Here is a 115,343-nt window from a genome sequence, read left to right on the forward strand (position 1 = left end):
CGAACGGCGCCGACTGGTGGAACGCCACCACCGCCGCCGAACTCACCAGCGCACCCGTCGGCACCACCGGCACCAGCGCGCCCAGCGCCACCAGCAGGAACAACGACGGATAGCCGACGGCCTGCTGGGTCGACTCCGGGGGCAGCGTCGCCGTCTGCCGCAGGAACTCCGGGATCACCCGCGCGCCCCCGGCCGCACATGCTCGCCGTGCGCCAGCCGGTGCACCGCCACCTCCGGCGCCCGCAGCGCCGCCTGCCGCACGAACTCGTCGCCCGGCGCGTGGAACTCGTGCGGCCGGACCCCGTCCAGCCCGATCGGCCAGTACGTGCCGTAGTGCACCGGCACCGCCGCACGCGGCGCGAGCCGGGTCAGCGCCTCGGCGGCCCGCCCCGCGTCCAGGTGCCCGTGCCCCAGATACGGCCCCCAGCCGCCGACCGGCAGCAGGGCCACGTCCACCGGGCCGACCACCCGCGCCATGTCGTCGAAGAGCCCGGTGTCCCCGGCGAAGTACGTCCGCGCCTCGCCCTCCACCACATAGCCCAGCGCGGGGGACCGGTGCGGGCCCAGCGGCAGCCGCCGCCCGTCGTGCAGCGCCGGCACCGCCCGGACGCGCACCCCGCCCACGCGCAGCTCGTCCCCCGGGGCGACCTCCGTGATCCGCACCCCGCGCCCCCGGCGCAGCGCACGCAGTCCGGGCACCGCCCCGACCGCCCCCCGCGGGACGACCAGCCGCGCCCGGGGGGTGATCCGGGCCAGCGACGGCACATGCAGATGGTCCGCGTGCAGATGCGAGATCAGCACCGCGTCCGCGACCGCCGCCGCCGGAGGAGGCAGCGCGCCCCGGCGCCGGCGCAGATGCGCGAAGCGCCGTACGAAGAGGGGATCGGTCAGGAACCGGACCCCGGAGTCCTCGATCGTGCAGGTGGCATGGCCCCACCAGGTGATGTCCACCGGCACCCGCCGTCTCCCTCCGTCGTCTGCCGACGAGCCTACGGGGCGCGCGCCCGGTCCGGTCGGCGAGTCCCGGCCTTCCGGCCCGCGCGCGGCACCGCCCCGGACACCGCCCGGCGGGGGCGCGCGGCACGGCTCCGGCGCGCGCCCCAGCCCCGCGTACGCCCCTCGGGCCCGACGTGCGCCTTCTTGTGCGGGAATCCGGCGGGTAGGGTCGGAGCACTCCGGACAGGAACCAGCACGGGGAGACGGCCATGGGGGACGTACGGGTGGCGGCCATCGCCAGCCTCACGCCGCTGGAGGAACTCGACAGCGAACCCTTCCTCGTCGACACCCGCAGCCAGCACGCCATGTGCGCCCGCTGGGCCGCCGACCAGGGATACGTCGTCACCCGGCAGCTCCGCCTCTACGGGATGCGCCCCGACCACCGCGCGCTCTGGGCCGATGTGGAGGGCGGCGAGGTCGAGCTGTTCGTGGCCCCCACGGACCGGGTCCTCGCCCGTGCCGTCGCCTCCGTGCCGCAGTTCGCCGCCGAGTGCGAGCGCCGCGGCGTCCGGCTGGAGATCGCCGGCCTCGACGAACCGGAGTACAGCTCCCGGACCAAGGCCAGCGTCCACCGCAGACTCTCCATGCCCACCGCCGGCTACGACGGCTGCTGACCCGGGCCCGGCCCGCCCCGGGCCACCGCTCCGCCGTCCGTTCCGCCCGCTGTGAAAGGCTGGGCGGGGACCGGAACGGCAGGTCCCGGACGTGTGAGGTGGCGGCGGAGTGAGTGGCGGGCGATGGCGGACGGCCGGGAGCGCCCTGATGCGAGTGATCGCGGTATGGGGGGTCTCGACCCTCACCATGCTGGTGCTCGCCGGGATCCTCCCGGACTTCCAGCTCCAGTCCGCCGACGGCGACAGCTGGACCAAGACCGCGTTCACCGCGGCCTGGGGAGCGGGCGCCTTCGGTCTGCTCTCCGCCCTCGTCTGGCCGCTGCTCGTACGCGCCCTGCTCATCGTCCCGGCGCTCGTCCTCGGGATGCTCGTCTTCTTCCTCAACGGCTCCCTGTTGATCGTCGCCCTGCGGCTGATCCCCGACGGGCGCGGAGCCGCCGCCCCCGAGACCGCCGTCGTGGTCGCCGCCGCGATGTCCGCCGTCGCCTCCGCGACCTCCACCGCCCTCGCGGTCCGCGACGACAACGCCTACCGCCGCCGGCTCTCCCGCCTGGCCGAACGGCGCCGCCGCCGCAGCGGTGCGCCCGGCACCGACGGGGACGGCCCGCCCGGCACCGTTTTCCTCCAGCTCGACGGCGTCGGCCACGACGTCCTCGCCCGCGCCGCCGCCGACGGCGTCATGCCCACCGTCGCCCACTGGCTCGCCGACCCCGCCGGCCACCGCCTCACCCCGTGGCGCACCGACTGGTCCAGCCAGACCGGCGCCAGCCAGCTCGGCATCCTGCACGGCAGCAACCACGACGTGCCCGCCTTCCGCTGGTACGAGAAGGAGACCGGCGCCGTCATGGTCTCCAGCCGCCCGGCGAGCGCCCTCGAACTCCAGCGCCGCGCCATCCTCCGCACCCACGACGGCGGACTCCTCACCGTGGACGGCGCGAGCCGCGGCAACCTCTTCAGCGGCGGCGCCGACCAGCTCGCCCTGGTGCTGTCGATGGCCGCCCGGCGCGGCAAGGGACGCCGCTCCCGCGCCGGGTACTTCGCCTACTTCACGGACCCCGCCAACGCCGTCCGCACCGCCCTCTCCTTCGTCGCCGAGGCCGGCCGCGAGATCGGCCAGTCCACCCGGGCCCGCATCCGCAAGGAGACCCCCCGGATCAAACGCGGCTGGCTCTACCCCTTCATCCGGGCCTTCGCGACCGTCGTCGAACGCGACGTGGTGGTCGCCGCCGTCATCGGGGACATGTTCGCCGGCCGGACCGCCGTCTACGCCGATCTGGTGGCGTACGACGAGGTGGCCCACCACTCCGGACCGCACGGGCGGGACGCGCGCAAGGTGCTGGCCCGGCTCGACCGCGCCCTCGCCCTGATCGTCAAGGTCGCCGAGCACACCCCGCGCCGCTACCGCATCGTCCTGCTCTCCGACCACGGCCAGAGCCCGGGGGAGACCTTCGCCGGGGCGTACGGGCTGACGCTGAAGGACCTCGTCCGGGCCGGCAGCGGACTGCCCGTCCCGCGCCGCGCCCAGCGCACCCGCAGCGGTTCCGAGGCCCGCGACGCCGTCCGCATCGCCCTGCACCGCCCGGTCGCCGCCCAGGGCGAGGAGGAGCACGTCGCCGCGACCCCCTCCGACCCCGTCGTCCTGGCCTCCGGCAACCTCGGCCTGATCTCCTTCCCGGACATAGGGGGCCGCGCCACCCAGGAACAGCTGGACCGCCGCCACCCCGCACTGCTCGGCACCCTCGCCAACCACCCCGGCATCGGCTTCCTGCTGGTCCGCAGCGAACGCGACGGATCGGTCGTCCTCGGACGCGACGGCGCCCGCGTCCCGGTCGCCGACCTCACCGACGGACAGGGCCCGCTCGCCCCCTTCGGACCGGGCGCCGCCGACGCGATCCGGCGCACCGACACGTTCCCGCACGTCGCCGACGTGATGGTCAACTCGATGTACGACCCCGAGACGGACACCGTCCACGCCTTCGAGGAGCAGATCGGCTCCCACGGCGGTCTCGGCGGCGCCCAGTCCCGCCCCTTCCTGCTGTGGCCGCGCGAGATGACCGACCCCCTGGAGGTCGTCGGCGAGGACGGGGCACCGGCGGCCGAACTGGTCGGCGCCGAATCGGTTCACCGCGTCCTGCGGCACTGGCTGCGCGAGGTGTCCGGGCCCCAGGTCCCCCTGCGCGACACCCGCCGCCGCACCGGTGCGCGCCGCTTCGGCCGCCGCACGGCGCGGGGCGTGGACGGGACCGGGGCCCCCGGATCCCCGGCGGGCGGGCCCGGCCGGGGGACGGACGCCGGCACCGGGGCGCGGGGCTGACCCGCCGCCCGCCCCGGTGCCGGCTCAGGCGGACTGCCGCCGCACCAGCGTCGGATGGAAGACCACCGACGGCGGCGGGACCCCCGGCCCGCCGATCTGCTTCAGCAGCAGCCGGGCCATCTCGGCGGACATCTCCTCGATCGGCTGGCGGACCGTCGTCAGCGGCGGATCGCAGGCCAGGGCCGCGCTGCTGTCGTCGAACCCGACGAGCGCCACGTCCCCGGGCACGTCCCGCCCGGCCCGCAGCAGCACCGGAACGGCACCCAGGGCCATCAGGTCCGAGGCGATGAACACCGCGTCCAGATCCGGCCGCTCCGCGAGCAGCCGCCGCATCGCGCCCGCCCCGCCCGCGTGCGTGAAATCGCCCTCCGCGGCGGCCACGTCCACGATGCCGTGCGCGGCGAGGGCGTCGACGAAGCCCGCGAGCCGCGCCTGACCGGCCGGCATGTCCTGCGGGCCCGAGACCGTGCCGATCCGCCGCCGGCCCAGCGCCGCCAGATGGTCGGCCGCCAGCTGCGCGCCCGCCCGCTGGTCGGCGTCCACATAGGTGAGCGGCGTCGGCCGGAGCGGCCGCCCCGCCAGGACCGCCGGCAGCCGGGTCTCGTGCAGCAGCCCCGGCAGCGGATCGTCCGCATGCGAGGAGATGAGCACCACCCCGTCGACATGGCCGTGGCGCAGATACGAGACGAGCTGGGAGCGCGACTCCTGGTCGTCGGCCAGCATCAGCACCAGCTGGACGCCCGCCGGGCGCAGCACCTCCAGCAGACCGCCGACCACCCGCCCGAAGTACGGATCGGAGAACATCCGCCCCACGAACGGCTCGGCCACCGTGCGCCGTTCGCGCTCGGAGACGACGAGCGCGATCGAGTCGGTGCGCCGGGTCACCAGCGAACGGGCCGCGCGGTTGGGCACATAGCCGGTGGCGTCCACGGCCTCCTCGACCATCCGCCGCAGCGCCGGGTCCACGGTGGTCGCCCCGTTGATCACCCGGGACACCGTCGCCCGGGACACTCCGGCCACCCCGGCCACGTCCTCCAGGGTCGCGGGACGTGCGGGCGGGGGCGCTTCGGCAGTCATGCAGTCTTTATACCGGGTGGTACGACCGGCGCGGAACGCCCGCCCGGCCGGGGCGGAGGCCCGGCCCGCGCTCAGCCGGACCCCTCCGACAGGCTCGGGATCCCGGCGAGTTGGGCGGTCCGCTCGGCGACCAGACCGGTGGCGAGGCGCCGCGCGTCCGGCCGGGTGCCGGCCGTGGTCTCCGAGCGCGAGACCTGCGAGGACTGGCGCAGATGCGCGCGGATCAGGGTCACGAGCAGGCGGTCGAACGCGAGCCCCGAGAGCGTGCGGGCCCGCGCCAGATCGGGGGCGGTGACCATGCCCGGCATGGTGTGGCCCTCGTGGACATTGGTGTCCGGCAGCCCCATCCGGGCCAGCAGCGGGCGCAGCCGGGCCAGTTCGCGGTTCTGCGCGGACCGCAGGGCGGCGGCCCAGGCCCGCACCCGGGGATCGGCGGACCGGTCCGGGGCGAGCGCGAGGAGCGCCAGGGCCTGTTCGTTCATCGGGGTCATCAGCTGAACCCAGGCGGCGTCCGTGGGATCGGCGGGTGCGGAGAGCGGGGAGGGGGAGCCGGTGGCCGGGGCCGGGCGGGACGGTGCGGCGGAGCCGCCGGATCCCGACGGGCCGGCGCAGCCGGTGAGGACGAGGAGCAGGGAGAGTGCCGCGGTGGTGCGGGCCGCCTTCATCACGGGGTCCTCGGGAGAAGGGCCCGTCCGGGGTGCGGGGACCCCGGACGGGCGTCGGACGAATGACGGACGGTCAGGGAGTGCCGTCGGCACCGCACTTGATGATGGCGTTGATGCAGTCACGCACCCGCTGCGCCATCTCGGCCTCGGGCCACACGTTGAAGAAGTCGCCGTGCATCGTGTAGCCGGGACCGGAGGCCAGCCGGAAGCGGGACGGATCCCCGTTCACCGGGTAGCGCAGCACCTGGCGGAGCTTGGGCACCGGCACCGGGTGCGTGGCGGGGCACTCCCCGCCCACCGGGTAGGACATGTGGCTCTTGTGGTCGGGGGAGTCCAGGTCCTTGCCGTTCCAGCACTGCGGGAAGTCGAGGTAGGACTCCAGCATGGCGTCGGACGGGCAGTTCACGAAGTCGTGGGAGGGGTTGACCTCCCCGTGGTGCAGACACGACCAGCGCGAGATGGTGTTGTCGTCCGGCCCGGTCGCCTTCGCGTTGCCCGCGACGATCCGCAGGCCCCGGGGGAAGGGCTTGATCTGCCGGATGACGTCGTCGCGGACGCCCTCGCCGAGGTAGTAGAAGGTCGTGCCGGTGGGCTCGACCTCCTTGTCGCCGTCGTAGAGCGTCGGCACCCAGTACGAGGACAGGTCGATGTCGGGGGAGCAACTGCTCCGCGCCTTCTCCAGCGAGGCGAGGTCGGAGTTGCCGTTGGTCGAGTCGTTGCCGAAGAAGCTGTGCATGTGCGAGGCCCCGGGCAGCCCGGGGAAGACGATCGGGTCGTCGGGGGCCCGGTGGGTGTACGGGCACTCGGCGAGGAACTCGGCGACCCGGACCACATCGGCGGCCGCCGCGGATGCGGCGGGGACCTGGGTGTCCGGACCGGCGGACGCGTTGCCGGTGTTCGCCTCCAGGAAGGACAGGGCCAGGACGGCGGCGACGAGCGCCGCGGTGCGGCGGCGGCCGGGCCGGGTTCTGCGGTGGCTGTCCTCGTGGGCGCGTCGGTGACGGAAGAAGAGCACGGCACTCCTGTTCGGGGAAGTGGGGGATTCCGGTCTGAGAGAGCGCTCTCTGCGAGGAACGTAAAAGCGTGTTACGGGCATGTCAAGAGAGGCTGCGGTTCCGGAACTCCGTGTGGTGAACAGCCAGTTGAGAGGGCTCCGTGATGGGAGAGCGCTCTCTTGTGAGAGGTTCCGCGTCAGGTCGCCGCATATGGGGGCGGGGCGCGGTGCGGGGCCGTACGGGGGCCGGGCCGGTCCGCCGCGACCAGGGCGTTGTCAGTGGTGGACGGCAGGATGGAGGGCATGACGAACTCAGCTGTTGTGCTCGCCGACACCGCCGCCTACGCCGCCGCCGTCGAAGAGGCGTCCCGGGCCGCCGCCGCGTACTACGCCACGGGCGAGAGCGCGCTCGACGACGACGCGTACGACCGGCTCGCGCGCGGCATCGCCGCCTACGAGGAGGCGCATCCGCAGGAGGTGCTGGCCGATTCGCCGACCGGCAAGGTGGCCGGCGGCACCGCCGTCGGCGACGTTCCGCACACGGTGCCGATGCTCTCCCTGGACAACGTGTTCTCGGCCGAGCAGTTCGCCACCTGGACCGCCTCGCTGGAGCGGCGGATAGGCCGCCCGGTCGGTGCCTGGAGCGTCGAGCCGAAGCTCGACGGCCTCGCGGTCGCCGCGCGTTACCGGGAGGGCAGGCTGGAGCGGCTGATCACCCGGGGCGACGGCACCGCCGGCGAGGACGTCTCGCATGCGATCGGTACGGTCGTGGGCCTCCCGGCCGAGCTGGCCGAGCCGGTGACGATCGAGCTGCGCGGCGAGATCCTGATGACGTCCGAGCAGTTCGAGCGGGCCAACACGGCCCGCACCGCGCACGGCGGCGCCCCCTTCGCCAACGCGCGCAACGGCGCGGCGGGCACCCTGCGCGCCAAGGACCGGGCGTACACGGTGGAGATGACGTTCTTCGCCTACGGGGTCGTCGCCCTGCCCGACTCCGGGGAGACGGCCACCGCCCTGGCCGAGCTGCCGCACGGCGAGACACTGACCTACGCGGCCGGGCTCGGCGTGCACACCGCCGGGGAGACGGTGGTGGCGCCGCGCACCCTGACCACGGTGGAGGAGGTCCAGGCGCGGATCGAGGAGATCGCCTCGCTGCGCGCCTCGTTGTCCTTCGGCATCGACGGCATCGTCATCAAGGCGGACCTCGCCGCGGACCGGCGGGACGCCGGCTCCGGCAGCCGGGCACCGCGCTGGGCCATCGCCTACAAGCTCCCGGCCGTCGAGAAGGTCACCCGCCTCCTGGGCGTCGAGTGGAACGTGGGCCGCACCGGCATCATCGCCCCGCGCGCAGTCCTGGAGCCCGTCGAGATCGACGGATCGACCGTCGGCTACGCCACCCTGCACAACCCCGCGGACATCACCCGCCGCGATCTGCGCGTCGGCGACCATGTGATGGTCTACAAGGCGGGCGACATCATCCCCCGCATCGAGGCACCGGTCGCCCATCTGCGCACGGGCGAGGAACAGCCGATCGCCTTCCCCGAGTCCTGCCCCCAGTGCGGATCCGAGATCGACACCAGCGAGCAGCGCTGGCGCTGCGTCCGGGGCCGCGACTGCCGCCTCGTCGCCTCGGTCTCGTACGCCGCCGGGCGCGACCAGCTCGACATCGAGGGCCTGGGCGCCACCCGGGTCGTGCAGCTCGTCGACGCCGGTCTCGTGAAGGACTTCGCCGATCTGTTCGCCCTGGAGCGCGAGCAGTTGCTGGCGCTGGAGCGGATGGGCGAGACCAGCACCGACAATCTGCTGACCGCGATCGACGCCGCGCGCCGCCAGCCGCTCTCCCGGGTCTTCTGCGCGCTCGGGGTGCGGGGCACCGGCCGCTCCATGTCCCGCCGCATCGCGCGCTACTTCGCGGACATGGACAGGATCCGAGCCGCCGACGTCGAATCCCTCCAGCGGGTGGACGGCATCGGCAAGGAGAAGGCGGCGGCCGTCGTCGCGGAGCTGGTGGAGCTGGCCCCGCTGATCGACAAGCTGGTCGCCGCCGGGCTGACGATGACCGAGCCGGGCGCGACCCCGCCGCCGGAGCCCGGCGAGGAGGGCGCGGAGGCCACCGACGGTACGGCGGGCGGGGCCGCGGGCGGGGAGGCCGGGAGCGCCGGGGGTGCGGCTGCCGGACCGCTGGACGGGATGACCGTCGTCGTCACCGGCGCCATGACCGGCGCGCTGGAGAAGCTCTCGCGCAACCAGATGAACGAGCTGATCGAGCGGGCCGGCGGAAAGTCCTCCTCCAGCGTCTCCAAGCGCACGACCCTTCTGGTCGCCGGTGAGAAGGCCGGCTCCAAGCGTGCCAAGGCGGAGGACCTGGGGGTGCGCATATCCGGCCCGGAGGAGTTCGCCGCGCTCGTCGCCGCGTTCCTGCCGGACGCGGTCTGACCCCACCGCCGGCCGCCGGGGCGTTCGGAGGGCCGGGCCCCGGCGGAGGGCGGCGCGGGCGGCGTCGGTGGTCCAGGGGCCTTGGGGGCTGGGGTGGCCTTGGATTTTGCGTGGAAGTGGCTTTCTTTGCCTCCCTATTGCATAGTGAGGGTTCGGCCATGCCTCGCGATGCGCGGGTCCATGGGTGTGTGAACGGCCGCGTCGGCGGACCGGGGGTGAGGGGCGATGCGTTCTGTGCGCGACGGGCGCCGGCGGACCGGATCCGGTCACCGGCCGGACCGGCAGCGGACGGTGTCCCCCCGGCTCCCGCACCACGGCGTGACCCGCGGTATCGCGCTCGACCTCGGCAGCTCCGGCATCCGCGCCTGGATCCCCGGGCAGGGCGTCGTCGCGGACACCGGCTCCGGCCGGGCCGACGCACCGGCGCACGACGGCCGGCCGGTCCGCCGCGGGCGCATCGTCGACCCCGAGTCCTGCGGCCGGACCCTCGGCCGCATCGCGGACACCGCGCTCGGCGCCGACCGGGGCGACGCGGTGATCGTCCTCAGTCACCCCCTGCTCACCGGTCCCGAACACCGCGCGGCGGCACGGGACATGCTCGCCGCGCTGGGCCCGGCCGATGTCATCATCCTGGACAGCGCCAGAGCGGCGGCCGCCTGCGCCGGACCGCACGACGGGGGACCCCTGCTCGTCGTCGACATCGGCGCCGAACTGACCGAGGCGACGCTCCTCGTCGGCGGCCGGGTGCGCGACGCGCGCCTGGCCGAGACCGGCACCAGTGATCTGGAGGCCGGCGCCCCGCCCGCCGCCGTCGTCGGCACCGTCCTCGACATGGTCATGGACATGTGGCGGCAGGACCGGCACGGGGCGCTGCTCGGCGCCCTGCGCCGGGGGCCGCTGCTCACCGGCGGGGGAGCGCTCCGTCCGGACATCACCCAGCGCGTCGCGGTCCGCCTCGGCGTCCCGGTCCGGCTCACGGACGACCCGGCGACCACGGTCGTACGCGGAGCCGGACTGGTCCTCGGCTCCGTGCTCCGCCACGCCGCACCCGCCCTGCCCGGCCGGACCAGGTGACCCCCCTCCCGGGGCCGCCCCGGGGGAACGCACCCCGAGGGGACCGGCCGCACACCCCGGCACCGCGCGGCGTTGCGGCGCGCCCCGGCATTCCGCCGCTCCCCGGCGCTCCGAGGCCCTCTGGCCCTTCGAGATCCCGAGGCGCTTCGAGACGCGTCGACGGGCCGCGACCTGTCGGCGTCGCGAGATCCGTCGGTGTGCTGAGACCTGTCGACGTGTTGAGGTCGGTCGGCGTCCTGAGATCCGTCGGCGTTCCGCCCTTCCCCGGCGTCCCGACACCCCCTGTCGTCCAGCCGCTTCGTGGCGCGGCTGCCCGGCGGTTCCTTGCCGCGCTGCTCCTCGCCGTCCTCGCGGTGACGGGTGTCGCACCGGCGGCGCTGGGGCAGGTGCCGTCGGCCTCGGGGTACGTGCCCGCGGAATCCGCGACCGCGCCCGTGGCCGGAGCAGCCCACGCGACCGCGCCCGCGTCCCGCACGTCCGACGAGGTGGGGTCGCCGGCGGACAGCGGGGCATCGTCCTCCGAGGCGTCGGCCCGTCCCGAGCCGACAGCCGCCTCCAACTCCACGGCCGTCCCCACCCACTCAGCCGTCGCACCCTCCTCGCCGGTCCCCGACCCGACGGCCGTCAGGACCTCCTCACCCGTCTCCACCGCGCCCACCGTCTCCACCCCGCGCACCGCTACCACCCCGCCTGCCGTCTCCACCCCCACCGCCGTCGACACCCAGCGGTCGGTCCCCACCACGACGCCCCAGCCACGTGTCGCCCCGCACCCGCGCGCCACCCCGCACCCGCGCGCCACCCCGCACCCGCGCGCCACCCCGTACCCGCGGGGCGTGCCGCAGTCCTGGGCCGTGCCCCCGACGGGGGCCGTTCCTCCGCACTGGGCGGCCGGTCAGCCGTGGGCGGTGTCCGAGCACCCGCGCGCGCCGCAGCATCTGCCGCCTCCCGGGCCCGGCTTCCTGCCGTCGTCCCCGCCCGGCCTTCCGCCTCCGCACCCCGTCCCCGGGGGGCCGTCCGCCGTACCGGCGGCGGCCGCCGACCGCTTCCGTGCCGCGCTGCCCGGCGTGCGCGGACCTCCGAGCGCGGCCGTTCACCGGCCGTGGGACCCGGCACCGGTCCCGACCCACCTCACCGCCGTGACGGTTCCGCGCTCCTAGAGCCGGCCGTCCTGTGGAGGATCCGCTCTCCTCCGCAGGACCGGCCGCCTCCGAGGGGGCCGGAACCACCCGTCCGGCACCCCTCGGAGGACCCACGCATGACCCGCGCCACCACGGTGCGGGCGGTACTGGCCGCGGCCGTACTGCTCGTCTCCGTGCTCATCACGCTGACCATGTCCCCTCGACTGGGCCTCGATCTCCAGGGCGGCACCCGGCTCGTCCTGCAGGCGAAGGACTCCGACACGGCGAAGGCCGACCGGAAGAGCACCGACCGCACCCTTGAGGTGCTCCGCAAGCGCATCGACTCCCTCGGTGTCACCGAACCGACCCTGACCCGGTCCGGCGAGGACCGGATCATCGTCGAACTCCCCGACGTCCAGGACCCGCGCAAGGCCGCCGAGGTCATCGGCCGCACCGCCCAGCTCACCTTCCACGCGGTACGCGGCCCCGGCACCGCCGCCGACGCCGACACCACCCGGTCCGGAAAGACCGACGCCGAGACCGGCGACAAGTCCGGCACCCCGGGCACCTCCAGCACCGAGGGCCCCACCGCCACCGGCTCCGAAGGACCCACGCTCCCGGACGAGCAGGGCCGGTTCCTCGCTCTCGGGCCCGTCGCGCTCTCGGGTGCGGGGGTCAAGGACGCGTCGGCCTCGTTCGACGCGCAGCAGGGCGCCGGCTGGTCGGTCTCGCTGGACTTCCACAAGGGTGCCGGCCGGGACTGGACCAAGCTGACCGGCGAGGCGGCCTGTCACCCCGTCCAGGACGAACGGCGCCGGGTCGCCATCGTGCTGGACGAGAAGGTGATCTCCTCGCCGCAGGTCTCCCCGAGCGTCGGCTGCAACACCGGGCTGCCCTCGGGATCGACCCAGATCACCGGCGCGTTCAGCGCCGACGAGGCGCGCGAACTGGCTCTGCTCATCCAGGGCGGCGCCCTGCCCGTCCCCGTCGAGATCGTCGAGCAGCGGACCGTCGGGCCCACGCTCGGGGCCGACGCCATCGACGCCAGTGCGCGGGCCGCCCTGATCGGCGCCGCGGCCACCGCCCTGTTCATCACCGTCGTCTACCGGCTCTTCGGCGCCCTCGCCGCCGTGGCCCTGGCGGCCTACGGAGTCATCTCGTACGCCGCGCTGGTCGGTCTCGGAGTGACGCTCACCCTGCCGGGGCTGGCCGGGTTCGTGCTCGCCATCGGCATGGCGGTCGACGCGAACGTGCTGGTCTTCGAACGGGCCAGGGAGGAGTACGCCGCACGGCCGGGACGCTCCCTGCGCACCTCGCTCGTGTCCGGGTTCCGGCACGCCTGGAGCGCGGTGGCCGACTCCAACGTGACCACGCTCATTGCCGCCGGACTGCTCTTCTTCCTCGGCTCCGGCCCGGTCAAGGGCTTCGGTGTCACGCTCGGCATCGGTGTGCTCGCCTCGATGTTCTCCGCGCTGGTCATCGCCCGGGTGCTCACCGAGACGGCCTCCCGGTCCCGCTTCGTCTCCGACTACCGGGGCGTCAACGGCATCGCGAGCCCGGGGCGGGTGCGGACCTGGATCACCCGCCGCGACCCGCAGCTCATGCGCACCCCGCGCCGCTGGCTGATGGTCTCCGCCGTCCTGGTCGCCGTGGCCGTCGCGGGCATCGTGGTGCGCGGCGTCAACCTGGGCGTCGAGTTCACCGGCGGCCGGCTCGTCGAGTACGCGACCAGCCGGCCGGTCGACGTCGAGCGGGCCCGTACGGCGCTGGCCGGGGCGGGCTTCGGCGACGCCGAGGTCACCACCGCGGGCGCCGGTGACATCTCCGTACGCACCGGGGACCTCGACAACGACGCCGAGCACCGGCTGCGCGCGGCACTGGCCGAGGAGGGCGGCGAGACCACCAAGGTCCGCGACGAACTCATCGGGCCCAGCCTCGGCGACGAACTGCGGCGCAACGCCCTGATCGCCCTGGCGATCGCCGTCCTCGTCCAACTGGCCTATCTGGCGATCCGGTTCCGCTGGACCTTCGCCGTGGCCTCGGTCGGCGCGCTGGTCCACGACGTGATCATCCTGATCGGCGCCTTCGCCTGGCTGGGGCGCACCGTCGACGGGATCTTCCTGGCGGCGCTGCTCACGGTCATCGGCTACTCGGTCAACGACTCCGTCGTGGTCTTCGACCGGGTCAGGGAGCTGTGGGCCAAGGCCCGCCGCAAACCGCTCGCCGGCATCGCGAACCACGCCGTCCTGCAGACGGTGCCGAGGACCGTCAACACCGGGATGGGCGCGCTGTTCATCCTCACCGCGCTGGCGGTCCTCGGCGGCGACTCCCTGGAGGACTTCGCCCTCGCCCTGCTGATCGGCATCGTCGTGGGCACGTACTCCTCGGTCATGACCGCCGTACCGGGAGCGCTGCTGCTGGAGAGCAGCGGCCGGGTCCCGCCGCCGGCCCGGACGCGCGCCCCGCGCGCCCGCTCGGGAGCCGGGCGCCGCGATCCGCTCGACAACGGCGCCCGGGTCTGAGACCCGTCGTCGCCCCCGCGCCGCGCACCCGTGGCGCGGGGGCGACACGCGGCGGACGTTCCCCCCGGGCCGGGCGCGGCGGCACCATCCTGATCACACCGAGCCGTCTCCCGTACCCCGTGATCGGAGCGTCCCCGTGCCCGTCGTCCTGCGTGAGGCATGGACCACCCTCGTACCCGACCCGGACGACCGGCACGGTCCGCTGCCGCCGCTGATGCTCGCGCTGACCGTCGTCACCGGTCTGGTCGACGCCGTCAGCTATCTGGAACTCGGGCGGGTCTTCGTCGCCAACATGACGGGCAATGTGGTGTTCGCCGGGTTCGCGTTCGCCGGCGCGCCCGGGTTCTCCCTCGCCGCTTCCCTGTTCGCGCTCGTCGCCTTCGCGGCGGGTGCGCTGGCCGGCGGCGGGATCGTGCACCACGCCCGCGCCCACCGCGGCCTGATGCTGCTGCGCGGACTGTGGGCGGAGACGCTGTGCGTGCTGGCCGCGCTCGCCGTCGCGCTCGTCTCGGGCACCCCCTTCCACGGTGGGGTGCGCTTCACCCTGATCGTGCTGCTCGCCCTCGGCCTCGGCGTGCAGAACGCCGTCGCGCGGGCGCTCGCCGTCCCCGATCTGACCACGACGGTCCTCACCCTGACCATCACGGGGATCGCCGCCGACGGCCGGCTCGCCGGGGGCGGCGGCAGCCGGGCCGGCCGCCGCGCCCTGTCGGCGGCGGCCATGCTGGCCGGGGCCCTCGTCGGCGCCGTCGCCGTCCTGCACGGGCGGCCCGCGCTGCCGCTGGTGCTCGCCTCGGTGATCCTCGTCCTGCTCTGCCCGGCCGCCCAGCTCCTGGCCCGCGCGGACGGCGCGTGGATCCACCCCGTCGTCAAGAAGTGAGCGGCCGGCCCGGGTCAGCCGGCGAGCGACCGCAGATACGCCGCCGTCGCCGCGTCGGCCGGCAGCAGCGTCTCGATCGCCAGCTCCGCCACCGTCACATCCATCGGGGTGTTGAACGTGGCGATGGACGCCACGAACGAGAGCACGTGCCCGTGGTGCTCGACGACCAGCGGCAGCGCGAACGGCACCGACGCCGAGGGCGGCTCCCAGCCCTCCGCGTCCCGGGACCGCTCCGGTACGGGATAGCCCGCCACCTCCTCGTACAGCGCGCGCAGCTCCACCGAACGGGCCAGGGCGATCTGACGCTCCATCTGTGCCAGCAGATCGGCCCGCCACTCCCGCAGATTGAGGATGTGCGGTGCCATGCCCTCCGGGTGCAGGGTCAGCCGCATCGCGTTCAGCGGCGGGACCAGCAGATGCTCCGCCACCCCGTCCAGCATCCGGCGCATCCCGTCGTTGGCCGCCACCACCGTGTACAGGCCGTCCACGACGAACGCCGGATACGGGTCGTAGCCCTGGAGCAGCCGGTCCAGCCCCTCGCGCAGCGCCCCCATGGCCGGGTCGTCGAGCGGGGTCTCCGCGTAGTGCGGCGCGTACCCGGCGACCACCAGCAGCGCGTTGCGCTCCCGTACGGGCACGTCCAGGTGCTCCGCCAGCCGCAGGACCATCTCCTGGCTCGGGCGGGCGCGGCCCGTCTCGATGAAGGAGATGTGCCGGGCCGAGGAGTCGGCCCGCAGCGCGAGCTCCAGCTGACTGATCCGACGACGCTCCCGCCAGCTGCGCAGCAGCGGCCCTACCCCCGTGTCAAGCGCGACAGTTGTCATACCGAGACCGTAACGTCACCGGCAGAGCCACCCCACCCGACCCCGACGAGGGAGCCCGCCATGCCCGCCGCACCCCTGCCGCCGCACGCGATCGAGGAAGGGCTGCGCGAGCTGCCCGGATGGGCGGTGGAGGGGGACCGCATCGCCTGTTCCTACCGGCTGCCCTCGCACATCGCCGCCGCCGCGTTCACGATGCACATCGCCCGGATCCAGGACGAGCTGAACCACCACTCCGATCTGACGCTCGGCTACAACTCCGTCGCCCTCTCGGTCAACTCCCACGACGCGGGCGGCAAGGTCACGGCCAAGGATCTGGAGCTGGCCGGCCGGGTCGCGGCCGCCGCCCCCGCCCACGGGGCCGAATGAGGCACGGCCCCGGCCGTCACGGCCGGACGCCCCGTCAGGGGGCCGCGCCGAAACGCGGATGCGCGGCGAGCCAGCGGGTGTAGCTGTCGCTGCGCTCCACCGCCTGGGCGTACGCCGCCCGGGTGTGCCCGGTGACCGCCGCGGCCGCGGCCGCGGCCGCGGCCGAGCGCGGATGCCAGCCCAGCAGATGACGCCAGCTCAGCGGGGAACCGGCGATCGGCCGGGTCACCACGCCCGGCGTCGGCGGGAACGTCGCCCGGCACAGCCCGACCGCCCGCCCCACCTGCACCAGATGGACCACGGACACCGTGTCCGTCTCGAACACCGACACCGGGCTGAACCCGGCCCGCGCGCAGGCGGCCACGAAGCAGTCCGCGAAACAGCCGTCGCCCGGCACGTCCGCCCAGCCCTCGTCCGCCAGCGCGGACAGCTCCAGCTCCGCCTCGCCGGCCAGCGGATGCGTCTCCGGAAGCATCACGAACACCGGATCGATGCCGATGACCTCCCACCGCAGCCGGTCGGCGACCGGCGGCGCACTCTCGCCGCACGCCCCGATCAGGGCGAAGTCCAGCCGCCCGTCCACCAGTTGGCCGGCCAGCTCGGCGACGGACCAGGAGGTGTACGTGGAGACCGGGGCGGACGGGTGCGCGGTGGCGAGCCGGTCGACCAGCCCGCCCAGCAGCGGACCGTGGGTGGCGCCGAGCCGGAACCGCTCCATGGCCCCCCAGGCGTTCGCGAACCGAACCGCCTCCTCCTGGAGTTCGCTCACCGCGGGCAGCACCACCCGGGCGCGCTCCAGCACCAGTTCGCCCAGGAGCGTGGGGCGCGCACCGGTGTGGTCGCGGTCGAACAGCGGCCCGCCCAGCGCCTTCTCGATCCGCCGCAGCTGCGCGCTCAGCGCGGGCTGGGCCAGCCCGAGCGCGGCGGCCGCCTTGGTGAGGCTCCCGGTCTCGGCTATGGCCCGTACGGTTCTCAGATGGCGCAACTCCAGCTCCATAACCGCACGTTATGGCCCCCGTCGTCCTGCGGCAATACAGTCGTCGCCTCCGGACCGTGGGCCGCGGTCCTTTGTCGTACAGTCGTCCGCATGCTGGACTACGACAAAGAGGCCGCCGTCTACGACGCGACGCGCGGCGGTGTCCCCAGGGCGCAGGCGGCGGCCCGCGCCGTGCTGGGCCTCGTCCCGCCCACCGCGCGCACCCTGCTGGACGTCGGGTGCGGCACGGGCCTGGTCACCGAGCGGCTCGCCGCCGGACGGCCGCGCCTGCGGGTGTACGGCTCCGACGCCTCCCCGGGCATGGCCCGGGTGGCGCGGGAACGCGTCGGAGGCGTCGTGCTGGCCGACGCGCGCCGACTGCCCGTGCGCGACGCGTCCGTGGACGCGGTGACGGCTGTGTGGCTGCTGCACCTGCTGCGCGAGGAGGGCGCCGTGCCGGCGGTCGTGGCCGAGGCGGCGAGGATCCTGCGGCCCGGCGGCGTGTTCGTGACCACCGTCGACAAGGACGCCGCCCACGACGTCGGCAGCGACATCGACGCGCTGTTCGCCCCCTACCTCTCCGTCTCCCCGTCCGACGCCACGGACCGGGTCCTCCGCCACGGCGCCGCCTGCGGGCTCGACGTGATGGGCAGCGGGGTCTTCCGCGGCCATGGACAGGGCAGGACCCCGCTGGCCACGGCCGACGGGGTCCGGCGCGGCTCCTACGCCTCGCGCCTGGTGCTGCCGGGCACGGCGGCCGACGACCTCGTGCGCGGGCTCGCGGCACTGCCGGGCCCCGACCGCCGCCGCGCCGAACCGGAGTACCGGCTGCTGGCGTTCCGCCGCCGCTGAGGGCGCGCGGGCCCGCCCGGGGCCCGCGCCCGCCCCGCTCAGGCGCCGCCCCACGCCCCGTCCAGCGCCGCCTCCGACGCGAAGACGGCGAACGGCTTCGGATCGCGGCCCAGGACCCGCTTCACCCCGTCGGTCACCGTGGCGTTGTGCCCGTCCAGCAGGAAGGTGAACAGCTCGGCCAGCATCTCCGCCTCGGCATCCGGCACGCCGAAGTCGATGAGCATGGAGCTGTACTGATCACCCGTCACCGCGACGTAGCGCACCTGCCGCCCGGTGGCGGCGGTCAGCGCGGCCGCCGCCTCGGCGAAGGTCAGCGGCCGGGGCCCGGTCAGCTCGTGCACCTCGCCCGCGCCCGCCTCCCCGCACAGCACCGCCGCCACCACGTCCGCGAGATCGTCGGCGTCGACGAACGGCTCGGCCGTCGTGCCCGCCGGGAACACCACCTCACCCAGATGCACCCCGTCCGCAAGCGCCCCCTCGCTGAAGTTCTGCGCGAAGAACGCCGAACGCAGCACGGTCAGTTCGGCGTCACCGGCCGCCGACCGCAGCGCCTCCTCGGCCACCACGGCCTGCGGCTCGCCCCGCCCCGACAGCAGCACCAGCCGCCGCACCCCGCACCGGCGCGCGACCGCGCCGAACTCCGCCATCGCCTCCGGCGCCCCGGGCGCCGCCAGATCCGGGTAGTAGGCGATGTACGCCGCCTCCGCACCCGTCAGCGCGGCCTCCCACCCCGAGGGGTCCGTCCAGTCGAACGCGACGGCACCGCCCCGCGATCCGGCCCGCACCTGAAGACCCCGCGCCGCCAGCCGCTCCACCACCCGCCGGCCCGTCTTGCCCGTCCCGCTCGTCACCAGGACCGGGCCGGTGACGGGGTTCTGCCGCTGCGTGTTCTCCGCGTTCTCTGTCATGCCCCCAGACTCCCCGCGTCCGCCCCCGCCCTCCATGCCCCAGCCACTCACCTCCCTACGCGCGCGTCTACGCTGCACCGCATGGACGCACTCGCAGGCCTGCTCGACGGACCGCGCGCCCGGGGCGCCTTCCTGCTGCGGATGGTGATGGAACCGCCGTGGTCCGTGCGGATCGAGGACCGGGCCCCGCTCTGCCTGATGGCCGTCACCGAGGGAGAGGCCTGGATCCGGCCCGACGCCGGCACCGCTCCCGTACGGCTGACCCCGGGCGATCTGGCCGTCGCCCGCGGCCCGGAGCCGTACACCGTCGCCGACGGACCCGACACCGCGCCCCACGCCCTCATCGGACCCGGCGGCGGATGCACCACACTGCGCGGCGAACCGCTCGCCCAGTCCATGCGGTTGGGGGTACGGACCTGGGGCAACGCCGCCGAGGGCTCGGCGGTCGTGCTCGTCGGCACCTATCTGATGGACGGCGAGATCAGCGGCCGGCTCCTCGACGCCCTGCCGCCGCTGCTCCTCCTGCCCGCCGACGGCCGGACCACCGGACCGCTGCTGAGCCTGCTCGGCTCGGAGATCGCCCGCGACGAACCGGGCCAGAGCGTCGTGCTCGACCGGCTCCTCGACCTGCTCCTCATCGACACGCTGCGCACCTGGTTCTCCCGGCCCGGCGCCGAGGCCCCCGCCTGGTACCGGGCCATGGGCGACCCCGTCGTCGGACAGGCGCTGCGCCTCCTCCAGAACGAGCCCGCCCACCCCTGGACCGTCGCCGCGCTCGCCGCGCGGACCGGGGTCTCCCGGGCCGGGCTGGCCCGCCGGTTCACCGAACTGGTCGGGGAGCCCCCGATGAGCTACCTCACCGAATGGCGCCTCGCCCTCGCCGCCGACCTGCTCCGGGAGACCGACGCGACCGTCGAGGCGGTGGCCCGCAAGGTCGGCTACAGCCAGGCCTTCGCCTTCAGCACCGCGTTCAAGCGGGTGCGCGGCGTCAGCCCGCAGGACTACCGCAAGGGCGGCTTGCCGGAACGGCAACAAAGTTTGCCCATGGGCTGACGTGCGGTGAGGGTGGAGGGATGAGCAACCACACCGTTCACGGTCACCACCACGAGGGCCGGCACGGCCACGGACACTCCCACGGGCACGGCCACAACCCGGCCGACCCGGACTGGGACGTCATGGCCCCGCTGCTGGAGCAGAACGCCGAACTGAGCAGTGAGCAGTACACCCGCGCGGCCCGCTGGATCGCCGGACTGCCCGACGCCCCGAAGGTCCGCCGGGTCCTGGACATCGGCAGCGGCCCCGGCGTCGTCGCCTGTCTGCTCGCCGAGGTGTTCCCCGAGGCCGAGGTCGTGGCCGTGGACGCCACCCCGGCCCTGCTGGAGCGCACCCTCGACCGCGCCCGGCGGCTCGGGCTCGGCGACCGCGTCACCACGCTCCACGCCGAGATCCCCGAGGGGCTCGCGGGCCTCGGCGAGGCCGACCTCGTCTGGGCGGGCAACGCCCTGCACCACATGGGCGACCAGCGCGCCGTCCTGGCCGGATTCGCCGGACTGCTGCGCCCCGGCGGCACCGTCGCCCTGGTCGAGGGCGGGCTCCAGCCGCGTCAGCTGCCCCGCGACCTGGGCTTCGGCCGGCCGGGCCTGGAGGCCAGGATGGAGGCGGTCCAGGCCGAGATGTTCGAGGAGATGCGCGCCGAACTGCCCGACGCGCGGCGGGAGAACGAGGACTGGGCGGCGCTGTTCACCGCGGTGGGGCTGGCCCCGCAGGGCACCCGCAGCTTCCTGCTCGACCTGCCGGCCCCGCTGGGCGAGGTGGCCAGGGACCATGTGATCGCGGAATTCGCCCGCCGTCGCGACGGGCTCGGCGAACGGCTCGACGCCGACGACAACGCCGCGCTCGACCGGCTCCTCGACCCCGAGGACCCCGCCGGACTCCACCGGCGCCCCGACACCTTCCTGCTGCTGGCGCGCACCTTCCACCTCGGCCGCCGCGCCTGAGACGGCGACCGCCGCCCGGCACGGGGCCGGGCGGCGGTACGGAAGGGGCCTGCGGGCTCAGGCGCCGGCGTTGAACTCGCCGGGGTTCGGGCCGAGGCGCTTGCCCTCGTCGAGCGCGGCGAACGCGGCCAGGTCGTCGGCGTCCAGCTCGAAGTCGAAGACGTCGATGTTCTCCGCGATCCGCGACGGCGTCACGGACTTCGGGATCACCACGTTGCCCGTCTGGATGTGCCAGCGGAGCACCGCCTGGGCCGGGGTGCGGCCGTGCTTGCGGGCGACCGCGACGACGGTCGGGACCTCCAGGAGGCCCTTGCCCGAGCCCAGCGGGGACCAGGCCTCGGTGGCGATGCCGTGCCGCGCGTGCAGGGCGCGGGACTCGGCCTGCTGGAGCTGCGGGTGCAGCTCGATCTGGTTGAGGGCCGGCACCACGGAGGTCTCGCCGAGCAGCCGCTCCAGGTGCTCGGGCAGGAAGTTCGACACGCCGATGGCCTTCGCCCGGCCGTCGGCGTAGATCTTCTCGAACGCCCGGTACGTGTCCACGTACGCGTCCTTGGCCGGCACCGGCCAGTGGATCAGGTACAGGTCGACGTAGTCGAGGCCGAGCTTCTCCAGGGAGGCGTCGAAGGCGCGCAGCGTCGTGTCGTAGCCCTGCTCGGTGTTCCACAGCTTGGTGGTCACGAACAGCTCGTCGCGCGCGACACCGGAGGCGGCGATCGCCTTTCCGGTGCCCACCTCGTTCTGATAGATCGCGGCGGTGTCGATGCTGCGGTACCCGGACTCGATGGCCGTGGCGACGGCCTTCGTGGCCTCGTCGTCCGGCACCTGCCAGACGCCGAAACCGAGCTGCGGCATCTCGACGCCGTTGTTGAGGGTGAGGGTGGGGACCTGGCTCACGAGCAGTCGATCCTAACGTTGTGGGTGGTGGGACTCCCACAGTGAACGATCAGCGCCGCCCGTGCATTCCCGAACACGCGGTCCATATTCGTGAACGCCGCTCCGGACACCGGCGGCCCTGGGCGGACATCGGGCGGTCAGCGGTAGAGGGCGTCCACCTCGGCCGCGTACGCCGTCTCGATCGCCCGGCGCTTCAGCTTCAGCGAGGGTGTCAGCAGCCCGTGCTCCTCGCTGAACTGATGGGCCAGGATCCGGAACGTACGGATCGACTCGGCCTGCGAGACAGCCGTGTTCGCGGCGACCACCGCCCGCCGGATCTCCATCTCCAGATCGGGATCCCGCACCAGCTCCACCGGGCCCAGCGGCTGCCGCCCCTGCATGGTGAGCCAGTGCTCCACCGCCTCCTGGTCGACGGTGACCAGCGCCGCGACGTACGGCCGGTCGTTGCCCACGACGATGCACTGCGCCACCAGCGGATGGGCCCGCACCCGCTCCTCCAGACCGGCCGGCGACACGCTCTTGCCGCCCGAGGTCACCAGGATCTCCTTCTTGCGCCCGGTGATCGTCAGATAGCCGTCCTCGTCCAGCGCCCCCAGGTCGCCGGTGGCCAGCCAGCCGTCCTTGAGGACCGCCTCGGTCGCCTTCGGATCGCCGAGATAGCCGCCGAACACATTGGCCCCGTGGACCCAGACCTCGCCGTCGTCCGCGATGTGCACGGTCGACCCGGGGATCGGCTGCCCGACCGTGCCGTACCGGGTGCGCTCCGGCGGGTTGGCGGTGGCCGCCGCCGTCGTCTCGGTCAGTCCGTAGCCCTCGTACACCGTCACGCCCGAACCGGCGAAGAACAGCCCGAGCCGCCGCTCCATCCCGGAACCGCCCGACATGGCGTGCCGGATCCGGCCGCCCATCGCCTCGCGCACCTTGCGGTACACGACCTTGTCGAAGAACTGGTGCTGCATCCGCAGCCCGGCCGAGGGCCCGGGGCCGGTGCCGAAGGCCCGCTCCTCCATGGCCTCGGCGTACTTCACGGCCACCTCGACGGCCTTGTCGAACGGTCCGATCCGGCCCTCCGCCTCGGCCTTGCGGCGCGCGGCGTTGAACACCTTCTCGAAGATGTACGGGACCGCCAGGATGAAGGTCGGACGGAACGACACCAGATCCGGCATCAGTGCCCTGGCCGACAGTTCCGGCTGGTGGCCGAGCTTCACCCGGCCGCGCACGGCCGCCACCTCCACCATCCGGCCGAAGACGTGCGCCAGCGGCAGGAAGAGCAGGGTCGCCGCCTCGTCGCCCGCCCGGGAGCGGAAGACGGACTCCCAGCGGGTGGCCATGGTGTCGGTCTCGAACATGAAGTTGGCGTGCGTGATCACACAGCCCTTGGGGCGGCCCGTGGTGCCCGAGGTGTAGATGACCGTCGCCACCGACTCCGGCGTGACCGCCCTGCGGTGCCGGTGCACGACGTCGTCCCCGACCCGCGCGCCCGCCTCCACCAGCTCGTCCACGGCTCCGGCGTCCAGCTGCCACAGCCGCTTCAGCTGGGGGAGCCTGTCGATCACCGAGGCGATCGTCATCGCGTGGTCCTCGTGCTCCACGAGCACGGCCGAGACCTCGGCGTCGTGCAGCATCCACAGGACCTGCTCCGCCGAGGACGTGGGATAGACCGGCACGGACTGCGCCCCGACCGACCAGAGCGCGAAGTCGAACAGGGTCCACTCGTAGCGGGTCCGGGACATCAGGGCGACCCGGTCGCCGAACCGCACCCCGTGCGCGATCAGCCCCTTGGCCAGCGCCAGCACCTCGTCGCGGAACGTCGCCGCGGTGACATCCCGCCAGCGTCCGTCCGCGTCCTTGCGGCCCAGCGCGACCCGCCGCGGGTCCTCCTCGGCGTAGTCGAACACGACATCGGCGAGCCCGCCTACGTGGGGCGCGGCCGCCATCGGGGGAACCGTGAATTCACGCAATGACCTGCTCCTTGTGGCGCTCCGCACAGCGCCGTGACGCTACCCCACCCACGGCCGCCGCGGGAGGGCCCGCACCACCCCGTACCAGGTGCGTCGTGCACCGGCCGGGTGGTGAAATCCGGCCAGATGGGCAAGGCACGGACACGCTTCTGACCATGGAGTAAGTGGCTCGCGCGGGAATCTCCACCGAATCTGTACGCCGCGCGCACTGCGATATGTGGGGAAACAGGGGATACGGCCAGACACCCCTACGCCGTGTCCCTCGGCCCGACCAGCCGGTCGCCGCCCGCCAGGATCGCCCCGGCCAGCGCCTCCGCCGCCTGCTGGGCACCGCCCCGCCGGCGGCCGTGCAGCAGGACGAAGTCCACGTCACCGAGGTCCGGCAGCCCCGCCCCGGGCAGCAGCGGCACCAGCCCCGGCGGGATCAGTCCCCGGCTGTGCGCCATCACGCCGAGCCCCGCGCGGGCGGCGGCGGTCAGCCCGCTGAGGCTGCCGCTCGTGCACGCCACCCGCCAGGAGCGCCCGGCCCGCTCCAGCACCTCCAGCGCACGGGCCCGGGTGATGCCCGGCGGCGGGTAGACGACCAGGGGCACCGGACGCTCCGGGTCGATCCGCAGCCCCGGCGTACCGATCCACACCAGATCGTCCTGGCGCACCAGCTCCCCGTGCGTGTCCCCGGTCCGCCGCTTGGCCAGCACCAGGTCCAGCCGGCCCGCCTCCAGCCGCCGGTGCAGCGTCCCCGACAGCTCCACCGTCAGCTCCAGGTCCACCTCGGGATGCTCGTGGCGGAAGGACCGGAGGATCTCCGGCAGCCGGGTCTGCACGAAGTCCTCCGAGGCGCCGAAGCGCAGCCGTCCGCGCGGCCGGGTGCCGGAGAAGAACGCCGAGGCCCGCTCGTGCGCCTCCAGGATCGTCCGCGCGAAGCCGAGCATCGCCTCGCCGTCCACGGTCAGCTCGACCCGGTGGGTGTCCCGGACGAACAGCTGCCGCCCGGCCGCGTCCTCCAGCCGCCGCACATGCTGGCTGACCGTCGACTGCCGCACCCCCAGCCGCCGGGCGGCCGCGGTGAAGCTCAGTGTCTGGGCGACGGCGAGAAAGGTGCGCAACTGCGCCGGGTCGTACATCCGCCCACGTTATCGCGGAACGTGATGACAGTCAGAGCGGTGTACGGGATTCCCGATACCCACCGCGGTGAGCAGGATGGGAGGCCGCGCCCCCGAACGAGAGAACCCGAGCATGAGCCGCCGCATCCCGCTGTCCCCGTCCCGGATACCGGTCGATCCGTACATCCTGGCGCTGCTCGGCACCGTCGCCCTCGCGGCGCTGCTGCCCGCCTCCGGAGCGGCGGCCGAGGTGGCCGGCGGCGCCTCCACCGGGGCGGTCGCCCTGCTCTTCTTCCTCTACGGCGCACGGCTGTCCACCGCCGAGGCGCTGGACGGACTCCGGCACTGGCGGCTCCACCTCACCGTGCTCGCCTGCACCTTCCTCGTCTTCCCGGTGCTCGGCCTGGCGAGCCGGGGGCTCGTGCCGTACGTGCTGACACCGCAGCTGCAGAACGGCTTCCTCTTTCTCTGCCTGGTGCCCTCGACGATCCAGTCCTCCATCGCCTTCACCTCGATCGCCCGGGGCAACGTGCCTGCCGCGATCTGTGCCGGCTCCTTCTCGTCCGTCGCCGGGATCTTCCTCACCCCGCTGCTGGCGGCGGCGCTCCTCGGCAGCAGCGGCGGCGGCTTCTCGGCCGACGCGCTGCTGCGGATCGGCGTCCAACTGCTGCTGCCGTTCGTCGCGGGACAACTGCTGCGCCGCCGGCTCGGCGGCTTCCTCGTCCGCCACAAGAAGGTCCTCGGCCTGATCGACCGGGGCTCGATCCTCCTGGTCGTCTACACGGCGTTCAGCGAGGGCATGGTCGCGGGCATCTGGCACCAGGTCACCCCGGCCCGGCTCGGCGCGCTGCTGGCCGCCGAGGCGGTGCTGCTCGCGCTGATGCTCGCGGTGAGCTGGTACGGGGCGAAACGGCTCGGCTTCGGGCGCGAGGACCGCATCGCGATCCAGTTCGCCGGCTCCAAGAAGAGCCTCGCCTCCGGTCTGCCCATGGCCAGCGTGCTGTTCGGCGCCCAGGCGAGCCTCGCCGTCCTGCCCCTGATGCTCTTCCACCAGATGCAGCTCATGGTCTGCGCGGTGATCGCCCGGCGGCGCGCCGGGGATCCGCAGGGCCCGCCGGAGCGGGGCGCCGCGCCGGTGCGCAGAACCGCCGCCGCGGGGTGAGGAACGGCGACGGTCAGCCGCGGCCGGCCGGTGCCTCCACGGCGATCCGGTGCTCACCCGCGTACACGTTCATGGACGCGCCGCGCAGGAAGCCGACCAGGGTCAGACCGGCCTCGGCCGCCAGGTCGACGGCCAGGGACGAGGGCGCCGAGACGGCCGCGAGCACCGGGATGCCCGCCATCACCGCCTTCTGCGCCAGCTCGAACGAGGCCCGCCCCGACACCAGCAGCACCGACCGGGACAGCGGCAGCCGGCCGTCCGTCAGGGCCCGGCCGACCAGCTTGTCCACCGCGTTGTGCCGGCCCACGTCCTCCCGGACGTCGACCAGCTCGCCCTCCTCGGTGAACAGCGCCGCCGCGTGCAGTCCGCCGGTCGTCTCGAACACCCGCTGGGCGGCCCGCAGCCGGTCGGGCAGCGCCGCCAGCAGCTCCGGCGCCACCCGCACCGGGGGAGCGTCGGCGACCGGATGCCGGGTCGTGGTGCGCACCGCGTCCAGGCTCGCCCGGCCGCAGAGCCCGCAGGAGGACGTCGTGTAGACGTTGCGCTCCAGCGTGATGTCGGGGACCGGGACACCGGGCGCGAGCCCGACGTCCACCACGTTGTACGTGTTCGCCCCGTCCTCGGTCGCCCCCGCGCAGTACACGATCGACCGCACCTCGGAGCCCTCGCCGATCACGCCCTCGCTCACCAGGAATCCGGCGGCCAGCGCGAAGTCGTCGCCCGGGGTGCGCATGGTGACGGCGAGCGGCCGCCCGTTCAGCCGGATCTCCAGGGGTTCCTCGGCCACGAGCGTGTCCGGACGGGTGGAGACCGCCCCGTCCAGGATGCGGAGGGTGCGGCGGCGCTCGGTGACCCGTCCCATGGCAGTCAGACCCGATTCTGTACGTGGCGGAGGCCCAGGCGGCCCGTGCGGCCGAGGTGACCTCGGCGTTCCCATTGTCACGCACGTCCGTCCGCGCGCCGCGGCCGGTGCGCGGGCCGTACGCGCCCGGCTGTCGCCAAGCCTCCAAGGTGCGGCCGGGAATCCTGTGGGATCACGTACCCCTGTACCGGACGGTAGCGACCAAGACTGGATGGTTCCTGCCGAATGGAGCGAGGGGAACCGCAAATATGACCGGCTCACGTGTCGTGGCGCTCGGCCACCATCAGCCCGCCAAGGTGCTCACCAACCACGATCTGGCGGCCATGGTCGACACCAGCGACGAGTGGATCACCAGCCGGGTCGGCATCAGGACCCGGCACATCGGAGGTCCCGACGAGCCCGTCGACGAGCTGGCCGCCCACGCCGCGGCCAAGGCGCTCGCCGCCGCGGGCCTCCAGCCCGCCGACATCGATCTGGTCCTGGTCGCCACCTCGACCGCCATCGACCGCTCCCCGAGCATGTCGGCCCGGGTCGCCGCCCGCCTCGGCATGACCGCGCCCGCCGTGATGGACATCAACGTGGTCTGCTCGGGCTTCACCCACGCCCTGGCCACCGCCGACCACACCCTGCGGGCCGGCGCCGCCACCCGGGCGCTGGTGATCGGCGCCGACAAGATGGGCGACATCGTCGACTGGACCGACCGCTCCAGTTGCGTCCTGATGGGCGACGGCGCGGGGGCCGCCGTCGTCGTCGCCGACTCCGGGGCACACACGGGTCCGCCCGGCATCGGACCGGTGCTGTGGGGCTCGGTGCCCGGCATGGGCGACGCGGTCCGCATCGAGGGGACACCGCCGCGCTTCGCGCAGGAGGGCCAGTCCGTCTACCGCTGGGCCACCACCCAGCTGCCGCCCATCGCCCGGCAGGTGTGCGAGAAGGCGGGCATCGCCCCCGAGGACCTGGCCGCCGTCGTGCTCCACCAGGCCAATCTGCGGATCATCGAACCCGTGGCCCGGAGGATCGGCGCGGTCAATGCCGTGATCGCCCGTGATGTGGTGGATTCCGGTAATACGTCGGCCGCCTCGATCCCCATGGCCCTGTCCAAGCTGGTGGAGCGCGGCGAGGTCACCACGGGCGATCCGGTGCTGCTCTTCGGCTTCGGCGGGAACCTCAGTTACGCGGGTCAGGTCATCCGCTGCCCCTGACGCACGGAGGGCCGGGGGTGTCGCGCCGGCAGGGCGCGGCACCCCTCTTTGTCTTCAGGGTGGAGAAAGTTGTGATGGATTCCTGCTCAACTTCTTCCCAGCCCCGGCAACCGCTGCTACGTTCCCCTCCAAAGCCCGACGGACAGACCGATGTGGCGGGGAGAGGCGCGTGAGACGGATGACGGCACGACCCGCGAACGCCCATCAGGCGCGACTGCTGCGGCTGTTGCGCGACGGCGGGCCCAACTCACGGGCACAGCTGGGGGACCAGGTCGACCTCTCCCGCTCCAAGCTCGCCGTCGAGGTGGACCGGCTGCTGGACACCGGCCTTGTGGTGGCCGACGGACTCGCCGCATCCCGCGGCGGGCGTCGCTCGCACAACATCCGGCTCGCCCCCCAGCTGCGCTTCCTCGGCGTCGACATCGGCGCCACCTCCGTCGACGTGGCGGTCACCAACGCGGAGCTGGAGGTCCTGGGCCACCTCAACCACCCCATGGACGTACGCGAAGGCCCCGTCGCCGTCTTCGAGCAGGTGCTGTCGATGGCGGCCAAGCTCCGGGCCTCCGGCCTCGCCGAGGGCTTCGACGGCGCGGGGATCGGCGTACCGGGACCGGTCCGCTTCCCCGAGGGCATCCCCGTCGCCCCGCCGATCATGCCCGGCTGGGACGGCTTCCCGGTCCGCGAGGCGCTCAGCCAGGAACTGGGCTGCCCCGTCATGGTCGACAACGACGTGAACCTGATGGCCATGGGGGAGCAGCACGCGGGCGTCGCCCGTTCCGCGGGCGACTTCCTCTGCGTCAAGATCGGCACCGGCATCGGCTGCGGCATCGTCGTCGGCGGTGAGGTCCACCGCGGAACGACGGGCAGCGCCGGCGACATCGGCCACATCCAGGTCGAACCCGAGGGCCGCCCCTGCGCATGCGGCAACCGGGGCTGCCTGGAAGCACACTTCAGCGGCGCGGCCCTGGCCCGCGACGCCGAGGACGCGGCACGCACCGGGCGGTCCGCGGAACTCGCGGCCCGCCTGGAGGCGTCCGGCAGGCTCACCGCCGTCGACGTCGCCGCCGCCGCGGCCGCCGGCGACCCGACCTCCCTCGACCTGATCCGCGAAGGCGGCAACCGGGTCGGCCAGGTCATCGCGGGCCTCGTCAGCTTCTTCAACCCCGGACTGGTGGTGATCGGCGGCGGGGTGACCGGACTGGGCCACACGCTGCTGGCCAGCGTCCGGACCCAGGTCTACCGGCAGTCCCTGCCGCTGGCCACCGGCAACCTCCCGATCGTGCTGGGCGAGCTGGGACCCGCCGCCGGAGTCATCGGCGCGGCCAGGCTCATCAGCGACCACCTCTTCTCACCCGCCTGATCCGCTCCACCCCGCCCCCGCCCGCCCGCCTCACACCACCGCGCCCGGCCGCACCGCCCGCCCGGCGCCCCCGCCGTACCCGCACGGCCCGTCACGCCCGCCCCGGGCGGCACCCCACCCGGGACCGCACTGCGCCCTGCCCGCTCACCGGCCCCTCCCTGCGCCCGGCTCCACCCCGCAGAGGAGACCCCATCCGCCGAGGGGATTCGTCATGGCTCCAGAACCACCGCTGCTCACCATGTCCGGCATCACCAAGTCCTTCCCCGGTGTGCGCGCCCTCGACGGCGTGGACCTGGAGGTCCAGGCCGGCGAAGTCCACTGCCTCCTCGGCCAGAACGGTGCCGGAAAGTCCACCCTCATCAAGGTGCTCGCCGGGGCCCACCAGCCCGACGACGGCGAGATCACCTGGCGCGGCGCCCCCGCCGTACTGAAGTCGCCCATCACCGCGATGCGGCTCGGCATCGCCACCATCTACCAGGAACTCGACCTGGTCGAGGGGCTGTCCGTCGCCGAGAACGTCTTCCTCGGCCACGAGCACACCGGCGCCGGCTTCGTCGTCCGCACCCGCGAGGGCCGGCAGGCGGCCGCCGCCCTGCTGAAACGGCTCGGCCACCCCGAGATCGACCCCGCCCGCCCGGTCGGCGAACTCCCCGCCGCCCAGCAGCAGATCGTCTCGATGGCCCGCGCCCTCTCCCACGACGTCCGGCTGATCGTGATGGACGAGCCCTCCGCCGCCCTCGACCCCGACGAGGTCGACAACCTCTTCCGGATCGTCGACTCGCTCACCGCCGACGGCGTCGCCGTCGTCTACATCTCCCACCGCCTGGAGGAGATCCGCCGCATCGGCGACCGGGTCACCGTCCTCAAGGACGGCCGGGCCGTCGCGGTCGGCCTGCCCGCCGAGTCCACCCCGACCAAGGACATCGTGGCCCTGATGACCGGCCGCAACGTCGAGTACGTCTTCCCGCCGCGCCCCGTCCGCACCGACCCGGTCGAACGCCCCGCACCCGTCCTCACCGTCGAAGGGCTCACCAGGAAGGGCGAGTTCGCCCCCGTCGACCTGGAACTGCGCCCCGGCGAGATCGTCGGCCTCGCCGGACTCGTCGGCTCCGGGCGCTCCGAGATCCTGGAGACCGTCTACGGGGCCCGCCGGCCCGCCGCCGGCCGGGTCACCGTCGCCGGCCGGCCGCTGCGGCCCGGCAGCGTCCGCGCCGCCGTCGCCGCCGGCATCGGCCTCGCCCCCGAGGAACGCAAGGCCCAGGCCCTGCTGATGCTGGAGTCCGTCACCCGCAACGTCTCCGTCTCCACCCTGTCCCGCTTCTCCCGGGCCGGCTGGATCGACCGGAAGGCCGAGCGCGCGGCGGCCCGCGCCGCCACCCGGGAACTGTCCCTGCGGCCCGACAACCCCGACACCGCCGTCCGCACCCTCTCCGGCGGCAACCAGCAGAAGGCCGTCCTGGCCCGCTGGCTGCTGCGCGGCTGCCGGGTGCTGCTGCTCGACGAACCGACCCGCGGCGTGGACGTCGGCGCCCGCGCCGAGCTCTACGCCGTGATCCGCCGGCTGGCCGACGAAGGCCTCGCCGTCCTGCTCGTCTCCAGCGAAGTGCCCGAAGTCCTGGGCCTCGCCGACCGGGTGCTCGTCCTGCGGGAGGGCCGCGTCGTCCACGAGGCCGACGCCGGGGACCTCGACGAGCACCGCGTACTCGACCTCGTGATGGAAGGGAGCCCGACGTCATGACGCAGCCCGTCTCACCGGCGCGGCACAGCGGGCCGGACAAGGGCGCAGCGCCCGCCTCCGCCCCCACGTCCCCCAAGAAGGACGGATCCGCGCGCGCCCCGCGACTGCGCGCGGACGTCCACAGCCTCTCCCTGCTCGGCGTCCTCGCCGTGCTCGTCCTGGTCGGCGGCATCACCGAACCCGACGCCTTCCTCGACACCGGGAACCTCCAGCTCATCCTGACCCAGTCCTCCGTCATCGGCGTCGTCACCGTCGGCATGACCTTCGTCATCACCAGCGGCGGCATCGACCTGTCCGTCGGCGCCATGGTCGCGCTGGCGTCCGTCTGGGCGACGACGGTCGCCACCCAGGACTACGGCTTCGCGGGCATCCTGTTCACCGCCGTCCTGGTCGGCCTCGGCGCCGGCCTCGTCAACGGGGTGCTCATCGCCTACGGCAGGGTCGTCCCCTTCATCGCCACCCTGGCGATGCTGGCCTCGGCCCGCGGCCTGGCGCTCCAGATCACCGACGGCAAGACCCAGATCGTCACCGTGAAGTCGGTCCTCGACCTGGGCCTGCCCGACGCCTACGTCCTCGGTGTCCCGCCGCTGGTCATGATGTTCGCCGCGGTCACCGTCATCGGCTGGCTGGTGCTCAACCGCACCACCTTCGGCCGCCGCACCGTCGCCGTCGGCGGCAACGCCGAGGCCGCCCGGCTGGCCGGCATCGACGTCCGCCGCCAGCGGCTCTACCTCTACCTGCTGTCCGGACTCTGCTGCGGCATCGCCGCGTTCATGCTGGTCATCCTGTCCGGCTCGGGCCAGAACACCAACGGCAACCTGTACGAACTCGACGCCATCGCCGCCGTGATCATCGGCGGCACCCTGCTCAGCGGCGGCCGGGGCACCATCGTCGGCTCCGTGCTCGGCGTCCTCGTCTTCACCACCATCACCAACATCTTCGCGCTCAACAATCTGCAGAGCGACGTCCAGCAGATCGCCAAGGGCGCGATCATCGTCGCCGCCGTCCTCGTCCAGGGCCGCACCTCGGCCCGCGCGGGGACCTGACGGCCCGTCCCGCCCCCCCCGTACCCGCTCGTTCCCCCTCCCGCGCCGCACTCCCGGATGAAGGGTTTGACAGCCATGCCAGAAACCAGCCGCAGACGACTCCTTTTCGGCTCCGCCGCCGTCTCCGCGGGCGCCCTCCTGACCGCCTGCACCAGCAACGACCCCAAGGAGAAGGACACCGCGGTCCAGAGCAACGCCCCGGCCGCCGACGACAAGCCCGGCAAGCCCGTCACCATCGGCTTCGCCGGCCCCCAGGCCGACCACGGCTGGCTCAACGCCATCAACGAGAACGCCCGGTCCCGGGCGAAGAAGTACTCCGAGGTGACCCTGGAGACCACCGAGGGCTCCAACGACACCGCCGCCCAGATCGGCCAGGTCAAGACCCTCATCAACAAGAAGGTCGACGTCCTGGTGATCCTGCCGGCCGACGGCAAGGCCCTCACCCAGGTCGGCCTGGAGGCCATGCGCGCCGGCATCCCCGTCATCAACCTGGACCGCGTCTTCGCCTCCCCGCAGGCCTACCGCTGCTGGGTCGGCGGCGACAACTACGGGATGGGCCTCAACGCCGGCACCTACATCGGCGAACAGCTCAAGGACAAGGCGAACGCCAAGGTCGTCGAGCTGGCCGGCATCGACAACCTGGAGCTGACCAAGCAGCGCAGCCAGGGCTTCGCCGACGCGCTGAAGAACTACCCCAACATCAAGCTGGTGGCCCGTCAGGCCGCCGACTTCACCGTCGAGTCGGGCCAGGCCAAGATGGCCCAGCTGCTCCAGGCGCAGAAGCAGTTCGACGCCCTGTGGAACCACGACGACGACCAGGGCGTGGGCGCGCTCCGCGCCATCCAGCAGGCCGGACGCGACGAGTTCCTGATGGTCGGCGGCGCCGGGGCCAAGTCCGCCATGGACGCCATCAAGGCCGGCGACAGCGTGCTCAAGGCCACTGTGCTCTATCCGCCGACCATGGCCGCCTCGGCCATCGACCTGGCCCGCGCGCTCGGACAGGCCAAGGGGGTGTCCGGACTCGCCGAGATGGAGATCCCGACCAACCTCACCCTGTACTCCGCGGTCGTCACCAAGGACAACATCGACCAGTACCTGCCGACGGGCTTCAACTAGACGGCCGACGAAGGGGGGTGAGCCCCCCGGCCGCACCCACTGAACCACCGATGAGGAGGAAGCCCGGATGGCCCGTAGGGAAGACACTGAGCAGGAGTCGGCCGCGCCGCCGACGTACCGGCCGATGGCGAGCGCACCCGCGCTCGGGGTCGGCATGGTCGGATACGCGTTCATGGGAGCCGCCCACTCGCAGGGGTGGCGCACCGCGGGCCACGTCTTCGAACTGCCCATGAGACCCGTACTCGCCGCGATCTGCGGGCGCGACCGCACCGCGGTGGAGGCCGCGGCCGACCGGCACGGCTGGGCGGCGGCGGAGACCGACTGGCGCGCCCTGATCGCCAGGGACGACGTCCAGCTCGTGGACATCTGCACCCCGGGCGACAGCCACGCCGAGATCGCCATCGCGGCCCTGGAGGCCGGCAAGCACGTGCTGTGCGAGAAGCCGCTGGCCAACACGGTCGCGGAGGCGGAGGCCATGACCGAGGCGGCCCGGCGCGCCGCCGCCCGCGGCCAGATCGCGATGTCCGGCTTCAACTACCGCAAGGTCCCGGCGATGGCCTACGCGCACCGGCTCATCGCCTCGGGCCGGCTCGGCACCCTGCGCCACGTCCGGGCCACCTACCTCCAGGACTGGCTGGTCGACCCGGCCTCCCCGCTCACCTGGCGGCTGCGCAAGGACCGGGCCGGGTCCGGCGCGCTCGGCGACCTCGGCGCGCACATCGTGGACCTCGCGCAGTACCTGGCAGGCGAGCCGCTGGTGGCCGTCTCCGCGGTCAGCGAGACCTTCGTCCGGGAACGGCCGCTGCTCGCCGGGCCCTCGGGAGGGCTCGGCGGGGTGGCCGCCGAGGGGGAGTACGGGGCGGTGACGGTGGACGACGCCGCGCTGTTCACCGGGCGCCTCGCCTCCGGGGCGCTGGCCTCCTTCGAGGCGACCAGGATGGCGGCGGGGCGCAAGAACGCGCTGCGGCTGGAGATCAACGGGGAGCGCGGTTCGCTCGCCTTCGACCTGGAACGCCTCAACGAGCTCTCCTTCCACGACCACACCGAGCCCGCCACCACGGCCGGCTTCCGCCGCATCCTGGTCACCGAGCCCGAGCACCCCTATCTGGAGGCCTGGTGGCCGCCGGGGCACGCGCTGGGCTACGAGCACACCTTCATCCACCAGGCCCGCGACGTGGTGCGCACCATCGCCGAGGGCACCGCGCCCGTCCCCTCGTTCGCCGACGGGCTCCAGGTGCAGCGGGTGCTGGCGGCGGTGGAGGAGAGCGCCGCCAAGAACTCCGTCCTCACCCCCGTACAGCTCTAGGCCCTGGGAGGTCCCGCGCATGCCCCGTCCCTTCACCCTCTTCACCGGCCAGTGGGCCGACCTGCCACTGGAGGAGGTCTGCCGCCACGCCCGCGACTTCGGCTACGACGGTCTCGAACTGGCCTGCTGGGGCGACCACTTCGAGGTGGACAAGGCCCTGGCCGATCCCGGCTACCTGGAGGGCCGCCACCAGCTGCTCGACAAGTACGGCCTGAAGTGCTGGGCGGTCTCCAACCACCTGGTCGGCCAGGCCGTCTGCGACAGCCCCATCGACGAGCGCCACCAGGGGATCCTGCCCGCCAGGATCTGGGGGGACGGGGAGCCGGAGGGGGTGCGCCGGCGCGCGGCCGAGGAGATCAAGAACACCGCGCGGGCGGCCGCCGCGTTCGGCGTGGACACCGTCATCGGCTTCACCGGCTCCTCGATCTGGCATCTGGTCGCCATGTTCCCGCCGGTCCCGCCGCACATGATCGAGCGGGGCTACGAGGACTTCGCCGAGCGCTGGAACCCGATCCTCGACGTGTTCGACGCCGAGGGCGTGCGGTTCGCCCACGAGGTGCACCCCAGCGAGATCGCGTACGACTACTGGACCACGCACCGGGCCCTGGAGGCGGTGGACCACCGCCCGGCCTTCGGGCTGAACTTCGACCCCAGCCACTTCGTCTGGCAGGACCTGGACCCGGTGGGCTTCCTGTACGACTTCCGGGACCGGATCTACCACGTGGACTGCAAGGAGGCCCGCAAGCGCCTGGACGGGCGCAACGGGCGGCTCGGCTCGCATCTGCCCTGGGGCGATCCGCGCCGGGGCTGGGACTTCGTCTCGGCGGGGCACGGGGACGTGCCCTGGGAGGACGTGTTCCGGATGCTGCGGTCCATCGGCTACGACGGCCCGGTCTCCGTCGAGTGGGAGGACGCCGGGATGGACCGGCTGGCGGGGGCGCCGGAGGCGCTGGCCTCGCTGAAGCGGTTCGACTTCGACCCGCCGAGCGCGTCGTTCGACGCGGCCTTCGGCGGCAACGACTGAGGTCCGGCGACGACTGACCGCGTCCGGGGGCACCGCCCCCGGACCACGCCCCCGACGACCCGTCCCGGGAGCACCGCGCACGGCGGCACCGCACCCCGCCGCCGTGCCGGTCCGCCCTGCCCGCGGACCCCTTTGTCCTGGGCAGGGAAGAAGTTCGACAAGGCTCTGCACAAGGGCTATCCGTCCCGGACGAACAGGTCTACCGTCCAAGACGTGTACATGACGTAACTCTCCTGTCACCGGAGCCCCACGGACCCCGGTGACCTGCGCGGCAGTCCCCGCGCGGAACGGCACGGCAGCACCCGCCCGTACAACCGGCACCTTCCGGAGGACACACTCGTGCACAGATCCAGAACCATGACCGGCGCCCGAGCCGGCAGCCGCACCAGGCTCCGCGTCCGCAAGTCCCTCGCGCTGTTCACCGGCGGCCTGCTCGCCGCCGCCACACTCAGCCTGAGCGCCACGGTCTCCCCGGCGGCGGCCCACGAGGAGCCCGCCCCGGCACCGGCCGCCGAGGACTTCCAGCAGGTCACGCTCGCCAAGGGCGCGGCCGAGACCGGCGAGCCGATGTCGCTGGCCGTGCTGCCCGACCGCAGCGTCCTGCACACCTCCCGCAGCGGCGAGCTGCGCATCACCGACAGCGCGGGCAACACCCGCGTCTCCGGCGTCCTCCCCGTCTACTCCCACGACGAGGAGGGGCTCCAGGGCATCGGCGTCGACCCGGACTTCAGCGAGAACCGGGCGATCTACCTCTACTACGCGCCCCCGCTGGACACTCCGGCGGGCGACGCCCCCGAGACCGGCACCGCCGCCGACTTCGCGAAGTTCGACGGCGTCAACCGGCTGTCCCGGTTCGTCCTCAACGAGGACGGGACCCTGGACCTCGGCAGCGAGAAGAAGGTCCTCGACGTCAAGACCTCCCGAGGCATCTGCTGCCACGTCGGCGGTGACATCGACTTCGACGCCGACGGCAACCTGTACCTGTCGACCGGCGACGACTCCAACCCCTTCGCCTCCGACGGCTACACCCCGATCGACGAGCGCCCCGACCGCAACCCGGCGTTCGACGCCCGCCGCTCGGCCGGCAACACCAACGACCTGCGCGGCAAGATCCTCCGCATCAAGGTCGCCGAGGACGGCTCGTACACCGTCCCGGAGGGCAACCTCTTCGCACCCGGCACGGACAAGACCCGTCCCGAGATCTACGCGATGGGCTTCCGCAACCCCTTCCGCTTCTCCGTCGACAAGCCGACCGGCATCGTCTACGTCGGGGACTACGGCCCCGACGCCGGAGCGGCCGACCCCAAGCGCGGCCCGGCCGGCCAGGTCGAGTTCGCCCGGGTGACGAAGGCCGGGAACTTCGGCTGGCCCTTCTGCACCGGCGCCAACGACGCCTACATCGACTACGACTTCGCGACGAAGACCTCCGGCGCCGCCTTCGACTGCGCGGCCCCGAAGAACACCTCGCCGCACAACACCGGCCTCGTCGACCTGCCGCCCGCCCAGGAGGCGTGGATCCCGTACGACGGCGGCTCCGTCCCCGAGTTCGGGACCGGCTCCGAATCGCCCATGGGCGGCCCGGTCTACCACTACGACCCGAACCTCGACTCGCCCGTGAAGTTCCCCGAGGCCTACGACGGCGACTTCTTCGCCGGTGAGTTCGGCCGCCGGTGGATCAAGCGCATCGAGCAGGACGCCGACGGGAAGGTCCAGTCGATCAACGACGTCCCGTGGTCCGGCACCCAGATCATGGACATGGCCTTCGGCCCGGACGGGGCGCTGTACGTCCTGGACTACGGCCTCTCCTGGTTCGGCGGCGACGAGAACTCCGCCCTGTACCGCATCGAGAACGCCACCGGGGGCCGCTCCCCGATCGCCGAGGCCACCGCGAACAAGACCTCGGGCACCGCACCCCTGAAGGTGTCGTTCTCCTCGGCCGGCACCTCGGACGCCGACGGCGACGCGCTCACCTACGCCTGGGACTTCGGCGACGGAGGCACCTCCACGGCCGCCAGCCCCACGTACACGTACAAGAAGAACGGCACCTACACCGCGACCGTCACGGCGAAGGACCCCACCGGGCGGACCGGCTCGGCCAGCGTCCATGTCACCGTCGGCAACACGGCCCCGGTCGTGAAGCTGGAACTCCCCGGTGACGGGCAGCTGTTCACCTTCGGCGACGAGGTCCCGTTCAAGGTCACCGTCACCGACCCCGAGGACGGCACCATCGACTGCTCCAAGGTCGAGGTCAGCTTCGTGCTCGGCCACGACAGCCACGGCCACCCGATCACCTCGGCGCACGGCTGCACCGGCACCCTCACCACCAAGATGGACGGCGGCCACGACCCCAACGCCAACATCTTCGGCGTCATCAACGCCTCCTACACCGACAACGGCGGCGGCGGCCAGGCCGCGCTGAGCGGCCACGACCAGGCGCAGCTCCAGCCCCGCCACCGGCAGGCCGAGCACTTCAGCGACTCGTACGGCATCAAGACGTACGACAAGGCGAACGCCGAGGGCGGCAAGACGGTCGGCGACATCAACAACGACGACTGGATCTCCTTCAAGCCGTACATCCTCGGTGACTCCACCAAGCTCACCGCCCGGATCTCCTCCGGCGGCGCGGGCGGCTTCCTCGAAGTGCGCGCCGGCTCCGCGACCGGGAAGATCCTCGGCTCCGCACCCGTCCCGGTGACGGGGAGCTGGGAGACGTTCCAGGACATCGACGTACCCCTGCGAGGCGTCCCGAAGAAGGCCACCGAACTCTTCCTGGTCTTCAAGGGCGGTGACGGAGCGCTGTTCGACATCGACGACTTCGAACTCTCCAACACCCCGCCCGACCGGACCGCCAAGCGCGTCCTGGTCTTCTCCAAGACCGCCGGCTTCCGCCACGACGCGATCCCCGAGGGCATCGCCGCACTGAAGGAACTCGGCAAGGACAGCAACATCACGGTCGACACCACCGAGGAGGCCGGCCAGTTCACCACGGCGAACCTGGCCCGCTACGACGCCGTCGTCTTCATGTCGACCACCGGTGACGTCCTGAACGCCGACCAGCAGAAGGCCTTCGAGAACTACATCGCCGGCGGTGGCGGCTACATGGGCGTCCACGCCGCGGCCGACACCGAGTACGACTGGTCCTTCTACGGCGGACTCGTCGGCGCGTACTTCTCCGGCCACCCCGCCATCCAGCCCGTCACGGTCCGCGTCGAGGACCACAAGCACCCGGCCACCGCCCACCTCGGCGCGACCTGGCAGCGCACCGACGAGCTGTACAACTACCGCACCAACCCGCGCGACAAGGTGAGGGTCCTCGCCACCCTCGACGAGACCACCTACACCGGCGGCACCATGAAGGGCGACCACCCGATCACCTGGTGCCAGACCTACCAGGGCGGCCGCTCCTTCTACACCGGCCTCGGCCACACCAAGGAGTCCTACGCCGACGCCGACTTCCGGGGGCTGCTGCTCGGCGGTCTGCGCTACACGGCCGGCCAGGTCAAGGCCGACTGCAAGCCCGGCACCGGCTACCGGTCGATCTTCAACGGCGAGACCCTCGAAGGCTGGAAGCAGGCCGGCCCCGGGAAGTTCGACGTCGTGGACGGCGAACTGCGCTCCGAGGGCGGCATGGGTCTGCTGACCTACCAGGCCAAGGAGCTGGGCGCCTACTCCCTGAAGCTCGACTGGAAGCTGGACGGCGACTCCAACTCCGGTGTCTTCGTCGGCTTCCCGGAGTCCGACGACCCCTGGTCCGCCGTGAACAACGGCTACGAGGTCCAGATCGACGCCACCGACGCCGTCGACCGCACCACCGGCTCGATCTACACCTTCAAGGCCGCCGACATCAAGGCCCGCGACCAGGTGCTCCGCCCGCCGGGCCAGTGGAACAGCTACGAGATCAAGGTCCGGGGCGAACGGCTCCAGGTCTTCCTCAACGGGGTGAAGATCAACGACTTCACCAACACCGACCCGGTCCGCAGCCTCAGGAACGGCTACATCGGGCTCCAGAACCACGGGGCGAACGACCACGTGTCCTTCCGCGACATCCAGCTGAAGGAACTGCCCCAGGCGTAGGGCGTGTCCGGGGGCGTGCTCCGGCGGCGGGCGGAACCACCCGTCCCGCCCGCCGCCGGCCACCACCCCCGCCACCCCCTCGCGCAGCGCCCGCACCCCGCCCCCTCCCGTACAGCGCCACCGCTCTGCCCAGCCAGGACCACCAGCCAGGGAGGCAGCCCGTGTCAGCACACGCCGTTCGTACCGGAGTCTGGTTCATCGGAGCACGCGGCTCCGTCGCCACCACCGCCACCGCGGGATGCGCGGCGCTCGCGGCGGGCCTCCACCCGGCGGCCGGCATGGTCACCGAGACCGCCCCCTTCGCCGACAGCGGACTGCCGCCCCTGTCCACGCTCGTCTTCGGCGGACACGACACCCTGGACTGCCCGCTGCCCAAACGCGCCGAGGCACTGGCCGAAGGCGGCGTCCTGCCGTACGGACTGCCCTCGGCCGTACGCGCCGAACTCGTCGCCGCCGACGCGGAGATCCGCCCCGGCGGCCCGCTCCCCGGCGACACCCGCACCGACGAGGAACTGATCACCGCCTTCGCGGCCGACCTCACCGACTTCACCCGCCGGGGCGCACTCGCCCGGACCGTCGTCGTCAACGTCGCCTCCACCGAACCCGCCCCCGCCCCCGGCGCCGCCCGGCTTCCCGCCAGCTCCCTGTACGCCGCCGCCGCACTCCGGGCCGGCTGCGCCTACGTCAACTTCACCCCCTCCACCGGACTGCACGCCCCCGCCCTCCGGGACGCCGCCGCCACCGGCGGACTCCCGTACGCCGGACGGGACGGCAAGACCGGCCAGACCCTGCTGCGCTCGGTCCTCGCCCCGATGTTCGTCCAGCGCGCCCTGCCCGTCCGGGCCTGGTCCGGAACCAATCTGCTCGGCGGCGGCGACGGCGCCGCCCTCGCCGACCCGGCCGCGGCCGCCGCCAAGAACGCCGGCAAGGAACGCGTCCTCGCCGACACCCTCGGCGCGGCCCCCGAGGGCGAGGTCCACATCGACGACGTGCCGGCCCTCGGCGACTGGAAGACCGCCTGGGACCACATCGCGTTCGACGGCTTCCTCGGCGCCCGGATGGTCCTCCAGACCACCTGGCAGGGGTGCGACTCCGCCCTCGCCGCACCCCTCGTCCTCGACCTGGTGCGGCTCGTCGCCCGCGCCCACGAAGCGGGACTGACCGGGCCCCGCCCGGAGCTGGGCTTCTACTTCAAGGACCCGGACGGCGGGCCCGCCGCCCTCGCCGAGCAGTACACGGCGCTCCTCGCCTTCGCCGAGCGGCTGCGGGACGCGCGATGACGGCAGGCGCCTGGGCGGAACTGCTCAGGATCTCCGCCCTGTTCACCGTGCCCGGCGACGCCCTCGCCGGGGCCGCCGCGGCCGGACTGCGCCCCGGCCGCGCCACGGCCCTGGCCGCGGGTGCCTCGCTCTGCCTGTACGAGGCCGGCATGGCGCTCAACGACTGGGCGGACCGCGACGAGGACGCCGTCGACCGGCCGCACCGGCCGATCCCCTCGGGCCGGATCACCCCGCGCGCCGCGCTCACCGCAGCCGGTGCCCTGACCGCCGCCGGACTCGCCCTCGCCGCCCGCGCCGGACGCCCCGCCCTCACCGTCGCCACCGGCCTGGCCGCCACGGTCTGGGCCTACGACCTGCGCCTCAAGCACACCCCGGCCGGCCCCGCCGCGATGGCCGCCGCCCGGGGACTGGACCTGCTCCTCGGCGCGACGGCGACCGCGACGGCAGCACACCGGCACGGCGGGGGAGGGGTCCGGGCCGTGGCCCCGAGCGGCACCCCCGCCCCGCCGCAGGCGAGGAGCCCCCGGTCCGCGGGGCCGGCGGCCCCCGCACTCCGGACCGCCGGAGCGAAGGCCCCCGCGCCCCGCACGGAACGGCCGACAACACCGCGGACCACCGGCGCGCCTGCCCCCGCCCCGCGCGCCGCCCTCACCGCCGCCGCGCTCCTCACCGCCCACACCTACGCCGTCACCGCCGTCTCCCGCCACGAGGCACAGGGCGGATCCACCGCGACACCGCTCGCCGCCCTCGCGGCCGTCACCGCGCTCGCCGGAGCCGTGGCGGCCGAGCGCACCGCCCGCCACGGCGGCCCGGCCGCCACCGCCCCCGTCCGGCTGCTGCGCACCGCGCTCGCCGGGGCCTACCTCCGGACCGCCGCCCGCCCCCTCGCGCACGCCGCGCTCAACCCCTCGCCGCCGCTCACCCAGCGCGCGGTCGGCGGCGGCATCCGGGCGATGATCCCGCTCCAGGCCGCGCTGGCCGCGCGCGCCGGGGCCACCGGCACCGGGCTCGCCGTCATGGGCCTCGTCCCGCTCGCCCGCGCCCTCTCCCGGAAGGTGAGCCCCACATGACCCTGCGCCTCGGCTACGGCACCAACGGGCTCACCGACCTCCGCCTGGACGACGCCCTCGCGCTCCTCGCCGACCTCGGCTACGACGGTGTCGGGCTCACCCTCGACCACATGCACCTCGACCCGACGGCCCCGGACCTCGCCGCCCGCACCCGCCGGACCGCCGCCCGGCTCGGCGAGCTGGGGCTCGGCGTCACCGTGGAGACCGGGGCCCGCTACGTCCTCGACCCGCGCCGCAAACACGGCCCCTCCCTGCTCGACCCCGACCCCGAGGCCCGCGCCGCCCGCACCGCCCTGCTCGTCCGGGCCGTGGACGTCGCCGTCGACCTCGGCGCCCACGCCGTGCACTGCTTCAGCGGCGTGCTGCCCCCGGGCACCGACCCGGACACCGGCTGGCAGCGGCTGACCGGCGCGCTCGCCCCGGTCGTGGAGGCCGCCGCCCGCGCCGGAGTCCCGCTGGCCGTCGAACCCGAACCCGGCCACCTCGTCGCCCGGCTCGACGACTTCCACCGCCTGCGCGCCCGGTGCGGCCACCCCGACCCGCTCGGCCTCACCCTGGACATCGGCCACTGCCAGTGCCTGGAGACCCAGTCGCCCGCCGACTGCGTCCGCGCCGCCGCCCCCTGGCTGCGCCACGTCCAGATCGAGGACATGCGGCGCGGCGTCCACGAACACCTGCCCTTCGGCGAGGGCGAGATCGACTTCCCGCCGGTGCTCGACGCACTCGACGCCCTCGGCGCCGCCGGATACCTCGGGCTCACCGTCGTCGAACTGCCCCGCCACTCCCACGCCGGACCCGAACTCGCCCGCACCAGCCTCGACTTCCTGAACAAGCACCGCCCACCACGCGCGACCGCCGAAGGGAGCCCGTCATGACCCGGCCCCCCGTCCTGCCCCCGCTCCTGACCCGCAAGGAACTCGACGACCTGCTCGGCGGGGCCGCCCGCGCCTGGCTCGACGAAGCGCTCGCCGAGGCCGCCCACGCCGTCGCCCACCCGGACCCCGCACCCGGCGGCGGCTACGCCGTACCCCCGTGGGAACTGCGGTACGCCGCCGCCGGCCGCCACTGCGGACCGGAGCACGGCGACTCCGTACGCGCCCTGCTGCTCACCGAGGCACGCGCCGCCCTGCCCACCCTGACCCGCCTCTACGAACAGGGCACCGCCGCCGAACGCCGCGCCGTGCTGCGCACCCTGCCCGCGCTCCGCCTCGGGGACACCGCCCTCCCGCTCGTCGAGGACGCCCTGCGCACCAACGACACCACCCTCGTCGCCGCCGCCGTCGGACCGTACGCCGCCGCCCACCTCGCCCCGCACGCCTGGCGCCACGCCGTCCTGAAGTGCCTGTTCACCGGCGTCCCCCTGGACGCCGTCGACGCGCTGGCCCGGCGCGCCCGCGGCGACGCCGAACTCGCCCGGATGCTCGGCGACTTCGCCGCCGAACGCACCGCGGCCGGCCGCACCGTCCCCGCCGACCTGCACCACGCGCTCGCCCTCGCGGCCCCCACGGCCCCACCCGTCCCGACGTCCCCCACGCAGGAGTCCTGATGCGCATCTTCGACCCGCACATCCACATGACCTCCCGCACCACGGACGACTATCAGGCGATGTACGACGCCGGGGTGCGCGCCCTCGTCGAACCCTCCTTCTGGCTCGGCCAGCCCCGCACCTCGCCCGCCAGCTTCCTGGACTACTTCGACGCCCTGCTCGGCTGGGAGCCGTTCCGCGCCGCCCAGTACGGCATCGCCCACCACTGCACCCTCGCCCTCAACCCCAAGGAGGCGAACGACCCGCGCTGCACGCCCGTCCTCGACGCCCTGCCCCGCTACCTCGTCAAGGACTCCGTCGTCGCCGTCGGAGAGATCGGCTACGACTCCATGACCCCGGCCGAGGACACCGCGCTCGCCGCCCAGCTCCAGCTGGCCGCCGACCACCGACTGCCCGCCCTCGTCCACACCCCGCACCGCGACAAGCTCGCCGGACTGCACCGCACCCTCGACGTGGTCCGCGAATCCGACCTCGCCCCCGGACACGTCCTGCTCGACCACCTCAACGAGACGACCGTCAAGGACGCCCTCGACAGCGGCTGCTGGGCCGGATTCTCGATCTACCCCGACACCAAGATGGACGAGGACCGCATGGTCGCCGTCCTCAAGCTCCACGGCACCGAGCGGATCCTCGTCAACTCGGCTGCCGACTGGGGGAGAAGCGACCCCCTCAAGACCCGCAGGGTCGCCGACGCGATGCTCGCCGCCGGCTTCACCGAGGACGACGTCGACCTCGTCCTGTGGCGCAACCCCGTCGCCTTCTACGGCCAGAGCGGCCGCCTCCAGCTGGACGTCCCCGCCCCCGAAACCCTCCACGAGGGCAACTCGATCCTGCGCGGCGGGGAGTGAGGCGATGCGCTTCCGGCACCCCGACGGCACCGTCCTCCACCTCGCCTACTGCACCAACGTCCACCCCGCCGAAACCCTCGACGGCGTCCGCGCCCAGCTGCGCGACCACTGCGAACCCGTACGCAAACGGCTCGGCCGCGACCGCCTCGGCATCGGCCTCTGGCTCGCCCGCGACGCCGCCCGCGCCCTGACCGACGACCCCGCCCGGCTCCGCGCCCTGCGCGCCGAACTCGACGCCCGCGGCCTGGAGGTCGTCACCCTCAACGGCTTCCCCTACGAGGGCTTCGGCGCCGACGAGGTCAAGTACCGGGTGTACAAGCCGGACTGGACCGACCCGGAACGCCTCGCCCACACCACCGACCTCGCCCGGCTCCTCGCCGCCCTGCTCCCCGACGACGTCACCGAGGGCACCATCTCCACCCTGCCGCTCGCCTGGCGCACCCCGTACACCGGCGACCCCGACGCCGCCCGCACCGCCCTCGCCGCCCTCACCACCCTCGGCGAACGGCTCGACGCCCTGGCCGAACTCACCGGCAAGTCCATCCGCGTCGGCCTCGAACCCGAACCCGGCTGCACCGTCGAGACCACCGCCGACGCCCTCGCCCCCCTCACCGAGGTCGGCCACCCCCGCATCGGCGTCTGCGTCGACACGTGCCACCTCGCCACCTCCTTCGAGGACCCGGACACCGCGCTCGACGCCCTGGACACGGCGGGCGTCCCCGTCGTCAAGACCCAGCTCTCCGCCGCCCTGCACGCCGAACACCCCCACCTCCCCGAGGTCCGCACCGCGCTGGCCGCCTTCGCCGAACCGCGCTTCCTCCACCAGACCCGCACCGCGACCGCCGCCGGACTGCGCGGCACCGACGACCTCGGCGAGGCCGTCGAGGGCGGCGCCCTGCCCGACGGCGCACCCTGGCGCGCCCACTTCCACGTCCCCCTGCACGCCCCGCCCGCACCCCCGCTCACCTCCACCCTGCCCGTCCTGCGCACCGCCCTCGCCCGGCTGGCCGGCGGCGCCCACCCGCGCACCCGGCACCTGGAGGTCGAGACGTACACCTGGCAGGCGCTCCCGGCCGAACTGCGCCCGCGCACCCGCGTCCAGCTCGCCGACGGCATCGCCGCCGAACTCACCCTCGCCCGCGACCTCCTGACCGACCTCGGCCTGAAGGAGCTGCCATGACCACCGCAGAGACGGCCGGCACCCCCACACCACTCCTCGTCCTGGACGTCGTCGGACTCACCCCGCGCCTCCTCGACCACATGCCCCACCTCAAGGCCCTGGGACGGTCCGGCACCCACGCCCCCCTCGGCACCGTGCTCCCCGCCGTGACCTGCGCCGCCCAGTCGACGTTCCTCACCGGCACCACCCCCGCCGAACACGGCATCGTCGCCAACGGCTGGTACTTCCGCGAGCTCGGCGACGTCCTGCTGTGGCGCCAGCACAACGGACTCGTCGCCGGCGACAAGCTCTGGGACGCCGCCCGCCGCGCCCACCCCGGCTACACCGTCGCCAACATCTGCTGGTGGTACGCCATGGGCGCCGACACCGACATCACCGTCACCCCGCGCCCCGTCTACTACGCCGACGGCCGCAAGGAACCCGACTGCTACACCCGCCCGCCCGCCCTCCACGACGAACTCACCGCAAAACTCGGCACGTTCCCCCTCTTCCACTTCTGGGGACCCGGCGCCGACCTCGTCTCCTCGCAGTGGATCATCGACGCGACCCGGCACATCCTCGACACCCGCCACCCCGACCTGGCCCTGGCCTACGTCCCCCATCTCGACTACGACCTCCAGCGCTACGGCCCCGACGACCCGCGCGCCTTCGCCGCCGCCGCCGAACTGGACCGGGCCCTCGCCCCGCTCCTGGACGACGCCCGCCACGAGGGCCGCACCGTCGTGGCCCTCTCCGAGTACGGCATCACCCGCGTCGACCGCCCCGTCGACATCAACCGGGCGCTGCGCCGCGCCGGACTCCTGGAGGTCCACACCCAGGACGGCATGGAGTACCTGGACCCGATGGCCTCCCGCGCCTTCGCCGTCGCCGACCACCAGCTCGCCCACGTCTACGTACGCCGTCCCGAGGACCTGGAGGCGGCCCGCGACGCCCTGGCGGACCTGCCCGGCATCGAACAGCTCCTGGACGACGAGGGGAAGAAGGCCCACGGCCTGGACCACCCCCGCTCCGGCGAACTGGTCGCCGTCGCCGCACCGGACGCCTGGTTCACGTACTACTACTGGCTCGACGACGCCCGCGCCCCCGACTTCGCGCAGCTCGTCGAGATCCACCGCAAACCCGGCTACGACCCCGTGGAACTGTTCATGGACCCCGAGGACCCCTACGTCCGGGTCAGGGCGGCCACCGCCGTCGCCCGCAAGAAGCTCGGGATGCGCTACCGCATGGCGGTCGTCCCCCTCGACCCGTCCCCCATCCGAGGCAGCCACGGCCGCCTGCCCACGAGCGACGACGAAGGTCCGCTCATCCTCTGCTCCACCCCCCACGCGTTCACCGGCCCGGTCCGGGCCACCGAAGTGAAGTCCCTGCTCCTCGCGCTCGCCGGTCTCGCGTGACCGGCCCGCGCAGTGGTTCCCGCACACCCTCGACAAGGAGACAGATCGTGACCGCGTACAACGAATCCGGTTCGGACGAAGCCCTGCGCCGCAGCCTCGGCATCAGCCGCCGGGGCTTCCTGAGCACCTGCACGGCCGTCGCGGCGGGCGCCGTCGCCGCGCCCGTCTTCGGTGCCGCGCCGGCCTTCGCCCAGCCCGCCCCCGACCGGGGCAGGGGGAAGGGCCTGTCCCTGGTCCCGGCGGACAAGCGGGGCATCATCCTCTACACCGTGCGCGACGCCACCGGCCGCGACCCCCTGAGCACCGACCTGCCCTCCGGCTTCCGCGAGGTCTTCGCCGAACTGGCCCGCTACGGCTACAAGCAGGTCGAGTTCGCCGGCTACGGCCAGCACGCCAATGCCCCGGGCGGCGGCAACCTCGAAACCGTTGCGGGCGCCCGGCTGCTGCGCTCCTGGCTCGACGACTACGGGCTGCGGGCCCAGGGCAACCACGGCTTCATTCCCGGCTCCTGGCCGCTCACCACGGCCGACCTGGACGAGTTCAAACGCCACCTGGAGATCGCCAACATCCTCGGCATGGACCACATGGGCACCGGCGGCGACCCCACCGGCAGCGCCTACCGGGCCGACTGGGACATCGCCGCCGAGAAGTGGAACGCCCTCGGACGCATCGCCACCGCCGCCGGGATCAAGCTCTACACCCACAACCACGACGCCGCCTACGGCTTCCTGCTCGACGGCGGCCCGTCGGACGCCCAGGGCCGCCCCACCCGCAGCTCCGGCACCCGCAAGCTGGAGTACTTCCTCCGGCACACCGACCCCAAGCACGTCTGGCTGGAGATGGACATCTACTGGGCGCACGTCGCCCAGTACAAGTTCCACACCTACACCGCCCACGACGGCTCCACCCGGGAGAACGTCTTCGACCCGGCCGCCCTGGTCCGCTGCCACACCAAGCGCTACCCGCTGTTCCACGCCAAGGACGGCGTCGTCAACACCACCAACGGCCAGGGCTACGACATGGTGCCGTTCGGCACCGGCGTCATCGACTACCGGACCTTCTTCCGCCGCGTCGGCGCGAAGAACTACCACAACCCGATGGTCGAGCAGGACAACGCGCCCAGCTCGTCCGACCCCGCCCAGTCCCTGACCCATGCCCGGATCGGCTACGACAACCTGGCGGCGCTGCGCAAGTAGCGCCCACTCCGGCGGCCCCGGAACCGGCCCCGGCGCGCCGCGCACGACGGGCCTCCCCGCATCCCGCGGGGAGGCCCGTCGGCGCGCCCGGCCGAGGCGGCCCGCTCATCCGATGCCCTGCCGGTCCGGCAGCAGCGCGAACGCCCGCTCGGACGCCTCCGGCACCGTCCGCTCCACCGCCCGGACCAGCAGCGCGCGGTGCCGCAGCAACGGCTCCTGCCGCTCGGGCCCCGTCAGCAGGACCAGATCGTCGAAGGCGGCCAGCAGCCGGCGGGTGACCTGCGGACTGTCCGGGGCGCAGCGCCGGACCTCCTCGAAGCCCAGATCCACGAACTGCTCCCAGGTCGGCACGGGCTGGACGAGCCGCACCGCACCGCTGCGGTCCCGGTGGTGGACGGTGCCCAGGGGCAGCGGAGCCAGGGCCGCGAGGAACTGCACGATGCGGTCCAGGCACTGCACGGCCGTCGTCGGATCGTTCACCGACGCCGACAGCGCGCGCAGCGCGATGTCGGACAGCTGGCGCAGCCCGAACGCCGGATCCTGGTGCAGGGTGCGCTCGACCCCCACGGACACCGTGTACCGCAGCGCCCGCCGCCCCGGCGCGCTCCCGCCGTGCACCGCGAACACCGGGGTGCCCGGCACGACGAAGTCCCCGAGCCGGGGGATGAGCCGCAGCACGGTCCCCTGCCGCCGCGCCGCCCGGACCAGCCGCACCACGTTCACGTCCCGCAGCACCCCGGCCCGCCCCTCGTGCCGGATCACCCCGGTCTCCCCGGGCACGGCGTCCGGCTCCGGCCGGCCGACGGGCATCCGCCCCAGCACCCGGAACGAGTCCCGGGTGATCCGGTCGACGACCGGCCCGACCTGCATCAGCCGCAGGGTGGAACTGACGTACGCGATGAAGAGCAGCAGACTGAGCGCCACGAGCACGGCGGTCAGCACGCTCTGCAGAAACGGCACCGACACCACGCGGCGCGGATCGGCCGTGCTCTCGTACGAGCTGAGCACCAGCAGCGAGAACACGAACGTCGCCAGGAACACCGACAGCGTGAGCTTGCTGATCCGGCTCCGTACGAAGATCCGCACCACCCGGGGCGTGAGCTGCCCGCTCGCCATCTGCACGGCCACCAGCGAGATGCTGAAGACGACACCGATGAAGGTCATCATCGCCGAGCTGACCGTGACCACGATCGTCTTGGTGTCCTCGGCGATCGAGACCAGGTCCCTGATCTCCTCGTACGCCTTCTCGTCCTTCAGATACGCGATGATCTGCTCGTCCAGCGCCGAGGCCACCAGCCAGAGCGCGACGGCGCAGACCATCGTCGCGGCCGGGGCGAACCAGAAGGTCTCGCGCAGATGCTCGCGCAGGGGCGACAGCGCCCGGGGTGGCCGGTGGCCGCGATCACTCATGCCCGCGAACGTAACCCGCCCGGCCCGCCCGCCGAAGCACCCGCCCGCACGGTGTGTACACACTCCCTCACCCTCCGCCCACCCCGCCCGTCGGGCCCTTCCCTTCAGGGCGATGACCACCGGATATGCAGGTGAGAGCCACCCCAAACCCCTGGTATTGTTTTCTTTGTCGCCGCGGGAAACCGGGGCCGACCACCTGGTCCGGGTGGCGGAATGGCAGACGCGCTAGCTTGAGGTGCTAGTGCCCTTTATCGGGCGTGGGGGTTCAAGTCCCCCCTCGGACACCAGGGTCAACCGACCAAATTGAGCAGGTCAAAGCGACAGTTTGTCGCTTTGACCTGCTCTGTTGTTGTGCCCGGAGTGGGGAAGGTCTGCTGCGGTCACGTGCTTGGACGGAGGCCAGCGGGTCGGCCGGGCCCAGGGTCCAGGCGTAGGCCAGGGGTGGCTGGGCCGTTGGTAGGCAGAGGGTGTCAGGGAGCTGCGGGGAAGCGGCTGACTGGCACGATTCGTCAGGGCTAGCGTGTCCGGATGGTCATGGTGCCTTGGGAAGAGTTGCAGCGGGATGAGAAGCGTTACGCCGCGTTGGTGTCCATGCTGCTGTTGCGTCTGCGGCCGCGGGCGCGCGCCGTGGAGGGTGCTGGCGGAGACGGCGGGAAGGACGTCTACGAGTACGACGAGGACAACCAGCTGATCATCTACGAGCTGAAGTCGTTCACAGGGCGGCTTACCAACGGTCGGCGAAACCAGGTGAAGAAGTCCCTGATGACCGCCGCGCAGCATCAGCCGGATGCCTGGGATTTGGTGGTGCCGGTGCACCCGAATGCCGGGGAGTTGTCCTGGTTCGACGGGTTGTGCAAGGACTTTCCCTTCGTGCGGGAGTTGTGTGGGCTGGTCTGGCTGAATGAGAAGCTCGCGCTGCACGACGACTTGGTCCGGGCAGCGGTGCAGGGGCCCGACGGGTATCTCCTTGATCGCATCGCCGACGCGCGTGCCGAGCGCGATGTGCTGCTGGGCGGTCCCCGGGACCTCGCGGAACGCTATGAAACGCTGATGCGCCGCGTCGCTGAGATCTCGCCCCACTACGGGTTCACCGTTTCTCGCGCGCAGTGTGGCGGGACCGAGATCGCCATCGCGGCCAAGGACCGCGAAACCGCTGACGCCGCTCCGATCCTCGTCGAGGGCGAGTTGGTTTTCCCCGACGACGACCCAGCCAGTGCCGAGGTGCGCAGCCGCTACGAGCGTGCCGTCCACTATGGCGGGGATGTTGACCTTCCAGGGGCTCATCTGCGGGGGTTTCGTATCAGTGCGCCGGAGGAGCTCGGTATCAGCGGTCCCCTGCCGTTGTACGAGATGCGGATCCGGTCCCACCGGGAGCTGCTGGTGCCGGCTCTGTCCGCCCAGCTGAGTGTGGTGGGAGGGGCGGGGCTGCCGCTGCAGTCCGTGCCGTTGCGTTTCTACGAGCGGAGCCGTGGCGCGCGCGGCGCGACCTTGTTCGGTTCCGACGTGGCGGGGCTGTTCGAGGTACAGCTGCGTCTGGATGCGGGGGCCGGGTCGCGGCAGGTGGACGTGAGCCTTTCCGAGCCGCGGGAGTACCCCACGCCCGCGACCGCGTTGCCGCTCTTGCAGGTGATGGCGCACGCGCGCGCGGGTGCCGTCATCCGCCTGGCGTTCCACGCCCAACAGATGCCGAGCGCCCTGAAGTCGACGCTGGACAGCGACTGGACCGACGACGACTTCCGCACCTGGGCCAGCCTGTGTGCGGACTTGCGCTTCATCCAGGAGGCAACGAACACGAGCTTCCCCATACCTCGGGAAATGAGCGGCGCTGACGCTTCGGGAATCCGGCACGCGGCCAGGCTGCTGCGCGGCGAGGCGGTGAGCCTGGGCAGGGGCCCGCTCACCTTGGGCGTGAATCCGGGCCGGGCTGCCGCGCTGGACGTGTTCTCAGCGGGCCGGCAACGGTTGGTTCTGGCACGGGAGGTCACCTTCCAGCCCTCCCGTCTGGCCCAGGTCCGCGAGGAGGTCGGGGCCGGCCGCAGTGCCTCGCTGCGCTTGAACCTCCCGCACAGGGAGCGGGTCTACCGCCAGCTTCTCGCTCACGTGCCCGTGGAGTGGCTTCCGCCGGAGCTGGCCGCGCAACGCGAGGCGCGCGCCACGGACGCCTCGGACCTCGGTGGCGGGCCGAGGCCGTGAGCGGCTCCTCGCTCTGGCATGCCGGTGGCCCTCCGCGTGGTTGCGGCGGGCCACCAGCGTATGTGGGGCTGGGGTGGGGTCAGGTTTTCGGGGTGGTGTCCGGGAGGTAGCCGTGGGGGGTCCAACGGTGGGGGTTTTTCAGGGTGTGGCGGTTGGAGGGGCGTCGGCGGGCGGGCTGGGTGTCGGTCTGGAGGGTGTCGAGCCAGCTGGCGAGCTTGCGGTGGTTAGCGTGGGCGATCTGGAAGGAGAGCAGGAGGGACTGGGCGGCGAGCCCGCGGATGCGGCGGGTCCGGGAGCGTTCGATGGCTTCGTGGTCTTTGGCGTAGCCGTTGAAGTGTTCGACGCGGTTGCGGAGGCGGAAGTAGTGGTGGACCCAGTCGGCGCGGCCGTGGTCGAGTTCCTGCCAGTGGCGGATGCCGGTGTCCCGGGCGAACGTGAGGGACTCGCGGCGGCAGATCTCGGGTGGTCCCGCGGGAGTGGGGGTGATGTCGATGAGAGGCAGGCGGGGGTCGCGGCCGAGGCTGCGGCGTTTGACGGGGCAGGCGACGGTGGGGTGGGTGCCGGCCGCGGGGCAGAGCATGCGGCGGGCGCCGCGGTCGTCGGGGGCGGCTTTCGGGCGGAGCCGGTAGGAGGTGCGGGCGTCGATCCGGGCTCGCCAGGTGGCCTTGTCGATCTTCTTGTTGAGGAGGTCGGCGGTGGCGGTGGTCAGGGGGTGGGGGATGTGGGGGCAGTACCAGGTGCCGTCGACGAGGAGGGCGCCGGCGTGGGTGTCCTGGATGCCGAGCTGGTCAACACGGTAGTCCCAGACGGGGCGGTAGCCGAGGTCGCGGACGGGGATGTGGAACGTCTCGGGCAGGGCGGCGTTGTAGGCGCGGTCGGCGGCGAGCCAGCCTGTGGGGTAGGCGCGGCGCCGCATGTCCCTCAGGGCGGTGACCGCGTTCCCGGCCGGGTCGTGGCCAGGCTTGTGAACGACGAACGCCAGCACCAGGGCCGGCAGGTGACGGCTGCGGTCCCGGGCGGCGGCGGGTGTGCCGCCGGGAGGGGTGGTGGAGGTTTCGCCGGTGACGACGAGGGTGGCTTCGAACCCGTAGAGGTAGCGCTTCGCCTTCCTGCCTTTCGTACCACCCACGGGCGGTCCACCGGGCGCGGTGGTGGGGTCGCGGTGGGTGCCCTCGCGGACGTACCAGGCGGCGTCGGGGTCGGTCGCGGTGTCCGGGCCGGTGGAACTGACACCGCGGGAGAAGGTGCGGATGGGGGTGGCGTCGACGGCGGCCGAGCCGTCCCAGAACTCCTCGATGACCGGCCGCGCGGGCGCGAGGGAGGCTTCCACGATGCGGTTGGTGACCTCCACGAGCAGCCGCCGGCGAGCGGCGAGCCGTTCGGGGTCGGCTTCCTGTTCCAGGCGCCTGGCTTCGGCGCGCGGGATGCGCTGCTTGGGTAGCGGTGAGGGGTCCATGACCGTCACGGCGGCATGGAATGCGCGCCGCACGGCCAGGTAGGCGGCCTCGAAGCCGTCCGCGTCGTCCGCCCACACGGGAAGACCGAGCCGGGCGCGGGCTGCGGGGGTGAGCTGCTGGGCGAGGATGTCGGTCACCTCGGCGAGGACCACACGCCCCTGGTCCCGCCAGGAAGCCAGCGTCATAGCGATGAACAGAGCCTCCAGGCTGACAGAGCGAGGGCGTCCCGCATTCGACTTGCGGGCGGCCTGCTGCCCCTCGTGGAGGAGGGGGACGATGCCACAGCGGTCGACGAACTGGCGGGCGCGGGTGAAGTCGGCGGCCCGGACACTCTGGCGGCGGGCCCGGATGTGATCGAGCCAGGGCGCGGCGCCGTCGGAGTGCGGGCCGGGGCGGGAGGAAGGGGTGGGGTTCACGGCATCTCCCGGAGGGTGGTGTGAGCCTGCTCGGCGCTGATGCCCTTGACGTGGGGCAGGAGGCGGGAGAGGGCGTGGAGCGAGTCGAGTCCGGCCGCAGAGAGCAGGACGGGCAGGGGAATGGGGACGTTCATGCGTTCCACCAGCCAGGTCGCCCGGCAGCGGCCCATGACCAGGCGTGGGACGCGCGGGTCTCGCCCGGCGCGGTAGACGAGGTCGGTGACGGTGTTGCTGGAGCGGGCGAAGCACCCGGGACGGAAGAGGTAGCCGGTCTCCGCACGATCAGCTGCCTCGGCCACGGTGCGTTCGTAGGGGCGCGAGCAGATGATGAGGCGGGAGCGGCTGCCGCGGACAGCCAGGATGCTGGAACAGTCTCCCAGGACCCGTACGTCGGGGCCGCGCAGCGGGATGATCTCGCTGGTGTCGAGGCCGCAGCCCAGCCCGAGCGCGAGCAGGAGGCGCAGCCCGCGCCGTAGTTCGGCGGTCGGCTGGCCACCGGCCCATGCCCACAGGCCGGCGGTGTCGTTGCGGCTGTAGGGGGCGGAGGCGTCAGACGCGGCCAAGGGGACGGGGCGTCCGCCGGGGAGGTCGGGGCCGAAGACGGCGGTCCGCAGGGCGGTGAGGCAGGCACGGTAGTTCGCGCGGGTTGCCTGGCTGACCTCCGGGCAGCCTGCGGCGGCGAACCGTTCGACCATGGCCGGGGCCAGCCACCGGCGGGCATCGGCGGGGTGGCCCTGCTGGTCGGCGTAGACGGCGATCCGGGTCAGGGCGGTGAGAAGGTCCCGGGCCCGGTGGGTGGTGGCCGGGGTCGCGCGGGCGACGGTGGTACGGACCTCGTCGGCGACGCGTTCCCAGGCCGGGGGCCTGTTCGACGGCCGGTACTGCGCGATGCGACGCTCCATCAGCATCCTCCAGACAAACACCCCCGGCGGGGTGCCATTGGAATACCATGCTGGGTGCTGGGGGATGCCGGGCGACCCGGGAGATCCGGATGGGTGAGACTGGGGCATGTGCCCCGAGGAGACAGCCGTTCCGTGTGCCCCCGTGGATTCGTCCAGGGCGGGTTCTGGCCGAGAGCTGCGTTGACTGACCATCACGGGGCCAAGGTCGCCCAGGCGCTGGCCTTCGCGCTGGCCTCCGCGCTGGAGAGCGACGGGCTGTCGGTCGCCGCACTGTCCCGCCTCAGTGGTGTCAGCCGCCTGACCATCGCCAACGTGCTGGAGGGGCGGGTCTGGCCGGACCTGCTGACCGTCGCCAGCCTGGAAAGGGCCCTGGACCGCGACCTGTGGCCGGGCCGCAACGTGTGAAGTGCCGCGCCTGCGCGGCACGGTGGAAGGTGGAGTCATGAAAAGCCGTCCTCGGCCGGGCGGTCCCGCATGCGCGGGCCACCCGAAGGGATGACGGCACGCCCGCAACCGGCACGACGGCGCGACTCTCGCGCTAAGGTGCCGGAAACGGCCGGGCCGCGGTGGCGGGCCCGCTTCTTCGCCCTCCTGGCGGGACGCGGGCCACTGTGAGAAGAGGTCTGCTCAGGCCAGGGGCCGTTCAGGGCCGTCGCCGATGTGGTAGTTGGCGGCGGCCCGTACCCCTTTTCCGAGCGCGTACGGTCAGCTCGTGAAGGCCTCCGAAGTCGACGGGCCGCCCTGCGGCGGGATCATGCCGGGACGGCGGTAGACGACGGAACGCGGCGGGACCGTCCGCCGGGCCAGGAGCTCCTCGTGGACGAGATCCTCCACCAGCACCCGCAGACTGCGCAGATTCGGCTGCCCGATCGCCTCCCCGATCTCACGGATGTTCCACTCGCGCTCCCCGCCGCGCCCGAGAAGGTCCAGCACCTGTGTCCTGCGCGTCACCTGTTCCCCGTCGGCCCCGGACTCCGGTCCGTCGGGCTCGTCAAAGCCGGGGGCGCCGCAAGCAGTCTCCGTCCCCCCGGGAGGCGGGCTGGCGGCCGGGGGCGGGGTCGCCCACGGCCGCCCCTGCAGAGCCTCCAGCTTTGCCCGTACGGCGGCCACGCGCGCCAGGAACTCGGCGGTCTCCTCTTCGACGCGCCTGAGCTTGTCCACGGTCCCGGCGGGATCGGCTACCGCCGCCTCCCAGTCCAGGCTGATGCTGTCCATGGCGCACACCCTAGGTCCGTGACGCTGCACACAGCGCACTCGGAAGGGCAACTCCATCCTGACGAGTGACATCCCTCAACCAGACCAGTCGGGTGCGCACCTGAAGCTCCTGTCACCCTGGCGTCGGGACGCCCGTGGAGCCCGCGTCCGCTCCGGTGAGGCGTGCGCGCGCGAACCGGTTACCCGCTCACGCCAACTGCCCTACCACGCAACGCAGTTGCTTCGCACTACTCACGCCCATGCCCGAACGCCGGCACAGGACTGCGCCCCGAACGGCTCACACAGGGTGCCATTGAAATAACATGCAGTGAGGGTGAGGGTGTGACCCTTCCACCGCCCCGCCTGCGCCGCTGTGTCCTTCTCCTCCTGCTCGACCGCGACCGTGGAAGCTTCCTGTGCCGCACCGGTCCCGTACTGACACCGCCATGCTTCCCCGTTCCCGGCGCACGCAGCTACCAACAAGCCGCGGCAGCCGCCGCCTGCGAACGGTGGGGGCTGGATGACCTCACCTACGCGCCGCTGGTCTGCCACTTCTGGGCCACCCCTCCCGGTGGTCCAGGCGGCGCACGGACCGAGCGCCGCCTGCTCATGGCCACCCCTGACAGCCGGGAGCTGCCCCGGCTGCGCCTCCGGCCCCCGCCCCGCACCCGGTGGCAGCCGCTGCACGACCCCACTCTCCGCGACCGGCCGGTGCGTCCGGCTGACCTGGCGACCCTGGTCGACGGCTACTGGGACGGGTGGCTGCCCGACGGCCCTCTCACAGTCGACTGGATCTGACCGGCCCGCCGCCTGCGGTGCCCACGCCCGCCGGACCCAACGGTCCGCCCCTGGCGGCGTGTCACCAATTCGGAGGACGGCTGGTGCTTTCGGTCGGTCCTGTGGACACCGGGGCCTAGCGTCAGGGTTGTGGCATATCGAGATCCTGGCCCCGGCCCTGCAGCACCTGCCGACTTCGTAGCCCTGAAGGAGGAATGGAACCGTGAGCGCGCCCGCGCCAGGGAGGAACTGGAGTACTTCGACACACTCCTGAAGTCCGCCCAGGACATCGAGGACATCAAAGCGCTTTGGCAGGAGCTCGCCGCCGGGGCCGTGCGGCACCCGCTGTTCCTGCCTGATCCCGCCGGGCCACAGCCCACCGAACCCTCATTCCTCGAACCCCTCGAGCTGACGGCCGAACAAGTCCTCGGCCTGATGCGGCAGGAGCCCCCCCGGCTATGGCGGGCCACCGACATCGCCACCGCCTTTTCCCACCCCTCCCCGGCCAAGGTCCGCCAGTTCCTCCAGTCCATGGTCCGTGCCGGACACTTGGAAGCAGTCCGCCGCAAAGCACGCCACCTCCTCTTCAGGATCCCCGGCACACCTCCGCCCAAAGGCTGACGGCTGGGCCCGCAGGTCGGTCAGGGAGCGGGAGCCGCCGGGCGGCTCTCCGACGGCTCCCGCCTACGAAGCGGCGGTGTCGGCGTGCTGCGGTGCCGGTCGGGAGGTGCCGTGAGTGCTCTGCGGCAGGCTCGTTCCCTCTATGTCGACCTGGGGCAGGGCTTCCTGGGGTCGGTGAAGGTTCTGGGCGACGGGGTCGACACCCGCGACTGCGATTCCGTGTACTAACGTGCGCGGGTCGGTGCCCGACCTCGTCCAGGCCGTGGGCCGGGCGCTGCGGATGCAGCCCGGCGAAGGCAAGATCGCCTCGCTCGTCGTGCCGGTACTCCTGGGACCGGGCGAGACGGTCGACAACATGCTGACCTCCCGGGCCTACGGCGGGCTCGCAATGCTCCTGGAGGCCCTCAGGGCACACGTTGCCCTGGTCGTGGAGCAACTTGCCGAGCAGCAGGCTCCCAGCGCCTACAAGCCCATACAGGATCAAGAGCGCAAGCCAGGCGAGGTTGACGGTCCGTCGGTGCCTGCGCGGGAGCCGGTGAAGTTCTCCGTGCCACGCGATCCAGCGCAGCTGGCCGCGTTCATCAACCTGCGTGTGCTCAACCCGGAGCATGAACACTGGCGGCGCGGCATGGAGGCCGCAGGTATCTACCAGCGGCTCCACGGCGATCTGAAGGTGCCCTTCACCTACCGTGTGCCCGCCGCCGCCGACAACAACGAGGCCGAGGAGGGCCTGGGCGAGGTCGAGGTGTGGCCGGCCTCGCTGGCCGGGTTGCCCCTGGGGCAGTGGAAGGCCGATGCTCGGCGGTTCCACGCCCGGGGGGACATGGATGAGGCCCGCGTGAGTCAGCTGGAAGAACTCAGCATGGTCTGGTCGCACTACGACGTCGAGTGGGACAAGGGCCTCGCGGCAGCACGCAGGTGGGCGGCCCAGGCAGGCCACCTGTTGGCCCCCACCGACGCGGTGTTCCAGGGGTACCGGATGGGGATCTGGTTGAAGAACGCGCGGGCCGCAGCCCGGAGGGCGGCCGAAGCGTGCGGCTGCGAGCTGAGGGATTGCCGGTCGAGTCGTCGGCCGGGGCGCTGTCGGCGGAGCGGCGCGAGCAGCTGGAGGACATCGACCCGTCGTGGTGCCCGGCCTGGCCAGTGGAGTGGCCAGTGGAGTGGCAGCGCGCCTTTCACTTCGTCCGGCTCCACCTTGAGGAGGCCGGCAAGGTGATTCACCAGGCGAGGACCTCGGGCGGTGGGTGCAGGCGCAGCGGCTGGGCTGGGACAAGCTCACGACCATCCAGCCGAGGATGTGCGAGCAGGTCCTCGGGATCGAACCCACCAGCGAGGATGAGAAGCCCAAGCGCCGTACGCAGGCCGACAAGTGGGCAATGCACTACGCGGCCGCCCGCCAGTTCTACGACCGTGAGGGGCGCCTTCAGGTCCCAAGGAAGCACGTCGAGCGGATCGTCGGCGAGGACCAGGAGGAGCGAGAGCACAAGCTGGCGCCTGGATCGGGAACCAGCGCAGCCGGGCCGCGACCCTGACGCCGGAGCGGATGGAGCAGCTGTCCGCGATCGGGGTGCGGTGGTCGTGATGGTTGGGCGTGGTCGTCACCGCTGCCGCCGCGCTCGCCGCCGACTATCTGCTCGGGCGGCTGCGCCCGTGGCAGTGGCTGGGCAGCTGGTAGCTCTGGCGAGCGGCGCGACTTTGGTGCGCCGATTCGCGCCGACTTCTCCCCACTCACCTCAACACGCTGTCAGGATGTCGTTCATGGCCGAGGGTGTGTACCGATCCAGAGGAGCGTGATGGTCGGATCCACAGGAGTACGTCGGGCCACTCGCTGGCAGGATTCGGTGCGGCTGCTGTTGTTGATCGACGCCGCCGCGAAACCGGCAGCCGAAGGCGGGTCGGTGCCACCATCGAGCGTCGGGGTGGTCCATACCCAGGTGCGGCTGCAGAAGCTGGACTTCTGGGTCCGCAATCCGGACTACCTGGCCTACGAGCTGATGAACGAGTACGTGGCCGCTCCGGACGTTCCTCGGCTGCTGGAGCTTGCCGCAGAGATTCTGGAGTCGGAGGAACCGGATCTGCGGCGCTTCCCGATGCTGCGTTACAAGTACGGCGCCTTCGAGGAGCTCGATGACGCTCTGGCGCCGCTGGTGGAACGGGGGCTGCTGCGCAAGACGCAAGTCCTCGGGCGTGAGCGCGTGGTGGAGCACATCTACTTCCTACTGGAGCAGGGCCGGAAGGTGGCACAGTCGATGGTCACCGAGGCGCCTGCGCTGGCCTGGTACGTCGAGCGCACCCGCCTGGTCGTGGACCTGGTCGACGGTCTCGGCGGCACACAGCTAAAGGACCGGCAGTACCTGCTGCGGGACTACGCCGACACCCCCTGGGGCCAGCACATCGGCCCCATCACCGAGCAGGCCCGCGAGCGGCTACGCGAACTTCAAGCGACACCAGGCCCGGAAGCCACGGGCGACACTGACCAGGAGGCTTCATGACCGCGCCCGGCCCGGCCCGCTCCGACGCGAAGGACCTGACCGTCGCCCCGGGCGCCGGCGACATCCTGAAGGAGGTCGCGGAAAGGCTGGGGCTGACGCCGGTGCAGGTCGAGCGGACCCTGGCCGAGGCGAACATCACCCTGAAGAGCCCGACTGCCGCCGACCGGCGGCTGCGCATCATCCGGCTGCGCGCCAGCGGCACGAAGCACTCGGGCGACGACTTCACCGTGGAGCAGCCCTTCACTCCAGGGGTGTGGGCGATCGTCCACCCGGACAACAGCGCGGGGAAGACTAGCCTGCTGGAGTTTCTCGTCTTCCCGTTGCGCGGCGGGCCGCGCGATCTGCCGCCCGATGTCCGCTCGTGGCTGCGGCATGTGAGCATGGACATCGCGGTGGCGGGCCGGGCGATCCGCATCGTCTTGGACGTCGACGACCAGCCGCATCCCCAGTTGCGGGGCCGGATCCTCGCCGGGGAGTCCGTCGACCATCTGCAGGCCGTGGACGACGAAGCGCTTCGTCTGCTGGCGACCGCGTCCGGCAACGAGGAGGTGAGCCGGTGTATTGGTGAGTTCTTCCTGGACGCGCTGCGTATGGAGCACACCAACCTGTGGCAGGGGACCGGCGGCGCCGACGGCGAGGGGGCCCCGCAGGTTCACGGCTGGGCGTCGTACTTCGGGGCTTGCTACCTCAATCCCGGTGGGGACGAGATCCTGCTCGGCGATGTCGCCGCCGGTGGCCTGCCCGGGCGGCTCATGGAGCTGTTCGTCGACATCCCGTACAGCACGGCCCTCACCCAGCTGTCTGTCGCCGGAAAGCGGGAGAAGAAGACGATTACTCAGGGGCAGCGCCGGGCGGAAGGGGACGCCGAAGCCCGCCGAACCGAGCGCGAGGCGTGGCAGACCGAACTCGCCGACGTGACTGAACAGATCGAGGCGCGGCGCCGGGCGGCTGCCCAGGACATCTCCCCGCTCCTGCGGGCCGCCGACCATGCTGCGACGGAGTTGCGCGGCATGCGGGCGCTGTTGGAGGAGGCCGAGCAGACGCTCACGGAGGTGTCCGCCGCCCGGATGCGCGCGGAGCAGGGGCTACTGGATGCCCGCGAGACGTGGCAGGCCCGGCGGGTCCTGGGACGGCTGGACCCGGTGTGCTGTCCGCGGTGCGAGGAGCCGCTGGGCAGTGTGCGGCGCAGCGAGGAGCGTGAGCAGGCAAATTGTGCGGTGTGCACGCGGCCGCTGCCCGAGGTCGACCCGGAGACCGCTGAAGCACTACTGGCGGAGCTGGAGCAGAACCTGGAGCAAGCCCAGGATGCCGAGAGGGAGGCAACCGACCGGCAGCTGAGGGCTGTGGAGGCGGTGCAGAGTGCTCTGACCGACCATCGCGAGGCGGCGGCCGGCCTGGAGCAGGGGCTTGCCACCTCGCAGGCCCACGACCGGCTGCGTGACCAGGAGATCCGGGCAGCCGAGCTCCGCGGACGGCTCGAGGCGACCGGATCGATGCCTCCGGCTCCGCCGGTCCCAGTATCTGCCCAGGTCCTGGCCACCACCGAGGAAGCCATCCGTGCGGCCGTCGACGCTGCGGCGAAGCAACTGTTCCCGGCGATGAACAAAGCGATCGTCGAGCTCGCCACACGGTTCGGCGTCCAGAACCTCGACAGCGTCAAACTCGACCGCTCCGGCAAGGTCAACGCCGTCAAGGCCGGCGTGAAGACCGTGTTCAAGAGGCTCAGCCGCGGCGACCGGCTCCGCATGCGGATCGCGACCGTCATCGCACTTCTGCGTGTGAGTGCTGACCGTGGCGTGGCCACGCACCCCGGCCTCCTTCTGATCGACTCGGTAGCCGCCGAAGAAGTCACCGAGGTGCCGGCCCGCACCCTGATCGCCGAGCTGCAGGCCATCGCCGCAGAACTTCCCGAACTGCAGGTCGTTCTCACCACGGCGCAGCCCGAGCTCGTTGACGACCTACCGAAGGACCACATCATCACCAGCAACGGTGAACACCTGTTCTAAGATGCTCGTTCGCGAACCGGCCGGCGACAAGGAGAGGTCCGTGACCCCAAGCGTGGACCAGATGCTCCAGGTCTGGGCGAGCCACGCGACCGACGACGAGCTGGACGCCGGGCCTTCGATCGCGGACCTCGGCGGTGCCGAGGTGGTGATCGCGGAGGCCGACCAGCTCGCTGCCGGTCCACTCCTGCCCTATCTACTAACGGCACTCGGCCGCGACCTCGACGCCGTGGACGGTGACCAGGCCCGGCAGTTGCTCGACGCCGCGGCCCAGGGGCTGCGGAACCCCCGCGCCGCCTGGGTCCTGGCCGACGCGATCGACGTGGTGTGCACCCACCCGGCGCTCGCCACCCGCCTCGGCACCCGCACCGTCCGGGATCTTGCCGCACACGTGGAGGCCGCTCTCGCCGGCGACGCCGATGCCGCTCTCGCCCAGCCGGCCGTCGCCGGACTGCTGCGCCTGGCCGTCGCGCAGACGGCCACCCCGCACCGTCTCATGGCGTTGCTCGCCGAGATCACTGGGGACGAGCCGTCCGAGGCCCTGGAACGTCTGCCGATCCTGGTCGGCGTCGCCCACGACCACTTCGGCGACGACGCCCTGCTCGATGTCCTGAGCGCGCTGGAGAACCAGACCGATCTGCCAGCGGGCACCCGGGCCGACGCCACCTTCGAACTGGCCGTCGCGGACATGCGCAGCGCCCTGGAGGCATCCGACCGCTCGGCCGTCGAAGACCATCTGCGCCGGGCCCTGATGCGGTTCAAGGACCTCGACCGCACCCACGAGGCCCGACTCGACGCCCGCGCCCACGCCGCCGCCGTCGATGCGGTCCTCGCCTTCGGCGAACTCGACCAGCAGCCCGCGACAGCCGCACCCACCGAGCAGCGCCTGGCCCAGGCCGCCACCCAACTGGATGCCACAACCACTGTGCTGACCGAGTGGACCCGCGGTATGCACCGGCTGGACTGGCTCAGCGCCCGCGGACTTGCGCAGAGCGCCTGGTCCCGGCTCGTCACCTCGCTCCAGACCGCCCGCACCCACCTGGACCAACCCAGCTGGTACGACCCGGCCGGCACCCTCGGCGACCTGCTGGACGTCTACGTCGCCAGCCGCAGCATCCACACCGCCCGGACCGACGGGTCCGGCGGCCTGACGGCACTGGTGAGCCCACCGGTGGAGGCTGCGTTCGTGCGCAGCGACGGCCTGCTGCACCACCTCGAACAGGCCCTCACCACCGACCTACAGTTCACCAACTCCCCCGACGCGCGGGCGCTGTACGAGGTCGTCCAGGCCCAGCGGCGGGCACCGTCGTCGACCGGGCAGGTGATGCCGGGAAAAGCCCTGGAGGGCCGCCCTACTCTCGCCGGGCTCTTCCAGGCTGACGCCTCGGGCCTGCGTGACAACCTCGACCCGCTGCTCCTGGATCGGATCGAGCAGCTCTTGCAGCAGCAGTCCAAGGGCTATACCCCCAGCGGCAACGCCCGCTTCGACGCCCACCTGGAATCGCTGCTCGGGGAGCTGGCCACCAGCCCCGCCTGGACGCAGCGTGACAGCTCCTACTTCACCACCCTGCTGGAGCAGTTCCTGCGGTTCCTCTACGACCGGTTCGACGCCCAGGCCGACTACTACGGCGCCCGCACCGCCTACCTAGGCCCCTGCCCCGACAAGAAGCCCGACGGCAGCTCCGACCACTGGGACGAGAAGCACGTCCAGGACGACCTCCACCAGCACCTCGCCGGCACACTCACCCCCGGCACCGTGCAGCGCGAACTCATCGACGTCGCCAGCGGACGCACCGACGTCACCTACACCCCCGAGGCCGGCAGCCGCTTCGTCGCCGAGGTCAAACGCCGCAACACCAGATGGACTCGCGAACGCATCGAGAAGAGCTACCTCGCCCAGGCCGCCAACTACACCGCCACCGGCCCTCCCTTCGGCCTGCTCCTAGTCGGGGACGACAGCGGCCACACCAGCGGCTACCGGAGCATTGAGGACAGCGTCTGGATCATTCACCACGCGCGCAGCGCCACCGAGGTCCCCCGGCTCATCGTGGTCGGCATCCTGCCGATCGGGCGCCCGACCCCGTCCGCACTACGTATGCCCCGTGTCACCACCTGACCGTTCCTCGGGCCGGTCACCCAGTTGACGCCTCGGGCGGCCGGGACCGGGCCAGGTCTCCGCTCCCACCGCCCTCACCATCATCACCGCCCTGCTGGACGAGCCCAGCAGTTCCGACGCGGAGACTTGCTCCTGCGCGCTGTTGCCCAGCACTTGGACGAGTGGACGTCCGGCTGAAGTATTGGGCCGTGCGCGACAGCCCGCCCGCACCCGCCGGTGGCAGAGGCGATCGAGCGCGGTGCGCAGACGGTATCCGTCGGGTGTGGCCGGGATTTCGAGCCGAGTGGAGTTCATGACATTCCGACGAGGAGCGGCTGGTGGTGTCGGACAGCGGCGAGCCCCTGGGGCACGGCTATCCCTTTGCGCAGGCTCCTTCGGCGCGGGATCCTCGAGCCGACACCGGCCCGGTTCTCACCGACCGCGCGGTCGGCACGCACGTGCCAGCAGGGCAACATCCCCAGGCACCGGTACGCCTCGGCGAGGAACTCGCGCTGCACCGGGTCGTCGACGGCGTCCATCACGACAAGGAGGTCGACGGCGGCCTCGGTCAGGGACGCCGCGGTGTGCACCCCGGCTTCGGCGCCCGCGTGCAGCGCCCGCGCGTTGTCGGCGAGCAGGGCATGCCGCAGAAGCCCGTCGAGAGTCGGAGTATCAGTCACGCTACGAAGCGTAGCGGCGCTCAGGGTCTGGTCCGGGCCGTTCCCGGTCAGACCGGCCCCACCTGTTTTCACCAGGTGCCGCCCTACTTCCCTGTCATGCACAAGTAGTGGAAAATGCTGGCGGAGCTCCATGCCACTGAGGAGCTCGTTCGCGCAGCGTTCGCTCGCGTGCCGTCTGCCCGTGCATTCACAGGGTCCCGTTCCGTGTGGATGGCGATGGAGAGTCGAACGAGCGAGGACGGCAAGGCATGTAGGGGCGGTCGGCCGGGGTAGTACCTTGTACCTCCACCCCTGTTACGGAGGGTGATGGGGAGGTTGGGAGGAGCAACTGTGCAGGTTTCCACGCTCAGTCTCTGGGGCGCCGGGGCGTTCGGCGCGGTCATCGGCTGGATCGCCTACCGGACACTGCGGCGGAACACGAAGGCGCCGACGCTCACCGACCTGGTGACGGTGATCGCGGCCCTGGGCGGCGGGGTGGTGATCAACATGAAGTTCGCGGAGCCGGACCTCTTCGCCTCCTACGGCATCGGGCTGTTCGCCGGGTTCTTCGGCTACTTCGTCGTCGCCCTGCTGATGAGCCGCGCGGAGGGGCGGCGCCGGAAGGCGGCCCGGTCCGCGCCGGAGCCGGTCGGGCCGAGTGGCTCCGGGATTCCGGCGCCGTCCCCGGAGCCCGTCGGCGCGCCGCGGGAGACGCCCGACGACTGGATGGGCGAGGGGTGAGAGCCCGGGTGGCCGCCCCGTGGGGGCGGTCACCCGGTGGTGCGCAGGTGCAGGGCGGCGGAGCAGTAGGCGGTGTAGGCCAGCCCCAGGACGTTGCCCCTGCCCAGGAGTTCCATCCGGGTGCGGTGCAGGGCGGAGCCGACGTCCTGCCCGGAGAGCATGAGCTCCCAGAACCGCTCGGCGAACTCCTCGGCCAGGCCCCGGACCACGGTGATCTCCGTGCCGATGACGCCGGCGGCGTGCAGGCCGGCCAGGACGTCGACGAAGGGCAGCCAGGTCCGGGCGTCGTGGTCGACGGTGTGGCAGCCGTTCAGGAAGACCAGGGGCCCGCCGGTCCGCGCCCACTGCTCCCACTCCGGGGCCTCGCCCCAGGCGGCCAGGTCCTCGGGCAGGATGCGGTCGTCGTGGCCGATCTCCAGGACGGTGGGGGTGGTGTCCTCCCCGGCCCGGGCGGGGAGCCCGTGGCCGAAGAAGTAGACGCCCGTGGAAGGGGCGCCGGTCAGCGCCAGGCGGAAGGCGTCCTTGCGGTCGCAGACCCGCAGGTCGGGGAAGAAGGCGCGGAGGGCCGTCAGGTGGCGCTCCACCCCGGTGGGGTCGAACCTGGTGCTGCGCGCCACGGTCAGGGAGGGCGCGGCTCCGGCCGGGCCCGCCTCCAGGTGGACGCGGCCGCCGCCTGGGACGGACGCGGGCTGTTCGATGATGTGCTTGAACCCCCAGAAGCCGTACGGGCAGAGCGTGTTGAGCGGGTGACGGGTCCGGTCCGGGCAGGCGCGGGCGGTCGGGTCCCGGCGCAGTTGCTTCCAGCCGGGCCCGCACTGCCCCAGGGGCGTGTCGGCCTCCACCGGGATGTCGTACAGGAGGGCCCAGGGGAAGGCGAGGTCGTTCAGCTCGGTCCGGCAGATCTGGATCGTCGAGGGCCGGTCGAGCACCCGCTTCAGGGCCTCCCGCTCCGGCCGGCTGCGAACGACCATCTGGTAGAGCGACCAGCCGCGCCGGGCCAGCCGAGTCATGTCCCGGCGCAGCGCGTCGGGGTCCTTGCGGTTCTCCTTGTCCAGCAGGTTCACCCGCACCTTTTTCTCCTCCTTCCCTTCCCTCATTCGCAGTTCGCTGTGGCAGGCGAGGAGATCGGTCCGGACCTGCTCCAGCACCGCGACCACCTGGTGCTCGCTGAGCCAGAAGGCGGCGGCCGGGCTGTCCTCGGCGGTGACGTCGATGGTCATCGCGCCGTCGCGGCGCCCCACCCGTACCGCGGCGCCGCGGCGGGGCAGCGTGTCCAGGCCGGTGAAGCCCGAGGTCAGCGTGTAGTCGACGACGGCCCCGGTGGTGCCGCCGGGGCCCTCGGCTGCGGAGACGGAGACGGTCACGGTCGCCGACTGCAACTGGTTGCCCCGGTAGGAGACGATCAGCAGCAGTCGGGCCGGGCCGGGTTCCTCCGGAACGACGAAGGGGATGTGCAGGTGCCGCCCCCGGTGGGCCGGTTCGCAGTTGTGCCGTCCGCCGGGCGAGCAGTGGCAGACCCAGGCGTCCCCGTGCAGCGGCAGGAAGATCCAGTACCGCTCGGCGGGCAGGTGGAGGTCCGCGCTGACGGCGGTCACCTGGAGCCAATCGCCCCGACCATTGTCGTCCGTGTGGTCGAGGGGCCCTTCGGGGAGCGCCGGGGAGGAGGACGGGAGGAGGTTGCCATCGACTGGATCCCCGATGCCCAGACGGAGTTCGTAGGTGCGTCCGGAGGCGAGGTAGAGGTCGGCGGGCACGCTCCGGCGCGAGTGCGGCCAGACGACCGCGAGGTTGAGGAAGCGCGCCGGGGTGTCCTGGCCGGCGTCCTCCTCGGCGTCTTCGTCGAAGTCCCCGTCCGTGGCCGGTTCTTCGCGGGGCAGCTCCGGTGCCTCCTGGGTAGGGATGCCCCGCGCCCAGGCCGTGTCCCGCTCCCGTTCCAGGAACTCCACCCAGCAGTCGGCGGCGGAGCAATACTCCTCGAGGATCAGGTCGAACGCGGCGTCGAACTGTTCCCGCGTGAGGTCTGGGTCCCCCAGCAGGGCTAGCCAGGCGTCGCGGGCTTCGTCGTCCAGCTCGGAGTGCCACAGCTCGGTGCTGCGGAGGATCCGCAGCAGGCGCTCCTTCTCGGACCGGTACGTCCGGGTGTACTCCGCCGGTTCCTCCACTGCCACGCCCGTTCCCCTCTCGGCTCCTCCAGGTACTGGCATTCTGGGACAGACGAGTGAGTGGGGGCCAACCGTGCAACTGAACTGGGACATCACCATCTGCCTGGAGTTCCAGGGGGAGTCGGTCATGGCGGTCGTACGGGAGGGGGGCGTGGCGCTGCACGATCCGCCGCCGGCCCGGCGGGTGACGGGCAACCTATTCGTCCCCTCGGGGAAGCCGGTGTCCCAGCGGGCGGCGGAGGGCATGGCGGGGATCCTGCTGCCTCCGCCCGTCAGGTTCCACCTCTCCCTGCGAATGGAGGAGTTGGCGTGCGGTCACCTGCGACTGCGGATCCTTACCCCCGAGGTCCGCGTGCCGGGCCTGACGTCCGAGGGCGGCCCGCGGGACCTGGCGGCCCTGCGTTGGGAGGCGGTGCGGGTGCCCGGCGCGACGGCGCTCCGCGAGGAGTGGCGGGCCTGGGCTGCGGAGCCGTCGGTCATGCCGGCGGACGGCAGCCGACCGCTCGGGGATCACCCCCGGATCCTGCTCGTGCGCAGCGTCCGCTCCAACGTTCGGCAGGCCGTCCGTACCCCGGTCACCATCGGGCGGGTGGTGATCGCCGACGCGACCGCGGTGCACGGCGAGATTGCCGTCCCCGGCGCGGACGCGCCCGTCACACTTGCCCAGCCCCCGCCGGAGGCGCTGGCGGACGCCGACCGGCGGCTGGTGGAGGGGGTGGCCGTCGGCTCCCGGCTGTCGGCCCGCACCGCGGACATCCCGGCGACACCGCGGGCGCTGCGCCGCGCACTCGACGGCGGCGCCGAGGTCTTCTACTACGGCGGGCACCAGCTGCAGGGCGGCCTCGCCCTGGCTGTGGACGGTACGGACGGTTCCGAGGGCGGCGAGGGTGGGACCTGGTTCCCCGCGGACCACCTCGGTGAACTGCTGGCTGAGGCCGGTGTCGGCCTCGCGGTGCTGATGGCCTGCCACTCCGGCGGGGCGGCCGACGAGCGGGGGCGGGCCCCCTCGGTGGCGCGGCGACTCGTCCGTGCGGGAGTGACACAGGTGGTAGCGGTGATAGGGGAGGTGACTCACCGTCAGGCGGCGGACTTCGCCCAGGTCCTCTTCGCGGCGCTGGTCCGGGGCGAGCCGTCCGACCTGGCGCTGCGCGAGGCCCGCAAGGCCATCGTGGACGCGCACGTGCTGCCCGTGCTGTTCGTCCGGGAGGGCGTCGGCGACCTCTCGGTGGGGATGTTCCCCGAACTGCGCGACGAACGCCGGGCGCCGGTGGCCCACCGCCTGCCAATTGACGGCGACCTGGAGCCGGACGAGCGGTACCGGGTGCACCTGGACGCCTGGTGGTGCCTGACCGGCCGTACCGTCGCCGACGTCCTGGCCGATCCGACCGGCGACGACCTGACCGGGCTGATGACCGACGCCGAACGGCTGCTCGCCGTCGCCCGCCACCACGACCGCGACGAGGCCCCCCGGCGCTGGTACCTGTGCGACGCGGCCGGGGGGCGGCTGCCCCGGAACGCGGTCGAGTTGCACAACAGTGTCCGTCCGGCCCACCGCCCCGCACCGCCCGGGGAGCACCGGGGGACGGGACTCGTCCTGAAGATGAACACCTCCCCCCTCCCCCCGGGGATCCGCCGGGACGTCGAGCGGCTCTTCCGGTTCGACCCCGACCTGCGGGTCCTCGTCCTCCAGGTGAGCGGACCGCAGCCGGACCAGGTGCGCAGCAGCGCGAAGGAGCTGGCCCGGCTGCTCGGCCACCAGGAGTACCTGCTGCGCCTTCCCGCACCGACCGCCACCGTGCCCCAGCGGTCCCGGCGGCGGCCGGGCGCGGCGGGTGGCGCGGCTGGCACGGGCCGGGGCGCCCGTGGCCTCCTCGACCGGCTGGCCCTGGCCCGCGGGGCGGACGGGGCGGTGCCCGTGCCCGAGGTCGACGTCCGGGAGGTCGTCGACGACCTCAACGCGGACGGGACGTGGGGGACGTTCGACGAGGAGCGGGAGGTCCTCGACGAGGTGCGGCAACGCTGGCCCGGGTTGTACCGCACACTGTTGGAGGCCCACGCCCGCGACCGCGTCCCGCCCCGGCGGAACGCGTCGCTGTGCCTGGCGGCCGCCTGCGACGAGGACCTGGACCGGTGGATCGGGGCGGCCGGGACGGAGCTGCCCCTGCCTGGCGACGTCCGCCGCCGGGACCTGACCCGCCCGTTGGCGGAGGCGGTCGCCCTGGCACTACTGCGGGCCGGCCACACCGATACCGACGCCCTGGACGCCTGGGTGGAGGCCGCCCCGGTGGTGGCGGCCGCCATCAGGGTGGCAGGCCGGGGAGCAGCAGGGCCCCTCCCGCAGGACCTCGACCAAGCAGATGAGGCCGTCGCCCTCGACCGGGCCGGGCTGCTCGACCCAATCGACTTCGTAGAGCTCGACCCGACCGGCAGCCGGCCGGGCAGCTGGGCGCTGCTGACCCGCCGCCCGCTGACCGAAGAGTCCGCCCGCTGGATCTACGGCCTAGGCGAGGATCAGCGTCGGGTACTCGGACTCGAACCGGCCGGTGGGGCGAGGAAGCGGCCCGCCGACGCGGAGCTGGAAGCCGGTCTCGCCCCGTTCCGGGACGCCCTCCGGTCGCCGCTGTCCCTGGCCGAGGACGAATGGTGACGATGCATCAGGAACCGGGTTCGATGCGGCCGGAAATCGTCGCCCCGCGGCCCGGAACCCGTAGGGTAGGTCACCCGCTTCTCGTCCCGCCGATGCCACCTCTCGGCCGGTGACCGCACGTAAGGGACATGGATGCTCGAACACTGGTACTTCTGTGCCTCGTTGGGACTGCCGCCGCAGACGGCCGCGCTCCATCTGGACGTCCTGACCGCGCTCCAGGAACCGGTGGGGACGCCCCGGGCCGGAGAGATCGTCGGTGCGGCACTGGAGAGCCTGGGCCGGACCGGCACGGCCACCGCGCTCCACGCGCTGCCCCTGGTCCTGGCGGCGCACCACCGGTTCGCCGGCAGCGGCGAGGTGATCGCGCGGGCGGCGGACGTGTACCGGTACATCGCCGCGGTCGCCCCCGAGCACCTGCGGACCCGCCTGGGGGCCGCGCTCCGGTCGGCCGCCGGCCCCGTCCGCCCCGCGCTGGCGGCCCTGGGTGAACTGCTGGACGGCCTGGACGACGGCACGTCCGAGACGGACGCCGCCGACGTCCCGTACCAGGACCTAGTGGAGCAACTCGCCCCGACCGTGGCCCTGGTGGCGGTCCGCTTCCTGGTCGGGCGCGACGCGCGCGCGGCGGGCGAGGTTCTCGACGAGCAGCAGTCCCTGACCGAGGAGGCGCTGGCCGGCCGGTACGGGCGTATGGCCCTGCTGCAGGCCGCCGAGGCCGTCGCGGCGCTCCGGCCCGAACACGCCGGCCGGGTTCGGGCCGCCCTCGCGACGGCCTCCCGGGGCGCCTTCGACCTGGAACCGGACCTGCTGGCCGCCGCGGCCCGCATCACCTACCCGGTGTCCGCGGACCCCAGCCCCGGCCCGGACCCACTGGACGCGGTCGAGGCCGAGGCGTTCGCCGGAGAACGCCTGACCGGCTGGCTCCGGACCTGGACCGCCGACGGGCTGATCCCGCAGGCCGTCGGCTGCGAGGCCCGAGAGGCCGCCTACCGGCGCCTTGGCGGAACGGGGGCCGCGTCGAAGTCGGCGATGCCGGCGGTGCTGTGGCAGACGGCACTGTGGTCCGCCGCCGCGGAGGTCGCCCCGGAGCGGGTCACCCGGCGGCTCGCCCGGTGGTGGCGCGCGCCCGCCTCCCAAGGACCGGTCGACGCGCCGAGGTTCCCGCTCACCCTGCCCTACGACTCCTACGAAGTCGTCCAGCAGTACACCCATCGGCTGCTCTCGCTGCGCCACCCCGCAGGCCAGATCCCCAATCCGCGGTTCAGCGCCGGCCCGGCCGGGGGCACCGACCCAGAGACGGCGGCGTGGCTGTGGTCGCCCTGGCTGGTCCAGGACCAGCCCAAGGCCACGGGCAGCACGGGCGGGGCGGTGGTCCGGCTCCAGGACGGCCAACCCGAGCAACTGGTGCGGCTGTTGGGGGCGGGCCTGCTGGCCGTCCGGCTCCTGACCTGCCAGGGGCCCAGCGGGGAAGCCGGGCCGGAGGGTGGGGATGACCACCTGCTGCTGCTCCTCGTCCACCTGCGCGACACCCTGTACCGGACGTTCGACGCGCTCATGGAGACCGTGCACGGCCCCATCCACCGGGCTCAGCTGCAGGTCGGCCACCTGTGCGTGCTGCTGCTACACGGCGCGGCGGTTGCCGACTGGGCTGGCAAGGGCGTGCGGGCCGCGATCCACCCGGCCGGGATCGTCCGTGTGGTGGCGGCGCTACCGACCGCGCCATCGACGCCCCCGGTGCTGCCCGACTGGGCCGCGCGCAAGGTGGCCCTCCACTGGGCCCAGGAGGCGTCGGCGGGCGGCACCGGGCAGCATCGGACGGAGGCTGGGGCCCGGTGGTTCGGCGGTCAGCCGTCCCCCGCGGACACCCTGCTCGACCTGATCCGCGAACGGGACCGGCCCGTACCCGCCGTGACGGCCTCGGGCGCCGCCCGGCTGTACCGCGACCTCCACCCGCACTCACGGCACGACGTGCTCCGCTGGGACTGGACGCCTGAGGGGCCGCGGCGCCCCGACGGAAGGCGGCTGCGGTCGCTACTGCCGGGCACGCTGGTGCTCAGCGGCCCCACCGACCCGGACCGGGACTCCTTCTCGGTCGAGGAGTGGCAGCGGATGTCAGAGGAGGTGAGCCGCTTCCTCGCCGCGACTGACAAGCACGGGATCACCCCGGTCACGGTCCGCACGCTGCGGCTCGCCGCCCTGGTCGGCCGCCCCGACCTCGGCGACGCCAACCACCACGAGGAGTGGGTCTCCTCCTGGAGCGGCCTGGTCTCCTCCCTCGGCACACCGGCCCAACTGCCGCGCTACGTGCGGGCCCGGATGTTCGATATGTTCCGCGCGCCGACCGAGGGGACGGGCTCGCAGGAACGGCTGCTGAACGTCCTGGAGCAAATGGTGGACGCGATCGTCGGCCTCAGCGGCGGCGCGCAGTTCTACTACGACCGGCTCTTCGAGGAGCTGACCCACGGCGGGCTGCCCCCGGAGACGGCCAACCGGCTGCGGCTGCGGGCCCTGCGGGCGCTTTACCACAAGTGGGGCGGTCGGCCGCCCGTGGCGGCACACGGCAACCCATGGTTGGACCACCAGAGCCGGATCTCCGGCCGCGGCACCGAGGCGGCGCTGGTCGGGTTCCTGCGGGCGACGGCGGCGCGGGAACTCGGCGGCCGGGGAACCACGCTGGCCGAGGCGATGGCCTCGCTGTGGGACAGCACCCAGCGGCCCGCCCGGTACCCGGCGACCCGCCGGGCCGCCGACCTGCCCGGCGAGGACCGGCGGTTCCTCGCGGCGACGGTCCAGGACCGCCGCACCGGCGAGGTCGTCGAGTACCGGCGTGACGAGAACGCCTCGGTCGGGGCCGTGCGGGACAGCCGCCGGCAGGTGTTCGACCTGTTTCGGGGCGATGCCCGCCCCGAGCCGGACACCTGCGTGCTCGGCGTGGTGGTCCATCCGGCCCTCCGCGACACGTCCACCCTGCTGGTCAACTGCGGGCTCGACACCCTCCAGCGCTGCCGGCCCGAACCGCAGGACGGCCGGCGCTGGGAGGTCGGCGACACCGTGGCCGTGCGGCTCGCGCCCCCCGGCGGGCAGCCGCTGCCCACCGTTGTCCCGCTGGTGCCGCTGCTCCAGCAAGACGGGGAGGTGCGCGCGGCGGAGCTCGCCCGCAACGACCAGCACCCGGGCCTCGGGCTCCGGGTGGAGGGCTGCCCGGGCGAGCTGTACCCCGGCGGGACGGGGGAGGCGGACACCGCCGCCCGCCGCCGCTGGGACCCAGACCTCTCCCGGGCCTTCGACCCGGAAGGCACCGCGATCCGGTCGAACGTGCTGGTCAGATGGCACGGGGAGCTCAACCGCTGGGTGCCCCTGGACGCGGGGCTGCCCGAACTGGCCGTCGCGGCCGGCACCGGGGAGGTGCCGGTGCCGGTGCGGCTGGTCCTGGTCGGCGACGCCACCGAGCGGACCGGGTACGGCACGGCCTGGCGCTTCGTCACCACGCCGGGGCACTCCTACGTGCTGGGGCCCGCGGCGTGGCGGCCCGTCGACTGGCGGCGGCTGGAGGAGGAGTACCCCGACGCCCCGACAGGGCTGATCGTGCACGCTGAGTTCGCGCCGGGGGAGGCTGTCCTCCGGCTGTCCGCCCGAAAGGCCTTCGACCGGCGCAACCTGGAGTGGCTTGCGGTGTTCGACCCGCCGGCCGAGGCTCGCGACCGGCCCGAGGACGGCGACATGTCCGAGGACGGGGCGCGGTCTGCCGAGCACTACGCGCAGGAGGACGCCTTCCTCCGGACGGACGCCGACGGCTGGCCGCAGTGGCAGATCGACGTGCGCGCCGTCGAGGGCTTCCCCCCACTGGTCAGGGCCGAGTTCGCCGGGCCGACGCCCAGGGGCGCGCACGCGGTGTGCAGCGTCGAAGCCTGGGACGACGCCGCCGCCCGGCGGGCCGTGGTGAAGGTCCAGCCGCTGTACGAGGACGGCATCCTCGTGCAGAAGCCCACCCCCGAGCAGTACGCCTGGTACGCAAAGGTGCCGGACCGAACGGTCGTCGACCTGGTGTGGGCCGCCCGCAAGGGCGACAGCGCCGCGAACTGGGCCGCCACCGCCGACGGGCTGCGAGGACGGGTGGCCACCGAGTCCCTTACGCTCAGCGGCGACTTCCCGATGCTGTCCCGCACCGCCCCGCGCCGCGCCCAGGTCAGCTCCGACTACCTAGTCCTGCCCTCCCCGGACCAGCTGCGCGCCCCCTTGGCGGCCCTGCCGCCCGGGCACCTGGCGGAGCGGTGCCTGCCGCCGCGCGATCCGGCCGAGCTGGACCGCCCCGGCCTCAGCGGCTTGGTGGTCGCCCGCTACAAGAACCAGGACAACCAGGTCAGCCACGTGCGCGCCTGGTTCGACCTCGGCGGGCAGATCGCTGTGGCCAGGCTGCCGGTGGACTGCCTCGACATCGACGCGCCCGCGGTGGGCGACCGCCTCGGCGGCGTGCGGACGGGCGCCGGATGGACCTTCGAGACGCACCGCCGGATGCTGCATTTCGAAGCCCTCTGGGAACGGGTGGACGAGCCCGGAGCCGACTGGAAGGCGGTCGGCACCACCACCGGCCCGGACGGCACGCCGCTGACGGTCCGCCAGGACGCCTCGGGCCGACCGCGGCTGGCCACCGAGCCGGGCACCAGAACCACGTCCGCCAGCACCGGCCGGGCCACCGCCCGGCGCGGCGGCAGACCGCGCAACGACGGGACCTTCCCCGTCGTCGTTCAGCACGGGGGCGTTCACCGGGTAGGCCACACTGCGGGCATCGACCTTGGGATCGACTTCCGGGCCGTCCATGTGGAACGGGAGCAGGTCGACCTGCGTAACGTGGCACCGGCGCCCGCCGACGGTACCGGCACCCGGTACGTCCGGATCCGGCGGGAGTACGACCTCTCCCCGGTCGGGCCGACCCGGCGGCCGGCTGGCCCGGCGCCGCGCCCCGCGTACGACCGGGCCGCCGCCTGGCAGCGGATTGTCGACCCGCCGGAGCCGGTGCTGACCGGGCGGATCGACGCGGACGGCCGGATGGCGCTGTCGGCCTGCGAGGCACCCGACGCCGAGGGGGTCTACCGGCCGTGGCTGGAGATCCTCGACGAACCGCGTGCCTGGGTGGCCGGCCGCAATCACCCGACTGACCTGGTCCGGGCCCGGCCGGTGCCCCACCCTGACGGCACCGGCTACGCTGCGTCCTTCCTGTCGGCCGCCCCGCTGTCCGTCACCGACTTCATGGCGGTGATCGCCCCGTACGCGGCGGCCGACGGAAGCCGCTGCGACTTCCGGGACCCGCGGCACACCCGGGGCAAGCCGTACTACGTGGGCATCGAGGAGACCGGGACCGGCCTGGCCGCCCGGTTCGAGTTCGGCTACGGCTGGTTCGTCGACATCCCGACCGGGACGCTGCTGGTGGGCGGCGAACCCCTGGACCCGGACGGCCTGGCCCTCTTCCACGGAGACCGCGTCGAGGCCATGGCCTTCAGTGCGACCGAGGACGCCCCCGACACCGTCACCGTGCTGATCGAACTGGCCGATATCGCGACTGGCGTGGAACGGCAGATCCACTTCGAGGCGACGAACGCCAACGTCGTGCACCTCCTCGACGCCACCGTGGACCACGACCGCGGCCGGGTCACTGTGCACCGCGCGGTCACCCGCACCCGGGGGCTGGGCCGCGACACCGACCCGGACACCCACGCCGTCGAACAGCCGGTCAGTGCCCGGATCGACGACTGGGACGTGCCGGCGCTGCTTGCCGCGCAAGGGGAGGGCGCCGGCCGCAGGCTGCTGCTGGGCCGACTCGTCCCGGAACAGCTGGGCCGGCACCGCCGGGCGCTGCGCTTCGCCACCGTCGCCCCGCACGCCACCACCGACGGCAGCCGGGGGCTCGGCCAGGACGACCGGCTCTACCTGGAGGCGGGGTCGATCCACGAGACTCGCAACGACTACCTGCTGCGCTTCGTCCTGCCCGAAGAGGTGGTCCAGGACGGGGAGCCGCTCTCCGCGGTGGTACCCCGGCGGGAGTTCTCGCACCGGGAGAGCTGCCTGCGCCGGGCCGCGAAGACCGAGGGCCTCGATGCCTACCGGGGACGGGCCCGGATGCTGGTGCGGCTCGGGGCCCCGGGCCAGTACCCCAACCAGTGGCACGGCTCCACCAAGTCGCCGCCGGTCCGCAGCACCGAGACCCTGCGCAGCTACCTGAGGCGCAAGCCGGGCGGCAGCTTCGGCGTCGTCGACGCGGACGGACGGCGGATCGAGCTCCGCCCCGGCGTGCTCTTCGACCTCGCCGGACTGCACGCGGGCGACGAGGTCACCGCCGGATCCGTGGTGCGGCTGGTGCTCGACGCCGACGGGAGGATTCACGTCAGGCAGGCCATCCCGGCCGACTTGACCTACCTGGACGAGCGGCCGAGGCCCGCCGTGGTCTTCCCAAAGGACAGCCTCCGGACGGCCGAGGACGTCCGGGAGGCAGACGCCCCCAGACGGTTCACAGTGGCCGGCCTGCCCGGCCTCAACGCCACGGCCCAGCGGGACACCGGGGCTGCCCTGCTGCACCGGGAGCACCCCAAGATCGCGGGCGTGGTGCGCAGGACTGCGGGCCGCAGCGCCCAGCTGGTCCCGCTGAAGGAACCCCGGTCCGGCGTCTTGGAGTTCGACGCCGAGGACCCGGCCGAGGGAGTGTCGGCCCGCCCCGTCGGTACCGTCGGCCCGGACCCCGCTGTCCGGACTGTCCCCTGGGCCCAGGTCTCCTTCCTGGATGCGTCGGCCCGGGAGATCGCCCGGGCGTGCGAACGGGAGGGGTGGCGCTACCACGACACCCGCACCCGCACCTGGTCGCTCGGCGGGGAGCCCCGGCTGCGGGACCTGCCCGCACTCGCTCGGATCGTCGAGGAGCCGGTGTTCTTCTCCCACAAGGGCACCGGCTGGACGCTTCGGCACGAGTCGGCGGCCCTGCGCCAGTACGGCTTCCCCGCCACCGAACTGCTGGAGGAGACATTCCAGGACCGCCCGGAGAGCCTGCGGACGTACTGGGCCGTGGCCCGCGCCGAGGACGGCGGCGTCTGGCTGGAGATGTCACCGGGCCGGGTCGCCGAGATCCGCGGCGAACTCGTCCGGTTCTCCGACGGGCACTCGCTGGCCGACCTCGACTGGTCGCGGTTCGCCCCCGGAGACCTGTTGTACGGGCGGATCGAGGGTGGGGTCAACGAGTGCGGCCACTTGGTCCTCACCGACTGGCGGCCCGGCCTGCGCGGCGCGCTCCGGGCCGGCCACCACAACCGGCTCCTGCTTCCGGTCGGCCACGCGGACGAGACGGCGGGCGCGCTCTACCTCGGCGCGGGCGACGCTGCCTTCCCCTACCCGGCGGAACGCGCACTGATCGAGCGTTGCCCCCCGGGCAGCACCGTGTGGCTCGACGAGGCCAACGCGCTGGCGCCCGCCGCCCCCGACTCGGTCCGGGCCGGGGACACGGTGCTTCTCACTGCGGACCCGGCGGGCGGGGTGCTGAGGGTGGCGGGGCTGCCGAACACGGCGGTCGAGCTGGCACCCGCATCCAAGGAGCACTGGTTCCTGGCCCGCTGGCTGCGAGACGACCTGGCGTCGAGCACGACCGAGGCGGGCAGCGTGCTGCTCCGCCAGCTGGGTGTGCTGCCGGTGACGGTCGAAGCCGTGGCCGACGGACCCAAACCTGTCGTCACGGTCTCCCGGCGCCGACAGCCCGGCGGGGTCTGGCCGGACGGCACCGTGCTCGCCCGGCCCGTCGCCCACCTGGGCAACGGCCGGATCGTGATGCGCAGCGGCGCGGCGCTGATCAGGACGGACATGGACGAGCTGCTGCCCAGCCTCCCCCAGGAGGCCCGCGAACCGGCCGCGGCCGCACTCGCTGCGGACCGGCGCCTGCTGCGGCTGCACTGGGACCGGACCACCCGGACGCTGCGCACAGGCCTGCCGACCGGCGACACCACACTGGGCGAGACGACCGTGCAGGCGCTGTTCGCCGTGGACGGCCCGGACGGCGCCTGCCTTGGCGTGCTCTGCAAAGAGGAGCGCACCCAGGCCCTGTGCTGGCTGCCCGCCCGGGACGCGGCGTGGGCGCAGGACGTGCCGGGCGACCTGCTCGTCAAGCGGCTGCGGGCTGTCCGGAAGCTGACCGTGCTGCGCCGCGAGCACCACCTGATCAGCCTGGTTGACCACCCGCTGGCCGTCCACGAGTTCGGGAACCTGACGGTCGGGCAACTGCTGCGGGTGTCCGTGGTCGACGATGCGGCGGCGGACGGGGCCAGCGGCATGCGGCTGGTCGCGGTGGCCCCGCTCGGCCTGCTGGCGCGGTTGTCCGGCCGGACGGCGTGCGGGCCCGGGGAGGAGCTGATGACAGAGGTCGCCCGGTTCGGCCAAGTCCGCGGGCAGCGGGCGGTCCACCTGGTGGAGCCCGGGGCCCGGAGGACGGTCGTCGACCTGCCGGAGTGGATGTGCGGCCCGCTCGGCAGGCTGGCACTGCACTCGTTCGCCGACACCGCGAAGCGCGTCGACGGCCTGATCCCGCTGTGGTTCGTGAAGTACCGGAAGGCGTACCGGGCGGGGCTGGACGGCGGCGCGGCGCCGAGGGGCAACTCGGTGGGGCGGAAGGTGCTCTGGGCGCTCGGCAGGCTGGAGCACGCGTTCGATCAGGAGGAGGTGTCGCAGGAGGAGGGCGAACGGGCCAAGCGCACCGCCGCGGCCGCGGTGACGGAGTGGATCGGCTCCGACATCGGCCGGACCCTCGTCCTGCAGACGGACGAGGGCATCGACCTCGGGCCGGCGCTGGCCGTCTGCCGGCTGGGCGGCCTCCTCCCGTCTGCGCTGGTCGGGCTCCCGGAGGGCTGGGTGTCGTTCCTGTTGGCCCGGATCGGCGACCGGGCAGTCGCCTCGATGCACACCGAGGCGCTCGTCACTCAGTGGCTGACCCGGCCGGACCGGCACACCAAGGAGGGGGACTGGCGCAGGCTGCGCTCGCTCCGGATCGCGCAGCACATGACGGACGGCCAGGTGACGCTCGTCGAGGGGTTCGGCCGGTCCGTCACCGAACGCCCGGAAGGACTCCCGCAGAGCGAAGCCGCAGGAGTAGCACGGTCGCTGCTCGCGGCCGTGGGCCGACTGCCCGCAGCCGAGCACCTGGCCGGGGACGCCCCACTGCTGCACCGGCTGGCCCGGCTTGGGGCGAGCCTGACCCCGCCGCATGGGCGGGCGGTTCCCCGATGGCAGCCGCTTGGCGAGCAGCACAAAGTGGTCGAGTCGGTCTTCGGGCAGCTCATGCCACGGGGCCTACCGCTCACCCTGCTGCCGGCCTCCGTCCTGATGCCTGACGCAGGCACGCAGTATGGAGAAGCGCTTCTCAGAGAGGCGAAGGCACGGACAGCATGACGGCGCCGCTATTCGGGAAGTTCCGATACCCGACTCCACCATTCCGTTGGGGCTGCCGACCTGGTCGGACAAGCTTGTTGGTGAAGTGGTCCGCCTGTTATGGGAGGCGTATTACGAGCCGACGTTCTCCGACCGCTCCCATGGATTCCGTCCCCGCCGTGGCTGCCATACCGCTTTGCGGGAGGTGGACCACACCTGGACCGGGACGTCCTGGTTCATCGAAGGGGACATCGCCGACTGCTTCGGCAGCCTGGACCACCAGGTCCTGCTGTCGTTCCTCGGCGAGAAGATCCATGACCAGCGGTTTCTGAGGCTGGTGCGCAACATGCTCAAGGCCGGATACCTGGAGGACTGGAAATGGGGTGCCACACTCTCCGGAGCTCCGCAGGGCGGAGTGGCCTCCCCGGTCCTGTCCAACATCTACCTGCGCAAGCTGGACGAGTTCGTTGAGACAGTTCTGATTCCGGAGTACACCCGAGGAAAACGCCGGGCCAGGAACCCGGCCTATCTGGAGTTGCAGAATCTGCTGGCGAAATCTCGCCGGCGCGGCGACCGGGTCGAGGCCCGTTCGTTGCGTCAGCGGATGGTCGGTCTGCCGAGCGCGGATCCGAACGATCCGGCATACCGCAGGCTGCGCTACATACGCTACGCGGACGATCATCTCCTCGGTTTCACCGGACCAAAAGCCGAGGCCGAGCAGATCAAGCAACGCCTGGCCCAGTTCCTGCGTGGTGAACTCAGGCTGGAACTGTCCCAGGAAAAGACACTGATCACTCATGCCCGCACCCGGCCAGCGAGGTTTCTCGGCTACGAGATCACGACCCAGCACAACGACACGAAGAAGACCGGCCGTTACCGTCGGGTCAACGGCCAGATCGCTCTCCGTGTCCCACGGGACGTGATTAAAGTCAAATGCGCCCCCTATCTCGCCCGGGGAGAACCCGGGAAGAAGACGGCCCTGATCAACAGCAGCGATCACGCGATCGTGGCGACCTTCGGGACCGTCTACCGGGGCATCATCCAGTATTATCTGCTCGCCGGAGATGTCTTCCGGCTGCACCGGCTGCAATGGGTCATGGAGACTTCCATGCTCAAGACTCTCGCGGCCAAGCACCGTTCGTCCGTGTCGAAGCTGGCCGCCAAGCACAAGGCCAGAATCGACACGCTTAACGGGCCCCGAGTCTGCTTCGAGGCCCGTATCGAGCGGAAGAACAGGAAACCACTGGTGGCACGGTTCGGTGGAATTCCTCTCCAACGGCAGCGAGCGGCTGAACTCGCCGACCGCGAGCCGGTCCGGGTGGACTATCCACAGAAGGAACTCATCGCGAGACTCCTGGCGGACACCTGCGAGATCTGCGGAAGCAAGGGCAACGTGCAAGTGCACCACGTCCGGGCTCTCGCCGATCTCGCACATGCCGGATGGCAGCCTTCCGACTGGGCGCGCGTCATGCTCCAACGGCGCCGCAAAACGGTCGTGGCCTGCGACGTCTGCCACGACCGCATCCATTCGGAACAGCCAGCCAGAACACTCACGCAGTAGTCACTGGAGAGCCGGATGACAGGGAAACCGTCATGTCCGGTTGGGCGGGAGGCCGCGCGGAACAGGAGCTGTCACGGCAGGCACCTCACCGCGCGGCCGACCCAACCGGCTGGCTCATGCTCCACCGCCGCCTGGCCCGCGACTACGAAACCTTGCCTACCCGCTCCGAAGCCGTGATCCACATTGCCATGACCGACCTCATGGCCCGCCGCCTCACCAGTGAGAACACCATCTCCTGGCGCGACCCGAAAAAGGCCATAGAACATCCCACCTCGGGATGAAACATCGGACGAAAACGACCTCTAAGGCCGCCCTCCTTCATAGGCGTCGCCGTTGCCCTTCAGCACACCGATGCGGTCTCCGGAGAGGGCGATCTGGATGACGCCGCTCGACGGAAGGAAGCTTCGGCGGCCCTGCAACGCGGGGCGAGTCGCTTTTAGAGGGAAATGATCTTCTTGGCCGTGGGAACAGTGGCCTCCCCTGGCGGAGAACGCGGCAGGTCAGGCGATTGTGTCGGTTGACCACCAGCCGGAGAAGCCGGAGTATTCACTGAATACTCCGGCTTCTTTGCTGTGTCCCTGTGCGGTCCGGCCGTCAGTGGAAGCTGAGCGAGGCCGAACCGGCCTCCGCGGTGATGGAGCCGGGGCAGAGGAAGCTGCCGGAGCTCTTGGCCGCGGTGAACGCCTGGTTGGCGTAGGTGCGCGTGGAACCGTCGCGGTTCCAGCCGACGTTCGTGGCGCGGTAGGAGCAGGAGATGATGCTCTGCTTCACCGTGATGTCGATGAGGTCGGAGCTCGCGGTGCCCGCGGTGTCGTCGAAGGTGACCGCGGGGTCGTTGTTGAGGGTGGCGCTCGCGCCGCCGGTGCAGCTCACCGCGCTGTTCACGGTCGAGCGGTCGATCGTCAGGGTGTCCGGCGGATTCCCGGTGGCGGTGGCGCCGGACCAGGTGCAGGTGCTGCCGGCGGCGGAGATGACGCCGTCGACCTGCTGCGAGGCCGCGATGCCCGACGCGCTCGCGACGGTGGACGCGCCGACGAGGGCGGCGGCCGCCAGCGCGGCGGCGAGCGGGAGTCTCGGGGTGAGTTTCATGGGTCAGTCCTCCATGCCGCGTCCTGTGGGGGGATGGACGGCGCCCCGTCCGTGCGCGCGGCGAGGGCGCGGACGGGGGCGTGGTACGGACGGACGGTCCCACGGAGACCTTGAAATGTCATGCACGTGTCACGTATTGGCTGAATGGTGCCCTCGCCCCGGCGCTTCCCGCCCCGCCCCCGTGCTCGCGGCCCGCGCGGGCGGTCACGTCCGCTTCGCGTACACGATCAGGTTGTCCACCGGGTGTCCCTGGGCGTCGAAGGTCCCGTCGCAGGTGATCAGGCGCAGGACCCGGTCCTTGGTGGGCCCGTAGACCCGGGCCGTCGGGAAGGCGGACTTCTTGACGGTCTCGCGGCCGGTCACGGTGAAGTGGGTGGTGGCGCCCTTCTCGTCGCGGACGGTGATGTCGGCTCCCTGGGCGATCTTCTTGAGGTCGTGGAAGACGGCGCGGCCGAAGCGGGTGTCGTTGTGGCCGATGAGGACGGCGGGGCCGGGGGCGCCGGGGACGGGGCCGCCGGTGTACCAGCCGACCGTCATGCCCTTCTCGGCGGGCGGGACCTCGACGGTGCCGTCCGCGTTGAGGCCGAGCCGCATGACGGCGCTGTCCACACCGAGGGAGGGGATGGCGACGTGGACCGGCGGCCGGGCGGGCACCCCGGCGCGCGGCGGCGCGGAGGAGGCCGGGGTGGTGGCCGCGGCGGACGGGCGGGCTGCTGCGGCCGGGGGCTGCGTCGACGAGGAGTCCGAGCAGGCGGCGAGGGCGGTGAGCGGGGCCGAGAGCAGGAGCGCGTACGCGGGGAGGAGGGTGCGGCGGCGCGGGGCGGGACGGTGCATGGGGTGGGCTCCAGAAGGGGTGCGGGCCGGGGGACTTCGTCGCGGAAGGCCTGAGGTCCTGTCGTCACACTGCCGTCGTCGCCCGGAGGGCGGCCCTGCGGGGTCAGGTGCGTGCTCTCGGTGTGCCGGGTGCGGGTCCTCGTACTGGACGTACTCGGGCCTGTGCCCGGTGCGGCGAGAGCGCGTGCATGGCCCCGCGGGGCAGGCGGCGGTGTGACGACAGGACCTAGCGGCAGTGGCGCCGCCCGGATGCGGACGGCGCCACTGCGGGGCGGTTCGGGTGCGGTCAGCCGTCGCGGCGGGCGGCGCGGCGGCGCAGCACCACCGTGCCGGCGCCCGCGACCAGGAGCGCGGCCGCACCGGCGCCCGTCACGGTCGCGGTGGACGTGGCGCCGTCCGAGGAACCGGACGGCTCCTCACCGGCCGCGACCCCGCCCCGGGGCGCGACCGTCGGGGTGGCGTCCGACGGGGAGGACGGGACGGCGCTCGGCACCGCCGTCGGCTCCTCGCCGGGGCCGTCGACCGACGGGCTGGGCTCGGCGGGCGCCGCCGACGGGGTCGCCACCGGCGTCGGCGAGGAGTCGGCGAAGGCGGCGGTGGCCGGGAGGCAGACCGCGCCGACCGCGACGGCGGTCAGGACGGCGGTGCGCAGGGACGTACGCAGGGGCATGGACAGGGCTCCGTTCCGGTTCGGCCTCGACGGCGGCGCGGAGCAGGGGCGCACCGCGCCGCGAGGCGTGCCGCCAGGCTGGCGCGAACTTATGAAGAAGCTGTCAGGGCGCTGTGGTCATCGGATCAGGGCTGCCCGGGGGCGTGGCGCTCATCGCGGAACCGGCGCCGGCCCGGGGTCCCCGTCGTCCGGGCGGGCCCCGGGGGAACGCGGTCGGGGCACGGCCGCGCCCGCCGTCGGCAGCCGCAGCGTGAACACCGAGCCCTCGCCCGGGACGCTCACCGCCGTCGCCGTGCCGCCGTGAGCCTCCGTCAGTTTCCTGACGATGGACAGCCCCAGCCCGCTGCCGCCGGTGCGGCGGGAGCGGGACTTCTCGCCGCGCCAGAAGCGGTCGAAGACATGGGGGAGGTCGGCGGGCGGGATGCCGGAGCCGGTGTCCTCGACGTCCACGATCACCGCGTCCCCGTGCTCGGTCCCGTGCAGGCGGACGGTGACCCGGCCGCCCGACGGGGTGTGGCGGACGGCGTTGGACACCAGATTGCCGATGGCCTGGCGCAGCCGGACCGGGTCGGCCGTCAGCCCGGGGAGCGGCCGGCCCGGCGGCGCGGGGGCCACGCTCAGCGTCACCCCCGCCGTCTCCGCGCGGGCCTGGTGGGCGGCCGTGACCTGGGCGGCCAGCTCCTCCAGCCGTACCGGTTCCGGATGCAGCCGCAGCGCCCCCGCGTCCGCCTGGGCGAGGTCCTGGAGGTCGTCGATGATGTGCTGGAGCTGGACGGCCTCCTCGTGGAGGGAGGCGATGAACGCCGGGTCGGGATCGGCCACTCCGTCCTGGGCCGCCTCCAGCCAGCCGCGGATGTTGCTGAGCGGGGTGCGCAGTTCATGGGCGACATCGCTCACCATCGCCTTGCGCTGGGCCTCCAGCCGGGACCGGTGCGCGGACATGTCGTTGAACGCGGCGGTGAGCCGGCCGATCTCGTTGTCCGAGGTGATCCGGACCGGGGTGGTGTCCTCGCCGTCCCGCATCCGCTGCGCGGCCCCGGTCAGGGCGCGCAGCGGCCGGACGAGCCGGGCGCCCACGAGGACCGAGACGCCCACGGTGAGCGCCAGGACGAGCGCGGCGGTGCCCGCGATCCGCGCGGTGTTCGCGGGGGAGAGGTCGAAGCCGGGCACGGTGGTGCGGCCGGCGTCGGCGATGAACAGCAGGGCGGGCGAGGCCACGTAGGAGGCGAGCTGCTCGCGGCGGGCGGAGCCCACGCACGAGGCGATGGCCCGGTCGTTCTCGCTGGTGCCGGCGACGGGCGTGGCGGCGTCGCGGGGCAGTTCGCTCGGCGTGGCCGCCGGGGTCCCCGGTTCCGAGGGGGCGGGCCCGTCCGCCGGGGAGACCGACGGCGTGCCCGGGGCCCCGCCGTCCTCCGGCAGGCTGGGCACCGGGCTCGGCGCGACGGTCGGCACCTCTGCCGTGGGCACCGGCTGGGCGCTCCGCCCCCAGGACAGATCGAGCCGTAGCCGGACACCGTCCCGGCCCTGGCGCTTGAGACAGGCGTCGGCCAGCTGGTTGAGCGCCTTGAGGGCCTTGCGCTCGGTGGCGGTCGGGGTGTCGAGCGCGTCCGTGGCGCAGCCGGTGCCCAGGAGCCGGTCGGGGTCGTTGCCCACCACCTGGATCACCGGCCGCCCGCTCGCCGTCGCCACCACGTCCGAGGCGATCCCGGAGTCGGCGAGACAGGCCACGCCCCGCTCCGCGACCGTCCGCAGCGCCGCGCGCTCACCGGCCGGCAGGGTGAAGGGGCCGACCGCGCGCGGATCCACCCGGTCCGCCGGGGTGCCCGACGTCCTGGCGTTCGCGGCGGCCAGCGCGGTGTCCACGGAGAGCGGGTCCACGACGGCGGAGGCCTGCTCGGGCAGGGCCGGGGCCCCGTCCGGCGCCGCCGAGTCGGCGAGCGGCTCGCGCTGCTGCGTCGTCAGCGCGATCCGCCGGCCGGAGCCTTCGGCCAGCTCGCGCACGGTGTCCCCGACGCCGTCCCAGGTGGGGTGGGCCGCCGCGTACCCCAGCAGACTGTGGTAGATCCGGGCGTCGGCGGCGAGGTTCTGCCCCTGCTCCTGGAGGATGGCGCCGGAGGTCGTCTGGACGGCGAGCCAGGCCGTGGCCGCCACCGAACAGGCCGCCACCAGCGCGGAGACGGCCAGCAGCCGCACCAGCAGACTCCTGCGCCACGGCAGCCGCGCCCGTCCCGCCGCCCCGTCACGGCCGGCCCCCGCGCTACGACGACGCACGGGCCGCCGCCTTCGCGGGATCGGTGAGCTTGTAGCCGACGCCGAACACGGTGAGCAGCCGCACCGGCCTGCGCGGCGCGGGCTCGATCTTCTTGCGCAGGTTCATCACGTGGACGTCGACCGTACGGTCGCTGATGTACCGGTCGAAACCGTGGAGTTCGGCGAGGAGCTGCTGCCGCGAGAACACCCGGTCCGGTTCGGCGGCCAGCGCGGCGAGGATCCGGAACTCGCCCGGTGTGCACTCCACCTCGGCGCCGTCCACCGTCACCACGTGCCGCGGCGGATCGACCCGCAGCGTCCCCACGACCAGCACTCCGGGTTCCGGGACGGCCGCCGCGGAGCCGCCGCCCGTACGCCGGCTGCGGCGCAGCAGCGTACGCACCCGGGCCATCAGCTCGCGCGGGCTGTACGGCTTGGTCATGTAGTCGTCGGCGCCCAGATCGAGGCCGAGCAGCAGATCGTCCTCGGTGGAGCGGGCCGTGAGCATCAGCACCGGCAGCTCCCGGTGCTCGGCGCGCAGCACCCGGACCACGTCCAGCCCGTCGGCCCGGGGCATCATCACATCCAGCACCAGAAGGTCCGGTTCGCGCTGACGGACCGCGTCGAGCGCCGCGAGACCGTCACCGGCCACGGTGACGGCGTGCCCCTCCCGTTCGAGATAGCGGCGGAGCAGCTCGGCCTGTTTCTCGTCGTCCTCGGCGATGACCACATGTGCGCACACATGAGCGATCGTAGAGGGGGCCGGAACGGCTCCCGACCGCCCCCGTCACCATCCCCCGCCCCGTGGGCGACGGCGACGGCGAGACGGTGGCGACAGGGCCTTGCCCCGAGGCCCCGCCGCCTGCTCTTGTGTACCCGCAGGTAACAGCAGGCACACGAGGGCAGGCGGTGGCGGCATGGAGCCGGTGGGCGAACAGGGCGTACGGGGCGTGGTGCTGCCCGAGGGGCTGGCCGACGCGGTGCGGGGCACGGCCGCGGACATCGCCGCCCTGCTGCGCACCGTCCCGGACCCGGACGCCCCCGTCCCGGGGCTGGAGTGGACGGTGGGGGAGCTGGCCGCGCACCTGGCGCAGGCCAACGCGCTGATGGCCGATGTGGCGGCGGGCCGCGACCGCCCGTACGGCGACGGCACCCCGCAGGGCATCGCCGCCGCCAACGAACAGGGCCTCGCGGCCTTCGGTGAACGCGCGGCGGAACCGCTGGCCGCGATGATCGTGGAGCAGGCCGACGCCTGCCTCGACGCGGTCGCGGCGGGCGACCCGGACGAGACGCTCATGACCCCGATGGGCCCCATGAACCGAGCCGTCCTCGCCGCGTACCTCCTGACGCATCTCCTGGGCCACGGCTACGACCTGGCCCGTGCCCGGCGTCGCCCGCACATGGTGGACCGGACCCGGGCCGCGCTGACCCTGCCCTTCATGATCGAGGCGATGCCCCGGGTGACGGACGCGGCGGCCGTACGCGGGCTCAACGCCCGTTACGCCGTGCGCCTGTGGGGCGGCGGGCACATCGGCGTCACGTTCACCGACGGCGCGGCCACCGTCTCCCCGGCCCTGCCGGACCGCCCCGACTGCACGATCTCCATCGAGCCGGTCACCTTCCTCCTCATGGCACTCGGCCGCTGCTCCCCGGTGGGCGCCATGGCACGCGGCCGCGTCTTCGCCCGGGGCCGCAGGCCGTGGCTGGGGCCGCGCTTCCCGAGGTACTTCACGGCACCGTGACCGCGCGCGGCCCCGCCTCGCCCGCCAGGACCGGCGGCGGGGCGGGCTACCGGGGCGGCGGGGTCCACCCGGACGGCGCGGCCGGGCCCGGACGGGCCGGATCAGGGGCCGGGGGAGCGGGCGGCCGCGGTGGTGTCCGCCAGGGCGGGGTGGGGTCGGGTGCGGCCGACGCCGGAACGTCCACGGGCGGAGGAACGGCCGGAGGAACGGCCGGAGGAGGCGCCGGGGCGGGGGCGGGCCCGGGGAGCGGGTGCGCGGGAAGGTTCATGCCCGTGATCGCACGGCCCATGAGGTGCTGGAGCTCGGCGACCAGCCGGCGGTCCAGCCCCTGCTCGTTCGCCAGCCGGTCCAGGACGCGGAAGGCCTCACGGGGTTCGTCCCTGGCGAGGTGCGCCGCACCGAGATACAGCCACGTCTCGTCGCTCAGCCTCCTGTCGGTGATTGTGGGGGCGAACCCCAGAACGCCGTCCCAGTCCCACCGCAGATACGCGTGGCGCATGAGGACGAACCGCGTCTCGTCGCAGTCCGGCCGAGCGGTCGCCAGACCCGCCCCCGCCTCGTCGAGCCGGTGCTGGTCCAGCAGCGACGCCATGCCCGCGAGCCACAGATCGCGCACGGTCGCCAGCGGGAAGTCCGTGAACCGGCCGATGCCGAACGACGACTGGAGCGTACAGCCGAACGCGATGCGCAGCGCCCCGAAGGACGCCGAGTGCCGCAGCATCGCGTCCAGCGCCTCCGCCGTCCGCCACCCGTACGCGTGCAGTCCGAGCCAGGCGTCCGCGGCCGTCGGATCATGGGCCACGGCCACGGCGAACTGCTCGGCGGCCCGCTCGTGGTCGGCGCCGAGCCTCAGCTGCACCGCCTGGTACCACGCCTGCTCGGCCAGTTTCGCGGACCTCCAGGTCACCGACGCACGCTTCACGTGACCCCCCTGGGCCGCACGGCCCGGACCGGTGGTGGCTCCGGCCCGCACGATCGCCTGGAACGGCCCTCAGGATATCCAACCTCTGGGTGGCGGACCGCTGTTCGCATCCGGCCAACGACACCGCCCGGCCGCGCCCACCTGGCCGGATACGAACCCGGGGTCGCGGATTCTCGATAGATTGCCCCCGCACGGTGGCAGCGGCGGTGCCGGGGAGGACGCACCGCGCGGAGCGCCGGGAACGGGGAGTGCGCGGCATGCTGGATCCCATTTCGCTGTCGGCCGTCACGGCGGTGCTCGGCGCGGTCGGCTCGGGGATGGCGAACGAGGCCGGGAAATGGGCCTGGGAGTCGACGGGCGGATTCGTCCGCCGGGTCACCGGACGCGAGGTGCCCGCACCCACGACTCCGGGCGAACTCGACGCCGTGGCACGGATGATGGCGGAGGGGCTGCGGAACAATCCCGCGCTGGCGTCCGCGTGGACCGCCTTCGCCGCCCGCATCGGTGGCACGCTCCCCGGCGCGGGGCCCGCCGCCTCCGGAAGGCCCGGACTCCCCGTGTCGACACGGTTCTTCACCGACCGCAAGGAAGCGCTCAAGGCCCTCGACCGCGAGGCCACGCGCCGCGCCGACGGCACACCGCGCCTGGCCCTCGTCCACGGCGCCGACGGCATGGGCACCAGTACGCTCGCCGCGCACTGGGGAGCCCGCGAGGCCGCCCGCTACCCGGACGGCCGGCTCTACGCCGATCTGCGGGCGGGCACCGGTCAGGACGGGCTGCGGGACCCCGGCGCCGTCCTGCGCGAGCTGCTGGGGCAACTCGGCGTCCCCGACGCGGAGATGCCGCCCGCGGCCGGACAGCTCCGCGACTGCTTCCAGCGGCAGGTGGCCGGCCGGAAGCTGCTGATCGTTCTGGACCACGCCCAGACCGCCGCCCAGGTCAGGCCCCTGCTCACCGCGGCACCCGCCGTCTTCACCGTCGTCGTGGCCCGGCGCCCCTTCCCGGGGCTCGACGCCGTACGCGTACCGGTCGGCCCGCTGACCGACAAGGACGCCGTCCGGCTGCTCACCCGGCTCACCGACAAGTCGGCCGTCGCCTCCGCCCGCGCGACCCTGCCCGGCGTCCTCGCCCGCTGCGGCGGATCACCGTACGCCCTGCGCGCAGCGGCCTCCCGCCTCACCGAGCCCGCACCGGACGCACCCGTCGACCCGGACCCGGTCCGGGCGGCGGCCGAGGAGACCTACCGCCTGCTGGACCCCGCGACGGCCCTGCTCTACCGGCTGATGGCCGTCCGCGCCTGGCCCGCCTTCGACGCGGAGACGGCTGCCCGGGTCACCGGCACCGCACCCGAGGACGCGGCGCGGCGCCTGGAGGAACTGGCGGACGCCCTCCTCGTCGAGCCCGCCGCCGTGCCCGACGGTCCCGCGCCCCGCTACCACTACCGCCCGGCGGTCCGTGCCCACGCCGAGGCCGCCGCCGTGCGCGAGGACGGCATCGCCGGCTGCTCGGCCGCGATGGCCCGCGCCCTGCGGCACTACGCCGACGCATCGGCCCGCGCCGCCCACGCGGCGCTGCCCGAGAGCTGGCGCGTCCCCGCCCCCGCCGCTCCGGACCCGGCGTCCGCCCACGGCAGCCGGGGCGAGGCTCTGGAGGCGCTGATCGCGGAGAGCACCAATCTGGTCGAGGCGGTCCACTGCGCCGAGGAGTCCGGCGACCCGGACGCCGCCGTCCGCATCTGCCGCTCCCTGTGGCCCCTCCAGCTGAAGGCGGGCCGCCACGAGACGCTGCTCCCCGCCCTGCGCGTCGGTGCCCGGCTCGCCGACGCGCCCGGCCGCGACCCCCGGGACGCGGGCGCCCTGCACGCCCAGCTCGCCCACTCGCTCACCGAACTGGTCCACTGGGACGAGGCGGAGACGGAGGCCCTGGCGGCGGTCCGGGCCGAGGAAGCCGCCGGCCACCGGCGGGGCCGGGCCTCCGCCGTCGAGTTCCTGGGGCTGCTCCGGCTGCGGCAGTGGCGGTACGGCGAGGCCCACGCCTGTTTCGACGAGGCCGGCGCGGTGCTGGACGGCATGGGCCCGGACGAGGAGGGCGCGGCCGACGTCCCGCGCGCCCGAGCCCTGCTGGAACGCCATCGCGGCCGGGCCCTGCGCGGGCTCGCCCACTTCGAAGCCTCCCGGGAACGGCTGGGCGCGGCCCTGGACTTCTTCCGCGCCCACGGCGACACGTACAACACGGCTCGGGCCCTCACCGACCTCGCCGAGACCTGGCTCGACGCCTCGGAGCCGGCCAGGGCCCGGCCCCTGATCGAGGAGGCGCTGACCGTCCTCGACGGGCAGCGCGCCGAGTACCACGTGGCCTATCTGCGCGGAATGCGGGAACGCTGCGCCGATGCCGATGCCGATGCCGACGAGGACGAGGGGCGCGACGCAGACGGCTGACGGGCCCTCCGTCGGACCCGTGCGACGGCAGGTGCGTGCGGGCGGCTCCGGCGGCGCACGGGGCCGGGTTCCGCTCAGCCGGCCGGGGTCCGCTCCACGCGGACGCGTACGCTCCGGCCGTCGCCGGTCCGCACGGTGAAACCGGCCTCCAGGACCCGGTCCCGCCCGGCCGGGCCGTCGGCGTCACCCAGCAGGGCGTGCAGCGCCGAGGCGAACACGGCCGGATCGGGGCCGGTGTGCGCTTCCGGGGACTCGGCCGCCAGGCGGAGCAGGGCACCGTCGCGGAGGCGTACGACGCAGGCGTCGGGGGCGACGACGAAGGCGGCCAGGGCGCAGCCCGGAGCGCGCCGCAGCGCCTCGGCCGTCCACACGGGCGGGGAACCGAACCGGGGATCGTCGGGCGGCCCGTCCCGGAGGACGACGTCCGCGACGCGGAGCCGGTCCACGTCACGGGTGTCCTCGTGCACGGCGAGATGCGCCTCCTCGCCCCCGTCCGGATCCGGCGACGGCGCGGACGCGGCCCATCGGGTGACGGACACCTCGCCGGGGCCCTCGACCCGGGTCAGCACCTGCAGGGGCGCGGTGACCGTGACCCGCGCGAGCGGAGGCGTCTCCAGGGGTTTCAGCGAGGCGGGCCACTCCGGCTCCGCCTCGCCCAGCATCGCGTAGAACAGGGCGCGCAGCCGAGCGGCCGACTCGCCCGGCACGGACGAGGTGAACGCCGCCGGACCCGGCAGCGGGCGGTGACCGTCCACGAGCGCGTCCAGTTGGGCGCGCAGCGACCGGCCGGGGACGAGGTGCGGCGCCTCCCGCAGGAAGGCGGAGACCGGGGCGTCGGGGTCGAGGGCGTGCAGCGGGGCGGCGGCCAGCAGCACGGGCCGGCCCAGCGCCGCCGCGTAGTACGTCACCGATCCGTGGTCGCCGATGACGGCGTCGGCCGCGAGCAGCGCCTGCCGCCAGCCCTCCAGCGGGTCGACGAGTACCAGGCCGGCCCGGCGCGCCCGGTCGAGCCAGGCCCGGATCTGGCCGGGACCGTGCCCGTGCCAGATGTTGGGATGCAGGACGGCGGCGAACCGGTACGCGTCCACCGGGAACTCGCGTGCGAGCCGGGGCAGCAGACAGGACAACACATCGTCTCCGCCCCCGTCCCCGCCCCCGTCCCCGGTCCAGGACCCGTCCCCGAACAGGGACTCGGGGTTCCAGGTGGAGCTGATGACGATCAGGCGCTGGTCCGCCCGGACCCCGAGCGCCCGGCGGAAGCGGTCCCGGTAGGGCCGGGCGGCGAGCATCCGGTCGTAGCAGGGGTCACCCGCGAGGACGGCGGCCGGCGCGGCCTCGGGGCACGCGGCGCGCAGCCGGTCGATCTGCTCGGGATGGGAGAGGACGAGGGCGTCGGCGAGCGGGACGCCGTCGTCGGCCAGCACCCACTCGGGAGCGGTCCCGAAAACGGGCGCGGGCTCCGGCCCCGACCCCCGTCCGGTGTCCGGTGTCCGGTGTCCGGTGTAGCCAGCCTTTTAGTGTATCCAACGCCGTGCGAAAGGACGATCAACTTCCCACGAAATACGTCCAGTCGGCCCCCGAAGCTCGCGGAGAGCACCAGGTCCACCGGTGTGGCCGCGGCCTGTTCCCACGGCAGGACGGGCAGTCCCGTGGCGGCGAGGAGTTCGGCGGTGCCAGCGGCGAAGGGCGAGGACCCCGGGCAGGTGAGCAGGAGCTGGATCCGCAGGTCGTCGTCGAAGAGCGGCAGGATGTCGAGGAGCCGGGTGGCGGCGGTGACGTTGTGCACCACGAGGAGGACCCGCCGGCATGCCGCGCGGGTGGTCCACCGCTCCGCGTCGTCCCCGACGGGGACCCGTACCCATCCGGCCCGCCCCTGTGGCACCCGTGCTCCCGCTTCGACTCCGGGCCGTGCTCGTGCCCGGCCGACCCGTCACGATATCCAACGCGGGACGCGAACCGGTGACATCCGGTCAGGCGGCCATCGCCACGGCTGCCTTGCCGAGCGGGGCCCGGTGTGCGCCGGAGGCGTCGCGGGCGACGGCGCGGTCGCGGAAGACCACGATCCGCAGGAGCGCGAAGCGGCCGACACCGGCCAGGGCGGAGGCCGACAGATAGACGGTCTGCTGGAGCAGGGCCGAGGGCTCGGGCCGCAGGGCGTACAGGCAGAGCAGCGCCCCGGTGGTGAAGGCGTAGCTCACGGCGACGGTCAGACCGGACTGGAGGTGGACGCCCCAGCCCCGGCGGCCGCTGCGGAAGGAGACCCGGCTGTGCAGCTCCGTCGCGATCACGGTGGACACCACCGTCACCAGGGCGTTGGCCACCGCCAGCGGGATCGTCCCCTGGAGCAGGACGAGGACCCCGCTGGAGGCGACGCCGACCCCGCCCCCGCAGATCACGAAGCGCACGAAGGCCGTGAGGGCGGGGTGGAGCGTGCGCGTCGGCCGGGGGGAGGGGACGGCGGTCACGGGGTGCCTCCGGGGGCGGTGGGGAGTGGAAGGGGAGCGGTGCGTCGATCGCACTCCAGAACCTACGGAACCGGCGCGCTCGGGACGATCGGGTTTCTCCCCGAGCCTTGTGGGGGGTTTCCCCCAGGGAACCCCGATGTCCCACCGTCCCGAGAACGGCCCGCCGGCCGTGCGGGACGGTCAACCGGGCCGGGCACTGCCGGAGTTGCCCCTAAGGGGCGCTCGACCAGGGGCGCACCGGGGCCGTCCGGGGGTACGGACGCCGTCCCGTGGCCGGGGAGACGGGGCGCCCGTCCCGGGACGGTGCCGGGAGGGACGCACCCGGGACGCTCCACCGGCCGAACGGCCCTTTAACCGGCCTACGTTGGCGATCACGCAGCGACGCCTCGCCGTACGGGCCGAGGTGCCGCACCGACCCAGGAAAGGTTCCTCCCGTGACGAGGTCTCTCACCCGCATCGCCGCCACCTCCGCCGGTCTTCTGCTCGCCGCCGTCTCGTCGTTCCTCACCGCACCGCCCGCGGCCGCCCTCGTCAGCGGCGCGCAGCACAGCGTCGCCTCGGGCAAGTGCCTGGGCATCTACGGCAACGTCGTGGCCGACGGCCAGCAGGCCATCATCTGGGACTGCAACGGGAACAACGACCAGCGCTGGGAGTTCACCGGCGAGGGCAACGGCTTCTACCAGCTCAAGAACGCCAACGGGAAGTGCCTCGCCGTCTGGGCCCAGGACAACTCCGTGATGCAGTGGAACTGCAACCACCACGCGGACCAGCAGTGGTACATCGACTCCAGCGCGGGCACCGCCCAGCTCCGCAACGGTGCCGCGTACGACAAGTGCGTCACCATCTCGGGCACCGGCAACGCCTCCCGGGCCTACCTGGCCACCTGCAACATGCAGACCAACCAGCGCTGGTACTGATCCCCGCCCCGCGCCCGCACGCTACGGTCCGGCGACCGTGCTCCCCGGGACGTCCTCGTCCGCCCCGGGGAGCGGGTCCACCGGGAGCGGGATGCCGGCGGTGACCTCCTCCAGCACCCGGTAGTACTCCTTCTCGCGGGACTCGAAGTCCACCCAGACGGCCAGTTCGTCCCGTGTGCCGTCCGGGCCGCGCAGCAGATCGACGGAGGCCTGGCCGAATCCGCGGTCCACGGTGCCCTGTTCCGCCTCGTCGAGGAGGACGCGCAGTTCGGCCATGGCCGTGCGGATCCGCAGACGCTGCTCGGGGCCCGCCGGGAGCAGTGTCCGGTGACCGGCCGCCTCGGAGGTCTCGCCGAGCAGGGACTCCAGGCGGGTGGCCAGGGTTCCGGCGGTGCGCGCGGCCTCACGCGCGCCCGTACCGGCGTTCACCAGCACGTGCAGCGCGACGACCAGGGCTGTGGTCCCGGGGGTGGGGCGGTCCGGGGCGATGCGGACCAGCAGGTCCGCGCTCGTCCGCCCGGCCGTGCGCCGCGCGGCGGCCAGGGCGCGCTCCGCCGTCCGGCGCCCGACCCCGGGCACCTGCCCGAGCGTCCACACGCCGCCCTCCAGGACGTCCCGCACGGTGCGGACGCCCGCGCGCTCCCACGCCTCGGTACGGAAGGGGGCCCCGTTGTCGTGGCGGAGCCGGGTGACCGGGATCCCGTCCAGTTCCTCGCCCAGCCGCATCCGGTGCAGACGGTCCCAGGCCTCGCGTACGGCCGTCACGGCCCGTGCGTGGTCCTCGGCGAGTTCGCCGGCCGCGCGGCTCAGGAGCCGGCCGCGCCGGACCAGATCCCGGTCGACGCCGCGCAGCCGGGGCAGGGCGCGCAGGTTCCCGCCGACGAGGCCGACGGTCGCCAGGAGCAGCCCGGCCGTCACGAGGACGTCGGAGAGGTCGAGGCGGGTGTCGGTGGTCTCGTCGTCCTGGCCGAGGACGTACAACTCGCCCTTGTCGTCGCCCTCGGCGACCACGAAACCGGTGTCCCAGCCGCGGTCGGACCCCTCTTCGTAGTTCGGCGCCTTCAGCATCGGGTCGCGGCCGGCCTCGCACTGGTAGCGGCCCTCGCGCGCGGTGTGGTCGAAGGGGTCCGTCCAGCTGACCCGGCAGGCGCCGTCCGGGGCCTCGTCGAGCACCGTCAGGTCGATCTGGCGCAGCTCCGGCATGCCCGGGGCGGCCATGTACAGGGCGGCGGAGCACGCGATCAGCAGCACGCCGGCGGTCACTACCCAGCGGAAGACGGGAACGTGTCTCACTCGGGGGCCTCGTGTCCTGTGCGTGGTGAAGGGATGCCCCCACAGCGTGCGGTCCAGGGGGCCGCACCGGCTACTCCCGGTGTCGGCAACGACGGGGACGCGGGACTTCCCGGTTCCGGCAAGAGGCCCGGTGCCGGTGGTTCGCGCAGGTGAGCGAGGATTCCGTCGCCGAGTGTTCGGCCGGCCGTCACGGGGTGCACACCCCTCGGGCCTTCCGTACGACCGGTGGGTCCTGGAACACTCCAGTCGCTCCGACCCCCACATCCCCTCACACTGCGTAAGGCTTCCGCCATGGCAGAGATCAATCGTCGCCGTCTCCTGCAACTCGCCGGGGGAGCAGCCGCGTTCACCTCCCTGTCCTCCAGCATCGCCCGTGCCGCCTCCCTCCCCGCGCGCGGCCGCACGGGCACGCTCCAGGACGTCGAGCACATCGTCGTCCTGATGCAGGAGAACCGTTCCTTCGATCACTACTTCGGGACCCTGAGAGGGGTCCGGGGCTACGGCGATCCGCGCCCCGTCACCCTGCCCTCCGGCAAGCCGGTCTGGCACCAGAAGGATCTGCTCGGCAAGGAGGTGCTGCCGTTCCGGCCGCCCGCCGACGAACTGGGCATGCAGTTCCTCCGGGACCTGAACCACGACTGGGCCGGCGGCCACCGGGCCTTCAACAAGGGGGCGTACGACCAGTGGGTGCCCGCCAAGACGGCGACGACGATGGCCCATCTCACCCGTGAGGACATACCGTTCCACTACGCGCTGGCCGACGCCTTCACCGTCTGCGACGCCTACCACTGCTCGTTCATCGGATCGACCGATCCGAACCGCTACTACCTGTGGAGCGGGTGCACCGGCAACGACGGCACCGGGGGCGGGCCCGTCCTCGGGAACGACGAGACGGGCTACGGCTGGACGACCTACCCCGAGCGGCTGGAGCGCGCAGGGGTCTCGTGGAAGGTCTACCAGGACATCGGGGACGGGCTCGACGCGGCGGGTTCCTGGGGCTGGATCGCGGACGCCTACCGGGGGACGTACGGCGACAACTCGCTGCTGTACTTCGACGCGTACCGCGAGGCAGTGCCCGGCGAGCCGCTCTACGACAAGGCGCGCACCGGGACCGACATCGCCCACGGCGGCGCGCTCCTCGACGACCTCAGGGCCGACATCGGCGCGGGGACGCTTCCCCGGATCTCCTGGATCGTCGCCCCGGAGGCGTACAGCGAGCACCCCAACTGGCCCGCCAACTACGGCGCCTGGTACATCGCGCAGGTGCTGGACGCGCTGACCGCCGACCCCGAGGTGTGGGGCAGGACCGCGCTGTTCGTCACCTATGACGAGAACGACGGCTTCTTCGACCACGTGGTGCCCCCGTTCGTGCCGTCGGGGCCGGCGCAGGGGCTCTCCACCGTGGACACCGCCGCGGACCACTTCCCCGGCGACCCGCGGTACGCGGCCGGACCCTACGGACTCGGCCAGCGTGTGCCGATGCTCGTCCTCTCCCCGTGGAGCACCGGCGGGTACGCGTGCTCGGAGGTGTTCGACCACACCTCGGTCATCCGGTTCATGGAGCGGCGCTTCGGGGTGCGCGAGCCGAACATCTCGCCGTGGCGGCGGGCGGTCTGCGGCGACCTCACCTCGGCCTTCGACTTCCGCCGCCGGGACGGTGCGGCCGTCCGGCTGCCGTCGACCGAGGCGTACCGGCCGCCGGACCGCGACCGGCACCCGGACTACGTGCCCGCGCCGCCGGCCACCGGGAGCGTGCCCGGCCAGGAGAAGGGACGGCGCCCCGTCCGGCCGCTGCCCTACGCGCCGTCCGTCGACGGGACCGCCGATCCCGCGGCCGGGACGTACCGGCTGTCCTTCAGCGGCGGCCCCGACGCCGGGGCGCACTTCCTGGTGACCTCCGCCAACCGCACCGACGGCCCGTGGACCTACACCGCCGCGGCCGGGACCTCGCTCGCGGACACCTGGAACACCCTCTACTCCGGCGGCGTGACCGATCTGACCGTGCACGGACCGCAAGGGTTCCTCCGCGCGTTCCGGGCGGCCGGCAGGGCGGCGGGACCGGAGGTGACCGCCCGGCACAACGCGGCCACCGGCGGGCTCGACCTCGTCCTGACCAACGCCGGGACGGCGGCCGTGCGCCTCACCCTGCGGCACGCGGCGGCATACGGGGGAGGGACGCGGACCCTCACCGTGCGCGCCGGAGCCACCGTGAGGCACGCCCTCGATCTGCGGTCGAGCGGGAGCTGGTACGACTTCACGGTCGTCGCCGACACGGACGCCGTCTTCCTGCGGCGCTTCGCCGGACATGTGGAGACCGGCAGGGCCGGCGTCAGCGATCCGGGCCTGATCACCGTGTCACGCCAAGAGGCCCTGGGCGGTGCGGAGTCGGACTGATCGGCGCTCGGTGACCGGGGGGTGGCGGCGTGCGACGCGCGGCCGCCCCCCGAGGGGCGAGACATGCCGACTGGTCGTCAAATGACGGGAGTTGTATCCCCTTTGCATGGCCTCGACACTGCTTTGTTCCGTCCACAGAGCGAAAATGATCGGAGTTGATAGCTCCGGCATCACACAAAATCCTTATAGTGAACGTGCGTTGAGCGCATGATCTTGACGCGTGCAGCCGTCGCCTCAGAAGTCAGGACCCATGTCGCGCCCTTCTTCCGCCGAGTCCGCGCCGGTTGTCCCTCCCGCCGGCTGCCCGGCGCACGCCGGTGCCGTACCGCTCTCGGGGCCCGGATTCCAGACCGAGCCGCAGACCGTCTACCGGTCCATGCGCCGCGAGCACGGGCCGGTCGTGCCCGTGGAGCTGCCCGGCGGATTCCCCGCCTGGCTCGTCATCGGCTACCGGGAGCTCCACCACGTCACGAGCGACGGGGAGCTGTTCCCCCGGGACGTGGGGCTGTGGAACCAGTGGCCGCACATCCCCGAGGACTGGCCGCTGCTGCCGATGGTGGGCCGGCCCATGCCGTCGATCTACTTCAGCGCCGGCGAGGAGCACCGCCGCCACGTCCGCATGGTCGGACCCGCCCTGGAGGCCGCCGACCCCTTCGAGATCCGCAGCCACTGCGAGCAGCTCGCGGACCGGCTGGTCGACGCCGTGTGCAGCCGGGGCACGGCCGACCTCGTCGCCGACTTCTGCGAACCGCTGCCCGTGCTCGTCCTCGCCCGGCTCGTCGGCTTCCCCGACGACGAGGGGGCGGACATCGCCCAGGTCCTCAAGGACCTCGCCGACGGCGGGCCCCAGGCGCAGAGCGCCCACATGCGGTTCGGCGAGCACATGGCACGGCTGGTCGCCACCAAGCGCACCGCGCCCGGGGACGACGTGACCTCGCGGATGCTCGCGTACCCGGAGGCCTTCACGGACGAGGAGTACATGCTCGACCTGATGGCCATCACGGCCGCCGGGCACCTCACCACCGCCGACTGGATCAGCAACTCGGTCCGGCTGATGCTCACCGAGGACGAGTTCGCCGACTCCATGGCCCGCGGCCGGCGCAGCATCGGCGAGGCCATGAACGAGGTCCTGTGGGAGGACACCCCCACCCAGATCCTCGCCGGACGCTGGGCCGCGCGCGACACCCAGCTCGGCGGACAGCGGATCAAGGCCGGGGACATGCTGCTCCTCGGGCTCGGCGCCGCCAACACCGATCCGCTGATCCGCCAGGGCCTGTCCGCCGGGACCGCGCAGGGCGGCAACGGCGCCCATCTGGCCTTCAGCCACGGCGAGTACCGGTGCCCGTTCCCGGCCCAGGAGATCGCCGAGATCATCGCGCGGACCGGCATCGAGGTGCTGCTCGACCGGCTGCCCGACCTCGCGCTCGACGTCCCCGTCGAGGATCTCGTCCGCCGGCCCTCCGCCTTTCTCCGCGGCACGACCTCGCTCCCCGTCCGGTTCACCCCCGTTCGTACGACAGGAGACCTCTCGTGAACTGCCCCCACGCCGACCGGGCCGCGGCCCCGCGCAGCGCGACCGTCGTCATCGACCCGATGGTCCAGGACCTGGACGGTGAGACGGCGCGGCTGCGGGAGTCGGGACGGCTGGCCCCGATCGAGCTGCTCGGCGTGCCGGCCTGGGCGCTCACCCGGCACGCGGACGCCCGGCAGCTCCTGGTCGACCCCCGGCTGGTGAAGGACATCAACGCCTGGAACCTGTGGCAGAGCGGCGAGGTGACACGTGACTGGCCGCTCATCGGAATGATCGACGCCGGGCGCTCCATGTTCACCGTCGACGGCGCCGAGCACCGCCGGCTGCGCACCAAGACCTCCCAGGCCCTCACCCCCCGCCGGCTGGAGGCGATCCGCCCCGACATCGAGAAGTTCACCGCGGAACTCCTCGACGCCCTGGAGGAGGGCGGCCGGGACGGGGCCGTCGTGGACCTCAAGTCCGTCTTCGCCCAGCCGCTGCCCATGCGCGTCGTCGGCATGCTGATGGGCGTCGACCCCGCCGAGAACGCCATGCTGACCCGTCAGTACAAGGCCTTCTTCTCCATGCTCACCCCGCAGGACGAGCGCCTCGCCCTCCTCGCCGACCTGGACGTCTTCTACGCCGGTCTCGTACGGGAGAAGACCGCGCACCCCACCGACGACCTGACCTCCGCGCTCATCCTCGCGGACGAGGGCGGCGAACCGCTGACCGAGGAAGAGGTCATCGGCAACCTCAAGGCCATGGTCGCCGCCGGGCACGAGACCACGATCGGGCTCATCCTCAACGCCGTGCGCGCGCTGCTCTCCCACCCCGACCAGCTGCGCCTGGTCCTCGACGGGGAGGTCTCCTGGGAGACGGTGATCGAGGAGACGCTGCGCTGGGACACCCCCACCACCCACCTCCTGATGCGCTTCGCCACCGAGGACATCCAGGTCGGCGACGCCACCATCGCCAAGGGCGAGGGCGTGGTCATCTCCTACCGGGTCATCGGCCGCGACCCCGAGCAGCACGGCCCCGACGCCGAGGAGTTCGACATCACCCGGGCCACCCCCATCCGGCACATGACCTTCGGCCACGGCCCGCACATCTGCCCCGGCGCCGCGCTCTCCCGCGTCGAGGCGGGCATCGCCCTGCCGGCCCTCTTCGCCCGCTTCCCCCGGCTGCGCCTCGCGATCGCGGACGACGAGGTGCGCAAGCTCCCGGTGATGACGCAGAACGACATGGAGTCCTTCCCCGTCCTGCTCGGCGACTGACCGCACCCGGCGGCCGGAGGGGACTCCGGCCGCCGGGCCGCCCGGCCGTCACCCCTCCGGGATCTCCAGCCCCTGCTCCTCGGCCAGCAGCAGCGCCCGCTCGATCAGCGTCTCCACGATCCGTGACTCCGGCACCGTCGCCACGACCTCGCCCTTCACGAAGATCTGTCCCTTCCCGTTCCCCGAGGCCACGCCGAGGTCCGCCTCCCGGGCCTCGCCGGGACCGTTCACCACACAGCCCATCACCGCCACCCGCAGCGGGAGCCGGAGCCCGTCCAGGGCGGCGGTCACCTCGTCGGCCAGCCTGTAGACGTCCACCTGGGCCCGGCCGCAGGACGGGCAGGACACGATCTCCAGACCTCGTTCGCGCAGACCCAGCGCGCCGAGGATCTGGATCCCGACCTTGACCTCCTCCGCGGGCGGCGCGGACAGCGAGACCCGGATGGTGTCGCCGATGCCCTCGCTGAGCAGGGCGCCGAAGGCGACGGCGGACTTGATGGTCCCCTGGAACGCGGGACCCGCCTCGGTGACCCCCAGATGCAGCGGATAGTCGGACCGGGCGGCGAGCTGCCGGTAGGCGTTGACCATGACGACCGGATCGTTGTGCTTGACCGAGATCTTGATGTCCCGGAACCCGTGCTCCTCGAAGAGCGACGCCTCCCACAGCGCCGATTCGACCAGGGCCTCGGGCGTCGCCCGGCCGTACTTCTTCAGCAGGCGCGCGTCCAGCGAACCGGCGTTCACCCCGATCCGGATCGGCGTCCCGGCGTCCTTCGCCGCCCGCGCGATCTCCTTCACCCGGTCGTCGAACTTCCGGATGTTCCCCGGATTGACGCGGACGGCCGCGCAGCCGGCGTCGATCGCGGCGAACACGTACTTCGGCTGGAAGTGGATGTCCGCGATCACCGGGATCCGCGACTTGCGCGCGATGGTCGCGAGCGCGTCCGCGTCGTCCTGCGAGGGGCAGGCCACCCGCACGATCTGGCAGCCCGCGGCGGTCAGTTCGGCGATCTGCCGGAGCGTGGCCTCGACATCGGCCGTCACGGTCGTCGTCATCGACTGCACGGACACCGGGGCGTCGCCCCCCACCTCGACCGCGCCGACCCGGATCTTCCGGGAGGCACGGCGGGCGGCCAGCGGACGGGCGGGCAGCGCGGGCATGTTCAGGGATACGGCGCTCATCGCGTACGGGCTCCTTCGGCCGGCACCGGCGCCGCCGCGCCCACCGGGCGGGCGCACGGGCGCAGATGCGCGAGTTCGGTGGTCACGGAGTCGGCCAGGGCCCCGGCGGTGAGGCCCAGCTCCTCCAGGATGTCGGCGCGCGAGGCATGCTCCAGGAAACGGGCCGGAATGCCGAAGGACCGCAGCGGTACGTCCACGCGGGCCTCGCGCAGTGCCTGGCCCAGCGCCGAACCGAAGCCCCCGGCCAGGCTGTTGTCCTCCACGGTGACGACGAGCCGGTGCCGGGCGGCGAGCGCCACCAGCTCCGGGTCCACCGGCTTGGCCCAGCGCGGATCGACGACCGTGATCCCCGGCGGCCGCGCACCGAGCCCCAGCCGCTCCGCCGCCCCGACCGCCGTCCCCGCCATCGACCCCACCCCGACCAGCAGCACCTCGGCCGGACGGGGCCCCACCCGGGCCAGCACATCGGCGACACCCACCCGCTCCAGCGCCGGCAGGTCCGCGGGCACCGCGCCCTTCGGGAAGCGGACCACGGTCGGCGCGTCGTCCACCGCCACCGCCTCCCGCAGCTCCTCCCGCAGGCTCGCCCCGTCCCGGGGCGCCGCGATCCGCAGCCCCGGCACCACCTGGAGCACCGAGAGGTCCCACATGCCGTGGTGACTGGCCCCGTCCTCGCCGGTCACCCCGGCCCGGTCCAGGACCAGGGTGAGCCCGGCACGGTGCAGCGCCGCGTCCATCAGCACCTGGTCGAACGCCCGGTTGAGGAAGGTGGCGTACACCGCGACCACCGGATGCAGCCCGCCCAGGCTCATCCCCGTCGCCGCCGTCACCGCGTGCTGCTCGGCGATGCCGACGTCGTACACCCGGTCCGGGAAGGCCTCCGCGAAACCGTCCAGGCCCACCGGCCCGCGCATCGCCGCGGTGATCGCCACCAGATCCGCGCGCTCGCGCCCCAGCGCCACCAGCTCCCCGGCGAAGACCCCGGTCCACGACGGCGGCGAGGGCTTCAGCGGCCGGCCCGTGGCGGGGTCGACCACCCCGATGCCGTGGAAGCGGTCGGCCTCGTGCTCCTCGGCCGGCGGATGACCCGCGCCCTTGCGGGTGATGCAGTGCACGATCACCGGACGGTCGTACTCCCGGGCCTGCCGCAGCGCGGCCCGCAGGGCCGGGACGCTGTGCCCGTCCACCGGCCCCAGGTACTTCAGCCCCAGATCACCGAAGAGGGCCTGCGGTACCGCGAGTTCCTTGAGGCCGGACTTCACCCCGTGCAGTCCCCGGTACACCGCCTCGCCGACCACCGGGATCGACCGGGCGGCCCGCTTGCCCGTCGCCAGCAGCCGTTCGTACTCCGCCGCCGTCCGCAGCCGCCCCAGGTGCTCGGCGAGACCGCCGACCGTCGGGGCGTACGAACGGCCGTTGTCGTTGACGACCACGACGACGTTGCGCCGGCCGCGCGCCGCGATGTTGTTCAGCGCCTCCCAGGCCATTCCGCCGGTCAGCGCGCCGTCCCCGATCACCGCGACGACCTGGCGGTCGTCCTCACCGGCCAGCGCGTACGACTCCGCCAGCCCGTAGGCGTAACTGAGCGACGTCGAGGCGTGCGAGTTCTCGATGACGTCGTGCGGGGACTCGGCGCGCGACGGATAGCCGGAGAGACCGCCCCGGCGGCGCAGGGTGTCCAGCCGCCCGGCCCGGCCCGTCAGCATCTTGTGGACGTAGGCCTGGTGACCGGTGTCGAACAGGATGCGGTCGCGCGGCGAGTCGAACTCGGCGTGCAGCGCGATCGTCAGCTCCACCACCCCGAGGTTGGGCCCCAGATGGCCGCCGGTCCGCGACACCTGGCTGATCAGCCGCTCCCTGATCTCCCCGGCCAGACACCGCAGTCGGGACGCGTCCAGGGCACGGAGATCGGACGGATTGCGCAAGGACTCCAGTACGGACATCGACCGCTCCTTCGGTACGAGGCGTCGCCCCATACAAGGCGCTCGTCCGGAATCCGCCCAGTCGGCCGTTCCGTGCAGCGGAACACGAGGCTGCGCCCGGATCAGGGCCGCTCCTACGGTTGATCCGTTCCCGGGGCGACGAGCCCCCGGCCGGTGGACGCACCCGTCCACCGCGTCGCACGGCGAGAGGCGGACCGCATGGTGCAGCAACCCGAACCGGCGACCCTCACCGTGCCCCTGGCCGCCGCGCCCCTGGTCACCGGGGCGCTGCTGCGGGAGGGCCTGACCGTCCGGGAGGGCGCCCCGCACCGGCCCGGCACCGTGGACCTGGAGTTACGGACCGGCGGGAGCGAGGCGCACTTCACCGCCCCGCCGGACGCCCACGCCCCGTTCGCCGCCGTCCGCGACGCCTGGCGGGCCGCCCTCGGCCCCCGGACCGTCCTCCTCGCCGAACCCCGGTCCTTCTGCGCCGGCGTCGACCGGGCCGTCGAGATCGTCGAGGAGGCCCTGCGCCGCCACCCGCACCCCGTCTACGTACGCAAGCAGATCGTCCACAACACCCATGTGGTGCGCGATCTCGCCGGACGCGGCGCCGTCTTCGTCGACGAACTCGACGAGGTCCCCGCCGGGGCCACCGTGGTCTTCTCCGCCCACGGCGTCGCCCCCGCCGTCCGCGCCGACGCCGCCCGCCGCGGACTGCGCGTCCTCGACGCCACCTGCCCGCTGGTCACCAAGGTGCACAGCGAGGTCCGCCGCTACGCCCGCCGGGGCGACCGGATCCTCCTCATCGGCCACGCCGGGCACGAGGAGAGCGAGGGCACCCTCGGCGAGGCCCCCGGCCGCACCACCCTGGTCCAGAGCGTCGGTGACGTCGCCGCCCTCGACGACCCGGAGCCCGGGACCCGGGTCTCCTACGCCCTCCAGACCACCCTCGCCGTCGACGAGGCCGCCGAGGTCGTCCACGCCCTCCAGGAGCGGTTCCCCGGCATCCAGGGCCCCGGCTCCGACGACATCTGCTACGCCACCACCAACCGGCAGGCCGCCGTCCGGGCCGTCGCCGGCGCCTCCGGTCTGGTCCTCGTCGTCGGCTCCCGCAACTCCTCGAACTCCGTACGGCTGGTCGAGGTCGCCGAACGGGCCGGAGCGCGGGCCCGGCTCGTCGAGGACGTCGGCGAGGTCCGGCTCGCGGATCTGCGGGACGCCGCCATCGTCGGCCTCACCGCGGGCGCCTCCGCCGCCCCCGCGCTCGTCGACGAGATCGTCCGGGCCCTGCGCGGCCTCGGCCCCGTCACCACGTCCGTGCGCCGCGTGGCCCAGGAAACAGTCACCTTCTCGCTGCCCAAGGAGCTCTCCCGATGACGGTCACCGCGCCCCGGCCCCTCGCCGTCCCCCAGGCCCCCGGCCGCCTCCCCCTCCTCGGCCATGTGCACCGGCTCCTCACCCGGCCCCGCGAGTTCTTCAACTCCCTGCGCGGCAGCGGCGACATCGTCACCATCGGCCTCGGCCCGGCCCGCGCCTACGTCATCAACGACCCCGCCCTCGTGCACCGGATCCTCACCAAGGACGTCCGCAAGCTCGACAAGGGCGTCGCCTACGAGAAGTCCGCGCCCTTCCTCGGCGACGGACTGCTGAACTCCTCCGAGCCCACCCACATGGCCCACCGCAGACTCGTGCAGCCCGCCTTCCACCACCACCGCATCGCCGAGTACGCCCACCACATGCGCGAGGCTGCCGACGAGGTCGTCTCCCGCTGGCAGGACGGCAGCAGGCTCGAACTCGACCAGGAGATCCACTCGTTCGCCGTCACCGTCGTCTGCCGGGCGCTGTTCTCCTCCGAACTCGGCGACCGGGTCGCGGACGAGGTCGAGGCCTCCCTGCCCGTCCTCCTCAAGGGCGTCACCCGCCGCATCGCCTTCCCCGTCGGCTGGCTGGAGAAGCTGCCCACCCCGTCCAACCGCCGCTTCGAGCAGGCGCGCAAGCGGCTGGGCGACACCCTCGGCGGCGTCATCCGCGAATACCAGCGGCGCGGCGGCGACGAGGCCGACCTGATGGCGCTGCTCCTCTCCGCCCGGGGCGAGGAGGGCCGGCCCGGACTCAGCGACGAACAGATCCACGACGAGGCGATGGCCCTGTTCCTCGGCGGTGTGGAGACCGCCCGCGACGTCCTCAGCTGGACCTGCCACCTGCTCTCCGAACACCCCGAGGTCCAGCGGAGACTGACCGAGGAGGTCGACGCGGTCCTCGGCGGCGGCCGGCTCCTCGACCACGAGGCCGTGACGCTCCTGCCGTACACCCGGCAGATCCTCACCGAGGCCATGCGGCTCTACCCGCCGGCCTGGCTGCTCACCCGCCGCACCATCACCGACCTCGACCTGGCCGGCCACCGCATCCCGTCCGGCCGCAACGTCCTCTTCTCCCTGTACGCCATCCAGCGCGACCCCTCCGTCTACGCCCGCCCCGACTCCTTCGAACCGGAGCGCTGGGCCGGCCGGGCGGGCGGCGAGCTGCCCCGCACCTCCTACCTGCCCTTCGGCGCGGGGAACCGGGGCTGCATCGGGGAGCCCTTCGCCTGGGAGGAGATGGTCGTCTTCCTCGCCACCGCGGCCCGGCGCTGGACGCTGGAGGCCGCCCCCGGCGAGCGGATACGTCCCGTCCGCTCGCCCATGCTCCAGCCCAAGAGGCTGCCGATGATCGTGCGGGCCCGCGCCGACCGGCCCTGAGGCCCGCCGTCCCCCGACACACGTACCACTGGAGTTGTGTTGTCCGCTTCCGCTTCCGCCCAGACCAACACCGAGAAGCCGGCCGCCGCCGGTGACGGACGCAACGGCCGTCACCTCGGCGTCGTCCTGACGCTCCTGGTGACCTGCTACCTCATGATCACCGTGGACAACACGGTGATGACGATCGCGCTCCCCGACATCCGCGGCGATCTCGACTTCTCGCCCACCGGCCTCGCCTGGGTGCAGAGCTCCTACACCCTCACCTTCGGCGGACTGCTGCTCCTCGGCGGCCGCACCGGGGACGTGCTCGGCCACCGCCGCACCTTCGTCTGGGGCGTGGCACTGTTCACGCTCTGCTCGCTCGCCGGCGGACTCGCCACCGAACCCTGGATGCTGCTGACCGCGCGCACCCTCCAGGGCGTCGGCGCCGCGTTCGCCTCGCCCGGGGCCATGTCGCTGCTGATCACCAACTTCGAGGAGGGCCCGCGCCGCAACCGGGCGCTGGCCGTCTACTCCACGCTCGCCGGACTCGGCATGGCCACCGGCATGATCCTCGGCGGGGTGCTCACCGAGTACGCCTCCTGGCGCTGGGTCCTCTTCGTCAACGTGCCCTTCGGGATCGCCGTCGCCCTGCTCACCCCGCGCTTCGTCGCCGACTCGAAGCGCCACCCGGGCCGGCTGGACCTCCTCGGCGCGATCACCGCGACCGGCGGCATGGCCGCCCTCGTGTACGGGGTGATCCGGGCCTCCTCCGACGGCTGGGGCGATCCGCTCACCCTGGTCTCGTTCGCCGCCGCCGTGGTGCTGCTCGCCGTGTTCCTCACCGTCCAGGTGCGCGTCGAGACGCCCGTGGTGCCGCTCGGCCTGTTCGCCAGCCGCAACCGGGCGGCCGGCTATGTGACGATCTTCCTGACCATGGCCACGCTGTTCAGCGCGCTGTTCTTCCTCTCCCAGTTCCTCCAGGGCCCGCTGGGCTTCTCCCCGGTCAGGGCCGGACTCGCCTTCCTCCCGATGGCGCTCGGCATGTTCGGCATGTCCCGGCTCACCCCGAAGCTGCTGCCGCGCCTCGGTGCCCGGCCGCTCATCGTCTCCGGGATCACCCTGGTCGTGGCCGGTGCCGTCTGGCTGGCGCGACTGGAGGCGACCACCGCGTACGCCCCGCATCTGGCCGGACCCATGGTGCTGCTCGGCATCGGCATCGGCGCCTTCCTGATGCCGCTCAACTCCCTGATCCTGTCCGGGGTCGCCCCGCAGCAGGCCGGTGCCGCGGCGGGCGTCATGCAGACCATGCAGCAGGTCGGCGGCTCCCTCGGGCTCGCGGTGCTGGTCACCGTGTACGGCACCACGCTCGCGCACTCCGACGCCCCCGCCGACGAGGCGGTCGCCCACAGCATGGCCAACGCCTTCATCGGCGCGACGGTCTTCTCCGCCCTCGCGCTCGTCCTGGTCTCGGTCGCCATCCGGGTCGCCGCCCCCGCCGCGGTCCCGGCCGCACGGGCCGCCGCCACCCCGGAGGACCGGGACTGACCCCCGGGTGACGGGGACCGGCCCCCGGTGGGCGGGGCGCCGCCCCGCCCACCGGAACCGCTCACCAGGCGTGCCCGTCCGGCGCGGAGGCCAGGGCCCGGGAGGCGGCATGGGCGACATGACGCAGCTGCCGGGTGGTCTCCGCCGGGTCCAGCCGGTGCGCGGGACCGCTCACCGAGACCGCCGCCGCCAGGGTCCGCCCCCGGCCCCACACCGGGGCCGCCAGGCACATCACCTGCGGCCGGAACTCGCCCCGGTCCACGGCGAACCCCCGGCTGCGCACCAGCTCCAGCTCCCGCTGGAGCGCCGCGCCGCCGGTCAGCGTCCGGGCCGTGTGCGCGGTGAGCCGGGTCGTCAGCCACTCCTCGCGCAGCACGTCGTCGGCGAAGGCGAGCAGCACCTTGCCCATCGCCGTGCCGTGCGCGGGCAGGATGCTGCCCACCCGCACGGGCAGCGCGGCACTGCGCACCCCGTGCAGCCGCTCCAGGCACAGCACGCCCTGGTCGCGCAGCACCCCGAGGTGCACCGCCTCGTCGGTCAGCCGGTAGAGGTCGCAGAGATAGGGCAGCAGCCGGTCGCGCAGCTGGGTGGTCCGCATGCACGGCGTCTCGCGGACCAGGTCGATGATGCGGCGGCCCAGCCCGTACCCGGCCGGGCGGTGCTCCGCCAGGCCGAGTTCGGTGAGCAGGCCGAGGATCCGGTGGACGGTCGTCTTGGGCAGGCCGATGCGCCGGGCGACCTCCGAGACACCGATCGCGTTGCCGTCCCCGGGCAGGATGTCCAGGATCAGCAGCGACTTCTCCACCGCCCCCGGCGGGGTGCGGCGCTCCTCGGCCGCCGCGCCGACGGCGGTGCGGATGGCGGCGCGCGTCTCGGCGCGCGGGCCGGTACCGGCGGGCGCCGGCTCCGGCCCGCGCGCCGTCGTCCCTGTCCGGTGCGCGGCGGGCGCGCGGGTGTCGCAGGCGGTGGTCATGCGAAGGTCCCCGTCATGTCGTCCAAGCTCCTGGTTCGGCGTCCACAAGGCGGGACTCAAGCCCCTTCCGAACGGTGCAGGAAGCGGACGGAAAGGGCCAGCACCGCACGTGACTGTTCATCAACCTGCAAGACAGGGTGCGGTATTCCCCGCCGTCACCCGACCGGGCGGGCCCGGGACGGCAACGGCAGCCCGTAGTGCTCGCGCAGCGTCGTGCCCCGGTACTCCGAGCGGAAGACCCCCCGGCGCCGCAGGATCGGCACCACCTCGTCGACCAGCACCGGCAGCCCGTCCGCCAGCACGTCCGGCATCAGGTTGAACCCGTCCACGGCCCCCGACACGAACCAGGCCTCGATGGTGTCGGCCACCTGCTCCGGCGTGCCCACCGAGAGGAGATAACCGGCCCCCAGCCCCCGGCTCAGCAGCTCCCGGACCGTCAGCCCCCCGGCCGCCAGCCGCCGGGCGTGCGGATCGGTGGACCAGTTGGCCCCCGGGCCCGACGGCGGTGCGTTCAGCAGCTCCAGCGGGACCGGGCGGTCCAGCGACAGCGCCTCGGCCGGGACGCCCAGCAGCCCCGCCAGGCTCCGGATCGCCGCCGTGCGGTCCGTCAGCTCCTCCAGCCGGTCGCGGCGCTCCCACGCCTCGCGCTCGGTGGAGCCGACCGTGGTCCGCAGCCCCGGCAGGATCCGCAGCGCCGCCGGGTCCCGGCCGTACGCGGCGGCCCGGCGCCGCAGGTCCTCCGCCAGCTCATGGGCGCCGGCCAGATCCGCGGGAGCGGAGAACACCGCGTCGGCCACCCGCCCCGCCAGGTCCCGGCCCTCCCCGTGCCCGCCGGCCTGGAAGATCACCGGATGGCCCTGGGGCGAGGACGGCAGCGTCAGCGCGCCGCCCACGGTGAAGTGCGTTCCCCGGTGGTCGACCGGCCGGATCCGGCCGGTGTCCGCGAACTCCCCGGTCTTCTTGTCGGCGGTCACCGCGTCGGGGTCCCAGCTGGTCCACAGGGCGCGTACGACGTCGATGAACTCGTTGCCCCGCGCGTACCGTTCCTCGCGCGTCGGCTCGGCCGCGCCGAAGTTCCGCGCCGAGTTGGCGTTGTACGTGGTGACCGCGTTCCACGCGACCCGCCCGCCGCTGATCAGATCGACGCCGAGGAAGCGGCGGGCGATGTTGTACGGCTCGTTGTACGTGGTCGAGGCGGTGCCGATCAGCCCGATCCGCTCGGTGGCGCGGGCGATGGCGGTGAGCAGCAGCGTGGGCTCCAGACCGTTGTAGGGCGGGCCCACCGCCAGGTCCTGGACGAGCCCGGGGGAGTCGGCGAGGAACACCGCGTCCAGCAGGCCGCGTTCGGCGGTCCGCGCGGCGTCGACGTAGGCGTCGACGTCCAGGAACGACAGCGGATCGGCGGCGTCCCACCGCCAGGCGGCGGGATGCAGACCGAGCCCGCCGAGGAGGTTGACGTTGAGGTGCAGTTCGCGGGGCGGAGTCAGCTGTGTCATGGGAGTCCTTCGTCTCGTACGGCGTGCGGCGCGGGGCCTGCGGGGGAGGGGGTCAGCCGAGCCAGGCGCCGGAGAAGCGCGGCCGCGACAGGGCGTCGAACGTCACCCCGTGGACCTTCGGGGACAGTCCGAGCACGGTGGACGACTCGTAGAGCGGCAGCCCGTAGGCCTCGTCCACGATCAGCCTCTGGGCGGTCGCCACCAGCCGGGCGCGGGCGGCGGGATCGGCCTCGGCGGCCTGGGCGTGCAACGCGGTCAGCAGCGGTCCGGGGCCCAGCCGCACCGCGTTCAGGCCCTCGGCGGTGTAGTAGTTGCGCAGGATGTCGGGGTCGGCCGTGGAGGCGTTGCCGAGGATGAGGTCGTAGTCGCCCGCCTTGAACGTCGCCAGGGCCTTGGCGATCGGCACCGGCTTCAGGGTCAGCCCCACCCCGACGGCCTTGAACTGCTGCTGGACCAGCTCCAGAGCGGTCTGTACGGTGCCGGGGCCGCCGAACCAGACGGTGACCAGGTTCAGCTTCTCGCCGTTCCGGGTGCGGATGCCGTCCGGGCCGGGCTTCCAACCGGCCCCGTCGAGCAGCTTCCGGGCCCCGGCCGGGTCCGTGGCGAGCCGGGCGGAGAGATCGGTGTACGCGGGCGTGGTGGAGGCCAGCACACTGCTCGCCGGGCGGTAGCCGGAGCTGAACACCGTGTCGACGACCTCCTTGCGGTCCAGGGCCTTCTGGAGGGCCCGCCGCACCGCCGCGTCCCGGGTGGCGGGGCGTGAGGCGTTGACGTTGAGGCCGTACACGAGTCCGGGGCTGGGGCGGGTGCTCAGTCCGAAGCCGGACGCCTTCAGCGTCCGCTCGTCCTGCGGCGACACGGCGCCGGTCGCGTCGAACTCCCCGGACCGCAGCCCGCCCGAGCGCACCCCCTCCTCCGGGACGATCCGGATCACCAGCCCGGACAGGTGGGGCGCCTTCGCGCCTCCGGAGCGCGCCGAGCCCCACGCGTACCCCTCGCGGGCCCGTTCGCGCACCTGCTGGTTGCGGGTGAACCGGGTGAGGGTGAACGGGCCGGAGCCGACGACGCCCCGGGTGCAGCGCTCGCCCGGGGAGCGGCGCAGGCTCGCCGGCGCGACCACGCCCAGGCTGACCGTCGACGTGGCCTGGAGGAACTTCACATTGGGCGCGGAGAACGCGATCCGCACGGTGTGCGCGTCCACCACCGTCGTCGAGCGGTACCCCGTCAGATAGGTACCGGCCTGCACGGCCCGCGCGCCGAGCGTGCGGAAACCGTCGAAGTTCGCCTTCACCGCCGCCGCGTCCAGCGGGGTGCCGTCGCTGAAGGTCACCCCGGGGCGCAGCCGGAAGGTGTAGCGCGTGGCGTCCGGGGAGACCTCCCAGGACGTGGCGAGCCAGGGAAGGATCTTCCCGGTCCTCGGGTCCTGGTCCGTGAGGGAGTCGACCAGACCGCGGGCCGCGGTCAGTTCGTCGCCGTTGCCCGCCTGCTGCGGGTCGACGCACAGCACGTCCGTGCCGACGACATAGGTCAGGGTGCCGCCGGCCACGGGGGTGCCGGAGCCGGCGGCGGGCGCGGTGCCCGGGTCGGCGGAGCAGCCGGCGAGCAGCAGGGCGGCGACGGCGGCGGCGGTGGCCGGCGCGAACGCGGTACGCATCGGGGTGGGTCTCTCTCTGTCAGGGGATCGTGCGGGGGAGCCGGCCGGGGTGGACGGGCCGGCTCAGTGCGTGCGGTGGACGACGAACTCGCCCAGGTCCGCGAGCGCCGCGGCGGCCGGGCCGTCCACCGACGCGCGGTGGATCAGCTGCCGGGCCCGGCACAGATGGCGTTCGGCGGAGTCGGCGGCCAGGGCCCGCCCGCCCGCCTCCTCGATCAGCCCGGCGGCCGCGCGCAGCCCCTCCTCGCCGCCGGAGCCCGGGTCCGCCAGCAGGGCGGCCAGCCGGCGGGCGGCCGGGGTGTCCTGGGCGAGCACGGAGACGATCGGCAGGGTCTTCTTGCCCTGCCGCAGATCGCTGTGGACCGGCTTCCCGGTGATGTCCGGGTCGCCCCAGATCCCGAGCAGATCGTCCACCGCCTGGAAGGCCAGGCCGAGATGACGGCCCATCAGCGTCAGATCGGAGACCGCGCCCGGAGCGGCCCCGCCCAGCAGTGCGCCCAGACCGGTCGCGCAGCCCAGCAGCGACCCCGTCTTGCGGCCCGCCATCGCGCTGTACTCCGCGACGGTGACGGCCCGCGGGCCGGTCCACGGACGCAGCTCGAAGGAGACGTCCTCGGCCTGGCCGTTGACCAGTTCCACCAGCGCGCCGGACAGCGCCTTCATCGCCGCGGCCCCGCGCTCCCCGCCGGCCGCCCGCGACAGCGCGTCCAGCGCCAGCGCCAGCAGCGCGTCACCCGCGAGGACCGCGGTGCCGACGCCGTACGCCTTCCACACCGCCTCGCGGTGCCGGCGCTGCTCGTCGCCGTCGATGATGTCGTCGTGCACCAGCGAGAAGGTGTGCACCAGTTCGACCGCGAGGGCGCCCGGGACCGCTGATTCCGGGGCGGCGCCGACGGCCTGGGCGGTCAGCAGGGCGAGTGCCGGGCGCAGCCCCTTGCCGCTGCCGCCGCTGCGCGGGGTGCCGTCGGCGTCCCGCCAGCCGAGCGTGAACTCGACCGTGGTGCCGATCTCCGGCGGAAGCCTGCGCACGGTCTCCCGCAGGGCCGGGGCGACGAGCGCGCGGAAGTGCTCCAGGGTCGCCGGGACGTCCGTGGACGCGGGGGCGCCGGCGGCCGTGCGCACGGGCGCCCGGCCGGTCTGCTGTGTCATCGGTAGCTCTCCTGGCGTGAGGGGTCGGTGCCCGGGAGCGGCCGGACGGCGGCGTCCCGGATGGCCCGCCCGGTGGTCACCGGGCGCTCGACAGGGTGAGGCCGGCCGGGCCGGCGACCCGGTCCCGCCGTTCGGGCAGCATGGGCAGCGGGCCCGTGCCGAGCGAGGCCCGCGGGACGGCCGTTCCGGCGCGGGTGCCGGGCACGGTGCGCAGCCGCCAGCGGGCGGCGATGCCCGCGAGCGTGATCGTGGTCTCGGCGGCGCCCAGCGTGTCGCCGATGCACTTGCGGCTGCCGCCGCCGAAGGGCAGGTTGAAGCCGCGCGGCAGCCCCTCGGCCCGCTCCGGCAGCCAGCGGTCCGGGTCGAAGGTCTCCGGGTCGGCGTAGACCGCGGGGTTGTGGCCCAGTGCGTAGGGGCTGTACAGCACGATGGTCCCCGGCTCCAGCCGGCGCCCCGCCAGCTCCGTCGCCCGGGTCGTGGCCCGGGTCAGCAGCCAGGCGGGCGGATACATGCGCAGCGTCTCGGTGATGACCCGGCCGGTGTACGGCAGCCGGTGCAGGTCGTCGAAGCCGGGCACCCGGCCGGCCAGCACCGTGTCCAGCTCCTCGTGCAGCCGCTCCTCGATGTGCGGATGGGTGGCCAGGGTGTGGAAGACCCAGGCCATCGTGTTGCCCGTGGTCTCGGTGCCGCCGATGAGCAGCGTCATGACCTGGTCGTGGATCTCCTCGTCGCTCAGCCCCTCGCCGGTCTCGTCGTCGCGGGTGTGCACGAGGATGGACATCAGGTCGCCGGTGTCCTCGGAGTCCGCGCTCCGGTAGGCCTCGACGGTCTCCCGGATCAGTTGGCGCATCCGGACCCGTACCTGCTCGAAGTCCCGGTTGTGGGCGGTCGGCAGCTTCTCCTGGAGTCCGGTCGGGGCGATCATGCGCTTGTAGACGCCCCGCATGATGACCGGCATGCAGTACGCGACCTCGTCGATGGCCCGCCGGTCCGCGGTCGTGGCGAACATGGTGCGGGCGGTGATCTTGAGGGTGAGCCCGTGCATGGTGTCGCTGACGTCGAGCGGTTCGCCGGGCTCCCAGGACGCCAGTTCCGCCTCCAGCTCCTCGCCCATCAGCCCGATGTAGCCCGGCACCCGGCTCGGGTGGAACGCGGGCTGGAGGAGCCGCCGCTGGCGCCGGTGCGGCGCCCATGCGGAGCTGACCAGGCCGTTGCCGACGAGCAGCCGGGCCTTCTCGAAGAGCGGCCCACCCTTGTCGTAGGTCCGCGAGTCGGTGAGCACCTGCTGGGCCAGTTCGGGGCTGTGCGCCAGGTACGCCTTCTTCGGGCCGAGCCGGATCTCGACGAGGTCGGCGTCGGTGGGGAGCCCGGCCAGGAACTCCAGGGGCCTGCGCCACAGCGGGAGGGCGTGGCCGAGCACCGGGACGGAGCCGGGGGCGGTGACCACCTTCCAGGGCCCGGTGCGCGCCTCGCCTCGGGCGCTCTTCGGGCCGGGACGGGCCGGTCCGCCGGGTTCCTCGCCGGACGCCGGACGCTCCGGGCCGGGCGGGACGATCGCCCGCAGCCGGGCGATGGCCGCCCGCTCCTCGTCGGTGGGCCGTGCGGAGGGCGCGGACCCGCTCTCCTCCGGCTCGTCGTGGCCGTCGTCGTCGGCGGCGGTGGGGGCGTCGGCGACGGCGGCGGGGGTGCGCGGCCGGTCGCGGAAGCGCGCGATGTCCGCGTCGAGGTCCAGCCACCCCGAGGTGGTGCCGTCCCAGACCGACCCGTCCCCGAAGTAGCGCGGGGTCAGGTACTCGAACTCCAGGCTGCCGCCCATGAGATGGTCGAGCCCGCGCAGATACCGCCGGACGTCCTCGCGCTCCCCGAGCTCCCCGGCGAGGAGCGCGTCGCGCGCCGTGATGTACGCCCGCTCGTGCTCCTCGACCAGGCCGACGAGCCGGTCCACAGCGTCCTGGAGGCTCAGCCCCTCGCCCTCGGTGAGGACCCGGACGACCGTCATCTTGTCGTCCTGGGCGTGCTCCTTCCGCCAGGACAGCAGATCGTTGATGATGATCATCTGGCGGCGGCAGTGCAGATGGACCTCGGAGAGGCGCGGGATCAGCCCGGTCATGTCGACCTCGGCGCCGTACTCCGTCATCAGCTCGATGAAGTCGCAGCCGAAGCTGTCCAGCCGGACGGCCAGGCAGCTCTCGTAGTCGGGCAC

The 115,343-nt window shown here is 73.3% G+C and carries 83 protein-coding genes, 1 tRNA gene and 2 pseudogenes (2 of these 86 only partly in view); 52 read left to right on the plus strand and 34 right to left on the minus strand.

Annotated features, from left to right (window positions below; all coding sequences use genetic code 11):
• Positions 1–175 carry the beginning of a DedA family protein gene (locus ACZ4FH_RS13910; RefSeq protein WP_385107137.1) on the minus strand. It extends 446 nt beyond the left edge of the window, so the window shows 175 of its 621 coding nt (coding positions 1–175); its start codon is at positions 173–175; the stop codon falls past the left edge of the window.
• A complete protein-coding gene (locus tag ACZ4FH_RS13915; RefSeq protein ID WP_467304603.1) occupies positions 175–957 on the minus strand; it encodes an MBL fold metallo-hydrolase in 783 nt (260 codons plus the stop codon). Before ACZ4FH_RS13915 ends, ACZ4FH_RS13910 begins: the two co-directional genes overlap by 1 nt.
• A gap of 248 nt (positions 958–1,205) precedes the next feature.
• Here ACZ4FH_RS13915 and ACZ4FH_RS13920 point away from each other — a divergent pair, with 248 nt between their 5' ends.
• Both ACZ4FH_RS13920 and ACZ4FH_RS13925 read left to right on the plus strand, forming a co-directional pair.
• A complete protein-coding gene (locus ACZ4FH_RS13920; protein WP_385106864.1) occupies positions 1,206–1,610 on the plus strand; it encodes a hypothetical protein in 405 nt (134 codons plus the stop codon).
• Between the two features lie 148 nt (positions 1,611–1,758).
• Complete coding sequence (locus ACZ4FH_RS13925; RefSeq protein WP_467304606.1) at positions 1,759–3,924, plus strand: phage holin family protein; 2,166 nt, start codon at positions 1,759–1,761, stop codon at positions 3,922–3,924.
• Positions 3,925–3,948: 24 nt separating this feature from the next.
• On the opposite strand, the gene ACZ4FH_RS13930 is transcribed toward ACZ4FH_RS13925, so the two are convergent.
• The 3 genes from ACZ4FH_RS13930 to ACZ4FH_RS13940 all read right to left on the minus strand — a co-directional run bounded on the left by ACZ4FH_RS13930 (position 3,949) and on the right by ACZ4FH_RS13940 (position 6,681).
• Positions 3,949–5,001, minus strand: a complete 1,053-nt coding sequence (locus ACZ4FH_RS13930) for a LacI family DNA-binding transcriptional regulator (protein WP_467304607.1) — start codon at positions 4,999–5,001, stop codon at positions 3,949–3,951.
• A 71-nt stretch (positions 5,002–5,072) separates the two neighbouring features.
• Positions 5,073–5,666 carry a DUF305 domain-containing protein gene (locus tag ACZ4FH_RS13935; RefSeq protein WP_467304609.1) on the minus strand — a complete coding sequence of 198 codons (594 nt, stop codon included), beginning with the start codon at positions 5,664–5,666 and terminating at the stop codon, positions 5,073–5,075.
• Positions 5,667–5,739: 73 nt separating this feature from the next.
• Entirely contained in the window at positions 5,740–6,681 is a 942-nt protein-coding gene (locus ACZ4FH_RS13940) for a DUF1996 domain-containing protein (protein ID WP_467304611.1), read from the minus strand.
• A gap of 273 nt (positions 6,682–6,954) precedes the next feature.
• Here ACZ4FH_RS13940 and ligA point away from each other — a divergent pair, with 273 nt between their 5' ends.
• From ligA to ACZ4FH_RS13965, 5 genes are all read left to right on the plus strand, one after another.
• Positions 6,955–9,096 (plus strand): NAD-dependent DNA ligase LigA, encoded by a 2,142-nt coding sequence (gene ligA / locus ACZ4FH_RS13945; protein ID WP_467304612.1) that lies wholly within the window; start codon positions 6,955–6,957, stop codon positions 9,094–9,096.
• A gap of 225 nt (positions 9,097–9,321) precedes the next feature.
• Positions 9,322–10,170, plus strand: a complete 849-nt coding sequence (locus ACZ4FH_RS13950) for a rod shape-determining protein (RefSeq protein ID WP_467304614.1) — start codon at positions 9,322–9,324, stop codon at positions 10,168–10,170.
• Positions 10,171–10,385: 215 nt separating this feature from the next.
• Positions 10,386–11,327, plus strand: coding sequence for a hypothetical protein (locus tag ACZ4FH_RS13955; RefSeq protein ID WP_467304616.1), 942 nt, complete (start codon positions 10,386–10,388; stop codon positions 11,325–11,327).
• Positions 11,328–11,425: 98 nt separating this feature from the next.
• Positions 11,426–13,810, plus strand: coding sequence for a protein translocase subunit SecD (secD, locus tag ACZ4FH_RS13960; RefSeq protein ID WP_467304618.1), 2,385 nt, complete (start codon positions 11,426–11,428; stop codon positions 13,808–13,810).
• Positions 13,811–13,946: 136 nt separating this feature from the next.
• Complete coding sequence (locus ACZ4FH_RS13965; RefSeq protein ID WP_467304620.1) at positions 13,947–14,690, plus strand: YoaK family protein; 744 nt, start codon at positions 13,947–13,949, stop codon at positions 14,688–14,690.
• 14 nt (positions 14,691–14,704) lie between these two features.
• Here the strand turns inward: ACZ4FH_RS13965 and ACZ4FH_RS13970 are convergent, their stop codons facing one another.
• The gene (locus ACZ4FH_RS13970) at positions 14,705–15,514 is read right to left on the minus strand and encodes a helix-turn-helix domain-containing protein (RefSeq protein WP_383638738.1); all 810 of its coding nucleotides are present in this window, start codon (positions 15,512–15,514) and stop codon (positions 14,705–14,707) included.
• 60 nt (positions 15,515–15,574) lie between these two features.
• Between ACZ4FH_RS13970 and ACZ4FH_RS13975 the strand changes: the two genes are divergently transcribed.
• On the plus strand, positions 15,575–15,880 hold the full coding sequence (locus ACZ4FH_RS13975) for a 4a-hydroxytetrahydrobiopterin dehydratase (RefSeq protein WP_467304622.1): 306 nt from the start codon (positions 15,575–15,577) through the stop codon (positions 15,878–15,880).
• A gap of 34 nt (positions 15,881–15,914) precedes the next feature.
• Here the strand turns inward: ACZ4FH_RS13975 and ACZ4FH_RS13980 are convergent, their stop codons facing one another.
• Positions 15,915–16,877, minus strand: a complete 963-nt coding sequence (locus ACZ4FH_RS13980; RefSeq protein ID WP_467304623.1) for a LysR family transcriptional regulator — start codon at positions 16,875–16,877, stop codon at positions 15,915–15,917.
• Positions 16,878–16,967: 90 nt separating this feature from the next.
• Here ACZ4FH_RS13980 and ACZ4FH_RS13985 point away from each other — a divergent pair, with 90 nt between their 5' ends.
• Entirely contained in the window at positions 16,968–17,708 is a 741-nt protein-coding gene (locus ACZ4FH_RS13985; RefSeq protein ID WP_467304625.1) for a class I SAM-dependent methyltransferase, read from the plus strand.
• Between the two features lie 38 nt (positions 17,709–17,746).
• Here the strand turns inward: ACZ4FH_RS13985 and ACZ4FH_RS13990 are convergent, their stop codons facing one another.
• A complete protein-coding gene (locus tag ACZ4FH_RS13990; protein ID WP_467304627.1) occupies positions 17,747–18,616 on the minus strand; it encodes a Rossmann-fold NAD(P)-binding domain-containing protein in 870 nt (289 codons plus the stop codon).
• Between the two features lie 81 nt (positions 18,617–18,697).
• Here ACZ4FH_RS13990 and ACZ4FH_RS13995 point away from each other — a divergent pair, with 81 nt between their 5' ends.
• Positions 18,698–19,669 carry an AraC family transcriptional regulator gene (locus tag ACZ4FH_RS13995; protein ID WP_467304628.1) on the plus strand — a complete coding sequence of 324 codons (972 nt, stop codon included), beginning with the start codon at positions 18,698–18,700 and terminating at the stop codon, positions 19,667–19,669.
• A gap of 20 nt (positions 19,670–19,689) precedes the next feature.
• Positions 19,690–20,613 (plus strand): class I SAM-dependent methyltransferase, encoded by a 924-nt coding sequence (locus tag ACZ4FH_RS14000; protein ID WP_467304630.1) that lies wholly within the window; start codon positions 19,690–19,692, stop codon positions 20,611–20,613.
• A 57-nt stretch (positions 20,614–20,670) separates the two neighbouring features.
• Here ACZ4FH_RS14000 and ACZ4FH_RS14005 read toward each other — a convergent pair whose 3' ends face one another.
• The 3 genes from ACZ4FH_RS14005 to ACZ4FH_RS14015 form a co-directional block, all read right to left on the minus strand.
• A complete protein-coding gene (locus ACZ4FH_RS14005; protein WP_467304631.1) occupies positions 20,671–21,507 on the minus strand; it encodes an aldo/keto reductase in 837 nt (278 codons plus the stop codon).
• Positions 21,508–21,644: 137 nt separating this feature from the next.
• Entirely contained in the window at positions 21,645–23,444 is a 1,800-nt protein-coding gene (locus ACZ4FH_RS14010) for an AMP-dependent synthetase/ligase (protein WP_467304633.1), read from the minus strand.
• Between the two features lie 272 nt (positions 23,445–23,716).
• A complete protein-coding gene (locus ACZ4FH_RS14015) occupies positions 23,717–24,592 on the minus strand; it encodes a LysR family transcriptional regulator (RefSeq protein ID WP_467304634.1) in 876 nt (291 codons plus the stop codon).
• A gap of 112 nt (positions 24,593–24,704) precedes the next feature.
• On the opposite strand from ACZ4FH_RS14015, the gene ACZ4FH_RS14020 reads away from it, so the two are divergent.
• The gene (locus ACZ4FH_RS14020; RefSeq protein ID WP_467304636.1) at positions 24,705–25,733 is read left to right on the plus strand and encodes a bile acid:sodium symporter family protein; all 1,029 of its coding nucleotides are present in this window, start codon (positions 24,705–24,707) and stop codon (positions 25,731–25,733) included.
• Positions 25,734–25,746: 13 nt separating this feature from the next.
• Here ACZ4FH_RS14020 and fdhD read toward each other — a convergent pair whose 3' ends face one another.
• Positions 25,747–26,595, minus strand: coding sequence for a formate dehydrogenase accessory sulfurtransferase FdhD (fdhD, locus tag ACZ4FH_RS14025; protein WP_467304638.1), 849 nt, complete (start codon positions 26,593–26,595; stop codon positions 25,747–25,749).
• Between the two features lie 248 nt (positions 26,596–26,843).
• On the opposite strand from fdhD, the gene ACZ4FH_RS14030 reads away from it, so the two are divergent.
• From ACZ4FH_RS14030 to ACZ4FH_RS14105, 16 genes are all read left to right on the plus strand, one after another.
• Positions 26,844–27,797 carry a beta-ketoacyl-ACP synthase III gene (locus tag ACZ4FH_RS14030; RefSeq protein WP_467304640.1) on the plus strand — a complete coding sequence of 318 codons (954 nt, stop codon included), beginning with the start codon at positions 26,844–26,846 and terminating at the stop codon, positions 27,795–27,797.
• Between the two features lie 178 nt (positions 27,798–27,975).
• Positions 27,976–29,157, plus strand: a complete 1,182-nt coding sequence (locus tag ACZ4FH_RS14035; protein ID WP_467304642.1) for an ROK family transcriptional regulator — start codon at positions 27,976–27,978, stop codon at positions 29,155–29,157.
• Positions 29,158–29,368: 211 nt separating this feature from the next.
• On the plus strand, positions 29,369–30,895 hold the full coding sequence (locus ACZ4FH_RS14040; protein ID WP_467304643.1) for a sugar ABC transporter ATP-binding protein: 1,527 nt from the start codon (positions 29,369–29,371) through the stop codon (positions 30,893–30,895).
• The gene (locus ACZ4FH_RS14045; protein WP_467304644.1) at positions 30,892–31,941 is read left to right on the plus strand and encodes an ABC transporter permease; all 1,050 of its coding nucleotides are present in this window, start codon (positions 30,892–30,894) and stop codon (positions 31,939–31,941) included. The genes ACZ4FH_RS14040 and ACZ4FH_RS14045 overlap by 4 nt, the downstream gene beginning before the upstream one ends.
• 75 nt (positions 31,942–32,016) lie before the next feature.
• Positions 32,017–33,057, plus strand: coding sequence for a substrate-binding domain-containing protein (locus ACZ4FH_RS14050; RefSeq protein WP_467304646.1), 1,041 nt, complete (start codon positions 32,017–32,019; stop codon positions 33,055–33,057).
• A gap of 67 nt (positions 33,058–33,124) precedes the next feature.
• Positions 33,125–34,363, plus strand: a complete 1,239-nt coding sequence (locus ACZ4FH_RS14055) for a Gfo/Idh/MocA family protein (protein ID WP_467304647.1) — start codon at positions 33,125–33,127, stop codon at positions 34,361–34,363.
• A gap of 19 nt (positions 34,364–34,382) precedes the next feature.
• Complete coding sequence (locus ACZ4FH_RS14060) at positions 34,383–35,387, plus strand: sugar phosphate isomerase/epimerase family protein (protein ID WP_450682959.1); 1,005 nt, start codon at positions 34,383–34,385, stop codon at positions 35,385–35,387.
• A 357-nt stretch (positions 35,388–35,744) separates the two neighbouring features.
• Positions 35,745–39,461, plus strand: a complete 3,717-nt coding sequence (locus ACZ4FH_RS14065; protein WP_467304914.1) for a ThuA domain-containing protein — start codon at positions 35,745–35,747, stop codon at positions 39,459–39,461.
• A 161-nt stretch (positions 39,462–39,622) separates the two neighbouring features.
• The gene (locus ACZ4FH_RS14070; RefSeq protein WP_467304649.1) at positions 39,623–40,741 is read left to right on the plus strand and encodes an inositol-3-phosphate synthase; all 1,119 of its coding nucleotides are present in this window, start codon (positions 39,623–39,625) and stop codon (positions 40,739–40,741) included.
• Positions 40,738–41,811: an SCO3242 family prenyltransferase gene (locus ACZ4FH_RS14075; RefSeq protein ID WP_467304650.1), complete on the plus strand. Its 1,074-nt coding sequence runs from the start codon at positions 40,738–40,740 to the stop codon at positions 41,809–41,811. The genes ACZ4FH_RS14070 and ACZ4FH_RS14075 overlap by 4 nt, the downstream gene beginning before the upstream one ends.
• Positions 41,808–42,686 carry a sugar phosphate isomerase/epimerase family protein gene (locus tag ACZ4FH_RS14080; protein WP_467304651.1) on the plus strand — a complete coding sequence of 293 codons (879 nt, stop codon included), beginning with the start codon at positions 41,808–41,810 and terminating at the stop codon, positions 42,684–42,686. The genes ACZ4FH_RS14075 and ACZ4FH_RS14080 overlap by 4 nt, the downstream gene beginning before the upstream one ends.
• The gene (locus ACZ4FH_RS14085) at positions 42,683–43,357 is read left to right on the plus strand and encodes an EboA domain-containing protein (protein ID WP_467304653.1); all 675 of its coding nucleotides are present in this window, start codon (positions 42,683–42,685) and stop codon (positions 43,355–43,357) included. Before ACZ4FH_RS14080 ends, ACZ4FH_RS14085 begins: the two co-directional genes overlap by 4 nt.
• Positions 43,357–44,205 carry a TatD family hydrolase gene (locus ACZ4FH_RS14090; protein ID WP_467304655.1) on the plus strand — a complete coding sequence of 283 codons (849 nt, stop codon included), beginning with the start codon at positions 43,357–43,359 and terminating at the stop codon, positions 44,203–44,205. Before ACZ4FH_RS14085 ends, ACZ4FH_RS14090 begins: the two co-directional genes overlap by 1 nt.
• A gap of 4 nt (positions 44,206–44,209) precedes the next feature.
• Positions 44,210–45,385, plus strand: coding sequence for a metabolite traffic protein EboE (gene eboE / locus ACZ4FH_RS14095; RefSeq protein ID WP_467304656.1), 1,176 nt, complete (start codon positions 44,210–44,212; stop codon positions 45,383–45,385).
• A complete protein-coding gene (locus ACZ4FH_RS14100) occupies positions 45,382–46,779 on the plus strand; it encodes a nucleotide pyrophosphatase/phosphodiesterase family protein (protein ID WP_467304657.1) in 1,398 nt (465 codons plus the stop codon). The genes eboE and ACZ4FH_RS14100 overlap by 4 nt, the downstream gene beginning before the upstream one ends.
• A 47-nt stretch (positions 46,780–46,826) precedes the next feature.
• Complete coding sequence (locus ACZ4FH_RS14105) at positions 46,827–47,975, plus strand: sugar phosphate isomerase/epimerase family protein (protein WP_467304658.1); 1,149 nt, start codon at positions 46,827–46,829, stop codon at positions 47,973–47,975.
• Positions 47,976–48,080: 105 nt separating this feature from the next.
• On the opposite strand, the gene ACZ4FH_RS14110 is transcribed toward ACZ4FH_RS14105, so the two are convergent.
• A complete protein-coding gene (locus ACZ4FH_RS14110) occupies positions 48,081–49,385 on the minus strand; it encodes a DUF2254 domain-containing protein (RefSeq protein ID WP_467304659.1) in 1,305 nt (434 codons plus the stop codon).
• Between the two features lie 199 nt (positions 49,386–49,584).
• On the opposite strand from ACZ4FH_RS14110, the gene ACZ4FH_RS14115 reads away from it, so the two are divergent.
• Together ACZ4FH_RS14115 and ACZ4FH_RS14120 are read left to right on the plus strand one after the other, a co-directional pair.
• Positions 49,585–49,672: transfer RNA gene (locus ACZ4FH_RS14115), tRNA-Leu, on the plus strand.
• A 241-nt stretch (positions 49,673–49,913) separates the two neighbouring features.
• Positions 49,914–51,578, plus strand: coding sequence for a hypothetical protein (locus ACZ4FH_RS14120; protein WP_467304660.1), 1,665 nt, complete (start codon positions 49,914–49,916; stop codon positions 51,576–51,578).
• Between the two features lie 79 nt (positions 51,579–51,657).
• Here ACZ4FH_RS14120 and ACZ4FH_RS14125 read toward each other — a convergent pair whose 3' ends face one another.
• Complete coding sequence (locus tag ACZ4FH_RS14125; protein WP_467304662.1) at positions 51,658–53,451, minus strand: hypothetical protein; 1,794 nt, start codon at positions 53,449–53,451, stop codon at positions 51,658–51,660.
• Complete coding sequence (locus ACZ4FH_RS14130; RefSeq protein ID WP_467304664.1) at positions 53,448–54,353, minus strand: hypothetical protein; 906 nt, start codon at positions 54,351–54,353, stop codon at positions 53,448–53,450. The genes ACZ4FH_RS14125 and ACZ4FH_RS14130 overlap by 4 nt, the downstream gene beginning before the upstream one ends.
• A 180-nt stretch (positions 54,354–54,533) precedes the next feature.
• Between ACZ4FH_RS14130 and ACZ4FH_RS14135 the strand changes: the two genes are divergently transcribed.
• A complete protein-coding gene (locus tag ACZ4FH_RS14135) occupies positions 54,534–54,758 on the plus strand; it encodes a helix-turn-helix domain-containing protein (protein WP_467304665.1) in 225 nt (74 codons plus the stop codon).
• A 300-nt stretch (positions 54,759–55,058) separates the two neighbouring features.
• Here ACZ4FH_RS14135 and ACZ4FH_RS14140 read toward each other — a convergent pair whose 3' ends face one another.
• Positions 55,059–55,568: a hypothetical protein gene (locus ACZ4FH_RS14140; RefSeq protein WP_467304667.1), complete on the minus strand. Its 510-nt coding sequence runs from the start codon at positions 55,566–55,568 to the stop codon at positions 55,059–55,061.
• 588 nt (positions 55,569–56,156) lie between these two features.
• Here ACZ4FH_RS14140 and ACZ4FH_RS14145 point away from each other — a divergent pair.
• The 7 genes from ACZ4FH_RS14145 (at position 56,157) to ACZ4FH_RS14175 (ending at position 63,556) form a co-directional block, all read left to right on the plus strand.
• Complete coding sequence (locus tag ACZ4FH_RS14145) at positions 56,157–56,345, plus strand: hypothetical protein (RefSeq protein WP_467304669.1); 189 nt, start codon at positions 56,157–56,159, stop codon at positions 56,343–56,345.
• Between the two features lie 129 nt (positions 56,346–56,474).
• Positions 56,475–56,945, plus strand: coding sequence for a hypothetical protein (locus ACZ4FH_RS14150; RefSeq protein WP_467304671.1), 471 nt, complete (start codon positions 56,475–56,477; stop codon positions 56,943–56,945).
• A gap of 241 nt (positions 56,946–57,186) precedes the next feature.
• A complete protein-coding gene (locus tag ACZ4FH_RS14155) occupies positions 57,187–58,161 on the plus strand; it encodes a helicase associated domain-containing protein (RefSeq protein WP_467304673.1) in 975 nt (324 codons plus the stop codon).
• Positions 58,162–58,189: 28 nt separating this feature from the next.
• Entirely contained in the window at positions 58,190–58,477 is a 288-nt protein-coding gene (locus ACZ4FH_RS14160) for a hypothetical protein (protein ID WP_467304675.1), read from the plus strand.
• A gap of 309 nt (positions 58,478–58,786) precedes the next feature.
• Positions 58,787–59,437 carry a hypothetical protein gene (locus tag ACZ4FH_RS14165; protein WP_467304676.1) on the plus strand — a complete coding sequence of 217 codons (651 nt, stop codon included), beginning with the start codon at positions 58,787–58,789 and terminating at the stop codon, positions 59,435–59,437.
• Complete coding sequence (locus ACZ4FH_RS14170; RefSeq protein ID WP_467304677.1) at positions 59,434–61,443, plus strand: hypothetical protein; 2,010 nt, start codon at positions 59,434–59,436, stop codon at positions 61,441–61,443. Before ACZ4FH_RS14165 ends, ACZ4FH_RS14170 begins: the two co-directional genes overlap by 4 nt.
• A gap of 40 nt (positions 61,444–61,483) precedes the next feature.
• Positions 61,484–63,556 (plus strand): hypothetical protein, encoded by a 2,073-nt coding sequence (locus ACZ4FH_RS14175; protein WP_467304678.1) that lies wholly within the window; start codon positions 61,484–61,486, stop codon positions 63,554–63,556.
• A gap of 290 nt (positions 63,557–63,846) precedes the next feature.
• On the opposite strand, the gene ACZ4FH_RS14180 is transcribed toward ACZ4FH_RS14175, so the two are convergent.
• On the minus strand, positions 63,847–64,215 hold the full coding sequence (locus ACZ4FH_RS14180; RefSeq protein WP_467304680.1) for a hypothetical protein: 369 nt from the start codon (positions 64,213–64,215) through the stop codon (positions 63,847–63,849).
• A gap of 330 nt (positions 64,216–64,545) precedes the next feature.
• Here ACZ4FH_RS14180 and ACZ4FH_RS14185 point away from each other — a divergent pair, with 330 nt between their 5' ends.
• Entirely contained in the window at positions 64,546–64,935 is a 390-nt protein-coding gene (locus ACZ4FH_RS14185) for a hypothetical protein (protein ID WP_467304681.1), read from the plus strand.
• Between the two features lie 29 nt (positions 64,936–64,964).
• On the opposite strand, the gene ACZ4FH_RS14190 is transcribed toward ACZ4FH_RS14185, so the two are convergent.
• A complete protein-coding gene (locus ACZ4FH_RS14190; protein WP_467304682.1) occupies positions 64,965–67,103 on the minus strand; it encodes a CHAT domain-containing protein in 2,139 nt (712 codons plus the stop codon).
• Between the two features lie 67 nt (positions 67,104–67,170).
• Between ACZ4FH_RS14190 and ACZ4FH_RS14195 the strand changes: the two genes are divergently transcribed.
• From ACZ4FH_RS14195 to ACZ4FH_RS14210, 4 genes and pseudogenes are all read left to right on the plus strand, one after another.
• Positions 67,171–69,744, plus strand: coding sequence for a CHAT domain-containing protein (locus tag ACZ4FH_RS14195; protein ID WP_467304683.1), 2,574 nt, complete (start codon positions 67,171–67,173; stop codon positions 69,742–69,744).
• A gap of 132 nt (positions 69,745–69,876) precedes the next feature.
• Positions 69,877–79,158, plus strand: coding sequence for a hypothetical protein (locus ACZ4FH_RS14200; RefSeq protein WP_467304685.1), 9,282 nt, complete (start codon positions 69,877–69,879; stop codon positions 79,156–79,158).
• Positions 79,124–80,698 (plus strand): annotated as a pseudogene (locus ACZ4FH_RS14205) (reverse transcriptase/maturase family protein); the annotation flags it as partial. The gene ACZ4FH_RS14200 and the pseudogene ACZ4FH_RS14205, both read left to right, overlap by 35 nt.
• A 107-nt stretch (positions 80,699–80,805) precedes the next feature.
• Positions 80,806–80,979, plus strand: a pseudogene (locus tag ACZ4FH_RS14210) (IS5 family transposase); the annotation flags it as partial.
• A 313-nt stretch (positions 80,980–81,292) separates the two neighbouring features.
• Here ACZ4FH_RS14210 and ACZ4FH_RS14215 read toward each other — a convergent pair.
• From ACZ4FH_RS14215 to ACZ4FH_RS14235, 5 genes are all read right to left on the minus strand, one after another.
• Positions 81,293–81,787, minus strand: a complete 495-nt coding sequence (locus ACZ4FH_RS14215; protein WP_467304687.1) for a hypothetical protein — start codon at positions 81,785–81,787, stop codon at positions 81,293–81,295.
• Positions 81,788–81,991: 204 nt separating this feature from the next.
• Positions 81,992–82,621 (minus strand): class F sortase, encoded by a 630-nt coding sequence (locus ACZ4FH_RS14220; RefSeq protein ID WP_467304688.1) that lies wholly within the window; start codon positions 82,619–82,621, stop codon positions 81,992–81,994.
• Between the two features lie 286 nt (positions 82,622–82,907).
• Positions 82,908–83,291 (minus strand): sortase-dependent protein, encoded by a 384-nt coding sequence (locus ACZ4FH_RS14225; RefSeq protein WP_467304690.1) that lies wholly within the window; start codon positions 83,289–83,291, stop codon positions 82,908–82,910.
• 150 nt (positions 83,292–83,441) lie between these two features.
• Positions 83,442–85,562, minus strand: coding sequence for an ATP-binding protein (locus ACZ4FH_RS14230; protein WP_467304692.1), 2,121 nt, complete (start codon positions 85,560–85,562; stop codon positions 83,442–83,444).
• On the minus strand, positions 85,549–86,283 hold the full coding sequence (locus ACZ4FH_RS14235) for a response regulator transcription factor (protein ID WP_467304694.1): 735 nt from the start codon (positions 86,281–86,283) through the stop codon (positions 85,549–85,551). Before ACZ4FH_RS14235 ends, ACZ4FH_RS14230 begins: the two co-directional genes overlap by 14 nt.
• A 175-nt stretch (positions 86,284–86,458) precedes the next feature.
• On the opposite strand from ACZ4FH_RS14235, the gene ACZ4FH_RS14240 reads away from it, so the two are divergent.
• Positions 86,459–87,283 carry a maleylpyruvate isomerase family mycothiol-dependent enzyme gene (locus ACZ4FH_RS14240; protein ID WP_467304695.1) on the plus strand — a complete coding sequence of 275 codons (825 nt, stop codon included), beginning with the start codon at positions 86,459–86,461 and terminating at the stop codon, positions 87,281–87,283.
• A gap of 46 nt (positions 87,284–87,329) precedes the next feature.
• Here ACZ4FH_RS14240 and ACZ4FH_RS14245 read toward each other — a convergent pair whose 3' ends face one another.
• Positions 87,330–88,190, minus strand: a complete 861-nt coding sequence (locus tag ACZ4FH_RS14245; protein ID WP_467304696.1) for a hypothetical protein — start codon at positions 88,188–88,190, stop codon at positions 87,330–87,332.
• Positions 88,191–88,462: 272 nt separating this feature from the next.
• On the opposite strand from ACZ4FH_RS14245, the gene ACZ4FH_RS14250 reads away from it, so the two are divergent.
• A complete protein-coding gene (locus tag ACZ4FH_RS14250; RefSeq protein WP_467304698.1) occupies positions 88,463–90,643 on the plus strand; it encodes a tetratricopeptide repeat protein in 2,181 nt (726 codons plus the stop codon).
• 74 nt (positions 90,644–90,717) lie between these two features.
• Here the strand turns inward: ACZ4FH_RS14250 and ACZ4FH_RS14255 are convergent, their stop codons facing one another.
• Both ACZ4FH_RS14255 and ACZ4FH_RS14260 read right to left on the minus strand, forming a co-directional pair.
• A complete protein-coding gene (locus tag ACZ4FH_RS14255; protein ID WP_467304700.1) occupies positions 90,718–92,067 on the minus strand; it encodes a hypothetical protein in 1,350 nt (449 codons plus the stop codon).
• Positions 92,068–92,613: 546 nt separating this feature from the next.
• A complete protein-coding gene (locus tag ACZ4FH_RS14260; protein ID WP_467304701.1) occupies positions 92,614–93,108 on the minus strand; it encodes a GtrA domain-containing protein in 495 nt (164 codons plus the stop codon).
• A gap of 434 nt (positions 93,109–93,542) precedes the next feature.
• Between ACZ4FH_RS14260 and ACZ4FH_RS14265 the strand changes: the two genes are divergently transcribed.
• A complete protein-coding gene (locus tag ACZ4FH_RS14265) occupies positions 93,543–94,025 on the plus strand; it encodes an RICIN domain-containing protein (protein ID WP_467304703.1) in 483 nt (160 codons plus the stop codon).
• Between the two features lie 21 nt (positions 94,026–94,046).
• Here ACZ4FH_RS14265 and ACZ4FH_RS14270 read toward each other — a convergent pair whose 3' ends face one another.
• Positions 94,047–95,318, minus strand: a complete 1,272-nt coding sequence (locus ACZ4FH_RS14270; protein ID WP_467304704.1) for a hypothetical protein — start codon at positions 95,316–95,318, stop codon at positions 94,047–94,049.
• 291 nt (positions 95,319–95,609) lie between these two features.
• Here ACZ4FH_RS14270 and ACZ4FH_RS14275 point away from each other — a divergent pair, with 291 nt between their 5' ends.
• From ACZ4FH_RS14275 to ACZ4FH_RS14285, 3 genes are all read left to right on the plus strand, one after another.
• Positions 95,610–97,712, plus strand: coding sequence for a phosphocholine-specific phospholipase C (locus tag ACZ4FH_RS14275; protein WP_467304706.1), 2,103 nt, complete (start codon positions 95,610–95,612; stop codon positions 97,710–97,712).
• A gap of 250 nt (positions 97,713–97,962) precedes the next feature.
• Positions 97,963–99,246, plus strand: coding sequence for a cytochrome P450 (locus tag ACZ4FH_RS14280; RefSeq protein ID WP_467304707.1), 1,284 nt, complete (start codon positions 97,963–97,965; stop codon positions 99,244–99,246).
• Complete coding sequence (locus ACZ4FH_RS14285) at positions 99,243–100,496, plus strand: cytochrome P450 family protein (protein ID WP_467304709.1); 1,254 nt, start codon at positions 99,243–99,245, stop codon at positions 100,494–100,496. Before ACZ4FH_RS14280 ends, ACZ4FH_RS14285 begins: the two co-directional genes overlap by 4 nt.
• A gap of 48 nt (positions 100,497–100,544) precedes the next feature.
• Here ACZ4FH_RS14285 and ispG read toward each other — a convergent pair whose 3' ends face one another.
• Complete coding sequence (gene ispG / locus ACZ4FH_RS14290; RefSeq protein WP_467304710.1) at positions 100,545–101,678, minus strand: flavodoxin-dependent (E)-4-hydroxy-3-methylbut-2-enyl-diphosphate synthase; 1,134 nt, start codon at positions 101,676–101,678, stop codon at positions 100,545–100,547.
• Positions 101,675–103,621 carry a 1-deoxy-D-xylulose-5-phosphate synthase gene (dxs, locus tag ACZ4FH_RS14295; RefSeq protein WP_467304712.1) on the minus strand — a complete coding sequence of 649 codons (1,947 nt, stop codon included), beginning with the start codon at positions 103,619–103,621 and terminating at the stop codon, positions 101,675–101,677. The genes ispG and dxs overlap by 4 nt, the downstream gene beginning before the upstream one ends.
• A 198-nt stretch (positions 103,622–103,819) precedes the next feature.
• Between dxs and ispH the strand changes: the two genes are divergently transcribed.
• From ispH to ACZ4FH_RS14310, 3 genes are read left to right on the plus strand one after another with little or no spacing between them, the layout of a single operon-like run.
• Positions 103,820–104,980, plus strand: a complete 1,161-nt coding sequence (gene ispH / locus ACZ4FH_RS14300; protein ID WP_467304714.1) for a 4-hydroxy-3-methylbut-2-enyl diphosphate reductase — start codon at positions 103,820–103,822, stop codon at positions 104,978–104,980.
• The gene (locus tag ACZ4FH_RS14305) at positions 104,977–106,341 is read left to right on the plus strand and encodes a cytochrome P450 (protein ID WP_467304715.1); all 1,365 of its coding nucleotides are present in this window, start codon (positions 104,977–104,979) and stop codon (positions 106,339–106,341) included. The genes ispH and ACZ4FH_RS14305 overlap by 4 nt, the downstream gene beginning before the upstream one ends.
• Positions 106,342–106,377: 36 nt before the next feature.
• On the plus strand, positions 106,378–107,868 hold the full coding sequence (locus ACZ4FH_RS14310) for an MFS transporter (protein ID WP_467304716.1): 1,491 nt from the start codon (positions 106,378–106,380) through the stop codon (positions 107,866–107,868).
• Positions 107,869–107,929: 61 nt separating this feature from the next.
• On the opposite strand, the gene ACZ4FH_RS14315 is transcribed toward ACZ4FH_RS14310, so the two are convergent.
• The 5 genes from ACZ4FH_RS14315 to ACZ4FH_RS14335 all read right to left on the minus strand — a co-directional run.
• Positions 107,930–108,841 (minus strand): IclR family transcriptional regulator, encoded by a 912-nt coding sequence (locus ACZ4FH_RS14315; protein WP_385106970.1) that lies wholly within the window; start codon positions 108,839–108,841, stop codon positions 107,930–107,932.
• 155 nt (positions 108,842–108,996) lie between these two features.
• On the minus strand, positions 108,997–110,337 hold the full coding sequence (locus ACZ4FH_RS14320; protein WP_467304717.1) for an NtaA/DmoA family FMN-dependent monooxygenase: 1,341 nt from the start codon (positions 110,335–110,337) through the stop codon (positions 108,997–108,999).
• A 52-nt stretch (positions 110,338–110,389) separates the two neighbouring features.
• Positions 110,390–111,991, minus strand: coding sequence for an ABC transporter substrate-binding protein (locus tag ACZ4FH_RS14325; protein WP_467304718.1), 1,602 nt, complete (start codon positions 111,989–111,991; stop codon positions 110,390–110,392).
• A gap of 63 nt (positions 111,992–112,054) precedes the next feature.
• The gene (locus ACZ4FH_RS14330; RefSeq protein ID WP_467304720.1) at positions 112,055–113,140 is read right to left on the minus strand and encodes a polyprenyl synthetase family protein; all 1,086 of its coding nucleotides are present in this window, start codon (positions 113,138–113,140) and stop codon (positions 112,055–112,057) included.
• Between the two features lie 76 nt (positions 113,141–113,216).
• Positions 113,217–115,343 carry the 3' portion of a cytochrome P450 gene (locus ACZ4FH_RS14335; RefSeq protein WP_467304721.1) on the minus strand. 528 nt of this gene lie beyond the right edge of the window, so 2,127 of the gene's 2,655 nt are visible here — the last part of the coding sequence; the start codon falls outside the window, past its right edge; it ends in the stop codon at positions 113,217–113,219.

It is taken from the genome of Streptomyces sp. NPDC024555 (assembly GCF_055559335.1).

Coding starts and splice junctions, on each gene's coding strand:
- ispG (WP_467304710.1), bottom strand. CDS start 101,678: ATGAGCGCCGTATCCCTGAACATGCCCGCGCTGCCCGCCCGTCCGCTG.
- ACZ4FH_RS14280 (WP_467304707.1), top strand. CDS start 97,963: ATGTCGCGCCCTTCTTCCGCCGAGTCCGCGCCGGTTGTCCCTCCCGCC.
- ACZ4FH_RS14305 (WP_467304715.1), top strand. CDS start 104,977: ATGACGGTCACCGCGCCCCGGCCCCTCGCCGTCCCCCAGGCCCCCGGC.
- ACZ4FH_RS13970 (WP_383638738.1), bottom strand. CDS start 15,514: ATGACAACTGTCGCGCTTGACACGGGGGTAGGGCCGCTGCTGCGCAGC.
- ACZ4FH_RS14275 (WP_467304706.1), top strand. CDS start 95,610: ATGGCAGAGATCAATCGTCGCCGTCTCCTGCAACTCGCCGGGGGAGCA.
- ACZ4FH_RS14325 (WP_467304718.1), bottom strand. CDS start 111,991: ATGCGTACCGCGTTCGCGCCGGCCACCGCCGCCGCCGTCGCCGCCCTG.
- ACZ4FH_RS14250 (WP_467304698.1), top strand. CDS start 88,463: ATGCTGGATCCCATTTCGCTGTCGGCCGTCACGGCGGTGCTCGGCGCG.
- ACZ4FH_RS14020 (WP_467304636.1), top strand. CDS start 24,705: ATGAGCCGCCGCATCCCGCTGTCCCCGTCCCGGATACCGGTCGATCCG.
- ACZ4FH_RS14030 (WP_467304640.1), top strand. CDS start 26,844: ATGACCGGCTCACGTGTCGTGGCGCTCGGCCACCATCAGCCCGCCAAG.
- ACZ4FH_RS14055 (WP_467304647.1), top strand. CDS start 33,125: ATGGCCCGTAGGGAAGACACTGAGCAGGAGTCGGCCGCGCCGCCGACG.
- ACZ4FH_RS14035 (WP_467304642.1), top strand. CDS start 27,976: ATGACGGCACGACCCGCGAACGCCCATCAGGCGCGACTGCTGCGGCTG.
- ispH (WP_467304714.1), top strand. CDS start 103,820: ATGGTGCAGCAACCCGAACCGGCGACCCTCACCGTGCCCCTGGCCGCC.
- ACZ4FH_RS14100 (WP_467304657.1), top strand. CDS start 45,382: ATGACCACCGCAGAGACGGCCGGCACCCCCACACCACTCCTCGTCCTG.
- ACZ4FH_RS14065 (WP_467304914.1), top strand. CDS start 35,745: ATGACCGGCGCCCGAGCCGGCAGCCGCACCAGGCTCCGCGTCCGCAAG.
- ACZ4FH_RS14225 (WP_467304690.1), bottom strand. CDS start 83,291: ATGCCCCTGCGTACGTCCCTGCGCACCGCCGTCCTGACCGCCGTCGCG.
- ACZ4FH_RS14120 (WP_467304660.1), top strand. CDS start 49,914: ATGGTCATGGTGCCTTGGGAAGAGTTGCAGCGGGATGAGAAGCGTTAC.
- dxs (WP_467304712.1), bottom strand. CDS start 103,621: ATGTCCGTACTGGAGTCCTTGCGCAATCCGTCCGATCTCCGTGCCCTG.
- ACZ4FH_RS14010 (WP_467304633.1), bottom strand. CDS start 23,444: ATGGCGGCCGCGCCCCACGTAGGCGGGCTCGCCGATGTCGTGTTCGAC.
- ACZ4FH_RS14050 (WP_467304646.1), top strand. CDS start 32,017: ATGCCAGAAACCAGCCGCAGACGACTCCTTTTCGGCTCCGCCGCCGTC.
- ACZ4FH_RS14090 (WP_467304655.1), top strand. CDS start 43,357: ATGCGCATCTTCGACCCGCACATCCACATGACCTCCCGCACCACGGAC.
- secD (WP_467304618.1), top strand. CDS start 11,426: ATGACCCGCGCCACCACGGTGCGGGCGGTACTGGCCGCGGCCGTACTG.
- ACZ4FH_RS13950 (WP_467304614.1), top strand. CDS start 9,322: ATGCGTTCTGTGCGCGACGGGCGCCGGCGGACCGGATCCGGTCACCGG.
- ligA (WP_467304612.1), top strand. CDS start 6,955: ATGGAGGGCATGACGAACTCAGCTGTTGTGCTCGCCGACACCGCCGCC.
- ACZ4FH_RS14085 (WP_467304653.1), top strand. CDS start 42,683: ATGACCCGGCCCCCCGTCCTGCCCCCGCTCCTGACCCGCAAGGAACTC.
- ACZ4FH_RS14080 (WP_467304651.1), top strand. CDS start 41,808: ATGACCCTGCGCCTCGGCTACGGCACCAACGGGCTCACCGACCTCCGC.
- ACZ4FH_RS13980 (WP_467304623.1), bottom strand. CDS start 16,877: ATGGAGCTGGAGTTGCGCCATCTGAGAACCGTACGGGCCATAGCCGAG.
- ACZ4FH_RS13995 (WP_467304628.1), top strand. CDS start 18,698: ATGGACGCACTCGCAGGCCTGCTCGACGGACCGCGCGCCCGGGGCGCC.
- ACZ4FH_RS13975 (WP_467304622.1), top strand. CDS start 15,575: ATGCCCGCCGCACCCCTGCCGCCGCACGCGATCGAGGAAGGGCTGCGC.
- ACZ4FH_RS14110 (WP_467304659.1), bottom strand. CDS start 49,385: ATGAGTGATCGCGGCCACCGGCCACCCCGGGCGCTGTCGCCCCTGCGC.
- fdhD (WP_467304638.1), bottom strand. CDS start 26,595: ATGGGACGGGTCACCGAGCGCCGCCGCACCCTCCGCATCCTGGACGGG.
- ACZ4FH_RS14000 (WP_467304630.1), top strand. CDS start 19,690: ATGAGCAACCACACCGTTCACGGTCACCACCACGAGGGCCGGCACGGC.
- ACZ4FH_RS13920 (WP_385106864.1), top strand. CDS start 1,206: ATGGGGGACGTACGGGTGGCGGCCATCGCCAGCCTCACGCCGCTGGAG.
- ACZ4FH_RS14015 (WP_467304634.1), bottom strand. CDS start 24,592: ATGTACGACCCGGCGCAGTTGCGCACCTTTCTCGCCGTCGCCCAGACA.
- ACZ4FH_RS14220 (WP_467304688.1), bottom strand. CDS start 82,621: ATGCACCGTCCCGCCCCGCGCCGCCGCACCCTCCTCCCCGCGTACGCG.
- eboE (WP_467304656.1), top strand. CDS start 44,210: ATGCGCTTCCGGCACCCCGACGGCACCGTCCTCCACCTCGCCTACTGC.
- ACZ4FH_RS14145 (WP_467304669.1), top strand. CDS start 56,157: ATGGCCACCCCTGACAGCCGGGAGCTGCCCCGGCTGCGCCTCCGGCCC.
- ACZ4FH_RS14075 (WP_467304650.1), top strand. CDS start 40,738: ATGACGGCAGGCGCCTGGGCGGAACTGCTCAGGATCTCCGCCCTGTTC.
- ACZ4FH_RS13990 (WP_467304627.1), bottom strand. CDS start 18,616: ATGACAGAGAACGCGGAGAACACGCAGCGGCAGAACCCCGTCACCGGC.
- ACZ4FH_RS14130 (WP_467304664.1), bottom strand. CDS start 54,353: ATGGAGCGTCGCATCGCGCAGTACCGGCCGTCGAACAGGCCCCCGGCC.
- ACZ4FH_RS13925 (WP_467304606.1), top strand. CDS start 1,759: ATGCGAGTGATCGCGGTATGGGGGGTCTCGACCCTCACCATGCTGGTG.
- ACZ4FH_RS14240 (WP_467304695.1), top strand. CDS start 86,459: ATGGAGCCGGTGGGCGAACAGGGCGTACGGGGCGTGGTGCTGCCCGAG.
- ACZ4FH_RS14330 (WP_467304720.1), bottom strand. CDS start 113,140: ATGACACAGCAGACCGGCCGGGCGCCCGTGCGCACGGCCGCCGGCGCC.
- ACZ4FH_RS14315 (WP_385106970.1), bottom strand. CDS start 108,841: ATGACCACCGCCTGCGACACCCGCGCGCCCGCCGCGCACCGGACAGGG.
- ACZ4FH_RS14215 (WP_467304687.1), bottom strand. CDS start 81,787: ATGAAACTCACCCCGAGACTCCCGCTCGCCGCCGCGCTGGCGGCCGCC.
- ACZ4FH_RS14060 (WP_450682959.1), top strand. CDS start 34,383: ATGCCCCGTCCCTTCACCCTCTTCACCGGCCAGTGGGCCGACCTGCCA.
- ACZ4FH_RS14040 (WP_467304643.1), top strand. CDS start 29,369: ATGGCTCCAGAACCACCGCTGCTCACCATGTCCGGCATCACCAAGTCC.
- ACZ4FH_RS14045 (WP_467304644.1), top strand. CDS start 30,892: ATGACGCAGCCCGTCTCACCGGCGCGGCACAGCGGGCCGGACAAGGGC.
- ACZ4FH_RS13985 (WP_467304625.1), top strand. CDS start 16,968: ATGCTGGACTACGACAAAGAGGCCGCCGTCTACGACGCGACGCGCGGC.
- ACZ4FH_RS14140 (WP_467304667.1), bottom strand. CDS start 55,568: ATGGACAGCATCAGCCTGGACTGGGAGGCGGCGGTAGCCGATCCCGCC.
- ACZ4FH_RS14170 (WP_467304677.1), top strand. CDS start 59,434: ATGACCGCGCCCGGCCCGGCCCGCTCCGACGCGAAGGACCTGACCGTC.
- ACZ4FH_RS14200 (WP_467304685.1), top strand. CDS start 69,877: ATGCTCGAACACTGGTACTTCTGTGCCTCGTTGGGACTGCCGCCGCAG.
- ACZ4FH_RS13930 (WP_467304607.1), bottom strand. CDS start 5,001: ATGACTGCCGAAGCGCCCCCGCCCGCACGTCCCGCGACCCTGGAGGAC.
- ACZ4FH_RS13935 (WP_467304609.1), bottom strand. CDS start 5,666: ATGAAGGCGGCCCGCACCACCGCGGCACTCTCCCTGCTCCTCGTCCTC.
- ACZ4FH_RS14320 (WP_467304717.1), bottom strand. CDS start 110,337: ATGACACAGCTGACTCCGCCCCGCGAACTGCACCTCAACGTCAACCTC.